A 109,563-nucleotide genomic window follows, 5' to 3' on the forward strand; every position below is an offset into this window, starting at 1 on the left:
ACCAAGCTGGCCATGGCCGTGCACAGCCAGGCCATCATCGACGCCTATCACGACGCGATTCCGCTGAACCGCTATGGTTCGGAGGACGAGATCGCCAGCGTGATCACCTTCCTCTGCTCGCCCGGTGCCAGCTATGTCACGGGCCAGATCATCGCCGTCGATGGCGGTTTCGAGGCCACCGGAATAGGCCTTCCCGCCCTGCGCCAGTAGATCGCCTTCCATTTCGCTTGCCCTTCGCGGATGAGCCGGGCAATCCTTGGCGCAAGATGGAATTGGGTCCCTACATTCTTCTGGCCTCGCTCGAGGGTGCGGTCACGGCGGCGGTGCTTGCGCTGACGGCCGTGGGCCTCAGCCTCGTGTTCGGCGTGATGCGTGTGGTCAACATCGCCCATGGCGAGTTCTTCATGCTTGGCGCGGTGATCGCGTGGTTCGTGGCCCAGACGGTGGGCGGGCATCCGGCGCTGGGCTTTGTCGCGGCACTGGTGATCGCGCCGCTTGTCGTCGGCGCCATCGCGGCGGCGGCGGACATGACGATCCTGAAGCGGATCGACTATGACCCCGAGCGCACGATCGTTGCCATGATCGGCCTGCTGTACATCATCCAGCAGCTGACGCTGATGACCTATGGCCCCGAGGCGCGCCCGGTCGAGGCGCCGTTCAACCAGCGGCTTGCCCTGCCCTGGTTCGAATGGGGCGAGGAAGGGTTCGAATTCTACTTCCCCTGGGGCCTGTCGACGACCACCTACAAGCTGGCGGTGATCGGCGCGGCGGCGGTGGTTCTGATCGGCGTCTGGCTGATGATGGCGCGCACGCGGATCGGCCTTCTGATGCGGGCCACGCAGGCCGACCGCGACATGGCGCTGGCCTTCGGCATCCCGGTGGAGCGGGTCTACGCGCTGGTCTTCGGCATCGGTGCGGCGCTGGCGGCCTTGGCCGCCGTGCTGATCGTGCCGATCCAGCAGGCGCATTACCTGATGGGGGCCGACCCGCTGCTCTTGAGCTTCATCGTGGTCATCATCGGCGGCTTGGGCAGCCTGCCCGGCACGGTGGTCGCCGCCATCTTCATCGGGCTGAGCGACGGCATCATCTCGGTCTTCTTTTCGCCGACACTTGCCAAGATCCTCGCCACCCTGCTGGTCGGCCTCGTGCTGGTCTTCCGCCCGCAGGGCCTGTTCGGGACGCGCGCGTCATGAGTGCGACGGCGAAGTCCCTTACCCTGCATCTCGGCCTGCTGGCGGTGCTTTTCGCGCTACAATTCGTGCTGCCCGCCTATCACCACGGCAATATCGCCCGGATCATGGTGCTGGCGAGCTATGCGGTGGGGTACAACATCCTCTTCGGCTATACCGGCCTGCTGAGCCTTGGCCACGCCCTGTTCTTCGCCGCCGGCATGTACGGCATGGGGCTGACCATCCAGCACGCGGGGTTCACCCCGGCGCCCGCCCTGATCGTCGGCATCCTTGCCGGCGCGGTCGTGTCGGCCATCCTGGCGCTGCTGGCGCTGCGGACGACGGGCGTGGCCTTCCTGATCGTGACGCTGATGTTCGCGCAGGCCGGGTACCTGACGATCCTCTATTTCGGCGAGTATACGCGCGGCGACGAGGGCTTTGTCATCCAGGCCTTCGACCGGATGCTCTGGGGCATCGACCTCAGCAATCCCGAGAACCGGTATTTCGCCGCCTGGGGGCTGTTCGCCGTTTGCCTGCTGCTCTGCCTCCGCCTTGTCCGCGCGCCCTTCGGCAAGACGCTGGTGGCGATCCGCGAGAACGAGGAGCGGGTCCGGATGCTGGGCTACAACACCTTCGCCCACAAGCTGGGGGCGATGGTGATATCCGGCACGATCTCGGCCGCGGCGGGGGCGTTCTATGGCCTGCTTTTCGGCTATGCCGGGGCGAGTTTTGCCAGCGTGCAGTATTCGATCTTTCCGCTTCTGTGGGTGCTTTTGGGCGGGGCGGGCACGGTGCTGGGGCCGTTCGTGGGCACGCTCTTCATGTTCTACCTGATCGACCTGAGTTCAGGCGTCACCACTGCCTACCTGCTGATCGTCGGCGTGGCGCTGGTGCTGCTGACGCTCTTCGCGCCGCAGGGCCTGACCGGAGAGCTGCGCCGCCGGGTCTGGAGGTGGCTGCCATGACGCTGCTTTCGACGCGCGGCCTGTCGAAGCGTTTCGACGGGCTGAAGGCCGTGACGGATGTGGATTTCGACCTCGAGGAGGGCGAGGTGCGCGCGCTGATCGGGCCGAACGGGGCGGGGAAGACGACGCTGGTGGGGATGATCTGCGGTCGCATCCCGCCGTCTTCCGGGACCGTGCAGTTCGACAAAGCCGACATCACGGCGCTGCCGGCGCACAAGCGCATCTTGCGGGGGATGGCCTATACGTTCCAGATCACCTCGGTCTTCGCCCGGCTTCCGGCGGCCGAGAACGTGGCGCTGGCCGCCCGCCGCCGGTTGCAGGGCGAGGCGGTGGAGGCGGCGGTGGAGGATGCGCTGGCCCGCGTCGGGCTGCGCGACCGCCGCGACGAGGAGGCGGGGAACCTCAGCTATGGCCACCAGCGGCTGCTGGAGATCGCCATGGGGCTGGTGCAGCGGCCGCGCCTGCTGATCCTCGACGAGCCGACGCAAGGTTTGGCCGACAGCGAGATCGAGGCGTTCAAGGCGCTCATCCGCGAGCTTTCGGCCGAGGCCACGATCCTGCTGATCGAGCACAACATGAGCGTGGTGATGGAAACCGCCGACCGCGTCACCGTGCTCAATTTCGGCGAGGTGCTGGCCGAGGGGACGCCGCAGCAGATCCATGAAAACGACGCCGTGCAGGCGGCCTATCTGGGGACGGGATGATGCTGGAGCTGGATGCCGTCAACGCGGGATATGGCCGGGCGCAGGTGCTGCGGGACTTGTCGCTGAAGGTCGAAGCCGGTGAAATCCTCTGTCTTCTCGGTCGCAACGGGGCGGGCAAGACGACGACGATGCAGGCGATCATGGGGTTGCTGCCGCTGATGTCAGGGCGGGTGGTGCTGGACGGCACCGACGTGAGCAAACTGCCCCCGCACGAGGTGCCGCGCCACGGCATCGGATATATCCCGCAGGGGCGGCGGCTCTTCTCCGGCCTGACGGTGGCGCAGAATCTCGAGATCGGCCTGCGCGTGCGCGGCTCGGGCAAGGACGTGCTGGAAGAGGTGCTCGACCTTTTCCCCCGGCTGCGCGAACGGATGGACCAGAAGGCGCAGACCCTGTCGGGCGGCGAGCAGCAGATGCTGGCCACTGCCCGCGCGCTCTGCCTGCGGCCCAAGGCGCTGTTGTTGGACGAGCCGACCGAGGGGTTGCAACCCTCGATGATCGAGGCGATCCGGCAGGTGATCGTCAAGATGCGCGCGGCCGGCGTGGCGATCCTGCTGGTGGAACAGCGGGTCGATGCGGTGCTGTCGGTGGCCGACCGGGTGGCGTTCATCGAGAACGGGCGCAACGGCGAGGTGATGCCGGCCGAGGCGCTGCGCCGCGATCACAGCATCGTCGACCGCTACGTGGGCGTCTGAGGGCGGGGCGCGCGTTGTTGCAGGACTTTGGTTAATCTTTCGGCAGATGGTGCGGGCCACGGCGCAACCCTGTCTTTGTGTTGACTGTCTATCGCGGGTGCCGCACCATCCCCGCCAGCAAGATGAACGGGGAGAGACACGTGGCCGCCTATCACCGGCCCGACACGCTACAGGGCGCGCTGGACGTGCTGGCGGAAAGGCCGGTCACGATCGCCGCGGGCTGTACCGACCTGTTTCCGGCCACGCAGGGGCGCACACTGAGCGGGCCGGTGCTGGATATCACCGGGATCGCCGAGTTGCGCGGTATCACGTGCGAGGAGGGCGCATACCGGATCGGCGCCGCGACGAGCTGGACCGACGTGATCCGGGCCGAGTTGCCGCCGGCGTTCGACATGCTGAAACAGGCAGCACGCGAGGTGGGGTCGGTCCAGATCCAGAATTCCGGCACGGTTGCCGGGAATATCTGCAACGCCTCGCCGGCCGCCGACGGGATGCCCTGTCTGATGGCGCTGGATGCGCAGGTGGAGGTCGCCTCGGCCCGTGGCACGCGCACGCTCCCGCTTTCACACTTTGTTAACGGTCCGCGCCGAACGGCGCTGGAGGCGGGGGAGATGGTGACCGCGATTACCATTCCGGAGGAGGCCACCAAGGGCACTTCCCGCTTCTTCAAGCTGGGGGCGCGGAAATACCTGGTGATCTCGATCGCCATGGTCGCGGTGCGGCTGGATATCGAGGGCGGAACCGTCCAAGGTGCCGCCCTCTCGGTCGGCGCCTGTAGCGCCGTCGCCACCCGCCTTCGCGACCTCGAAGCCACTCTCGCCGGCCAGCCCGCCGAGGCGCTCGCCGACCGGATAACCGACGCCGCCGTCGCCGCCGCCCTGTCGCCCATCGACGATATCCGCGCCGATGGCCCCTATCGCACCCATGCCGCCGCCGAACTGCTGCGCCGGGCCGTGGATGACCTCACCCAACCCGCACAGGCCGCCGCATGAACCGCGCCACCGCCACCATATCTCTCACCGTCAACGGCGACCCCGTCACGCTGCCCGCCGACCCGTCCCGCCGCCTCTCCGAGGTGCTGCGCGAGGGGCTTGGGCTGCGCGGCACGAAGGTGGGCTGCGACGCGGGGGATTGCGGGGCCTGCACGGTGCTGCTGGACGGTGCGCCGGTCTGCGCCTGCCTGACGCCGCTGGCGCAGGCGGGCGGGCGCGAGGTGCAGACGGTGGAGGGGTTGCAGGTCACCGCGTTGCAGGCGGCGTTCCTCCGCCATGGCGCCGCTCAATGCGGCATCTGCACGCCGGGGATGCTGATGACCGCGACGGCGTTCCTGCAGGAGCGGCCGGAGCCGATCCGGGCGGAGGCCGAGGAGGCGCTGGGCGGGGTGCTGTGCCGGTGTACGGGGTATGCCAAGATCATCGACGCCGTGCTTGACGCGGCCCCCGGATCGCCCGCGCAAATGCCCGAGGCGGGCAAGGCGGTGGGCGCGCGGGTCGAGCGGCTGGACGGCGGGCCGAAGGTGGCGGGGACGGAGATCTACGGCGCCGATGCCTGCCCGGAGCATACGCTGCTGGTGCGGGCGGTGCGGGCGCCCAAGGCCCCGGCGCGGTTCACCCTTGGCGATATCGAGACCTGGCGGGCGGCGCAGCCCGGCGAGGTGCAGGTGTTCACGGCCGAGGACATCCCCGGCGCCAATATCTTCGGCACCATCCCGCCCTTCGCCGACCAGCCCGCGCTGGCCGAGGACCGTGTGCGCCTGCGGGGCGAGGCGGTGGCCATCGTGGCGGGCGAGGCGGGGGTGATCGAGGCGCTGGACCTCTCCACCTTCCCGATCACCTGGCAGGAGGCCGACGCCGGCGCCTTGGTGCATGACAACCGCCCCGACAACCTGCTGATCGCCGGCGTGGTCCGGCGTGGCGATGCCGAGGCGGCGCTGGCCGGGGCCGTTCACGTGGCCGAGGCGCAGGCCGAGACGCCCTATATCGAGCACGCCTATATCGAACCCGAGGCGGGCGTTGCATGGCCGGAAGGCGACACGCTGGTTATCCAGGCCTGCACCCAGGCGCCGGTGATGGACCGCGACGATACGGCCCGCATCCTGGGCCTCGACCCGCAGCAGGTGCGGATCATCCCGGCGGCGGCGGGGGGCGGGTTCGGGTCGAAGCTGGACCTGTCGTTGCAACCGCTGATCGGGCTGGTCGCACTGAAGACGGGGCGGCCGGCGCGGATGATCTATACCCGCGCGGAATCGATGGCCTCGACCACCAAGCGGCACCCGGCGAAGATGAGCGGGCGGGCCGGGGTGGATGCCGAGGGGCGGATCACCGGGCTGATCTTCGACGGCGATTTCAATACGGGAGCGTATGCAAGCTGGGGGCCGACGGTGGCGGGGCGGGTGCCGGTCCATGCTTCCGGCCCCTATTACACGCCCAACTATGCCGCCGAGGCGCGGGCGATCCATTCCTACCAGCCGATTTCCGGCGCGTTCCGCGGCTTCGGCGTGCCACAGGCGGCGATCCTGCAGGAGGCGCTTTACGACGACCTCGCCATGAAGGCCGGGATGGACCGGCTGGCGTTCCGCCGGTTGAACGCGTTGCGGGATGGGCAGTCGACGGTGTGCGGACAGGTGCTGCACGGTGTCGGTATCGCGGCCTGCCTCGATGCGCTGAAGGCCCCGTGGGAGGCGGCGCTGGCCAGTGCCGACAAGGCCAATGCGGAAGGCGGCCGGTTCCGGCATGGTGTCGGGGTTGCGTCGTGCTGGTACGGGTGCGGGAATACCGGGTTGCCCAACCCCTCGACCATCCGGGTTGGGATCACCGCGAAGGGCGAGCTTATCCTGCACCAGGGCGCCACGGATATCGGGCAGGGCTCGAACACCGTCATCACCCAGATCTGCGCCGATGCGCTGGGCCTGCCGGTGGGGCAGTTCCGGCTGATCGGGCCGGATACCGGGGTGACGCCGGATTGCGGCAAGACCTCCGCCTCGCGCCAGACCTACGTGACCGGCAAGGCGGCGCTGTTGGCGGGGCAGGCGTTGCGGGCCCGCATCCTGGCGCTGAGCAACATGGGCGAGGATGCGCGGATTGCGTTGGAGGGCGACACGCTTACCGTCACCGACGACCGGGGCGAGCGGCATGTGGCGCTGGGGGATCTGGATGCTGACGGGCATGGCTATGTCCTCGCCGCCGAGGAGACCTACGACCCGCCCACCAGCCCGCTGGACGAGAACGGGCAGGGCAGCCCCTATGCCGTCTACGGCTTCGGGGCGCAGATGGCGGAGCTGACGGTCGACATGCAGCTCGGCACGGTGAAGGTTACCCGCATCACCGCTGCCCATGACCTTGGGCGTGTCATCAACCCGCTGTTGGCCGAGGGGCAGGTGGAGGGTGGCGTGGCGCAGGGCCTCGGCCTCGCGCTGATGGAGGAATACATCCCCGGCCGCACCGAGAACCTGCATGACTACCTGATCCCCACCACCGGCGACATGCCGGAGGTGAAATCCATCTTCGTCGAGGTGCCCGACCCGGAAGGGCCGATGGGGCTGAAGGGGCTGGGCGAGCACGTGCTGATCCCGACGGCGCCCGCCATCCTCAACGCCATCCGCCATGCCACGGGGGCGCGGGTCACGAAACTGCCCGCCCTGCCGCACCGGGTGCTGGCCGCGATCCGCGAGGCGCGTGGATGACCGAGAAGCGCCGGGAGACCCAGGAGAAGATCCGCTGCGATGCCTGCCCCGTGATGTGCTACATCGCCGAGGGCAAGGTCGGCGCCTGTGACCGCTATGCCAACGAGGACGGGCGGATCGTGCGTTGCGATCCGATCACCATACTGCACCGTAGGGTCGAGCAGGGCGGCGAGATCCGCCCCTTCCTTGCGACCGAGTGGGACGGGCAGGTTCTGGCGGGGGACGACGTATTCGTCTCGGGCGTGGGCTCGGGCACGACCTATCCGGATTACAAGCCCGCGCCGTTCATCGTCAGCCGCGAGGTCGAGGGCGCCGATTTCATCACCGTGGTGACCGAGGCGATCTTTTCCTATTGCGGGGTGAAGGTGAAGATCGACACCGACCGGCACCTGGGCCACGAGGCCGCCATCGTGCGGGCCGAGGGCGAGGCGATCGGGCATGTCACCACGTCGGAATACGGCTCGCAGATGCTGTCGCTGGGCGGGGTCGAACACCTGACGGGGGGCAGCAAGGCGGAGGGGCGCGTGACCTGCGATGCGCTGCTGCGGCTCTGCAATCGCGAGGCGGTGGAACTGACCATCGACGGGGGCGCGACGGTCGAGGTGCAGGCGGGGCAGCCGCCGGTGGTCGATGGCCACCGGGAGGAGCGGATGCGGGTCGGCTGTGGTTCGGCCACGATCGGGATGTTCGCGTCGCAATGGCAGGGGCTGGTCGACGAGGTGGTGGTGGTCGACGATCATATCACCGGCGTGGTCAGCGAGCACCAGGCGGGCAAGGTGCTGGGCTGGCCCGATACCGGCATTCGCATCAAGGGCCGGCGGTCGACGCCGGGGCGGTATTTCCAGGTGGCGCAGCCGGGGCGCGGCTGGGGCGGGACGGATATCGAGGACCCGCTGACCATCCTGAACCCGTGGCTGGAGAAGAAGGGCGCGCGGCCGGGGCTGACGCTGTTGATGGTGTCCACCACGGGCGAGCAGTACGGGTATTACGTGCTGGACGACGATCTCGAACCGCAGGCGGCGCCGTTGCCGGAGGCGCTTCGGCCCTCGGTCGACCTGATCGCCGAGAATTGCGAACCGGCGCTGTGCACGGTGATGTTCCAGGCGGGGGCGGGTGGATCGCTGCGGTCGGGGGTGACGAAGAACCCGGTGCAGTTGACCCGTTCCGTGCAGGCGTTGAAGACGCATGTCACCTGTGGCGGCGCGCCGGTCTATGTCTGGCCGGGCGGGGGGATCACGCTGATGGTGGACGTCACGAAGATGCCCGACGGCTCGTTCGGTTACGTGCCCACCCCGGCGCTGGTGGCGCCGCTGGAATTCACGCTGGAGCGCGAGCATTACCGCGCGCTGGGCGGGCATGACGCGCAGGTGCGCAGCGTGGCCGACGTGCTGGCGACGGGCGGCGAATACGGCGCGGCGTTCCGGGCGGTGGGCGATACGCGGGGGCGGGGCTGATGTCCGGCGCGCAGATCACCTTCCTGCCGGACGAGCGGCGGCTGCACCTGCATCACGGGCCGATCGACATGATCGCCGACGTGACCGGGCCGGGGAGGGAATCGGCGCTGGAGCGCGCGGCGAAACGGTTCGAGACGTTGCTGGAGGAGCTGGCCGCCGAACTGCCGCGGCTGCGGTCGCGCTGGGGCCAGATGCCGGAGGGGGAGACCGCCCGCCGCATGGTGCAGGCGACCTTTCCCTTCGCCTCGATGTTCATCACGCCGATGGCGGCGGTGGCGGGCGCGGGGGCGGAGACCATCCTGGCCGCCATTTGTGACGGGGACGGGGTGGACAAGGCCTATGTCAACAATGGCGGCGACGTGGCCTTTTACTTGGCTAAAGGCCAGCAGATGCAGGCGGCCGTGGCCTCGCCCACCGGCGGCTCGATCAATATCCGGCGGCGCGACCCGATCCGGGGGATCGCCACCTCGGGGCGTGGCGGGCGGAGCTATTCGCTGGGGATTGCCGACAGTGTCACGGTGCTGGCGCGTTCCGCCGCGCTGGCGGATGCGGCGGCGACGCTGCTGGCCAACGCGGTCGACCTGCCGGGGCATCCGGCGGTGACCCGCGCGCCGGCCAGCGAGTTGTCGCCCGACAGCGACCTGGGTGATACGCCGGTCACCACCGACGTGGGGCCACTGACCGACAGCGAGATCACCGCGGCCCTTGCCGCCGGTGCCGCGCTGGCCGATACCTTCCATGCCCGTGGCCTGATCCAGGGCGCGCTGCTCAGCCTCAGCGGCGTCGTGCGCGGGCTCGGGCCACAATTGCTTCCACATATGAAAGACACTGCCCATGCCTGACTTCACCCTGCGCAAGACCGCGCTGTTCGTCGAGGACATCCACAACGACGGCGGCCCGGCGCCGGACCAGCCGCGCCGCCGCGCCGCCATCGCGACGCTGGTCGCCAACCCCTTCGCGGGCGGCTACACCGCCGAGCTGCAGCCGGCGATGGAGGACCTCAAGCCGCTGGGCCTGATGATGACCGAACGGCTGATCGAGGCGATGGGCGGCCTTGAGGGGATCGACGGCTATGGCAAGGCCGCCATGGCGGGTGAGGGCGGAGAGCTGGAGCATACCGCGCTGTGGCACGTGCCGGGCGGCTATGCCATGCGCGCGCGGCTGGGCGAGGCGAAGGCGATCGTGCCCTCGGCGATGAAACAGGGCGGGCCGGGCACGCGGATCGACGTGCCGCTGGGCCATATCAACGCGGCTTACGTGCGCAGCCATTTCGACGCGATGGAGGTGGGCCTGCCCGACGGGCCGCGGGCGGGGGAGCTGCTGTTCATCCTCGCCATGTCGCGCGGCGGGCGCGTGCATGACCGGATGGGCGGGCTGACAGTGGCCGAGGTGAAGGGCGAGGACGGGTTGCGCTGATTGGGGGCCAGCCCATTTCCCGGGGCTTCGCCCGTTCACAGGCTTCCCGGGATATTGTAGCCAAGAAGAAGCTTGAAGCGTCATGGGCTTCTTCTTGGCTCAAATACTCCCGCCGGAGGCATGAAATCTTGGGCTGACCTTTCCGCCGGAACCCACTATAGGCGGGCCGAACCACATTGAAGGCCGTGCATGACCGACAAAGCCAAGACCAAGCGCCAGCCGATGTTCTCGCCCCAGGACCGGGTGAACCTGCGCTGGCTCTGGCGGACCTATCTCAGGCAGCGCGCGCCGTGGCTGGTGCTGGTGCTGGTGATGATCCTGTTCCAGGGGCTGGTCTACCAGCAGTTCCTGTCGATGACCGAGAGCGGCCTTCGGGTGATCTTCGAGAGCGGCGAGGTCGGCCGGCTGGTGATGGTCTGTGTCGGCGTGTTCTTCCTGTTCACCGTGCGCGGGCTGATGTCCTACCTCGTGCCGCTGGTGACGGTGCGGCTGTCGAACGATGCGGTCTACGAGATGCGACGCGACCTGATCGGGCACATGATGTCGCTCGACCTGGCCTATTTCGAACGGACCAAATCGGGCGAGATCATTCACCGGCTGGTCTCGCAGACGCAGCAGCTTGGCTTGTTCTTCGGCCTGGCCACGGCAGGGGCCGTGCGGGACGCGGTGACCGTGGTGATCGTGTCGGGCTACCTGATCTGGAAGAACCCGATCCTGTTCACCACCGCCGTGGTGGTGTTGCCCTTCATCATCTGGGTGATGAATTTCGTGTCGGACCGGGTGAAGGTGGCGCAAGGGCAGGCCCAGCATGCGCTGGCCGATTACATGAACGGGATCGAGGAGACGGTGAACGGCATGCGCACCGTCAAGATCTCCAGCCAGGAGCAGGTCGAGGCCGGGCGGCTGATGAAGGGCACGGGCGCGATCCGCGATCTGATGAAACGGGTGCAGATCACGCAGGCGCTGGTGATGCCGTCGATCGACCTGAGCTCGGCCTTCGTCTACGTGCTGGTGATCGGCGGCGGCGGCTACATGGTGCTGTCGCCCGATTTCGACGTCGATGGCGCCGGGATCATCACCTTCCTGCTGGGCATGGTCATGGTGTTCGACCCGGCGCGCCTGCTGGCGCAGTATTTCGGGACGCTGCAATCGAACCTCGTGCTGCTCGACCGGGTGCGGAACCTCTATGACGAGAAGCCCGGCATCAACGATGCCGAGGGCGCCGTGACCGAGTTCGACACCGGCGGGGATATCGTGCTGGATGACGTGACCTTCTCCTATTCCGACGATCAGCCGCTGTTCGAGGGGCTCGACATGACGTTCCGGGGCGGGCAGGTCTCGGCCATCGTTGGCGCGACCGGGTCGGGCAAGACGACGATCCTGTCGCTGCTGTCGCGGCTTTACGACGTGAAGGGCGGGCAGATCCGGATCGGCGGGCAGCCCATCGAAACCCTGAAAGTGGCCAGCCTGCGCGGGGCGTTCTCGGTCGTGGCGCAGGATATCGTGATCTTCAACAACTCGATCTGGGAGAATATCCGCTACGTGAACCCCGAGGCCAGCGACGAGGATGTCTGGCGCGCCGCCGAGGATGCCGAGATCGCCGAGCTGATCCGCCGCCGGGGCGATGCGCCGGTGGGGCCGAAGGGGGCGCAGCTTTCGGGCGGGCAGAAACAGCGGATCGCCATCGCCCGCGCCTTCCTGCGCGACGCGCCGATCCTGCTTCTGGACGAGGCGACCAGCGCGCTCGACCAGGCGACGGAGGAGCGGATCAAGTCGGCGCTGGCGCGGCTGACCAAGGGCAAGACGACGATCGTGGTGGCGCACCGCCTGTCGTCGGTGGCCGATGCCGACCGGATCTTCGTGCTGGAGGCCGGGCGGCTGGTGGAACAGGGCCGCCACGACGAGCTGCTGGAGGGCGACGGGCTTTACTCGCAGCTCTACCGGGCGCAGAAGAAGGGCTATGACGGGCGGTAGCCCGTCAGCCGGCGAAATAGAGCCCGAGATAGAGCGCCGCCGCGCCGGCCGCGATGGTGACCAGCAGGTTGCGTGTCCAGAGCCCGACGGCGACCGTCACCAGCGCCGCCGCCAGCCGGGGCGCATCGGTCTGCCCGTCGGTGGCCGGCGGCCAGACCACCAGCGGGGCCACGAGGCCCGGCAGCACGGCGACGGCGGTATAGCGCAGGTGCCGCAGCACCCATGCCGGCAGGGTCCGGTCGCCGATCAGGCCGATGAAGAAGAAGCGGAAGAAATAGCTGCCGACGCCAAGCGCGGCGATCACGATCCAGATGGTTGCCGTGTCGATCATGCTGCAGCCTCCACCGAGGTGCGCCGTTCGACCTCGGCGCCTGCCATCATCCCGGCGATGCCCGCGACCAGCAGCCCGAGGTTGTAGGGCAGGAAGGCCAGGCACAGGGCGACGGTGATCGAGACCATCGCCGCCGCCACGTGCGCCCGCGTGCGCAACGCCGGTGCGATCAGCGCGATGAAGGTGATCGGCATGGCGAAATCGAGTGCCAGCCATTCGGGCACCGAACTGCCGATCAGCGCGCCTGCCAGCGTGGCGAGGTACCAGAACGGGCAGACCGGGGCGATGGTGCCGAAGAAATAGGCCATGCGCTGGCGTACGGTCCATTGCGGCTCCGCCTCGTATTTCACCGCGGCGAGGCCATAGCTCTGGTCGACGAGGAAATAGGCGGCACAGGCGCGCTGCCACAGCGGGGCCGGGCCGATATAGGGGGCCAGCGAGGCGGAATACATCGCCATCCGCAGGTTCACCGCCAGCGCCGAGATGATCACGATGATGGTGGGGGCGTTGTCGGTCATCAGCTGCAGGGCCGTGAGCTGGGCCGCGCCGGCGATGACGAGGATGGAAAACGTCATCGTTTCCAGAAGGTTGAGCCCGGCCTCGGTGGCCACCACCCCGAAGAGCAGGCCGAACGGGCCCACCACCAATATGAACGGGGAGGCGTCGCGCACGCCCTGCCGGAAGGTTGATTTCGTGGTTTCCGTCGGCACCTGAAAATCCTAGATTGCCCTCGATACGCTTGCCCTATCGCCAAGCGGGAGGAGTTGCAATTGCCCGTAACCGACGATCTTCCGGCCTACATCATCGCGCCCGACCCGGGCGCGCCGCGATTGACCCGCAAGGTGGAGGGGGTCGACCATGACGGCCAGCCCGCCGAGATTGCCGTGGTCGAGGAGCGGCCGCTGACGATCTTTCTCAACGGGCAGGAGATCGTGACAGCGATGACGATCGGGGATTATCCCGAGTACCTGGCGCTGGGGTTCCTGCGGAACCAGGGGATGCTGGGGGCCGACGAGACGGTGACGGGCGTCGATTTCGACGAGGATCTCGAAACGGTTGTCGTGCGGACTGATGGCCAGACGAATTACGAGGAAAAGCTGAAGAAGAAGACGCGCACCAGCGGCTGTGCCGTGGGCACCGTCTTTGGCGACATGATGGAGGGGCTGGAGCAGGTGCGCCTGCCGGACCTGAAGGTGAAGACCTCCGACCTCTACCGGCTCGCCTCTGTGATCAACCGGACGCCGTCGCTGTATCTCGAGGCCGGGGCCATTCACGGCACGGTGCTGTGCCGGGGCGGAGAGCCGCTGGTCTACATGGAGGATGTCGGGCGGCACAACGCGGTCGACAAGATCGCGGGCTGGATGTTCTCGGAAGGGGTGAGGGCCGAGGACAAGCTGCTTTACACCACCGGGCGGCTGACCTCGGAGATGGTGATCAAGACGGCGCTGATGGGCATTCCGGCGCTGGCCTCGCGCTCGGGCTTTACCGCGTGGGGGGTTGAGATCGCCCGCGAAGTGGGGCTGACGCTGGTGGGCCGGATGCGGGGGCGGCGGTTCGTGTGTCTGGCCGGGGAAGAGCGGCTGGTGCGGGATGTCGACCCGGGCAGCGTGCCGGAGGAGGACAGGAAGCACCGGCGAAAGAGTGCGGGCGCATGAGGCAGCCGTTGGGCGTGATACTGGCCGGGGGCAAGGCGACCCGGATGGGCGGGGGCGACAAGGGGCTCTTGCCGCTGGGGGAGGGCACGATCCTCGACCAGGTGATGGCCCGGCTGGCTCCGCAGGTGGCGGGGATGGCGTTGAATGCCAATGGCGATGCGGCGCGGTTCGCGGCGCTGGGGATGCCGGTGCTGGCCGACAGTATCGAGGGTCATCCCGGCCCGCTGGCCGGGGTTCTGGCCGGGCTCGACTGGGCCGCCGGGCAGGGGGCGGAGAGCATCGTCACCGTGGCCGCCGATACGCCGTTTTTCCCGTGTGATCTGGTGCCGCGTCTGCAACTGGCGGCGGAGGGCATGGCGCAGCCGCTGGCGCTGGCCGCGACGCCGGACGGGCGGCAGCCGACCTTTGGCCTGTGGCCCGTGGCGCTGCGCGATGACCTGCGGGCGGCGTTGCAGGAGGGGCTGCGCAAGGTGGTGATGTGGACCGACCGGCATGGCGGGCGCGAGGCGCTGTTCGACGAGGCGGGCGAGCCGTTCTTCAACGTCAACACGCCCGAGGATCTTGGAAAAGCGCAGGCGATGGTGGGGGGCAGAGCATGAGGCTGTACGGCGTGGTCGGCTGGAAGAACGCGGGCAAGACCGGGCTGATGGAGCGGCTGGTGTCGGAGATCACCGGGCGGGGGATCAGCGTTTCGACGGTCAAGCACGCGCATCACACGTTCGACGTGGACCATCCCGGCAAGGACAGCCATCGGCACCGGGTGGCCGGGGCAAGGGAGGTGCTGCTGGCCTCGCGCAAGCGCATTGCCCTGATGCACGAGCTGCGCGAGGAGGAGGAGCCGACGCTGGAGGTGCTGTTGCAGCGGCTGGGGCCGGTCGACCTGGTGCTGGTCGAGGGGTACAAGCGCGACGCACACCCCAAGATCGAGGCGCACCGGGCCGAGACGGGCAACCCGCTGATCGCCACCGATGACCCGACGGTGCGGGCGGTGGCCTCGGACACGCCGCTGGAGCTGGATCGGCCGGTGTTCGATCTGGACGACACCAAGGCGATTGCCGATTTCATCCTGCGCGAGGTTGGCCTGTGAGCCAGTTCGACACGGTCGCCATGGTCGATTGGTCAGGCGGCAACGACACCGGGGCGCGGCCGCGCAAGGATGCGATCTGGTTGGGGGTGACGCGGGACGGGGTGGACGCGGCGCCGGTCTACATTCGCAACCGTATGGAGGCGGAGCGGATCGTTGCCGGGCTGATCGAGCAGGAGCTTGCGGAGGGGCGGCGGCTGTTCGTGGGGTTCGACTTTCCCTTCGGCTTTCCGGCGGGGTTCGCCGAGGGGTTGACGGGGCGGGCCGATCCGTTTGCCGTGTGGGACTGGCTGGAAGAGCGGATCGAGGACGGGCCGAGGGCGAATAACCGGTTTGACCTTGCCGCGGAGATCAACGCGCGGTTTCCCGGGACCGGCCCGTTCTGGTTCAACGGATTGAAGCGCGACATTCCCGGCCTGCCGCGGAAGGACAGCCGGGAGGGGCATGGCCTGCCCGAGCGGCGCGTGGCGGAGGAACGCACGCCGGGGGCGTTCACCTGCTGGCAGCTGGGCGGCGCCGGCGCCGTGGGCGGGCAGGTGCTGACCGGGTTGCCGGTGCTGAACCGGCTGCGGCGGCGGTTTGCGGGGGAAGTGGCGGTCTGGCCGTTCGAGGCTTCGGACAGGCCGGTGGCCTTCGTGGAGATCTGGCCCGGACTGATCAACCCGGCCGTCAAGCGGGCCGAGGCGGCGGGTGGTATCCGGGATGCCCACCAGGTGCGGCTGCTGGCGCGGGCGGTGGCGGGTTTGCACCCGGAGGAGCGCGATGCCATGCTGACCATCGACGCGCCGGAAGAGGGCTGGATCATGGGACTGGACCACGAAGACAAGCTGAACCGCGCGGCGGGCGGGACGCTGAAACCGCCGCCGCTGCGCGACGATTGCTTTGCCCTGCCGGCGGGGGTGGCCTGGACACCGGTGGACGAGGCGCTGGCGCTGCTGCGCGACCGATTGCAGCCGGTGGTTGGGATCACGCGGCAGGGGCTGGGCGAGGCGCGCGGCCGGGTGCTGGCCGAGCCGGTGGTGGCGCGGCGGGCCAACCCGCCGCAGGCGAATACGGCGGTCGATGGGTACGGGTTTGCCCATGCGTCGCTGGGCGAGGGCGACCAGGTGTTGCCGCTGGTCGAGGGGCGGGCCGCTGCGGGCAAGCCGTTTCCGGGCGTGGTGCCGGAGGGGTCTGCCGTGCGGGTGTTGACCGGTGCGGCTCTGCCCGAGGGGGTCGATACGGTGATCCTGCAGGAAGACGTGCGGGTGGGCGAGGGCGAGATTGCCTTTCGCGGCGGGCTGAAGCCGCGGGCGAACACGCGGAAGGCGGGGGAGGATGTGGCGGAAGGCGACACGATCCTGACGCCGGGCCGGGTGCTGACGCCGGCTGATCTGGCGCTTTGCGCGGCGGTGGGGGTGGCGGCGTTGGCCACATATGAGCCGCTGACGGTGGCGGTGATTTCGACCGGGGATGAGCTGGTGGAAGCCGGCGGAAAGGCCGGCGAGGGGCAGATATACGATGCCAACCGACCGATGCTGACCGCGCTGGTGGAGGAGTTCGGGTATCGCGCGGTCGATCTGGGCCGGGTGCCGGACGATCGCGCCGCGCTGCGAAAGGCGCTGGACCGGGGGGCGGCGGAGGCGGACGTGATCCTGACCTCGGGCGGCGCGTCGTCGGGAGACGAGGACCATGTCTCGGCCCTGCTGAACGAGGCGGGCGCGATGGCGGAATGGCGGATCGCGCTGAAGCCGGGCCGGCCACTGGCGCTGGGCGTCTGGGGCGGCACGCCGGTCTTCGGCCTGCCGGGAAACCCGGTGGCGGCGATGGTCTGCACGCTGGTTTTCGCGCGGCCCGCGATGGCGCTGATGGCCGGGCAGGGCTGGGTCGAGCCGCAGGGGTTCGAGGTGCCGGCGGGGTTTTCGAAAGCGAAGAAACCGGGGCGGCGGGAATACCTGCGGGCGCGCATGCGCGACGGGCGGGCGGAGGTGTTCAAATCCGAAGGTTCGGGCCGGATCAGCGGGCTGAGTTGGGCCGAGGGCTTGGTGGAACTGCCCGACGGCGCCGCGCAGATCGAGCTTGGCGATCCGGTGCGCTACATCCCGTTCGGCAGCTTCCGCTAGGGTTTGCGCAGGACCGCGATGTAGAACCCGTCCATCCCGCCAAGCTCGGGCCAGTAATCGGGGCGCAGGCGCAGGCCGCCTTCCTCGGTGATCCATTTCGGGTCGATGCCGGGGTGGTCGAGCGCGGCGCGGTCGACGGCCAGGCCATCGTGGCGCTGGAGGGCCTCTTCGACCTGGCACTCGCCCTCGTCGGGGAGGAGGGAGCAGGTGCAGAAGACCAGCCGCCCGCCGGGTTTCAGGAGGGTCAAGGCGTGGTCGATCATCCGGGCCTGAAGGCCGATGAGTTCGCCGAATTCGGAGCCGTCCTTGGCGAAGGGCAGGTCGGGGTGGCGGCGGATGGTGCCGGTGGCGGAGCAGGGGGCGTCGAGCAGGATGGCGTCGTAGGGCTCGGCCTGATGTTCCAGCGCATCGCCGGTGATGAGCGCGGCGGTCAGGCCGGTGCGGTCGAGGTTTTCCTGCACGCGAGCCATGCGGCGTTCGGAGATGTCGAGCGCGGTGACCTCGGCGCCCGTGGCGGCCAGTTGCAGCGTCTTGCCGCCCGGCGCGGCGCAGAGATCGAGCACCCGCTCGCCTTGCTGCGCGGCGAGGAGTTTGGCCGGCAGGGCGGCGGCGGCGTCCTGAACCCACCAGTCGCCCCGCTCGTAGCCTTCGAGGCGCGAGACCTGGCCGGCGTTCTCGATCCGGACGGAGCCGGAGGGCAGCACGGTGCCGCCGAGCTTCTGCGCGACTTTGGAGGCGTCGCCCTTGACCGTCAAATCCAACGGCGCGCCCGCGAAATGCGCCTTTTCCATCGCATTGACCGCGCCCTTGCCCCAGGCCTGCACCAGCGGATCGCGGAGCCAGCCCGGCAGGCGCGGGATGCGCAGATCGTTCCAGCGGCGCACGTCTTCCTCCGCCACCTTGCGCAGCACCGCGTTGATCAGCCCGCGATAGTTGCCGCGCCCCTTGGGCGGAGGCGCCAGCGCGACCAGCTCGTTCACCACGCCATGCGCATCGCCGCCGAGGCACAGCTCGACCGTGCCCAGCCGCAGGATGTTCTTGATGCCGAGCGGAAGGCGTTTGCGCAGGTGCCGGTCGAGGATGCGGTCGGCCCGTTCCAGCCCGCGCAGGGTTTGCGTGGCCAAACGCTGGGCCGCTGCCCGATCCTGTACTTCCAGGCGCTGGAACGCGCGGCGCTCGGTCAGGTCCGACATGAGCTGACCCTCGCCCGTGATCTCGTCAAGCAGGCTGACCGCGGCGGCGCGGGGGGAGCTGGGTTTCGGTGACATCGGGGCGGTCCTTGGCCTTTGCACAGGCGGGGGCTATATCAGGGGGGCCAAGTCGAAGGAAGCCAAACCATGGATCCCGAGAAGAAAGACCTGCCCCCCGAAGCGCTGCGTGCGCTGGCCGAGGCCGAGGAGCGGCGGAGGAAGGCCGGGGAGCTGGACCTGCCCAAGGAGCTGGGCGGCCGCAAGGGGCCGGAGCCGGTACGTTACGGCGATTGGGAGAAGAAGGGGCTGGCGATCGACTTCTGACCCGGCTCAGCGCAGGGTCAGGTCGGCGTATTCCCCCGTGCCCTGATCGGAGATGAAGCGCACCGTCTGGCCCTGCACCTTGACCGCCTGGCAATTTGGGCCGAGGTTCTTCGACCCCCAGTAGAGGTCTCGGCAGAAATAGCCCGATTGCCAGCGCCATGCGCCGCTGACGTCGCGCCCGAAGGCGCGGCCGTCGATCCGGCCGTCGGGGGTGACGGTGAGGCTGATCCCGAGGCGCGTCAGCTGGCGGTTCTGCATCAGCGAGACGAAGCTGTCGCGGCTGGTGACCGGCTTGAAGCTTTCGGCAAGGGCCGGGGTGGTCAGGAAAAGGGCGGAAACTAGGGCAATCATACGCTGCATTGGCTCGGGTCCATTGTTGCAATGTACCCGGTGTTACGCAGCGTCCGCCCGTCCGGATCAGTTTTCGCGCAGGCCCAGCACGTCGAGCATGTCGTATTCGCCCGGTTTCCGGCCCTGACCCCAAAGCGCGGCCTTGAGCGCGCCGCGGGCAAACACCGCCCGGTCGGAGGCGACATGGCGCAGGGTGATCCGCTCGCCCGCCGCGGCGAAGAGCACATCATGCTCGCCCACGATGTCGCCGCCGCGGATGGCGTGAAAGCCGATATGCCCGCGTTCGCGCTTGCCGGTCATGCCGTCGCGGCCCCGGTCGGAGACGGCATCGAGCGACACGCCCCGCCCCTCGGCCGCGGCTTCGCCCAGCATCAGGGCGGTGCCGGAGGGGGCGTCGACCTTCTGGTTGTGGTGCGACTCGATCACCTCGATGTCGAAATCCTCGTCGAGCGCGGCGGCGACCTGCTTGGTCAGTTGGACCAGGAGGTTCACACCGAGGCTCATGTTGCCGGCCCGGATGATGGTGGCGTGGCGGGCGGCGGGTTTGAGCTTGGCGAGGTCGTCGTCGGTCAGGCCGGTGGTGCCGATCACGTGGACGCAGCGCGCCTGTGCCGCCAGACCGGCGAACGCGACCGTGGCCGCCGGGGTGGTGAAGTCGATCACCGCGTGGGCCTTGGCGATCACTTCGAGCGGATCGTCGCTGACGGTGACGTCGAGCGGCGCGCCGCCCATGGCGGTGCCCACGTCCTGACCGATCCAGTCATGGCCCTCGCGCTCGATCGCGCCGACCAGCCTGGCACGATCGCTTTCGGCCACGGTGCGGATCAGCATCTGGCCCATCCGCCCCGAGGCGCCTGTCACCACTATGCCCGGCACATCGCTCATCTTCGTTTTCTCCCGCTTGCGTCGATGCCTTCCCTAGCGCACGGATCATCGCTTGGCAAAGCATCCCCGAAGGCTTAGATGCAGGGCATGGCAAAGAACAAGTTTCATGATGGTCCCGGCCCGTCGCAGCGCCAGCTGCGGGTGGGCGAGCTGATCCGGCGGACGCTGTCCGACGTGCTGATGCGCGGCGATATCCATGACCCCGAGCTCAACCGCCTGTCGGTGACCGTCGGCGAGGTGCGCACCTCGCCCGACCTGAAGGTGGCGACCGCCTATGTCCTGCCGCTGGGCGGCGAGGGGCAGGAGGACGTGATCGGCCTGCTGGCGCGCAACAAGGGCGAGCTTCGGCGGATCATCGGCAAGAAGCTCGAGCTGAAATACGCGCCCGACCTGCGGTTCCGCATCGACGAGACCTTTGACAAGATGGATGAAACCCGCCGGTTGTTCGAACAGGACAACGTGCGCCGCGACGTCGAAGGGTAGGCAGAATGCGCTGGCTGTTCGCGCTGTTCATGATGGCGTCGCCCGCCGCCGCGCTCGATTGCGGGAGTGTCGAGCATGGCGGGCATGATTACACGGTTTGCCGGTTCGATGCCTCCAAGGCCGACCTGCGGCTGTTCCTCAACGATCCCGGCAGCGGCAAGCCGCTGGGCAGTTTCCGCAATGTCGAGAATTTGCTGGCGGACGAGGGGCTGCGCCTCGAATTCGCGATGAACGCCGGGATGTACCACCAGGACAGAAGCCCGGTGGGCCATTACGTCGAGAAGGGGGACGAGGCGCGTGGCGTCATCACCTCGGACGGGCCGGGGAATTTCGGGCTTCTGCCCAACGGGGTCTTCTGTATCGGCGACGGCTGGGCCGACGTGGTGGAGACCCGCCGGTTCCAGGCGGACCCGCCGGCCTGTATCTATGCCACGCAGTCGGGGCCGATGCTGGTGATCGACGGGGAGCTGCATCCGAAATTCCTGGAAGAGAGCGACAGCACCTATATCCGCAACGGGGTGGGCGTGTCGGGGGACGGCAAGACCGTCTGGTTCGCCATTTCGGAGGACGCGGTCAACTTCCACAGCTTCGGCTCGCTTTTCCGCGACAAGCTGGGCACGCCGCAGGCGCTGTATTTCGACGGCAACATCTCGCGCCTCTACGTGCCGGGGCTGAAGCGGCATGATGGCGGGTTCCCGATGGGGCCGATCGTGGGCGTGGTGGCACCGGCCGGCAATTGACGCCGGGCGCGGGCCTTGGTAGCTCGCGTGTCTCAATCGGACGCAACGGGGCGCAGGGCGCATGGCACGCAAACGCAAGGGTCGCGACATTTCCGGCTGGCTGGTGGTCGACAAGCCCGCGGGCATGACCTCGACCGCCGTGGTCAACAAGGTGCGCTGGGCGCTGCAGGCGAAGAAGGCGGGCCATGCCGGCACGCTGGACCCGGCGGCGACCGGGGTATTGGCCGTGGCGCTGGGCGAGGCGACCAAGACGGTGCCGTATATCACCGACGCGCTGAAGGCCTACGAGTTTTCCGTGCGCCTCGGGCAAGCCACCAATACCGATGACGAGGAGGGCGAGGTGATCGCCACCTCCGACACGCGCCCCGACGACGAGGCCATCAAGGCGGCGTTGGGCGCCTTCATCGGCGAGATCATGCAGGTGCCGCCGAAATACTCCGCCGTGAAGATCGACGGCCAGCGCGCCTACAAGCTGGCGCGCGAGGGCGAGGAGGTGGAGATCGAGGCCCGCCCGCTCTGGGTCGAGGAGCTGGTGATGACCGACCGGCCCGATGCCGATCACGTGACGCTGGAAATGGTCTGCGGCAAGGGCGGTTACGTGCGCGCCATCGCCCGTGACCTGGGCGAGGCCTTGGGGTGTTACGGGCATGTCGCCTGGCTGCGCCGCATCTGGTCGGGGCCGTTCGAGGCCGAGGAAGGGATCAGCCTCGAGGAGATCGACAGGCTGGCCCATACGCCCGAGCTTGACGCGCGGCTGCGGCCGCTGGAGGACGGGCTGGAGGGGCTTCCGCAGGTGAGTTGTACCGAGGAGGGCGCCGTGCGCCTGCGCAACGGCAACCCCGGCATGGTGATCGCGCGTGACGTGGAATACGGCGATGAATGCTGGGCCGCGCACAAGGGGCGGGCCGTGGCGGTGGGCCGGTTCAAGGGGGGCGAGCTGCACCCCTCGCGCGTGTTCAACACCGGGCCGCTGGAGGGGTAGCCATGGCCGAGGCACCCCACGACCCCGGCGGCAAGGTCCGCCTTCGGCTGCCGGACGGAGTGATCGGCGGGGCGACGTTTTCGGACTGCGGCCGCTATCGGCAGGCGCTGACGCGGGACTGGACGCCGGAAGGGGCGGCGCCGCGCACGGTGCTGTTCATCGGCATGAACCCCTCGGTCGCCGATGCCGCGGCGTCGGATCCGACCTGCCACCGCGAACTGATGTTCGCGCAGGACTGGGGGTTCACGCGTTACCTGAAAGGCAATGTGCTCGACTGGCGGGCGACCTCGCCCAAGGATATCCCGGCCGATCCGGCGCTGGCCTGCAGCCCGGCGAACATCCCAGCGCTGGTGGAGATGGCGGGCGAGTCGGACCTCGTGGTGATGGCCTATGGCAAGCTGCACAAGCGGTTCGCGGGGCTGGTGGCCGAGATGATCGCGGAGGTGGCGGCGACGGGGCGGCCGGTCAAGTGCCTGGGGCTGAACCTGGACGGGTCGGCGAAGCATCCGCTTTACCTGCGGAAGGATACGCCGCTGAGGGACTTTCCGCTGCCGGGTACGTGAGGCAGGCGTCGGATTGGGGGCCAGCCCCCAAGCCCCCGGGATACTTTTGGCCAGAAGAAACCTGGGGCCCTTCAACGGGGCGGTTCGATAAGGATCGCGCGGAAGTCGTTCACGTTGGTGAGCGTGGGGCCGGTGACGACCTGATCGCCGATATTGTCGAAGAAGCTGTGGGCATCGTTGCGGTCCAGCGCGTCGGCGGCGTCGGGGCCCTTGGTGAGCGTGTCGGGGCCGATCACGGCGCCCGCGACCTCGGCCGCGCCATCGACGCCGTCTGTGTCGCAGGCGATGGCGTGGATGCCCGGCGCGCCATCGAGCGCGAGGGCGAGGGCGAGGGCGTATTCGGCGTTGGGCCCGCCGACGCCGTCGCCGCGGCGGGTGACGGTGAGTTCGCCGCCGGAAAGCAGGAGGAGCGGGGCGGCGTTCTTGGACCGCTTCACCTGCGCGCCGAGGGCCTGGCGGGCGTGATCGGCGGCGACGTCGCGGGCCTCGCCTTCCAGGGCGTCTCCGAGGATTTCCACCTCGCAGCCTTCGGCGCGGGCCAACTCGGCTGCCGCGTCGAGTGATTGCGATGGTGCTGCGTAGATCACGTTTTCCACGCGGGAGAGGCGGTCGTCGTCGGGCGCGAGCGGGTTGCCGCCCTGTTCGAGATAGGCGGTGATCGAGGCGGGCGGCGTGACGTTCCAGCGGGCGAGCGTGTCGAGGGCGCGCCGGGCGTCGCCGGTATCGCCCACGGTCGGGCCGCTGGCGATATCGGCGGAATTGTCGCCGGGTACGTCGGAGATCATCAGCGCCAGCATCCGGGCGGGGTAGGCAGCGGCGGCGAGCTTGCCGCCCTTCACGTCGGAAATCTGCTTGCGGATGCCATTGATGTCGCCGATGGGCGCGCCGCTGGCCAGCAGCGCTTCGGTCAGCTGGCGTTTCTCGTCCAGCGTGATGCCGCCGGCGGGGGCGTTGAGCAGGGCCGAGCCGCCGCCGGAGATGAGGGCCAGCACGGTATCGCCCTCGCCCAGCCCGGAGAGCATGTCGAGCATCCGGCGCGTGGCACGGGTACCGGCCTCGTCGGGGACCGGGTGGGCGGCCTCGACGATCTCGATCCCCTTGCAGGGGCGGGCATAGCCGTAGCGGGTGATGACCAGCCCCTCGCAGGGGCCGTAGACCGCCTCGACCGCCTCGGCCATCCGGGCGCTGGCCTTGCCGGCGCCGACCACCACCAGCCGCCCTTCGGGCTTCGGCGGCAGGCAGGCGGCGAGGCTTTGCATCGGGTCGGCCACCTCGACCGCCCGGTCGAACAGGCGGCGCAGGAAGGGGAGGGGGTCTTGCATCGGCGGGGTCTCCTCGGGCTTGCGTTGGCGCACCCTAACGTGGCGGCGGTGGCGCTAACAGTGCAAAGCCGACAGGATGGGGGCCCGTGTCGTCAAAACGGTCTCGGCAAAAAGGGGGCGCTGCCCCCTCGGCCTGCGGCCTCACCCCCGGAGTATTTCCGGAACGGTGAAATGGCAGGGGGCGCACCCCGGCCGGCGTTGGGGCCTCCGCCAGCTTGACAATTGCAGGGTGGCAAGCGACAGACGCGGCCATGATGACGACCCTTCTGCACGTGGCCCTGGGCGGCGCGATCGGCGCCTCCGCCCGCTACCTGACCTCGGTGGCGGCGATGCGGCTGATCGGGCCTGGGTTTCCGTGGGCGACGCTGTTCGTGAACGTGGCGGGGTCTTTCCTGATGGGGGTGATCGTGGTGCTGCTGGCGCGCGAGGGCGGGACGAAGGCGGCCGGGCCGTTCCTGATGACCGGGCTGCTGGGCGGGTTCACCACGTTTTCGGCCTTCTCGCTGGATGCGCTGGCGCTCTACGAGCGCGGGCAGGTGGCGCTGGCCGGGGCCTATGTGCTGGGGTCGGTGATCCTGTCGCTGGCGGCGATCGTGCTGGGCATGGCGCTGATGCGGGCGGTGTGGGCATGAGCGGCGTGCAGACCCTGAGCGTGGTCGAAGGCGATGCCGGGCAGCGGTTGGATCGCTGGCTGAGGCGGCAGTTTCCGCACGTGCCGCAAGGGCGGATCGAGAAGATGTGCCGCAAGGGCGAACTGCGCGTCGATGGCGGGCGGGTCAAGGCCTCGACCCGGCTGGAGGCGGGGCAGCAGGTGCGCATTCCGCCGCTGCCGGAGCCGGGGGAGGCGCGGGTCGCCGAGAAACCGGCGGTGTCCGATGCGGATGCGAAGATGATCCGCGCGGCGGTGATCTATCGCGACGATCACGTGATCGCGCTGAACAAGCCGCCGGGCCTGCCGGTGCAGGGGGGCAGCAAGCTGACCCGGCATGTCGACGGGATGGCCGAGGCGCTGCGTTTCGGGCTGGAGGAGAAGCCGCGGCTGGTGCACCGGCTGGACAAGGACACGTCGGGGGTGCTGATCATGGCGCGGACCCGGGCCGTGGCCGCCAGCCTGACGGAGGCGTTTCGGCATCGGGATACGCGCAAGATCTACTGGGCCGCCATTGCCGGCGTGCCGACGCCGCGGGCCGGGACGATCAAGTTCGGGCTGGTGAAGGCGCCGGGCCACGGCAAGGGGGGCGAGGGGGAGAAGATGCTCTGCCTGCACCCTGGCGAGGTGGAGCGGACGGAAGGCGCCAAGCATGCCACGACCGATTACATCGTGATCGAGCCCGCCGGCACGCGCACCGCGTGGGTCGGGCTTGTGCCGGTGACGGGGCGGACGCACCAGCTCAGGGCGCATATGGCCGAGCTGGGCCATCCGATCGTGGGTGACGGCAAGTATGGCGGCTCGGGGCAGGAGAACCTGGGCGATGGCTGGGGCGCGCAGCTGGGCGGGGAGGTGAGCCGCAAGCTGCACCTGCATGCCCGGTCGCTGACTCTGAGCCACCCGGTGACGGGGGCGCGGCTGCACCTGACGGCGCCCTTGCCGGAGCATATGGCCAGGACCTGGGAGATGTTCCAGTGGCAGCCCTCCGACGCGCCCGAGGATCCGTTCGAGGAGATCGTATGACGACCGCGCTGAAACTGGTGATCTTCGATGTCGATGGCACACTGGTCGACAGCCAGGGGGATATCGTGGCGGCGATGGCGCATGCCTTCGACCGGGCCGGGCACCCGGCGCCGGCGCGCGAGGCGACGCTGGGGATCGTGGGCCTGTCGCTCGATGCGGCGTTCCCGCGGCTGGCGCCGGAGCTGCCGGCCGAGATGCATGGCGCGATGGTCGAGTGGTACAAGGAGGCCTATGTCGAGTTGCGCAGCCGCGCCGGGGCGGCGGCGTCTTCGCCGCTTTACCCGTATGCGTTGGAGACGCTGACCGCGCTGCACGCGCAGCCCGAGACGCTTCTGGGCGTGGCGACGGGCAAGTCGCGCCGGGGGCTCGACAAGCTGTTCGAGGCGCATGACCTGGGCCGGTTCTTCGTGACCTCTCAGGTGGCCGATCATCACCCGTCGAAGCCGCATCCGGCGATGTTACGGGCTGCGCTGGCGGAAACCGGGGTGGAGGCGCATGACGCGGTGATGATCGGCGATACAACATATGACCGCGACATGGCGCTGGCGGCAGGCGTGCCGTTCATCGGCGTGTCCTGGGGCTATCACGACGCGGACGACCTGACCGGGGCGGCGGCGATCCTGCGGGATTTCCGCGAGTTGCCCGAGGTTCTGACCACCATCCGGGAGGCGGCGGCATGAGCGAATGGAAGGCCAAGCGGTTCTGGAAGGAGGCGCAGGTTGTCGAGGCGGATGGCGGCTTTGCCGTCGAGCTGGATGGCCGGCCGGTGCGGACGCCGCTGAAATCGGCGATGAGCCTGCCGTCGCGCGCCATGGCCGAGGCGGTGGCGGCGGAATGGGATGCGCAGGAGGGCGAGATCCGCCCGCTGAGCATGCCGGTCACCCGCGCCGCCAATGCCGCCATCGACAAGGTGACGGTGCAGCGCGAGGAGGTGGCCGAGATGCTGGCCGCCTATGGCGACAGCGACCTGCTGTGCTATCGCGCCGACAGCCCGCAGGAGCTGGTGGCGCGGCAGGCCGAGGCGTGGGACCCGCTTCTGGACTGGGCCGACGCCACCTTCGGCGCGCGGCTGATCCCGGTGCAGGGGGTCATGCATGCGCCGCAGAATCCGAACGCCCTGGAGCGCCTGGCGGAGCCGGTGCGCGCGATGGAGCCGTTCCGCCTGACCGCGTTTCACGACCTCGTGGCGATCTCCGGCTCGCTGGTTCTCGGCCTTGCGGCGATCCGCGGGGAGAGGGAGATCGGCGAGCTCTGGCGCCTGTCGCGGGTCGATGAAACCTGGCAGGAAGAGCAATGGGGCGTCGACGAGGAGGCCCGGGCGCAGGCAGCGGTGAAAGAAAGTGATTTCTACGCCGCCAAGCGGTTTCATGATCTTGCGCAACAGGCATAGGTCAACGCAACCCGTTGGGTGACGCACCGGAAACCTCATGATTTCCCCATCGTTTTTCGTGATCCGGGGCTTGACGTACGTCGATGAATCCACACAAACTTGCGGGCACTGACGGGGACTCTCCCCAAATACAGTATCGCTCCGGCCTCCGAGGGGCCGTTTAAACCGTTCTGGATAGAGCGGACAATCAGGAAGAGGTAAAAATGAAAAAATCCGTATTTCTAGGTGCGCTGACTGTCGCCGGCCTTGCTGCTGGCGCTGCTGCTGCCGGCACGTTGGATGACGTAAAGGCACGCGGTACGCTGAACTGCGGCGTAACCACCGGCCTCGTCGGTTTTGCGGCACCGGACGCCAACGGCGTCTGGGAAGGGTTCGACGTCGGCGTGTGCCGTGCCGTCGCTGCGGCGGTTCTCGGGGATTCGACGGCTGTCGAATTCGTGCCGACCACCGGCAAGACGCGCTTTACCGCGCTGGCTTCGGGCGAGATCGACATGCTGGCCCGGAACACGACCTGGACCTTCTCGCGCGATGTCGACCTGAAGTTCGAATTCACCGGCGTGAACTACTATGACGGCCAGGGCTTCATGGTGCCCTCCTCGCTGGGCGTCAGCTCGGCCAAGGAACTCGACGGCGCCACGGTCTGCATCCAGACCGGCACCACCACCGAGCTCAACCTGGCGGATTACTTCCGCTCGAACAACATGAACTACGAGCCGGTGCCGATTGAAACCAACGCGGAAGCGCAGCAGCAGTACCTTGCCGGCGCGTGCGACGTCTACACCACCGACCGTTCGGGTCTCGCGGCCACCCGTGCCGCGTTCGAGAACCCGGGCGACCACACCATCCTGCCCGAGACGATCTCGAAAGAGCCGCTCGGCCCGCTGGTGCGTCATGGCGACCACGAGTGGGGCGACGTTGTTCGCTGGACCCTGAACGCGCTGATCGTGGCCGAGGAAATGGGCGTTACCAGCGCCAACATTTCGGACATGGCCAGCACGGCGGGCGACAACCCGGAGATCAACCGTCTGCTCGGCACCGAGGGTAACCTCGGCGAGATGCTGGGCCTCGAGGCCGACTGGGCCGTGAAGGCCATCTCGGCCGGCGGCAACTATGGCGAGCTGTTCGAGCGCCACATCGGCGAGAGCACCCCGATCGGGCTGGCCCGCGGGCTGAACGCCCAGTGGAAAGACGGCGGCCTGCTCTACGCACCGCCCTTCCGCTAAGACAGACCTTTGAAAGGGCGCGGATCACTCCGCGCCCTTTCATCACTTTCCTACGGGATAAGAACATCGGCCCACGGCGCGGCACGCCGCCGGAAAAAAACAAACCGGGCTGAACAACGGGGACTTCCAGATGACATCAACGACCGACCCGCATACGGAGTCGTTCCGCCTGTCCATGCTGATCTACGATACCCGGTATCGGTCGACCACGATCCAGGTCGTGGCACTGATCGGGTTTCTGCTTCTGATCGGCTGGCTCATTTCCAACACCGCGCAGAACCTGCAGGATCTTGGCAAGGAACCCTCCTTCAGCTTCCTGTTCGAACCGGCCGGGTATGATATCAACCAGCGGCTGATCGAATATACCTCGCGCAGTTCGCACCTTCGGGCGGCCTTTGTCGGGCTGCTGAACACGCTGCTGGTCGCCGTCATGGGCTGTGCGCTGGCGACGGTGCTGGGCGTGCTGATCGGTGTGCTCCGGCTGAGCAAGAACTGGCTCGTTTCGAAGATCATGACGGTCTATGTCGAGATGTTCCGCAACGTGCCGGTGCTGCTGTGGATCGTGCTGTTCATGGCGATCCTGATCGAGACGCTGCCGCCGCCGAGCGCCTTCCGCGGCGACGACCCCGAATCGACCATGAAGCTGTTCGAGACGGTCGCGCTGACCAACCGCGGCATCTATGTTCCCGAGCCGCTGTTCTCGCGCAGCCTGGGCGACGTTCACCTGCTGGGGAACTCGGCCCTGAACTTCGATGTCAGCCTCAACCTCCTGGCGATCGTCGCGGTCCTCGTGGCCGGGCTGTTCATCTCCGGCCGCATCCGCGACCGGGCCGACGCCATCCAGAACCGGACAGGCGTGCGGCCGACGACGTGGTACCTGCGGCTGGGCGTGGTGTTCGTGCCGCTGATCATCCTGCTGATCGCGCTGGGCTTTCACCTCGGGTATCCCGAGCTGAAGGGGTTCAATTTCGGCGGGGGCACGCATATGCGCAACTCGCTGATCGCGCTGTGGCTGGCCCTGTCGCTCTATACCGCGGCCTTCGTGGCAGAGATCGTGCGCGCCGGGATCATGGCCGTGAGCCATGGCCAGACCGAGGCCGCAGCGGCGCTTGGCCTGCGGCCCCGGCGGATCATGGGGCTGGTGGTGCTGCCGCAGGCGCTTCGGGTGATCATCCCGCCGCTGATCTCGCAGTACCTGAACCTGACCAAGAACTCGTCGCTGGCGATTGCGGTGGGCTACATGGACATCACCGGCACGCTGATGGGGATCACGCTGAACCAGACGGGCCGCGAGCTCGAGACGGTGCTGCTGGGGATGCTCATCTATCTCACGATCTCGCTGTGCATCTCTCTGGTGATGAACTGGTACAACAATCGCGTCAGACTGGTGGAGCGGTGATATGAGCGAAATGCATGCAGAAACCGTGGGTTACGTTCGCGACACTATGCTGCCCGAACAGGATCCGCCGGCGACCTCGGTGGGGGCCATCGGCTGGCTGAGGGAAAACCTGTTCTCGGGATGGTTCAACACCGCCCTGACGGTGGTGTCGCTGATCTTCATCTACTGGACGCTCGCCGCGATCCTGCCGTGGTTCTTCTCTCCCACGTGGGAGGCGACGTCGCTCAACGAGTGCCGCGAGATCCTGAGGGAAATGGGCCGCGAGGGGCATTTCGGCGGCGCCTGCTGGGGCGTCATCCGTGACCGGTGGGTGCAGCTTCTGTTCGGGTTCTACCCGAGCGGCCTGTACTGGCGGCCGATCCTGGCCTTCGTGCTGCTGTTCGTGGCGCTGGGGCCGGTGCTGTTCAGCGAATACGTCCCGCGCAAGCTGATCTGGTTCTCGGCGCTTTACCCGTTCCTGATGCCCTGGCTGCTGTGGGGCGGGTCGATCTGGACGCCGATCCTCGTCGTCGCCGGGCTCGGCATCGGGTATGGCGTGTTCCGGGTGGTCGCGGCGGCCACCGGCAACCTGGCCGGGCTGATCGCGGCGGTGGTCGCGGCGCTGGTCTGGTGGGTCTTCATTGTCGGACCGCTCTCGGGGCTGATCCATTCGGTGATTTCCCTCGGCATCAACCAGGTCGACAGCCGCAACTTCGGCGGCTTCATGCTGTCGCTGACCATCGGGGTGGTGGCCATCGCCATCTCGCTGCCGCTGGGGATCGTGCTGGCGCTGGGCCGGCGGTCGAACCTGTTGATCGTCAAGGCGCTGTGCGTGGGCTTCATCGAGTTCATCCGGGGCGTGCCGCTGATCACGCTGCTGTTCGTGGCCTCGACGCTGCTGAACATCTTCATGCCGCCGGGCACGAATTTCGACATCATCCTGCGGGTCATCATAATGGCGACCCTGTTCGCCTCGGCCTACATGGCGGAGGTGATCCGGGGCGGCCTGGCCGCGCTGCCGAAGGGACAGTACGAGGGCGCCGACAGCCTTGGCCTCGACTACTGGCAGTCGCAGCGGCTGATCATCATGCCGCAGGCGCTGAAAATCTCGATCCCCGGGATCGTCAGCACCTTCATCGGGTTGTTCAAGGACACGACGCTGGTGTCGATCATCGGCCTCCTGGACCCGCTGGGCCTGTCGAATGCCATCCGGGCCGATTCGGACTGGAACGGTATCGTGTGGGAGCTTTACGGCTTCATCGCGCTGCTGTTCTTCATCTTCTGCTTCGGCATGTCCCGCTATTCCATGTACCTGGAGCGCAAGCTTCAGACTGGCCATAAATAAGAAAGGATCACGCCTATGTCTGACTTGGCCGTAGATACCGAAATCGACCGCTCGCAAATGACGGTGTCCGACGACGTCGCCATCGAGATCAGCAACATGAACAAGTGGTACGGCGCGTTTCACGTGCTGCGCGACATCGACCTGACCGTGAACCAGGGGGAGCGGATCGTGATCTGCGGGCCCTCGGGGTCGGGCAAGTCGACGCTGATCCGCTGCATCAACGCGCTGGAGGAGCACCAGCAGGGCAAGATCGTGGTGGATGGCACGGTGCTGTCGAACGACCTGAAGAACATCGACAAGATCCGCCGCGAGGTGGGGATGGTGTTCCAGCACTTCAACCTGTTCCCGCACCTGACCATTCTCGAGAACTGCACGCTGGCCCCGATCTGGGTGCGCAAGGTGCCCAAGAAGGAAGCCGTGGATACGGCGATGCATTTCCTCGAGAAGGTGAAGATCCCCGAGCAGGCCCACAAGTATCCCGGCCAGTTGTCGGGCGGTCAGCAGCAGCGGGTGGCGATTGCCCGGTCGCTGTGCATGAAGCCGCGGATCATGCTGTTCGACGAGCCGACCTCGGCGCTCGACCCCGAGATGATCAAGGAGGTGCTCGACACCATGATCGAGCTGGCGCAGGAAGGGATGACCATGCTCTGCGTCACGCACGAGATGGGCTTTGCCCGGCAGGTGGCGAACCGCGTGATCTTCATGGACCAGGGTCAGATCGTGGAACAGAACGAGCCGGAAGAGTTCTTCAACAACCCGCGGAGCGACCGGACCAAGCTGTTCCTCAGCCAGATCCTCGGGCACTGAAGCGATCGACATTTGTTGCGAAGCCCCGGCCGATGTGCCGGGGCTATTGCCGTTCGGGGGTCAGCCGGTCAACTCGCGGGGGATGACGAAATCCACCGCCTTGCCCAAGCCGGTGCCGACCTCCTCCCAGCGTTCGATATCGAATTCCGCCACCAGCGTGGCGCAGGTGGGATAGTCGAAGAAGCGCGGATGCGGGGGCGGCACGGCGACGAGGGTCTGGGCGAACCAGCCGATGCCCGGGTTGTGGCCCAGCATCAGGACCGTGTCGCCCCTGGCCTTGCGCAGCACACGCAGCATGTCCTCGGGGCCGGCATGGTAGAGCTTGCCGAGGAACTCGGTATCGCAGGCGATCTTGAGCCGGGCGAAGGTTTCGCGCGTGCGGACCGAGTCGGAGCTGAGCGTCTGGTCGGGCAGGTAGCCCTTGTGGCGCAGCCAGTCGCCCAGCACACGGGCCGAGACCTTCCCGCGGCCGTTGAGCGGGCGCGCGTGGTCGTCTTGGCCGGGGGTGGCCCAGCTGGATTTCGCGTGGCGCATCAGGATCAGCCGTTTCATCGGAAAGCCCTCATGTGAAAGGCGGATTGCGCCTCGAGCCTGCCATGGCCTTGGCTGACGGGGCAAGCGCGGCGGACGGCGCAGCCGCTGGTCATGCAGTCGTTGCCGGGGCGGTCGAGGTCGGCCTTGCAGGCGGCGACGTCATAGCTGCCGCTGGCGAAGGCGTCGACCGGGCAGGCGGTGAGACAGGGGCGGGTATCGCAGCTCTCGCAGGGGCTGGGGGGCGGTGCGGGCGCGTCGATGTGATCGGCAAAGGCGAGGGCGCCGCGGTAGGAGATCATCAGCCCCGCCGTGTCATGGACGAGAAGACCCACGGGTGAGCTATGCGCCCGGCCGCTGGCCTTGGCCCATGCGATGAAGGGCTGGTAGGGCGGGCCGCCGAAGGGGAAGAAGGGGGTGGCGTTCAGGGCCTCGGCCATGCCGGTGATCACCCGGTGCGACCAGCGGTCGAGCGGGTCGGGCGCGCCGTCGAGATACTCCGGAGACGCGGTGAAGGCGGGCCAGAAGCCGGGCTCGAGCGGGCCGAGCAGCACGAGCGATGCGACGCCGTCCGGCAGGTCGTCCTGCACCACGCCCATCACGCCGAGCTGTCGCCCGGCGGCGGCGGTTTCTATGTCGGACAACCTCATTTGCGCTGAAACGGCAGGCCGAGCGACCAGCCCAGCTTCGAGGGCCGGTCATCCTGCCATTCGAGGCCGACGGTCATCCCGTCATGCCCCTTGTCGGGCTGTGCGATGTAGGTGCCGAACAGCCTGTCCCAAACCGACAGGGCAAAGCCGTAATTGGCATCATGCTCGCGCCGGTGGATGGAGTGGTGAACGCGGTGCATGTCGGGGGTGACCAGCAGCTTGCGCAGCACTGCGTCAAGGCCCAGCGGCAGGCGCATGTTGGCATGGTTGAACATGGCGGTGCCGTTCAGCACGATCTCGAACAGGATCACCCCCAGCGCGGGCGGGCCGAGCAGGTAGACAAGGCCGATCTTGAGCAGCATCGAGAGGGCAATCTCGACCGGGTGGAATCGGATCGCGGTGCTGACGTCGATATCGCGGTCGGCGTGGTGGACCCGATGAAACCGCCAGAGCAGCGGCACCTTGTGGGTGATCAGGTGCTGCGCCCAGATGGCGAAGTCGAAGATCAGCACGGTCAGGGCGACCTTGAGCCAGTAGGGCCAGCCGACGCCGTTCATCAGCCCCCAGCCCTGCGCCTCGGCATCGAGCGCGGCGCCCACCGCCAGCAGCGGCAGGGCAAGCGCCAGCGCCCGTAGCGCCAGCGTGTCGAGGATCACGATACCCCAGTTGGTCAGCCACCGCGTGCCGCGCGGCTGAAGCCGGGGGCGCCGGGGCGCCAGCGTCTCGATCCCCGCGAAGAGCAGGAAGAGGCCGAGAAACACCGACAGCCGGATGAGGGTTTCGTTTTCCATGGGCCGGAGCCTAAGCCAAATCCGGGCGCTGGCAAGCATCCCCGGATGGCATTCGCGTGATCAGCCCTTGCGGATGAGAGAGCCGGCGCCGTGTTCGGTGAAGAGCTCGAGCAGCACGGCGTTGGGCGCGCGCCCGTCGATGATCACCACCGCCCGCACGCCGCCCTCGATGGCATTGAGGGCGGTTTCGGTCTTGGGGATCATGCCGCCGCCGATCACGCCTTCGCGGATCATGTCGTGGATCTGACTGGCAGTGAGCTCGGTCAGCACGTTGCCGTCGGTATCCTTCACGCCGTCGACATCCGTCAGCAGCAGCAGGCGGTCGGCCTTGAGCGCCGCGGCGATGGCCCCGGCGGCGGTGTCGCCGTTGATGTTGTAGGTCTCGCCATTGCGGCCCCCGCCCAGCGGCGCGATCACCGGGATCGTGTCGTCGCCGAAGAGCGTGCGCAGGATCGACGGGTCGACCTCGGTCGGGTCGCCCACCAGCCCCAGCGCCGGGTCGGCCGGATCGCAGGTGATCAGGTTGGCATCCTTGCCCGACAGGCCAACGGCCTTGCCGCCCTGACGGTTGATGGCCTGCACGATGCGCTTGTTGACGCGGCCCGAGAGGACCATCTCGACCACTTCCATCGTGGCCGCGTCGGTCACCCGCTTGCCGTTGACGAAATCGGACTTGATCTGGAGCTTCTCGAGCATCTCGTTGATCATCGGCCCGCCGCCATGGACGATCACCGGGTTCACGCCGACCTGCCGCATCAGCACCACGTCGCGGGCGAAGGTTTCCATGGCCTCGTCGCTGCCCATGGCATGACCGCCCAGCTTGATGACGACGATGGCGCCGTCATAGCGCTGAAGGTAGGGCAGAGCCTCGCTGAGGGTTCTGGCGGTGGCGATCCAGTCGCGGTTCATCTCTCGTGTCTTCATCCCGTGGTCCCTTGCTGGGGCCGGGTTATCCCCGCAACGGGGCCCGGCATCAAGAGATTATCCGCGCGGTGTCTACTCCACCGGTTCGCAGCCCTCGCCCTTCATGCAGCTGATCACCTGGTCGAGCATCTTCCGGTCGGGCTCGGGGATGGTGACGCTGTAACAGGGGTCGAGGGTCAGGACGGGGCCGCTTTCGCGCAGTTCTACAAAGCCCAGCACCTCGGTGCCCGACGCAACGCCGGCGCACCACGGGCCGTAGCACCGCACATCGAGCGTGACCGGCCGGTCGAAGGGTGTCGTGAACCCCTCCGGCGACAGGGACATGCCCCGCAGCCGCGCGGGCAGGGGCGTGCTTTCCGGGGTCGAGCCCTGATCCTGCAGGTCGGTCTCGGGCAGTTTGGTCTCGTCGAAGGTCAGCTCGCCATGGACGGCGATGTAACGCTCTTCGGCCGCGTCGAGCTGCTGGTAGGTGCGGGCAGCGTCGGGGCGCATGCAGCTCAGCCCCAGCGCGGGGCCGGCAAGCAGCAGCGCGAGGGCGGCGGGGGCAAGGGTTCGATAGAGTGTCATAGGCGGTCTCCGAATTCTTTCAGAACCTGTTGATAGACCTCGCGCTTGAAGGGCACGATCGCGTCGACCAGCTCTTCCGGCGGAAGCCAGCGCCACTCGGAAAACTCCGGGTGTTGCGTGGCGATGTCGATGTCGCTGTCGCTGCCCTGGAAGCGCAGGAGGAACCATTTCTGCGACTGGCCGCGGAACTTGCCGCCCCAGATGCGCCCGGCGATCTCGGGCGGGAGGTCGTAGGATATCCAGTCCTTCGTCTCCGCCTCGACCTTGACGAGCGAGGGCATGACGCCGGTTTCCTCCCAAAGCTCGCGCAGGGCGGCGCGCTGGGGGTCCTCGTCTTCATCGACACCGCCCTGGGGCATCTGCCAGGCGGGGCCTTCGTTGTCGATCCGCTGGCCGACGAAGACCTCTCCGGCGGTGTTGGCGAGCATCACGCCGACGCAGGGGCGATAGGGCAGGTCGTCTTTCGTGTCCTCCGTCATGCCGCGAGCCCCCGGCCCTTGAGCAGCGCCTCGACGCCGGGCATTCGGCCGCGGAAGGAGGTGTAGAGCGCCTCGGCCTCGCGCGAACCGCCGGTCGAGAGGATGTTCTCCTCCAGCGATTTCGCCGTGTCGGCATCGAAGGCGTCGCCCGCTTCGCGGAATGCCTCGAACGCGTCGGCATCCATCACCTCGGACCACATGTAGCTGTAATAGCCGCTGGAATAGCCGTCGCCGGCGAAGACATGGGCGAAATGCGGCGTGGCGTGGCGCATGGTGATGGCGTGGGGCATGCCCAGTTCCGCCAGCACCTCGGCCTGTTTCGACATCGGGTCGGCGGGGGCTTTCCCCTCATGGAACGCCAGGTCGACCATGGCGGAGGCCACGTATTCCACCGTCTGGAACCCCATATCGAAATTCGCGGCCTCGAGCACCTTGTCGAGCATCTCCTTCGGCATCGCCTCGCCCGTGTCGGCATGGGTGGCGAATTCCTCGAGCACGCGGGGCACCTCCAGCCAGTGCTCGTAAAGCTGGCTGGGGAGCTCGACGAAATCGCGGGCGACGTTGGTGCCCGAGAGCGATTCGTAGGTCACGTTCGAGAGCATCTGGTGGAGGGCGTGGCCGAACTCGTGAAACAGGGTGCGCGCGTCGTCATAGCTCAGGAGCGCGGGGTTGCCCTTGGCGAAGTTACAGACATTGATGACGACCGTGCCCTGCTCCTCGGGGAATTTCGCCTGCCCGCGCATGGCGCTGCACCACGCGCCCGAGCGCTTGGAGGCGCGGGCGAAGTAATCGCCGATGAACACCGCAACGTGGCGGCCGTTGCGGGTGACCTCCCATGCCCGGCAGTCGGGGTGGTAGAGCGGCACGTCGAGCCGCGCGAATTCCAGCCCGAAAAGGCGGTTGGCACAGGCGAAGGCCGCCTCGATCATGCGGTCGAGCTGGAGGTAGGGTTTCAGTGCGGCCTCGTCGAGGTCATGCTCGGCCTTGCGCCGCTTCTCGGCGTAGTAGCGCCAGTCCCACGGCTCGAGCGGGCCGTTCACGCCGTCGCGCTGCATCATGTCGGTCAGCACGGCGGCGTCGGCCTCGGCCTGTGCCTTGGCCGGGGTCCAGACGTCGTTCAGCAGGGTTTTCACCGCCTCCGGCGTCTTGGCCATCTCGGTCTCGAGCTTGTAGGCGGCGAAGCTGTCATAGCCCAGCAGGCGGGCGCGTTCCTCGCGCAGCTGCAGGATTTCGGCGGCGATGGCGCGGTTGTCGGTCTCGCCCCCGTTGGCGCCGCGGGCTTCCCACGCGCGGAACGCCTTTTCCCGCAGGTTGCGGCGGGGCGAGAACTGCAGGAAGGGCACGATCAGCGAGCGTGACAGGGTGATGACCGGCCCGTCTTCGCCTTTCTCCTGCCCGGCCTCGCGGGCGGCGCGGACCAGGAAATCGGGCAGGCCTTCGAGCTCGTCCTCGGCCAGCACCATGTGCCAGCCCGCCTCGTCGGCCAGCAGGTTCTGGGTGAAGGCGGTGCCCAGCTCGGCCAGCCGCGACATGATATCCCGCATGCGGGCCTCCTCGGCCCCTTCGAGCGCGGCGCCGGCGCGGATGAACCGGCGGCGGGTGAGGTAGAGCAGGCGGTCCTGTTCGGGTGTGAGGTCGAGCGTGTCGCGGTTTTCCCAGAGGGTCTCGATGCGCTGGAAGAGCGGCTTGTTGGCATAGACCTCGGAGGAATAGGCGGCGAGCCTGGGGCTGAATGCGCGCTGCAATTCCTGCCGCTTGGGGTTGGTGTCGGCCCCGGCCACGCTGAAGAACACCGACAGCACGCGGCTGAGCGGTTTGCCGGCGATTTCCAGCGCCTCGATCGTGTTGGCGAAGTCGGGCTGTGCGGGGTCATCGGCAATCGCCGCGATTTCGGCGCGCGCTTCGGTCAGGGCGGTTTCGAAGGCGGGGGCGAAATGCGCGTCCTCGATTCGGTCGAAGGGGGCGATTTCATGGGGGGTGGACCAGTCGTCCAGCAACGGATTCGTCATGGGACATCTCTCCTTTGAGGGGAAGCTAGGCAGTTCGACCCGGTTCGGCAATGGCACGTGGCGCAGAAGTGAGGGCGTCAGGCGCCTTTCGCCGGGGTGCCGCAGACCGGGCAATCGGCACGCCGCGACAGGCCGATCTTGCGGGTCTCGCCGAAGAGCGCGTCGTGGATCAGCATCTCGCCCCGCAAGGGCGCGCCCGCCCCGGTGATGACCTTGATCGCCTCGGCCGCCATCATCGTGCCCAGCACGCCGGGCAGGGGGCCGAGCACGCCCGCCTCGGCGCAGCTGGGGGCCAGTTCGGCGGCGGGCGCCTCGGGGAAGACGCACTGGTAGCAGGGGGTGCCTTTTGCCGTGTCGAACACGCTCAGTTGCCCTTCCCATTGCGAGAGGGCGCCGGAGATCAGCGGCTTGCCGGTGGCATGGGCGGTGGCGTTCGACAGGTAGCGGGTTTCGAAATTGTCGGTGCCGTCGAGGATCAGGTCATACTCGGCAAAGAGCTCTGCCGCGATATCTTCGGTCAGCTTGCGGTGATAGGGGCGCACCACCACGTTGGGGTTCTGCGCGCGCATCGCGTCGGCGGCGGAATGGGCTTTGGGCCGGCCGATATCGGCGTCGCGGTGGATCACCTGCCGTTGCAGGTTGGAGTTCTCGACAAGGTCGTCGTCGATCACCCCAATGGTGCCGACGCCCCCGGCCGCGAGGTAGAGCAGCGCCGGAGAGCCGAGGCCGCCCGCGCCGATCACCAGCACGCGCGCCTCCTTGAGCCGCTTCTGCCCCGGCCCGCCGATTTCCCGCAGCACGATATGGCGGGCGTAACGGTCGAGCTCGGCCTCGGAGAAGAGGCCCTTGCGCTCGGGCTCCGGCGTGCCTTCCGCCTTCTGCCGCAGGGCGCGCAGGCCCTTGCGGTAGACCAGCACCAGCGCCACGAACCCGGCCAGCAGCAGCCACAGCGCCGGGCTTTCCCCCGTCGCCATCCGCAGCGGGTGGGCATCGGGCAGGACCAGGTGCAGCAGCACCACCCCGAGCCACAGCACCAGGATCATGCCCCAGCGCAGCCGGTGCGGCGTGCCGAGCATCGCGCCCAATCCCCAGAGCGCCGCCGCGATGACCAGCACCAGCAGCATCAGCCGGCCCCGGTGGAGCCGAACCCGCCCGCCCCGCGGGAGGTGTCGTCGAGGCTGTCGGCCAGTTCGAATGCCGCCGTCACCACGGGCGACACCACCATCTGGGCGATGCGCATGCCGTGCTCGATGCGGAACGGCTCCTGGCCTGCGTTCATCACGATCACGCCCAGCGGCCCGCGATAATCGCTGTCGATCGTTCCGGGGCTGTTGGGCAGGGTGATCCCGTGCTTGAGCGCCAGCCCCGAGCGCGGGCGGAGCTGCACCTCGTAGCCTTCGGGGATCGCCAGCCGGAGCCCGGTGGGCACCAGCACGCGCGCACCGGGTGCCAGGTCGACGGCGCCGCGTTCGGGGAAGTTGGCGCGCAGGTCGGCCCCCGCGGCGCCGGCGCTTTCATAGGACGGCAGACCAAGGGACCGGTCCGCGCCTTCCTCCCAGACAAACCTGACTGTCACCATGCCCGCTCTTTCATCTTTCCGAAAATACTCCCGCCGGAGGCGCCCTGCCGGTCAGGCCAGCGCATCGGCGATCTTTTGTGCCAGCCGGTCGGCGACCTGTGCCTTGGTCATGCGCGGCCAGTCCTCGGCGCCGTCGGCGGTGATCAGGGTCACGGCGTTCTCCTGCCCGCCCATGATGCCGGTGGCGGGGCTCACGTCGTTGGCGAGGATCCAGTCGCAGCCCTTGCGCCAGCGCTTGGCGGTGGCGTTGTCGATCACGTCGTCGGTTTCGGCGGCGAAGCCCACGACAAGCGCGGGGCGGCCGCTTTGCATGCCCGAGACGGTGGCGAGGATGTCGGGGTTCTCCTCGAACTCGAGCGCGGGCATGCCGCCCTTGGTCTTTTTCAGCTTCCTGTCGGAGGCGCTCTTGACCCGCCAGTCGGCCACGGCGGCGGCGAAGATGGCGGCGTCGGCGGGCAGGGCGGCCTGTGTCGCCTCGAGCATCTCGCGGGCGGAGCCCACGCGCACAACTTCGACCCCTTCGGGGGGCGGAATGTCGGCGGGGCCGGTTACGAACACCACCTCGGCGCCGAGGCCGGACAGCGCCCGGGCGATGGCGGTGCCCTGGGCGCCCGAGGAGCGGTTGGCGATGTAGCGCACCGGGTCGATCGGCTCGTGCGTGGGGCCGGAGGTGACGAGCACCCGCTTGCCCGCCAGCGGCCCGGCGCCAAGGCGGGCCTGCACGGCCGCCACGATCTCCAGCGGTTCGGCCATGCGCCCGGGGCCGTACTCGCCACAGGCCATGTCGCCGTCATTGGGGCCGACGAAGGCGATGCCGTCACCCTTCAGCGTGGCGATGTTGCGCTGGGTCGCGGCATGTTCCCACATGCGTACGTTCATGGCCGGTGCCACCAGCACGGGGGTGTCGGTGGCCAGAAGCAGGGTCGAGGCAAGGTCGTCGGCCTGCCCCGTCGCCATCTTCGCCATCAGGTCGGCGGTGGCGGGCGCCACGACGATCAGGTCGGCGCTGCGGCTGAGTTCGATATGGCCCATCTCGGCCTCGTCGGTGAGGTCGAAGAGGTCGCGGAAGACCTTGCGGCCCGCCAGCGCCGAGACCGACAGGGGCGTCACGAATTCCTCGCCCGCGCGAGTGAGCACCGGCGTGACCGATGCGCCGCGTTCGCGCAGGCGGCGGATCAGGTCGAGCGCCTTGTAGGCGGCGATCCCGCCGCCGATGATCAGCAGAATGCGTTTTCCAGCCAGCATTCGCACCCCCGGTGTTCCTGTCTGCCCGACAGTAGGGTCTGCCCCATGGCGATACAAGAGCGCCCTACCGGAACGCGGCGCAGGGGTCGTCGCGCTGGGCCGGCGGGGCCGAGAGCACCTCGTCGAAGCCGCCGACCAGCGGCATGCCGTTCTCGGTCTGGCCGACCACGTGCAGATCGAGTTCCGGCGCGGCCTGCCCCAGCAGGGCGGGCATGCCCCAGTCGCGGCGGGCATGGCCGTTGCCGGTGATCACCACGACCGGGCCGCCGGTCTCCTCGTGCGCCTGAAGGGCGGTGCGGGCGAGCATGGCGTCGCGCAGTCGCTGGATGCGGACCATGCCGGGCAGCATCTCCTCGGGGATGGCGTTGCAATGGGCCTCCATCTGGAGCGCCTCGCGGGCAGCCTGCTCGTTCTCCGGCAGGGGCTCGTCCAGTCCGAAGCGGGCGGCCTCGCCTTCCATCGGCCCGTCGAACCCGCCCTCCATCGCGGCGCGGGCCTCCTCTCGGCCGACGCCGGCCCCGTAGATGCGGGCCGCGGGCGCGGCGGCGAAGATCGGGTGGTACATCGCGAAATCGGGCCAGCCGCTGTCCTCCCATTCCAGCGCCGTGGCCAGGGCCGCCGGATCGCCAAGCAGGTCCGGCGTCACACGGGCCGCCTGTTCCGGCGTCAGCATCTCGAAGACGATCGCGGCAGGGGAGATGGCGGCCACCCTTTCGGCCTGGGCCACGTGGTGGGCCGGGTTGTCGTGCACCTCCCCCAGAACGGAGATGTCCTGCGCCGAGGCGGCACAGGACAGCATCGAGAACAGTGCGAATGCAAGGCTTCTCATACGAGAAGGTTCTGCACCTCCGAACCGTGACGTTCAAGGTGCTTGCGCATTTTCTGGAACGCCGCCGCCTCGAGCTGGCGGACGCGTTCCTTGCTGAGGCTCAGCTCGGTGCCGAGGCTTTCCAGCGTGCGCGGGTCGTCGCGCAGCTTGCGCTCGCGGACGATGAAGCGTTCGCGGTCGTTGAGGCGGGCCATCGCGTCGCCGAGCCACAGGCGCAGGGCGACGTTGTCATGGTCCTTCTCGACCAGCTCGTCGCCGCGGGCGCCGTCATCCTCGATCGTGTCGATCCATTCGCGGCCTTCCTCTTCCGTGGACTGTGTGGCGTTGAGCGAGAAGTCGGTGCCCGACAGCCGGCCCTCCATCATCTCGACATCGCGCAGCGGCACGCCGACCTCGTGCGCGATCATCTCGCGAAGCTGGTGGCCGTCAAGCTCTTCTCCGCGGGCCATCGCCTCGCGTTCGATCCGGGCCTGCACCCGGCGCATGTTGAAGAACAGGGATTTCTGGCTGCTGGTCGAGCCGGTGCGCACCATCGACCAGTTGCGCATCACGTAATCCTGGATCGAGGCTTTGATCCACCAGACGGCGTAGGTGGAAAAGCGGACCCCGCGATCGGGGTCGAACTTGTCGGCGGCCTTCATCAGGCCCAGCCCGGCTTCCTGGATCAGGTCGTTCATCGAGGCGCCGTAGCGCCGGTACTTTGCGGCCATCGAAATTGCGAGGCGCATGTAGGCGGTGATCAATCGGTGCAGCGCGGCTTCGTCGCGCTGGTCGCGCCACGCGTAGGCGAGGCTCAGCTCGGTTTCCGCGTCCAGCAACTCGGCTTTCATCGCGGCCCGTGACATGTCTGTGGGTTGGTCTGCGTCAAGCGGCATAATATTCCCCCTGTAGGGCAGACCTCGGTGATCTGCTCTTTTGTCGACATTCACCCGGTGCTACGGACATAGGGAGGGTTCGGATCAATAAAAAGAGGCTGGGATGTCATGCTTCCGGGGTTGAGCCTTGTTCTGGGGGGTGCCGCATCGGGAAAATCCCTTTTCGCGGAAGGGCTTGTACGAGCGACGGGCCGCAATCTCATTTATTTTGCGGCGGCGCGCGCGCATGACGACGAAATGCGCGCGAAGATCGAGCGGCACCAGCGGTTGCGGGGTTCCGGGTGGCGCACGATCGAGGAGCCGCTGGAGGTGGGCCGGACGCTGGCGGGGCTGAGCGGTGATACCGCTATCCTGCTCGATTGCGCGACGATGTGGCTGAGCAATCACCTTCTGGCAGAGAACGACATCGAGGAGGCGGAGGCGGGGCTGATGGCCGGGCTGTCGCTATGTGCCGCGCCGGTGGTGATCGTGTCGAACGAGGTGGGCCTGTCGGTGGTGCCCGAGAACGCGCTGGCCCGCCGGTTCCGCGAGGAACAGGGGCGGCTGAACCAGAAGCTGGCGGCGAAGGCCGGGCTGGTGGTGAACGTGGTGGCGGGCCTGCCGCAGGTGCTGAAGGGCGAGCTGCCGTGAGCCGCCTGCACTGGGTGCGGCACGGGCCGACCCATGCGAAAGCCATGGTGGGCTGGTCCGACCTGCCCGCCGACCTGAGCGATACCGAGCGGGTAAGCCGTCTGTCGCAGCACCTGCCGGCGGAGGCGGTGGTCGTCTCGTCGGACCTGTTGCGCGCGGTGCAGACGGCGGACGCGATTGCCGGCAGCCGTGCCCGGCTCGACCCCGATCCGGAGCTTCGGGAGATCCATTTCGGCGACTGGGAGCTGCAGGGATTCGAGGGCGTCGAGGATCAGCCCCTGCTGCGTGCTTTCTGGGAAACGCCGGGGGATATCTGCCCGCCGGGCGGGGAAAGCTGGAACCAGGTTTCCGCCCGGGTCGACCGGGCCATCGGCCGGGTGCTGGAGGCGCATCCCGGGCGCGACGTGATCGTGGTGGCGCATATGGGGACGATCCTGACGCAGGTGCAGCGGGCGCTTGGTCTGTCGGGGTATGACACCTTCGCGCACCGGATCGACAACCTCTCGGTCACCGAGTTGCACTGGCAGGGCGGTCGGTGGGAGGCGGTGAGGATCAATCACTGTCCGTGATGCGCATCCACACGAAATAGCGTTTCCCGGTGCGGCCGGCACCGAGTAGCGTGCGCGCCATGACATATGACCTTTTCATCGGCGATCGCGCCTTTTCCAGCTGGTCCCTGCGGGGCTGGCTGATGTTCGAGAAATTCGGCCTTCCGGTGCGGACGCACCTGGTGGGCCTGTACGACGGGACCATGCAGGCGGACCTGGCGGAGCTGGCGCCCGCGCGGCTGGTGCCGGTGATGCGCGACGCCGATGGCGTGGTGGTGGGCGATACGCTGGCCATGGCCGAGACGCTGGCCGAGCGGCACCCCGAGGCGGGGCTGTGGCCCGCCGACGCGGCGGCGCGAGCGCTGGCCCGCTGGATGGTGGCGGAGATGCATTCGGGCTTCGGTGCTTTGCGCGGTGACTGCCCGATGCAGTTGCTGCACCGGGTCGAGGGGTTCGTGCCGTCCGAGGCGGTGCGGGCCGACGTGGCGCGGATCGAGCAGCTTTGGGAAACCGCGCGGTCCCGGCACGGACAGGACGGCCCTTGGCTGTTCGGGGCGTATTCGCTGGCGGATGTCTTCTATGCGCCCGTGGCGGCGCGGATCGCGGGCTACGGCCTGCCGGTGGGCGGGGCGGCGCAGGCATATGTCGACCTGACGCTGGCGGAGGGGGCGTTCCGGCGGTGGCGGGCGCTGGGGCTGACCAAGAGCTACGATCCGGTGCCCTACGAGATGGATCTGCCGAAGGGGGCATGGCCCGGCCCGACGCCACGGCCGGCCCGGCCCGTCGAGAGCGGACGGCCGGAGAACGACGCCTGCCCCTATTCCGGCGGGACGGTGACGCACCTGCTGGAAACGGAGGGCCGCATCTTCGGGTTCTGCAACGCCACCTGCCGCGACAAGACGGTGAATGATCCAGACGCATGGCCGGCCTTCGTGGCGCTGCGGGATGCCGCGATGCGGCGTGAAAAATAGATTGAAATTTTCACGGAATCGCCACACGGTGAAATTTGGACAGATAATTTCACGAAAGGCGTTCCGTTGGACCATAGCCATCCCAGCCAACTGCGCACACTCGGGGCCGACCTGCGCGCCCTGCGCAAGGCGCGCGGGCGGACGCTTTCGGACCTGGCCGAGACGCTGGGCCGGTCGGTCGGCTGGCTGAGCCAGGTCGAGCGTGACCTGTCGGAGCCGTCGATTTCCGACCTGCGCCAGATCGCCGAGGCGCTGGGCGTGCCGATGTCGCTTCTGTTCGGCCATGCCAGCGCGCCGGCGGATGAACAGGGATATGTCGTGCGCGCCGGGGCGCGGCGGCCCATGGGCTCGGGCGAGGAAGGGCTGATCGAGGAGTTGCTGTCGCCCGACCTGACCGACGATTTCGAGGTCATCCATTCCACGTTCCGTCCCCGCTCGCGCATGCAGACCCCGGCCAAGCGCCCGACGCAGGAGGTGGGCTATATCGTTTCCGGCAGGCTCGACCTGACACTGGGCGGGCGGCAGTTCACGGTGGGCCCCGGCGACAGTTTCCGCTTTCGCGGCGAGGAATATTCCTGGGCTAACCCCTACGATGAACCCGTGGTTGCGATCTGGGTGATCGCGCCGCCGGTGTACTAGGAGGCCGGAATGATGACCGGCGGTTGTCTTTGCGGGGCGGTGCGGTTCCGGGTCGATGCAGAGCTGCGCGACCCGATCGCCTGCCATTGCAAGCAGTGCCGCCAGCAGTCGGGGCATTTCTTCTCGGCGGTCCCCGCGCCCAAGGCGGCGGTGCAATTCGAGCGTGACGAGGGGCTGCGCTGGTACCGTCACACCGAGATCGCCGAGCGGGGCTTCTGCTGGATGTGCGGATCGACGCTGTTCTGGCGCGGCGACGAGGGCCCGGACGTGATGGTCGCGATGGGCGCGCTCGACGAGACTGGCGACATGAGATTGTCCGGCCACTACTGGGTCGATTTCATGGGCGACTATTACGACATCGACGATGGTCTTCCACAGCATGAAGGAATGGAGACATGACGACGGGACGCTGCCTTTGCGGGGATATCATCTTCACCGTGAACACCAAGCTTACCGATGCCTCGGTTTGCCATTGCGGCCAATGCCGCAAGCAGTCGGGTCATCTCTGGGCCTCGGCGGTGGCGCCACTGGCCAAGGTCGAGATCGAGGGCCCGGTGCACTGGTACGAGGCGAGCGGAAGGGCCAAGCGCGGCTTCTGTCCGCGCTGCGGGTCGTTCCTGTTCTGGAAGGCGCATGACGAGGACACGATCGGTATTGCCCTGGGCGCGCTGGACGAGCCGACGGGCATCACGCTGGAGCGGCATATCTTCACCGCCGACAAGGGCGACTATTACGACATCGCGGACGGGCTGCCGCAGAGATGATCACCGGGGCCTGCCTGTGCGGCGCCAACGCCTTCGAGCTGGCCGCCGGGCCGGGCCCGGTGACCGCCTGCCATTGCGGGCAGTGCCGGCGCTATTCGGGCTTTCACGCGGCCAGCATCGACTATGACGGCAGCAGGATGCGCTGGCTGCGGCAGGGGCATGTGACGCGGTTCACCCATCCGGGCGGGAGCACGCGGGTGTTCTGCGGCCAGTGCGGCACCAAGCTGTGGTTCGAATACACCAATGGCGGCCTGAGCCTCGAGGCCGGGGTGATGGACGCGCCGACCGGCGCGCGGCTGGCCGGGCATATCTTCGTCGCCGACAAGGGCGACTTCTACGACATCGCGGACGGGTTGCCGCAACAGCAGGGATGGGAAGACTGACATGGCGGATTTTCCGAACACGGCACGGGTGGTCATCATCGGCGGCGGGGCGGTGGGCGCATCGGCGCTCTATCACCTCGCCAAGGCGGGCTGGACCGATTGCGTGCTGCTCGAGAAGAACGAGCTGACGGCGGGCAGCACGTGGCACGCGGCGGGCAACGTGCCGACCTTCTCGACCAGCTGGTCGATCATGAACATGCAGCGCTATTCGACCGAGCTTTACGCGCGGCTGGGGGCTGAGGTCGACTATCCGATGAACTATCACCAGACCGGCTCGATCCGGCTGGCGCATTCGAAGGAGCGGATGCAGGAATTCGAGCGCGCCAGGGGGATGGGGCGCTACCAGGGGATGGACCTCGATATCCTCGGGCTGGACGAGATCAAGGACAGGTATCCGTTCATCGAGACGCATGACTTGCAGGGCGCGCTCTATGACCCCAACGATGGCGATATCGACCCCGCGCAGCTGACCCAGGCGCTGGCCAAGGGGGCGCGTGACATGGGCGCGCGGGTGCTGCGGTTTACGCCGGCCACCGGCGTCAGCCGCGAGGGTGACGAGTGGATCGTGCAGACGGAAAAGGGTGATATCCGCTGCGACTACGTGGTGAATGCCGCGGGGTACTATGCACAGCGCGTGGGTGAATGGTTCAAACCCTATGGCGGGCGGACCGTGCCGATGATGGTGATGAGCCATCAATACATGCTGACCGACGAGATCCCGGAGCTGGAGGCGTGGAGCAAGGAGGCCGGGCACAAGCTGCCGCTGTTGCGGGACGTCGACAGTTCCTACTACCTGCGGCAGGAGAAGTACGGCCTGAACCTCGGGCCCTACGAGCGGAACTGCAAGGCGCATTGGGTGCAGCCCGACGACCCGATGCCCGAGGATTTCAGCTTCCAGCTCTACCCCGACGATCTGGAACGGCTGGAATGGTATGTCGAGGATGCGATGGCGCGGGTGCCGCTGCTGGGCACCGGGGGCGTCAACAAGGTGATCAACGGGCCGATCCCCTATGCGCCCGATGGCCTGCCGCTTCTGGGGCCGATGCCGGGGGTGCCGAACGCGTTCGAGGCCTGTGTCTTCACCTTCGGCATCGCGCAGGCCGGGGGCGCGGGCAAGGTGCTGGCCGAGTGGATCACGGAAGGGGCCACCGAGTGGGACATGTGGGCCGTCGATCCGCGGCGCTACACCGATTACACCGACCGTGATTACTGCATCGCCAAGGGGATGGAGGTGTATGGTCACGAATACGCCATGCATTTCCCCTGGCATGAATGGCCGGCGGGGCGCGACCGGAAGCTGTCGCCGGTGCATGACCGGGTGAAGGCGCTGGGCGGCGTGATGGGCGCCTATAACGGCTGGGAGCGGGCCAACTGGTTCGCCAAGCCGGGCGACGATACCTCGGAAGAGGCCACCCAGACGTGGAACCGCGCCGGTCCGTGGGAGCAGCGCATCCGCGAGGAATGCGAGGCGGTGCGCGACGGCTGCGGCGTGCTCGACCTGCCGGGGTTCACCCGGCTGTGGGTGTCGGGCGCGGGGGCCGATGACTGGCTGCGCGGCTTCGTGACCGGCGGGTTGCCGAAGGTGGGGCGGATGAACCTCGTCTACGTGGCCGATACGCGCGGGCGGATCGTGACCGAGTTCTCCTGTGTCCGGCTGGCCGAGGACAGCTTCGTTCTGATCACCGCCGCCACGGCGCAATGGCATGACGGCGAGCTGGTCCGCAACGCGCTGGCCGAGGGGCTGAGCCTGCGTGAGACCACGACCGAGCGTGACGCGCTGCTGCTGGCCGGGCCGAAAAGCCGCGAGGTGCTGGAGGGGCTGACCGATGGCGACCTGTCGCTGCCTTGGCTGAGCCACCAGCATTGCACCGTGGCCGGGCAGAAGGCGTTCCTGATCCGGGTGAGCTTTACCGGCGAGCTGGGCTGGGAGATTCACGGCGAGTTCGATGCCATCCCGGCGATCTATGACGCGCTGATCGAGAAGGGGGTGAAACCCTTCGGGATGTACGCATTGAACAGCCTGCGGGTCGAGAAGGGGTATCGGGCGTGGAAGGGCGATTTGTCGACCGACTACTCGATGCTCGAGGCCGGGCTGGAGAGGTTCGTGAAGTTCGACAAACCGCAGGATTTCACCGGCAAGGCGGCGCTTCTGGCGGAGAAGCAGCAGGGGCGGAAAAAGGCCTTCGTGACGCTGAAGGTCGACGCGGGGGAGGCGGATGCGCCCTACATGTCGACCGTCTGGCATGACGGCAAGATCGTGGGCGAGACCACGTCGGGGGCCTGGGGCTACCGGGTGGGCGCGAGCGTGGCGCTTGCGATGATCCGGCCGGAGCTGGCGGAGGCGGGCACCGAGGTGGAGGTCGAGATCTACGGCGAGCGCCGCCGCGCCGAGGTCCAGCCGGACGGCTCGATGTGGGATCCTGAAAATGAAAGGCTGCGGGCGTGAGCATCGAGACCTACCTGCTGTATCTCGGCGTATTGGTGGCCTTCTTCGCGACCCCGCCGGATACCAGCCAGTTGCTGATCATTTCCAACAGCCTGCGCCACGGGATGCGGCGCAGCATGGCGACGGTGGCGGGCGACCTGTCGGCCAACGCGTTGCAGATGACGCTGGCGGCGTTCGGGCTGACGGCAGTGATCGCGGCCTCGGCCGATGCGCTCTGGGTCGTGAAATGGCTTGGTGTAGCCTACCTCGTGTGGATCGGGTTGAAGCTGATGCTTTCGAAGGCCGGTGCGGACACCCCGGCGGAGTCAAGGCACGGGCGGCTGTTCCGGCAGGGTTTCGTCACCTCCTCGGCCAACCCTTACGCGGTGGTGTTCTTCGGCGCGCTCTTCCCGCAGTTCATCGACCCGGCACTGCCGGTCTGGCCGCAACTCCTGATCCTCGGGGTGACGTACCTCGTGGTCGACGGATTGATCCTGCTGCTCTGGGGCTGGGCGGCGACGCATACGCTGGGCCGGGTGAAGCAACTGACGGGCGTCTGGCTCAACCGGGTGTCCGGCGCGCTGATGTTGGGGGCGGCGGTGCTGCTGGGCCTGAAAGACCTCGACCGGACGGCGGAACGGTAGAGCCGTTGGAAACAAACAGGATCGGGGAGAGAGACCCATGACCAAGATCACGTTGCTCGACGGCTCGATCGGGCAGGAACTGGTGAAACGCTCGGGCGACCGGGCCACGCCGCTCTGGTCGACCCAGGTGATGATCGACCATCCCCATATCGTGCGCGAGGTGCATGACGCTTATTTCGCCGCCGGCGCGACGGTGGCTACGACCAACACCTATGCCGTGCTGCGCGACAGGCTGGTGCGGGTCGGGCTTCACGAGGAGGTGGGGCGGCTGACCGAGACCGCCGTGACCATGGCGCGCGAGGCGCAGCGGCATGCCGGCAAGGGGCTGGTCGCGGGGGCGCTCGGGCCGCTGGGGGCGTCGTACCGGCCGGACCTCTGCCCGCCGGTAGCCGACGCGGTGCAGCTTTACGAGGAGCCGATTGCCAACCTGCGCGACCATGTCGACCTGTTGCTGTTCGAGACGATGGCCTCGGTCGAGCAGGCCGAAGGGGCGCTGGTGGCGGCGGCGCAGCATGGCAACGGCTTGCCGGTCTGGCTGGCGGTGACGGTCGAGGACGAGGACGGCACGCGCCTGCGCTCGGGCGAGAAGCTGGACCTGCTCGCGCCGCTGGTGGAGCGGCACAAGCCGGCGGCGGTGCTGATCAACTGTTCGCCGCCCGAGGTGATCGCGGCGGGGTTGGAGATCATCGGGACCCTCGGCCTGCCTTATGGCGCTTATGGCAACGGGTTCACCCGGATCAGCGAGGGGTTCCTGAAGGATGCCCCGACGGTCGATGCGCTGGAGCAGCGGACCGACCTGACGCCCGATGCCTATGCGGGGTTTGCTATGGGCTGGGTCGACCAGGGCGCCACCATCGTCGGCGGCTGCTGCGAGGTCGGGCCGGATCACATCACGGAACTGGCAGGGCGGCTTCGGTCGGCCGGGCACGAGATCGTTTGACATCAATAGACAGAGGCGGCCCGCCTCGCGAAGGAGAGTGTAAGATGGAGCTTCCCGACAAGGCCCGCGTGGTGATCGTGGGCGGTGGCGTGATCGGCTGTTCGGTGGCCTATCACCTGACAAAGCTGGGCTGGAAGGACGTGGTTCTGCTGGAGCGAAAGCAGCTGACCAGCGGCACGACGTGGCATGCCGCCGGGCTGATCGGCCAGCTGCGGGCGACCGCCAACATGACCAAGCTGGCGCGGTATTCGGCCGAGCTTTACCTCGGGCTGGAAGAGGAAACCGGCGTCGCCACGGGAATGCGGCAGGGTGGCTCGGTTTCGGTCGCGCTGACGAAAGAGCGGCTGGAGGAGCTCTATCGCAGCGCCGCCATGGCGCGGGCCTTCGGCGTGCCGGTCGAGGAGCTGAGCCCCGACGAGGTGAAGGCGCGGTACGAGCATATCAACCTCGACGGGGTGACCGGTGGCGTCTGGTTGCCCACGGACGGGCAGGCGGACCCTGCGAATATCGCGCTGGCTTTGGCCAAGGGCGCGCGGCAGCGCGGCGCGCTGGTGAAGGAGCGGGTGAAGGTCACCGGCATGGCGCGCGATGGCCGGCGGATCACCGGCGTCGACTGGGCCAGCGATGACGGCGAGGCGCAGGGGCACATCGCCTGTGACATGGTCGTCAACTGTGCCGGCATGTGGGGCCGCGAGGTGGGCCGGATGGCCGGTGTGAACGTGCCGCTGCATGCCTGCGAGCACTTCTATATCGTGACCGAAGGCATCGAGGGGCTGGGCCAGATGCCGGTGCTGCGGGTTCCGGACGAGTGCGCCTATTACAAGGAGGATGCCGGGAAGATCCTGCTGGGCGCGTTCGAGCCGAATGCCAAGCCGTGGGGGATGAACGGCATTCCGGACAGCTTCGAGTTCGACCAGCTCCCCGAGGATTTCGACCATTTCGAGCCGATCCTCGAGGCCGCCTGTCACCGGATGCCGATGCTGGCGGAGGCGGGGATTCACACCTTCTTCAACGGGCCGGAGAGCTTTACGCCCGACGATGCCTATCACCTCGGGTTGGCGCCGGAGATGGACAATGTCTGGGTCGCGGCCGGGTTCAATTCCATCGGCATTCAGAGCGCGGGGGGCGCGGGCGTAACGCTGGCGCAGTGGATGGAGGACGGCGAGAAGCCCTATGATGTCGGCGATGTCGACATCAGCCGGATGCACCCGTTCCAGGGCAACCGGCATTACCTGTTCGAACGCTCGAAAGAGACGCTGGGCCTGCTGTATGCCGACCATTTCCCCTATCGCCAGAAGGCCACCGCGCGGGAGGTGCGGCGTTCGCCTTTCCATGCGCAACTGCTGGAGCAGGGGGCCGTGATGGGCGAGGCCGGCGGCTGGGAGCGGGCGAACTGGTTCGCGACGGACGGGCAGACGCCGGAGTATGAGTATAGCTGGAAGCGGCAGAACTGGTTCGAGAACTCGGCCGCCGAGCACAAGGCCGTGCGCGAGAACGTGGGCATGTACGACATGTCCTCCTTCGGCAAGCTGCGGGTCGAAGGGCCGGAGGCCGAGGCGTTCCTGAACCATGTCTGCGGCGCGAACATGTCGGTGCCGGTGGGCAAGATCGTCTATACGCAGTTCCTCAACACCCGCGGCGGGATCGAGGCGGATGTGACGGTGACGCGGCTGTCGGAAACGGCGTATCTGGTCGTCACCCCGGCGATGACGCGGCTGGCGGATGAGACGCGGCTGCGGCGGCATGTGGGCGACCGGCGGGTCGTGATCACCGATGTGACGGCGGGCGAGGGTGTGCTGGCGGTGATGGGGCCGAAATCGCGGGAGCTGCTGAAGAAGGTCTCGCCCAACGATTTCTCCAACGCCGTCAACCCGTTCGGCACGGCGCAGGAGATCGAGATCGGCATGGGCCTCGCCCGGGCGCACCGGGTCTCCTACGTGGGCGAACTTGGGTGGGAGATCTACGTTTCGGCCGACATGGCAGGGCATGTCTTCGAGACGCTGATGGAGGCCGGGCAGGATGTGGGGCTCAAGCTCTGCGGGATGCACATGATGGATTCATGCCGCATCGAGAAGGCGTTCCGCCATTTCGGGCATGACATCACCTGCGAAGATAACGTGATCGATGCCGGGCTGGGCTTCGCGGTCGACCTGTCGAAAGAGGATTTCATCGGCAAGGCGGCGGTGGCGGCGCGCAAGGAAAGCGGGCCAGAGAGCCGGATGGTGCAGTTCCTGCTGGAGGATCCGGAGCCGCTTCTGTTCCACAACGAGCCGGTGATCCGGGACGGGGAGTACGTGGGCTACCTCAGCTCGGGCAATTACGGCCACTACCTCGGCGCGGCGGTCGGCATGGGCTACGTGCCCTGCAAGGGCGAGAACGCGCAGGATGTGCTGGGGTCCACCTACGAGATCGACGTGATGGGTACGAAGGTGAAGGCGAAGGCCAGCCTGAAGCCGATGTACGACCCGAAATCGGATCGGGTGAAGGCCTAGGTCAGCCGAGCAGCGCCGCCACCTCTTCGGCGGCGCGGAGGCCTTCCTTGTGCGCGCCGGAGACGGTGCCGGGTTCGGCGTCGTGGGTGGCTTCGCCGGCGAAGAAGACCCGCTCGGCATGGGGCTGGCGCAGGACGGGGCGTTTGTGGGCCTGCCCGGGCAGGGCGCCGGAATAGGAGCCCTTGAAGAGCGGGTTGCGGCCCCAGGCGGTGGCGGCGCCCTTGAGGAAGGCGGGTTTCAGGTCGGTGCCGAAGATCTCGATGAGGCGCGCGAGGGCGTAGTCGATGGCCGCCTCGGGGCCAGCGTTTTCCAGTTCGGTGGCGAAATCTCCTGCGTTTTCAAAGGCGCAGAGGCCGGTGCCGGAGATGTTGCAGAGCGCCCCGCCGCCGCGGAGGACGCCGTCTTCGGGTGGCTCGATCTTGTAGGTGACCCAGGTGTCGGGCTGCACCGGCAGGGCCTCGGGCCGGAATTGCAGGGCCACGTGGTTGTAGGCGCCGAGGGTGATGGCGTTGATGGCGTCGAGATGGGCGGTATCGAGGGGCGGGTCGAAGCGGATGTCGCCGGCGGCGAGGATGCCCTGGGAGACGGTGACGATGGCGGCCTTTGCGGTCAGGATGCCCTTGTTTGTAAGGACTTCTACCCCGTTGGCCGTGGTGGTGACCTGCTGGGCGCTGGTGTTCAAGGTGACCGGAATGTCGGCGGCGGTCATGGCGACGAGTGTGCCGTAGCCCTGGCGGCAGAACCAGTCGGGGCTTTCCTGGTAAGCCGCGAAATCCCTGGTGGAGATCTCGTGCAGGTTCCGGCCCATGGGCAGGACATGCATCATCGCCGCCGTGAAGGACCAGTCTGTCAGAGGCTTGAAAAGGCTGGACAAAGCGGCGTCGGCCTCGCGGCGCATGGCGTCGCTGATGGCGTCGACCTCGGCCCAGAGGGCGGTGCCGTGGGGGTCGTCTCCGGCAGTGAGGGTGTGGTCGGGCGCCGGGTAGAGGTCGAGCCCGAGGGCCTTGCCCTTGTCGATGAAGGCGTTGATGGCGCCATTGTGGAGCCAGTGCGCGCCACGGTCGAAGGGAAGGCCGAACGTCTCGGTGTCGGTGAAAACCCGCCCGCAGATGCGGTTGCCGGCCTCGATGCAGGTGACGGTTTTGCCAAGGGAAACAAGGGCTTCGGTGGCCGCCAGACCGGCGGCGCCGGCGCCGATGACGATGACGTCGGGTGAGGGCATGGGCTTTCCTTTCGGGCGAACCATAGGGATGGGGCCGGGAGGGTCCAGCGATTTTCGGGTGTGGTGTGGCCCTGCGGGCATGGCTGGTGTAAGCGGGCGGCATGGATGAATACGCCCCGCCGACCGAGCCGATCAAGGTGCTGCACGAGGATCACGAGATCGTCGTGGTGGACAAGCCGTCGGGCCTTTTGTCGGTGCCGGGGAAGGGCGAGCACCTGGCGGATTGCCTGCTGTCACGGGTGCAGGAGGCCTACCCGATGGCGCTTCTGGTGCACCGGCTGGACCGGGATACATCGGGCGTGATGATCTTCGCGCTGAGCCCCCACGCGCAGCGGCATCTTGGCCTGCAGTTCGAGAAGCGGCAGGTGAAAAAGACATACGTGGCAAGGGTTTGGGGGAAGCTGGAGCCGCGGAAGGGGACGGTCGATCTGCCGCTGATCGTGGACTGGCCGAACCGGCCAAAGCAGATGGTGTGCCACGAGACGGGGAAGGCCGCGGTGACGGATTGGCGGGTGCAGCGGTATGGCGAGGGAGAGACGCGGGTGAGGCTGATGCCGAAGACGGGGCGGAGCCATCAGTTGCGGGTGCACATGCTGGCGATGGGGCATCCGATCCTGGGGGATCCGTTCTATGCGGAGGGGGCGGCGCGGGATTTTCCGCGGCTGATGCTGCATTCGGAAGAGCTTCGGTTGAGGCATCCGGACGGGGGGGCGGGGATGACGTTCCGGTCGGTGGCGCCGTTCTGAAAAGCTCTTTGTTTGCTGGAAAATCAACGTCGGTATTACGTCGGTATTCTGTCGGTATTACGTCGGTATTCTGTCGGTATTACGTCGGTGCGTCAGCGAGAGCGGTCGGTGAGGTTCTGGCGGGCGGCGACGATGGGTTTCAGGGTGGCCGCGAGGGCGGGGTCGGGTTTCTGCATCTCTTCCAACTCGTCGAGCCGGTTGGTGGCGACGAGTTGTAGCGCGTCCATGCGCGGGGTGCCGTCGGGGTGGCGCGGCAGTGTTGCGACGGGCTGGATGTGGTCGGGCTTGGGGTCGGGGGCGAGGGCGCGGAGGTCGGGTTCCGCGAGGTCGGTTTCGACGAAGGCGTAGAGGCCCACGCCCTTGGCCGGGAGGGCGAAGGTGCAGAGGGCCACATCGGACACCCGGTCATGGGCGAGGAGGGCGGCGCGGAGGCCGGGGCCGTCGCGCTCGATCCGGTCCTCGGTGCCTTCGCCGTCGGACCAGTTCATCAGGCGGCGGGTGATGAAATTGTAGAGCTTCTTGCCGGTGGCCATCCAGAGGCGGGAGGGGAGCGCCTTGCGGGCGAGCATGGCCTTCTCGGAGGGCGTCAGCAGATCGGGCGCGTAGGCACGTTTCTGTTTCAGCAGGTGGCGCAGGTCTTCGCGGGCCATGGTGCGGAAGAGCGGGCCGCGGCGGCGGTGGACGGAGGCGAGCTGAAAGTCGATGACGGCGGCGCGGCCCTCGGGCGTCATCAGCCAGTTCTGGGGCTTGGCGATGTCGTTATGGGTGACCCCGGCGCGGCGCATTTCGCGGAGGAGGCGCTTGGCGTCCTTGTACCATGCGGCGTCGGTTGGCTTGGCGAGGTGGAGGGGGGTGCCCTTGGTCCAGCTGCGCAGCAGGCCGGTGCGGTCGACGCGGACGAGGACGGGGCAGCCTTCGATGCCCTGTACTGCCCTGAGCCCGCGAATTTCGCGGCGGGCGAGTGCCCAGGCGATGGGCTTGGCCCAGAGCGGCACGCCATCGAGCTTGCGCAGGACGACGGGGAAATCTTCGACTCCGTCGAGGGTGCCCGAGACGGTTTCCGAGAACACATCGCGCTTGTGGACAGTGTCGGGCCGGAAGCGGGCCTGCGATATGTCGGGGGCGGGGCTCATGCTGGGGGGTTTAGAGATTTTTGGTGGCGTGGGAAAGCGTGCTCGCCAGCCCTTGCGGGGTGGCTTGGTTTTGGTGGGTGTTGTGCCGAAAAGGGCATGGATGCTCAGAGGCGGACCCAGTCGGGCGGGCAGAGGTCGGCGTTGCCGGGTTTGCCGGGGGCGAACCAGTTTTTCGGCGCGATGACGATCTTGGAGGGGTTGTCGTTGAGCCAAGCGCCCCACCACGAGAAGGTCGAATTGGCGATGATATTGTGGTCGCAGAGCGATTGCAGGTGCATGTCGAAATGGCCCTTCGTCTCGTCATTGATGTCGACGACGACGGTCTGCTGCCCGAGGGAGAGGTTGTCGCGCGCCCAGGCGGGATCGTTCGAGAAGACGAAGCAGGTGAGGGGCTGGCCGAGCTTTTGCGTCAGGTGGTCGACGGCGGCGCTGTAATATTCCGGCGGGCAGGCCGCGAAGCCGCCACCCGAGAGGTAGTCGCCTCGGCGGACATGGACGGAGACGGCGACCGGGGCGGCGACGATGCTGTCGGCCATGTCGGCATTGGCGGCGTCGAGGGGCGTGGTGAGCGTGAGGTCGCGGCGCAGGCGGTCTGCGGAGGCGCCGAAATAGCGGGGCGATTGCCAGTAGCCGTGCAGGTAGGTGTTGTCGGGGAGGTCGAAGAAATCCTCGTTGAAGCCGAGTTCGCCCTCGCGGTGGAAGCGGGGCTTGCGGCCGAACCAGCGCCAGAGGGCGTAGCGCGGGAGGCTGTCCATCTTGGTGGGGGGCAGGGCGGCGGCTTCGATGAAGCGGGTGTTTTCGTAGTGCGGGAAGCAGTCGCCGCGGGTCTCGTCCCACAGCACCATGTAGCGGCGGTCGAGGGCGAGGTCGGTGCCGATATGGTCGGCCAGGGCGCGGCCGGCGGCGTATTGGAACATCTGGTTCCCGGCGCCGCCGAAGAGGCGGGTGATGATCATTGCAGGCCCTCCGGCAGCGGCACCGTACTTTGCTGCGCGTGGCGGGCGAGGGCGCGGCGGTAACGGAAGCGGGCGGCTTCGCGCCAGAGCTTCTCGGGGAGGGATTTGCGGCCGCCCTGGATGGTGGAGCCGTCGAGCTGGTCGGCGATGGTGCGGATGCCCGCGGGGTGGATGGCGGCGGGGCGCAGGCCGGTGTGCCAGTGGCATTGCAGGAAGGCGTCTATGGGGCGGTCGATCACGTCGGAGGTGTCGAGCAGGCGGCGGGCGGTGTCGCGGCTGACGAGCTGGGCCGAGGTGCGGAGTTGGGGAATGTCGGCCAGGGTCAGGCGGGCGGGGCCGGACTGGTCGATCAGGCGGGGGTTGCCCTGCGGGGGTCTGTCCTGAAGCTGGATGTAGCCGCAGGCGGCGATATTGGCGGTGGCGAGCGCGAGGGCGCGCGGGAAAGTGTCGCGGTCGAGCGTCACGTCATCCTCGAGGATGAGGGCGTGATCGAGGTCGCGGCGGAGGATCTCGGCCCAGATCTGGCGATGGCTGAGGAAGCAGCCGATCTCGCCCGGTTTGAGGGGGAAGGGGTAGGCGGGCGCGAAGAGCCGCGTGCCGGTTTCGGCGGCGAGGTCGGCCGCGTCGAGTGCCGCGCCGTCGACGGCTGCCCAGAGTTCACCGGGCAGGCCGCAGGTTTCCTTGAGCGCATGCGCATTGTCCCGCCGTTTCCGCGCGCGGGTCAGGTGCAGGACGAAGGCATGCGCCTGCATCGGCCCGCGCTCAGGCGTCCGGGGTCCACCCGGAGACGGCCTTGACCTCGAGGAAGTCCTCGATGCCCCACTTGCCGCCTTCGCGCCCGTTGCCCGACTGTTTCATGCCGCCGAAGGGCGAGCCCATGCCGCGCGACTGGCCGTTCATCTCGACCATGCCCGAGCGCAGGGCGCGGGCCACGCGGTTGGCGCGGGCGCTGTCCTGGGTCTGGACGTAGTTGGTGAGGCCATAGGGGGTGTCGTTGGCGATGCGGATGCCGTCTTCTTCGCTGTCGAAGGGCATGATCGACAGGACCGGGCCGAAGATTTCCTCGCGCGCGATGGTCATGTCGTTGTTGACGTCGGCGAAGACCGTGGGGCGGACGAAGAAGCCCCGGTTGAGCCCGTCGGGGCGGCCGGTGCCGCCGGCGACGAGACGGGCGCCTTCGTCGATGCCCTTCTGGATGAGATCCTGGATCTTGTTGAACTGGACTTCGTTCACGACGGGGCCGATGTGCCGGCCTTCCTCGTGCGAGGAGCCGACGGTGATCTTGTTCGCCACCTCGGCGGCGGTTTCGACGGCCTGGTCGTAGACCTCGCGCTGGACGAGCATCCGGGTGGGCGCGTTGCACGACTGGCCGGAGTTGTTCATGCAGTGCAGCACGCCGCGCTTGACGGCCTTTTCATCCGCATCGGCGAAGATCAGGTTGGCGCCCTTGCCGCCCAGCTCGAGGCTGACGCGCTTGAGGGTGTCGGCGGCGGCCTTGGAGATCAGCTTGCCGGCGCGCGAGGAGCCGGTGAAGGAGATCATGTCGACATCGGGGTGCGCGGAGAGCTGCGAGCCGACGCCGGCACCGTCGCCGTTGACGAGGTTGAAGACGCCCTTGGGCAGGCCGGCCTCGTCCACCATCTCGGCGAAGAGCATGGAGGAGAGGGGGGATTCCTCGGAGGGTTTCAGCACCATGGTGCAGCCGGCGATGAGGCCCGCGATGACCTTGAGCGTGACCTGGTTCATCGGCCAGTTCCAGGGCGTGATCATGCCGACGACGCCGATCGGTTCGTGGATGATCCGGTCATTGGGGGCGTGGTCGCCCAGCGGCTCGTCGAAGTGGAAGGTCTTGGCGGTTTCGAGGAAAGCCTTGATGTGGCCGATGCCGGCGCCGACCTGCTGCTGGCGGGAGAGGTCGATGGGGGCGCCCATTTCGAGGCTGATCGCCTGCGCCATGTCCTCGGCCCGGGCCTTGTAGGCCTGGTAGAGCTTCTCGACATAGGCGATGCGTTCGGCCGGCGGCGTGGCCATCCAGGCGGGGAAGGCGGCCTTGGCGGCGGCGACGGCGGCGTCGGTGTCGGCCTGGCCGCCGAGGCTGATGATGGCGCAGGGATCCTCGGTGGAGGGGTCGATGACGTTGTGGTCTTTCCCGTCTTTCGGGTCGACCCAGGCCCCGTCGATGTAGAACTGGCGTTTCTCGATCATGGTCTCTGGCTCCGTTCCTTCAGAATGGCGGACGGCCGGAGCAGGCACGCCCCGGCCGGATTCGGCGTTACATTGTCACCGGCGCATGGCGGCTGCAAGGGAGAGGGCTTCAAATTCGGCGGGCAAGGCGTATCTTGCAGGGGAATCCCGAAGCTCGAAAAGGAGATCATCATGGGACTTCGCATCAACGACACCATCCCCGACCTGATGGTCGAAACCGACCAGGGTACATTCTCGCTGCATGAATGGATCGGCGACAGCTGGGCGATCCTGTTCTCGCACCCGAAGGATTTCACCCCGGTCTGCACCACCGAGTTCGGGGCCGTGGCACGGCTGGCCGACGAGTGGGAGAAGCGCGGCTGCAAGGTGATCGGCGTGTCGGTGGATGGCGTCGAGGACCACAAGAAGTGGAAGGGCGACATCGAGAAGGTGGGCGGCGCCAAGCCGGGCTTCCCGATCATCGCCGATATCGGCCTCGAGGTGTCGAAGGCCTTCGACATGTTGCCAGCCGAGGCCTACCTGCCCGATGGCCGCACGCCCGCCGACAGCGCCACGGTGCGCAGCGTCTTCATCATCGGGCCGGACAAGCAGCTCAAGCTGAGCATGACCTACCCGATGACCGTGGGCCGCAATTTCGGCGAGGTCATGCGGGCGCTCGACGCGCTGCAGACCAGCACGGGCAAGGGCGTTGCCACCCCCGCCGACTGGCAGGTGGGCGAGGACGTGATCATCCCGGCGGCGGTGAGCGACGAGGACGCGAAGGCCAAGTTCGGGTCGTTCGAGACGGTGCTGCCGTATCTGCGGAAGGCCAAGCTGCCGGGGTGATTGTTCGGCCGGTGTGATGGGGGCTCTGCCCCCGACGTTGAAACCCTGCGGGGTTTCAACGCCTCCCCCGGGATATTTCCGGCCAGAAGAAGCGGGGCGTGGCGGGTGAGCCTGGGCCGGGTGGGTGATTTCGGCCAGAAAGACGCCCGGTGTGCGGCCCCGGGGCCGGGGTGAGATGGACAGTTGTACGGTTTTTGCCTATGGCATCCGGTAAAGGTTCGGAACGGCGACGGGCATGAGCGGCCGCGAGGCATTCAAGTTGAACGGGCACGTGATCGAGGTGGGCACCCGCCGGACGGTCGACGTGCCGGTGAGCACCCTGTCGGATCATACGCCGGTGAACCTGTCGGTGCATGTCATCCACGGCCGCAAGCCGGGCCCGGTGATTTTCGTTTCGGCCGCCGTGCATGGCGACGAGGTGATCGGGGTCGAGATCGTGCGGCGGCTGTTGCGGGCCAAGGCGCTGAAATCCATGGCCGGCACGCTGATGGCGATCCCGATCGTCAACACGTTCGGGTTTCACAACCATTCCCGCTACCTGCCCGACCGGCGCGACCTGAACCGGTGTTTCCCGGGGGTGAGCGAGGGCTCGATGGCGTCGCGGCTGGCGCATATCTTCATGGAAGAGGTGGTGCGCCGGGCCGATGTGGGGATCGACCTGCATTCGGCGGCCATTCACCGGCTGAACCTGCCGCAGATCCGGCTGACGCCCGGCAACGGGCGGCTGGCGGAGCTGGGCCGGGCGTTCGGCGCGCCGGTGATGCTGCCGTCGAAGCTGCGCGAGGGCTCGCTTCGGATGGCGGCGGAGGCGGCCGGGGTCGACGTGCTGCTCTACGAGGGCGGCGAGGGGCTGCGGTTCGACGAGCTGGCCGCTAGGGCCGGGGTGAGCGGCATCCTGCGGGTGATGCAGCACCTGAAGATGATCGGCGGCAAGGGCGTGCCCAAGGTGCGCCACGCGCCGGTGCTGGCCAGCGAGTCGCACTGGTACCGGGCGCCCGCCGGCGGGGTGTTCCGCGGCTACGTGCCGATCGGGGCGGCGGTGGTGCCGGGCACGGTGCTGGGGGCGATTTCCGACCCGTTCGGCGAGGCCGAGAGCGAGGTGGTCTGTGACCGCAACGGCATCGTGATCGGGCGGTCGAACATGCCGACGGTCTACGAGGGGGATGCGCTGTTCCACGTGGCCGATACGCCGCGGGCGGACCACGCGGCGGAAGGCGTGAGCGCGCATATGGAGGCGGCGCCGCTGTTCGACGAGGACGAGATTATCTAGGCGCTGTGTGTGGGGCGCGAGGCCCCGGCTCGGGGGCCGGGGCGGGGTGGCGTGTGGTGCGAGGCCCCGGGTCAGGCCCGGGGCGGAGGATTGTCAGCGGGTGGCGTGGCGGTTCTGGGGCATCAGGAAGATCGAGACCATCAGCAGGCTGAAGATCAGCTCGTAGACTTCCCATTTGCGGTTCTGGTCGCCCATCGCGACGATCACCAGGCTGGCGCCGATGGCGAAGAGCGTGTGGCGCAGGCCCGGCACCGGAATGGCCAGCCGGTCGGCCAGCCGGCGGATGACACCGACGCGCGGGTAGAGCAGCGGCAGGCCGATCAGGTAGAGCAGGATCACCGCCGTCAGCCCGGTGCCGAAGATCGTCTTGGTCAGGTGGGTGCCGCCGACCACGAGGTTGTGGAAGTTGGTTTCCATCTGCTTGTTGTTTTCCTGGAAGAACTCGCTCGATTCCCAGCCGAAGATGCGCTGGCCCCAGGACACTTCCTCGCCCGCGCCGAGGAAGAAGAGCAGGGCGTAGAAGGCGGTGAGGATGGCGGCAAGCGTCAGGCCCTTCGCCTTGAGCGACAGGGCGTTCGAGACGAGGATTCCGCTGGCCACCAGCAGGAAGAGCGCGGTGCCGTATTCCACCAGCCTGTCCTCGAAGGCGTAGACGGCGGCGAAATAGACCGGATCCCAGAGATGGATGGCGAAGGAGATCACGCAGATGATGGCGATGGCGGCCAGCAGGGTGCGGTCGATCAGGAGGTCTTTGGGCATGGGGCGGGTGTCCGGCAGGTGGCGTATTCGCCCCCGGATAGGCGAGCGGGCCGGCGGCATCAAGCGTTATCGGTGGTCAGAGGGTGATGTCGACGGTGGCCTGCGGGTCTTTGCCGGTGTCGGTGAAGCGCATGGAAACGGCCTCCTGCTCGGCTTGCGAGAGGCGGCGGAAGAGGCCGTCGCGCTGGTTGGCGGGCTCGTCCGCGAGGTAGAACTGGGTGGTGATCTCGCGCCCCTCGGCGAAGGCCTTGACGTGGATATGGGGTGTGCGGCCCGGGTAGGGGACGGGTTTTATGGTGCGGAAGCTGTAGCGGCCCTCGGCATCGGTGATGTCGTGGCCGAAGCCCTGGAAGGCCGGGTCGTGCATGTCGCTGCCGCGGTCGCGGGGGTGCATGTAGTTGCCCCACGCGTCGCATTGCCAGATTTCGACGCGGGCCTCGGGGATCGGCCGGCCGGATCGGTCGAGCACGCGGCCCGTGAGGCGGATGATGTGACCCCCCGCCTGCCGCACCGCGCCGGCGATGCGGACGAGGTCGTTGTCGATGTCGGCGCGGCGCATGGAGCCGGTGGGGTAGAAAGGCCCCTCGGTCTGTCGTGGTGTGAGTAATGCGGCCTGCGCCGGCCGGGAAAGGACGCCCATGGCCGCAAAGCCAGCGGCAGTGCGGAGGAAGCGGCGGCGGGGGGTCGGTTTTGACATCGGCTTACCTTTCCTGTGGAAAAGGTAGGGGCTCGGGCGCTCTCGGGCCGTAAACGATTTCGTGAGGTGCGGGAACCTGCCGGCGGGCGTTTGCCGCGCTGCGGAAATGACAAACCCCCGGGCGGGTGCCGCGGGGGTCGTCTTCGATGTGTCGCAAAGAGCTGCGGTGCGGGTCTTAGAGGAGACCTTCGCGCTGGGCTTTCTTGCGCGCCAGCTTGCGAGCACGGCGGATGGCCTCGGCCTTCTCGCGTGCGCGCTTTTCGGACGGTTTCTCGAAATGTTGCCGAAGCTTCATTTCACGGAACACGCCTTCGCGCTGCAGCTTTTTCTTCAGGGCGCGGAGCGCCTGATCGACGTTGTTGTCGCGAACACTAACCTGCATGTGGTGTCACCACCTTTCTAAGTTGGAGTTGCATGAGAATGCAGGAGGTGGCCGTATAGCAAAGGCGATTTAGTTTGTCTAGGGTGACGCAGGCGAAAACGGAGGTGCCCGATGAGTGACGGCGACGACGTGAAAACGAGGCTGCTGGAGGCGGCGAAACCCCATGTGCCGTTCGATGGCTGGAGCGAGGCGACCTATCGCGCCGCGGTGAAGGAGGCCGGGGTGGCGCCGGGGCTGGCACGGGCGGTTTGCCCGCGCGGCGCGGTCGACCTGGCGCTGGCCTATCACGAGGCGGGCGACATGGAGATGATCCGGCGGATCGAAGAGACCGACATGAGCGAGATGCGGTTCCGTGACAAGGTGGCGACGGCCGTTCGGCTGCGGCTGGAGGTGTGCGAGGACAAGGAGCTCGTGCGGCGGGGGATGACGCTGTTTTCGCTGCCGCATCATGCGCTGGACGGGGCGCAGGCGGTCTGGCGGACCTGTGACCGGATCTGGACCGCGCTGGGCGACAGTTCGGACGACGTGAACTGGTACACGAAGCGGGCGACACTGTCGGGGGTGTATGGCTCGACCGTGCTGTACTGGCTGGGCGACGACAGCGAGGATCACGCGCGGACCTGGGAGTTCCTCGACCGCAGGATCGACGACGTGATGCAGTTCGAAAAGGTCAAGGCGCAGGCCGCCGAGAACCGGTTCGTGAGCGGGCTGATCAACGGGCCGCTGTCGTTCCTGAACAGGATCAAGCCGCCGAAAGGTCCGCACCAGACCGGGATGCCCGGGCGCTGGTCGGGGCCGGGCTGAGCGCTGTTGCCATTGCAGGAGGCAGGTGGGAAACAGGGGGCCGAGACAGGGCCGCCGAAGAAGGAGATGCGCGCATGACCGGGACGATGAACGCCGTTGAGATCAGCGAGGCCGGCGGGCCGGACGTATTGAAGCCGACGACCCGGCCAGTGCCGGAGCCGCGCCATGGCGAGGTGGTCATCAAGGTGGCCTGGGCCGGGGTGAACCGGCCGGATGCCTCGCAGCGGGCGGGCGCGTACCCGCCGCCGAAGACGGCGAGCGACCTGCCGGGGCTGGAAGCCTCGGGCGAGGTGGTGTCGGTCGGGGCCGGCGTGAGCCGCGTGAAGGTCGGCGACAAGGTCTGCGCATTGCTGCCGGGCGGGGGGTATGCCGAGTACGTGGCGACGCCGGCCGCGCATTGCCTGCCGGTGCCGCAGGGGATGGGGATGAAGGAGGCCGCCTGTCTTCCGGAGACGTTCTTTACCGTCTGGACCAACGTGTTCATGCGCGGCGGGCTCAAGGCCGGGGAGCGGTTCCTGGTGCATGGCGGCTCTTCCGGGATCGGGACGACGGCGATCCAGTTGGCGCGGGAGTTCGGGGCAAGGGTGTTCACGACGGCCGGGTCTGACGAGAAGTGCCAGAAATGCCTCGACCTCGGCGCCGAGCGGGCGATCAATTACAAGGACGAGGATTTCGTCGAGGTGCTGAAGCCCGAGGGTGGGGCGCACCTGATCCTCGACATGGTGGCGGGCGATTACCTGCCGCGGAACCTGAAATGCCTGGCCGATGACGGCCGGCTGGTGCAGATCGCCGTCATGCAGGGGCCGAAGGTGGAGATGAACCTCGCGCAGGTGATGGTGCGGCGGCTGACGATCACCGGCAGCACCCTGCGCCCGCAGAGCGACGAGGCGAAGGCGAAGATCGCCCAGGGGCTGCGCGAGCACGTCTGGCCGCTGCTGGAGGCCGGGAAGGTCGCGCCGGTGATGGATTCGGAATTCCCGCTGGCGGAGGCGTCGAAGGCCCATGCGCGGATGGAGTCGAGCGGGCATATCGGCAAGATCGTCCTCAAGGTCGGGTAGGGCATTGGGCGCGGTTCAGCTTGCGATCGTCGGGCTGGGGCTGGTCAGCCTGTGCCTGAGCGTCTGGGCGATCCGCGCCGATGCCGCGCTGAGCTGGCGGTTCGTGGTGCCGGAGGTGGTGGCGCCCGAGGGCGAGCCGGTTTTCGAGACGGTGTTCGATTATACCGCCGAGACCGGGCAGGCGCATTCGCCCGGCATCCTCGTGCGCGAGGAGGGGTTCACGATCATCTGGTTCGAGGGCTCGGAAGAGGCGCAGGCGGATGTGGACATTCACTATACCGGGTTCGAGCGGGACACCGAGGGGTGGCTGCGGGGTACGACCGGGCTGCTGGTGACGCGCGGCGGGCTGGCGCGCGTGATGGCGCCGCGGCAGATCGTGGTGACGCTGGGCAACACGATCGAGAACGAGGCGGTACGGGACGGCTTGTACGCGACGGTGGCATCGGTGGGCGGCTGGGCAATGGCCTCGGTCGTCGATGTTCGGGCGCCGGGGGGGCAGCCGAGCCGGGCGCGTAAGCTGGACCTGTCGCCGGTGCTGGGCCGGTCGAACCTGGTGAAGTCGCCGATGGTGGAATACGCGGACGGGAGTTATGGCCTGCCCGCCTATTTCGAGATGGGCAGCACGTTTGGGGTTCTGGCGCGGCTGGACAAGGCGGGCCGGGTCAGGGACACGCGGCGAATGAACGGGTTCGGCAAGCCGATCCAGCCGATGGTGGTGCCGCTGAGCGAAACGCGCGCCGTGGCGTTCCTGCGGGATTTCGACCCGAGCCGGAAGCTGCTGGTAAGCCGGACGGAGGATGGCGGGCAGAGCTGGTCGCGCGTCGCGCCGATGGCGGTGGAGAACCCGAGCTCGCCCGTGGCGGCGCTGGGGTTGGGCGAGGGGCGTATCCTGTTGGCGGTCAACGATGACGGGGACCGGCCGGAGGTTCTGCGGCTGGTGCTGAGCGAGGACGAGGGCGAAAGCTGGCGGGTGCTGGAAGAGTTCGAGGGCGATGGCGCGTTGCGCTATCCGATGCTGCGGCGGCTGCGGACCGGCGAGATCGTGCTGGCCTATTCCAAGGGCACCAAGCGGGGGCTGGTGGCGCATGTGTTCAACCAGGCTTGGGTGGCGGCGCAATGACCGGGTTGGGGGTGATGGCGGCGTTGGCTGTCCTGGTGGGGTGGGTCGTGTTTGCCCTGCTGGGCTGGGTGGCCTCGCCTGCCCTTTCGGCCGGTCTTGGCGCGGTTGTCGGTGTGCTGGCTGTGGCGCTGTTCCGGGAGAGCATGGCGGTGGGCGGTGCGGTGGCGCTGCTGGCGCCGTTCGGGGTGATGCTGCCGGCGCTGGCGCTGCGGCACGTGGCGGTGTCCTTGGGCGTGCCGATGGCGGGGGTCGCGACGTGGGAGCTGCTGGTTTTCCTGGTGCTCTACGCGGTGTTCCTGGCGGCGGCGTTCGGGGTGGTGCCGTTGGACATGTACCGGTGGGGCTATGCGCCGGTGCCGGTGGCGGTGATGGTGCTGGCGGTGTGCGGATACGGGTTTGCCACGGGGAACTGGTTCCTGCCGCTTGTGGCCGTGCTGGGGCAGGCGGCGTGGGTGATGGGCTGGGGCAGCAGCAACTGGTTCGATTACGTGCTGCATGTGCTGATGTGGCCAGTGGCACTGGTGGTGCTGGTGGGGCGGATTTTCTGACGGTTGCGCGTTTGGCGGGCGTCGGGATTTGAGTATTTTTGGAAAAGTGAAAGTTGGGGTGCGCCTTACTTGATGGGGTCGAAGAGCGCGTTGTCGAGTTGGCAGTCCTTCACCACGTCGCGGCCGCAGGGGACCGGGGTGAGGGATTTGGAGAGGCAGAGGCGGGCCTCCTGGATGCGGCCCGCGCGGCAGGTGATGGTGAGCATGTCCGGCTCGAGCCCGGGGTTGGCCTCGAGGAAGGCCTGTTCGACTACGGAGGCCGGGAGCTTGACGGGGTCTTTCAGTTTGCGGAAGACATCCGGCCGGGTGAGGCTGTTGTAGGCGTCGCGGGCGAGCGCGTAGTAGGCGGGCGCGGAGAGGCCCGAGCAGGACCCGTGTTTCTTCCACTGGTACCAGGCGAGGCCGGAGGAGCCCATGATATCGGTCATCTCTTCGGTCATGGTGCGCGTGGGCGGGCGTTCGGCGGTGGGGCAGTGGGCCGGCCAGCCGCGGTGGTATTGCGGCCAGAGCCCGTGCAGGATCCAGCCGTAATCGGCCGAGGCGTCGCATTGCGGGGAGTTCCGGGCGTCGCCCTCGAGCGCGCACCAGGTGGGCGACCAGCTGAGCGCGAGGACGTAATAGTCGAACTTTCCCGCCTTTTCGCCGTCGGCCAGGGCCGTGGAGGCCCAGAAAAGAAGCACGAGGAGCACACGCATTATTCGGACTTTCATTTTATTCGCATGGGGACTATATAGCCCGTCAGTTCCCCGACAACGGAAACTCGTCCCCCAGCGGGACAGCCATTTCAGGCGGCGGGGAAGATATGCGTGAAGGAGACGTAAGGAAATGTCAGGACCGCTTATGGCCAAGGCCACCGCCGTCTGGCTGGTGGACAACACGACGATCAGCTTCAAGCAGATCGCCGATTTCACGGGGATGCACGAGCTCGAGATCCAGGGCATCGCCGATGGCGACGTGGCGGCCGGCGTGAAGGGGTTCGACCCGATTGCCAACAACCAGCTGACGCAGGAAGAAATCGACAAGGCCGAGAACGACCCGCTGCACAAGCTGAAGCTGAAGTTCAACCCGGCCGCCGTGGGCGAGGAAAAACGCCGCGGGCCGCGCTATACGCCGTTGTCGAAACGGCAGGACCGGCCGAACGCCATCCTGTGGCTGGTGAAATTCCACCCCGAGCTGGCCGATGCGCAGATCGCCAAGCTGGTGGGCACGACGAAGCCGACGATCCAGACGATTCGCGAGCGGACGCACTGGAACATTTCCAACATGCAGCCGATCGACCCGGTGGCGCTGGGCCTGTGCAAGCAGTCGGAGCTGGACGCCGCCGTGCAGAAGGCCGCAGCCAAGAAGGCCAAGGAAGGCGAGCCGATGGATGACGAGGCGCGCCGCCGCCTGCTGAGCACCGAGCAGAGCCTCGAGATGGACCCGGAGCCGAAGATGCCCACCGCCATCGAGGGGCTGGAGACGTTCAGCCTGTCCGGGGACGACGCGGAAGAGCGCGACGACAACGAGAAATACGACGCGGACAGCTTCTTCAACCTGCCGGACAGCTCGGATGACGAGGACGACGAGGAGGACGACAGCGACGATCCGCGCCGCTGAGGTCTTTTCCTGAAGGATGTGAAGCGCCCGCCGGGGGAATCCGGCGGGCGTTTTTTCTTTTGGCATGTCGGGTTGGCAGCCGCTTTACGGGGCACGTGCCCGGCGGGGAAACGGCGGCGAGAGGCCCCGGGTCAGGCCCGGGGCGCGGGGTCAGTGGGCCTCGGCCCAGTTCCTGCCCTGGCCGGCGTCGACCACGAGCGGCACGTCGAGGTGGACGGCCGGCTTGGCGGCGCCTTCCATGATCTCGCGGGCGGCGGTGATGACCTGTTCGGCGGCGCCGGCGTCGACCTCGAAGAGCAGTTCGTCGTGGACCTGCAGGAGCATCTTGCAGGGCAGCCCCTCGATCGCCGCGGGCATGCGGATCATGGCGCGGCGGATGATGTCGGCGGCTGTGCCCTGAATGGGCGCGTTGATGGCGGCGCGGCGGGCAAAGCCGGCGCGGGGGCCCTTGGCGGCGATTTCGGGCGTGTGGATCTTGCGGCCGAAGAGGGTCTGGACGTGGCCGTGTTCCTTGGCGAAGGCGACGGTGTCGTCCATGTAGGTCTTGATGCCCGGGAAGCGCTCGAAATAGCGGTTGATGAAGTCCTGCGCGTCGCCGCGGGGGATGCGGAGCTGGCGGGCGAGGCCGAAGCCGGAGATGCCGTAGATCACGCCGAAATTGATCGCCTTGGCGCGGCGGCGGATTTCCGGCGTCATCTCGGCCAGCGGCACGTCGAACATCTCGGACGCGGTCATGGCGTGGATGTCGAGACCGTCGGCGAAGGCCTGCTTGAGCTGCCCGATATCGGCGATATGGGCGAGGATGCGCAGCTCGATCTGGGAGTAGTCGAGGGAGAGCAGCGTCTTGCCGTCGGGGGCGACGAAGGCCTCGCGGATGCGGCGGCCTTCCTCGGTACGGACGGGGATGTTTTGCAGGTTGGGATCGGTCGAGGCGAGGCGGCCGGTGCTGGCGCCGGTCTGGACGTAGGAGGTGTGGACGCGGCCGGTGTCGGGGTCGATGTGATCCTGGAGCGCGTCGGTATAGGTGGATTTCAGCTTGGAGAGCTGGCGCCAGTCGAGGATGCGGGCGGGGAGTTCGTGCAGGGTGGCGAGGTCTTCGAGCACATCCGCCCCCGTGGCATAGGCGCCGGTCTTGCCCTTCTTGCCGCCTTCGAGCGCCATCTCGTCGAAGAGGATTTCGCCGAGTTGCTTCGGCGAGCCGACGTTGAACTTGCGGCCTGCCAGCGTGTGGATCTCCTCCTCGAGCTGGGCCATCTTCTGGGCGAACTTGCCGGACATGCGGGAGAGCGTGTCGCGGTCGACCTGGATGCCGTGGCGTTCCATCTGGGCCAGCACCGGCACGAGGGGGCGTTCGAGGGTTTCGTAGACGGTGGTGACGCGGGCCGCGTGGAGCTGCGGCTTGAAGATGTGCCAGAGGCGGAGGGTGATATCGGCATCCTCGGCGGCGTAGCCCACGGCCTTGTCGATGGCGACCTTGTCGAAGGTGATGGCGGATTTGCCGGTGCCGAGCAGCTCCTTGATGGGGATCGGCACGTGGGAAAGGTAGCGTTCGGAGAGCGTGTCCATCCCGTGGTTGTGAATGCCGGAATTGAGGGCGTAGGACATCAGCATCGTGTCGTCGATCGGCGCGATGGAAATGCCGTTTCGGGCGAAGATCTTGGCGTCGTATTTCATGTTCTGGCCGATCTTGAGGATGGCGTCATCCTCGAGGATCGGTTTGAGGGCGGCCAGGACGGTGTCGGGGTCAAGCTGCCCCTCGGCGCGGGTCTCGGAGTTGAAGAGGTCATCGGCGCCGCCGGAGCCGCCGTCGGTATGGCGCAGCGAGATGTAGCAGGCCTCGCCCGGGGTGACGGCGAGGGAGATGCCGACGAGGGCCGCCTGCATCTCGTTGAGCGAGGTGGTTTCGGTGTCGATGGCGACATGGCCGCGGGCGGTGATACGGTCGATCCAGACCTGCAGCGCCTCCATCGTCTGGACGTGCTCGTAGGCTGACGGGTCGATGGCGGGCCAGTCGGGGGCTTCCTCGGCCGGGTTGGCGCCGGCGGGGTTGGTGTCTGGGATGACCGGGGCCTCGACATTCAGCGTGTCGGCGATGCGCTTGGTCAGCGTGCGGAATTCCATCTGGGTGAGGAAATCCATCAGGGTCTGCGGATCGGGCTCCTTTATCTCGAGGTCGTCGAGGGTGAAGGTGAGGGGCGTGTTGCAGTCGAGCTGGACGAGGCGTTTGGACAGCTCGATCTGCTCGCGCTTCTCGATCAGGGTTTCACGGCGCTTGGGCTGCTTGATTTCCCCGGCGCGGTCGAGGAGCTCTTCCAGCGAGCCGAACTCGTTGATGAGCAAGGCGGCGGTCTTGATGCCGATGCCGGGGGCGCCGGGCACGTTGTCGACGCTGTCGCCGGCGAGCGCCTGCACGTCGACCACGCGGTCGGGCTTGACGCCGAACTTCTCCTCCACCCCTTCCACGTCGATGCGGCGGTTCTTCATGGCGTCGAGCATCTCGACCCCGTCGCCCACGAGCTGCATCAGGTCCTTGTCGGAAGAGACGATGGTGACACGCCCGCCCAGGTCGCGCGCCTGGCAGGCGAGGGTGGCGATGATGTCGTCGGCCTCGTATCCTTCCATCTCCTCGCAGGCGATGTTGAAGGCGCGGGTGGCGTCGCGGGTGAGCGGGATCTGCGGGCGCAGGTCCTCGGGCATCTCGTCGCGATTGGCCTTGTAGAGGTCATACATGTCGTTGCGGAAAGTGTGGCTGCCCTTGTCGAAGATCACCGCCACGTGGGTGGGTGCATCGGCGCCATGATCGTCGGAGACGTAGCGAAAGAGCATGTTGCAGAAGCCCGAGACCGCGCCGATGGGCAGGCCGTCGGACTTGCGCGTGAGCGGCGGCAGGGCGTGGTAGGCGCGGAAGATGAAGGCCGAGCCGTCGATCAGGTGCAGGTGGCAGCCTTTGCCGAATGTCATGCGCGCGCTCCGTGGTCGGTGGGTTGGTTGCCCGCAGATATGCCACGGGCGCGGGCCGGGGGCCAGTGGGCAATCGGGCGGGGGCGTGGGGGGCTGACAGGGGGTGTCAGGGGGGAGATTTACCTTCGGTTTACCTCGGCGGGGCATGTCCGGGGTCAGGACAGGAGCCGGGACAGGAGAGAGAGCATGGCCCGAAACATGATTGCGGACCGCACAGAGCGGAGCAGGCCCGGCGGGAGGTCTTTCCGGGATTTCGCCGAAACGCTGCACGCGCTGGAGCTTGTGGACAGCCCGCCCGAGGAGGTGTTCGACAAGTTCACCCGGCTGGTGGCGCGGGTGCTGGCGGTGCCGGTGTCGCTGGTTTCGATCGTGGACGAGGCGCAGGGGCGGCAGTTCTTCAAGAGCGCGCTGGGCCTGACGGGCGAGTATGCCGAGCGGCGCGAGACGCCGCTGTCGCATTCCTTCTGCCGGCTGGTGACGGGCGACAACCGCCCGCTGGTGGTGGAACATGCGCCGAGCGATGCGCGGGTCTGCGACAACCACGCGGTGCCGGAGCTGGGGGTGAGGGCCTATCTGGGCGTGCCGATCCACGGGCCGGGGGCGCGGCCGGTGGGGGCGCTTTGCGCCATCGACACGGTGCGCCGGACATGGCGGGAGGCGGACGTGGACGTGATGGTGGATATCGGCGCCTGCGTGTCGGACCTGATCCGGCTGCGGGCGATGATCGAGCGGCGGTTCAGGACGCGGTAGGGGGCGCGGTCAGGCAAGGAATTTCTCGTAGAGCGCGGCCAGCCAGAGCAGGCCGGGAACCAGGGCGGATAGTGCCACGGCAAGAGATCCGAGGTCCTTGGCGACGCGCGACAGCTCGTGGCGGTCGGGGCCGATCCGGTCGATCGCGGCCTCGATGGCGGTGTTGAGCACCTCGACGATCAGCACCAGCAGGACCGAGGCGATCAGCAGGGCGATGTGCAGCGGGTCGCGGGCGATCCAGATGGCGGCGGGGATCGAGAGCAGGAGAAGGGTGACCTCGATGCGGAACGCCTCTTCCCCGCGCCAGGCGTCGCGGAACCCGGCCAGCGAATTCCGCGCGGCGGCGGCGAGGCGCGGCAGGCCGCTGAGCTTCTTCTTTTCCATGCCTGTCCTTCGGATGACTGCGCGATCTGGCGGCAGGCTAAAGTGTTCCGGCGGAATACTGAATCCCGGAATGTCTAGATGGCCGGTGTAGGCGGGCGGTGTTGCACGGAAACCTGCGGCGTGTGCCGGGGCGGGCGGCGTCAGCCCGGCGCGGCGGGGGCGAACCGCGCGAGCGAGAGGGTGACGGCGTAGGGCGTGGGCGTCCAGGCGCCGAAGCGGAGGCCGGCGGCGCGGAGCATGGCGGCGACCCAGGTGTTGCAGGTGCGCAGGATGTCGAACCGGCCGTGGGAGGCGAAGAACCGGTCGGTGGACCCGAAACCGGCGGCGTCCAGCGGGATCGGGGCGCCGGTGTCGTCGCGGCGGAAACTGCCGGAGATGGCGGCGAGGAGCCGGGTGTACTGGCCGGCGGTCAGCGTTAGGGCGGGCAGGTCGAGCCCCTCGCGCAGGGGGCCGATGACGTCGGCCCGCAGGACCGAGGCATCGCCGGTGAAGCTGCGCCAGATGGCGGTGAGGCTCAGGTCGGCATAGCTGCCGGTGGTGGTGTAGAACTCCTGCGCGCCCCAGCCGATGATCAGCCAGCGGGCACCGGCGGCATCGACTGGCAGGCCGTGGTCGGCAAGGGGCACGAAGGCGGCGCGGGTCTCGGGGGTCAGCGGCAGGACGAAATCGTAGTGGATCGGGCCGGAGACAAGGTGGATGGTGACGGGCGGGCCGGGCCGTTCCGGCGCCTCCTGCATCGGGCCGGGGATCAGCGCGCCGGCAATGGCCGCCAGCAGGTAGGCGGCCAGCAGCGCCACGAGGGCGAGGAGGACGTTGCGGATCAGGCGCATGGGGCCGGGGCCGGTATGCCCGGGGGGCTGGCGGGGGTCAGGGGCGCTGCCCCTCTTGGCCCTGCGGGCCAATTCACCCCGGGATACTTTCCCAAGAAGAAGCAAGGGTTTCTTAACCACGGGATGGTTGAATTCAGGGGCGGTACAGGCTGGGAAGCCGATGACCGCCCAAGGAGAAGTCGCGCCCGGCTTTCCGGCCCGCCGCCGGAGGTCGGGCGCGCACACCCTGTTTCTTCTTGGTTTAAATATCCAAATCCAACAGTGGCCACGCGACGCCCCGCCACAGGTCAAGCCACCGTCAGATCAACGCTTCCGCGGCAAAGAGCGCCTTCACGTCCTTTTCGGGCCGGGCGCCGTAATGGCCGATGACCTCGGCCGCCGCGATGCAGCCCATCCGCCCCGACACCGCCAGCGGCTGGCCCGTCGCCACGCCGTAGAGGAACCCGGCCGCGAACTGGTCGCCGGCGCCGGTGGCATCGACCGGCGTGACCCGGTCGACCGGCACGGTCACCGTCTCGTCGCCCTCGACCAGCACCACGTCCTCGCCCGACCGGGTGCAGACGATCAGCCCGCTGTCGGCGGCCGCCTGTTCCAACGCCGCGCCGAGGTCGTCGGTCTGGTAGAGCGCCAGCCATTCGTGCTCGTTGCCGATCACGTAGTCCAGCTCGGTCACCAGCCGGCGGAAATCGTCGCGGTGCCGGTTCACGCAGAACGGGTCGGACAGGGCGATCCCCGCGCGCCCGCCCCCGGCCCGGCAGGCCCGCGCGGCGGCGAGGAAGGCCTCTTTCCCCTTGTCCTTGTCGAAGAGATACCCCTCGAGGAACAGCAGCCCCGCCTGCCCCGCCACGTCGTCATCCACGTCCTCCGGCCCCAGCTCGGTGGAAATGCCCAGGTAGGTGTTCATCGACCGCTCGCCATCCGGCGTCACGAAGATCATCGAGCGCGAGGTCGGCAGCTCGCCACCCGCCACCGGCGTGTTCACGAAATCCGTACCCACCCCGGCCATCTCGTCGGCATAGAACCGGCCCAGCTCGTCATCCTTCACCCGCCCGATGAAGCCGGTCTTCAGCCCAAGCGCCCCGAGCCCCGCGATGGTGTTCGCCACCGAGCCGCCCGACATCTGCGTGCGGTTCTGCATCCCGTCATAGAGCAGCTCGCCGCGCTCCTGCTCGATCAGCTGCATGATCCCCTTCTCGATTCCCATCGTCGACAGGAACTGGTCGTCGCATTGCGAGATGACATCGACAACGGCATTGCCGATGCCGACGGCCTGGTACTTGGTCATAGGGTCTTTTCCTCGAATTGGCAGAGGTCCCGGATGAGGCAGGCGGGACACATGGGTTTGCGGGCCTTGCAGGTGTAGCGCCCGTGCAGGATCAGCCAGTGATGCGCATGGGGCTGGAAGTCGACCGGCACGTGATCCTCGATGGCGCGCTCGACGGCGTTGACGTCCTTGCCGGGGCAGATGCCGGTGCGGTTGCCGACGCGGAAGATATGCGTATCCACCGCCTGCGCCGGGTACTGCCACCACATGTTGAGCACCACGTTCGCCGTCTTGCGCCCCACGCCGGGCAGCGATTGCAGCGCCGCGCGGGAATTGGGCACCTCGCCGCCATAGTCATCCACCAGGATGCGCGACAGCTTCATGACGTTCTTGGCCTTGTTGCGGTAGAGCCCGATCGTCTTGATATGGTCGATCAGCCCTTCCTCGCCCAGGGCCAGCATCTTCTCGGGCGTGTCGGCCACCTTGAACAGCTCGGCCGTGGCCCTGTTCACCCCCGCATCCGTCGCCTGTGCCGACAGCGCCACCGCCACCACCAGCGTGAAGGCGTTGACGTGATGCAGTTCGCCCTCGGGCTCCGGCTCCGCCTCCTGGAACCGGGTGAAGATCTCGCGCATCGTGTGATAGTCTAGCTGAGCGGCCATGCCCCCCTCATGCCCGCATTCCCGGCAATGCGCAATATTCGGGTCGCATGGCAGGGGGCCAGGGGATAGATTTCCTGCCACGAGCCGAAGGAATGCCCCGATGAATGCAGAACCGCAGCACAGCTATCACTACCACGTCATGCGCCGCGCGATCGACCTGATCGATACGGCCGACGGCCAGCTTTCGCTGGGCGAGCTCGCGTCGGAGATGAACATGAGCCCCGCCCATTTCCAGCGGCTCTTCACCCAGTGGGCCGGCGTGTCGCCCAAGCGCTACCAGCAATACCTGGCGCTGGGGCAGGCCAAGGCGCTGCTGGCCGAGCGCTTCACCACGCTGGAGACGGCACACGAGCTGGGTCTTTCGGGTTCGGGCCGCCTGCACGATCTCTTCCTGCGGTGGGAATGCATGAGCCCCGGCGATTTCGCCCGCCGGGGCGAGGGGCTCACCATCTTCTGGGGCTGGTTCGACAGCCCCTTCGGCCTCGCCCTCGTCATGGGCACCGAGAAGGGCATTTGCGGCATCGGCTTCGCCAGCGAAACCGGCGAGGCGGCGGCGATGGAGGACATGATCTCGCGCTGGCCCGGCGCCCGCTTCGTGGAAGACCCGATGATGCTCCGCCCCTGGGCGCTCGCCGCCTTCGGCGCCAACGGGCAGGAACGCGAGGTGGCGCCGCTCTACCTGATCGGCGCGCCGTTCCAGATCAAGGTGTGGGAGGCATTGCTGCAAGTGCCCTCGGGCCACGTCACCACCTATTCCGAGATCGCCCAGGCCATCGGTAAACCCCGCGCCGTGCGCGCCGTCGGCACCGCGGTGGGCCGCAACCCGATCAGCTTCCTGATCCCCTGCCACCGGGCGCTGCGCAAATCCGGGGGCCTTGGCGGCTATCACTGGGGCCTGCCGGTCAAGCGCGCCATCCTCGCCTGGGAAGCGGCGCGGGCCGAGGCGGGCTGACGGCGCGCGCGCCCGAGCCGCTGTGCAAGGGGGTCAACAATTCGTGCGCGGGTAGCCGCCGAAATTCGCCGGAATCCGGTTGGGAACCGGCGTGTTATTGCATATCATTGCCACAAATCCGATCTAGCGGGTGATCATAAATAGTCGAGGCGCGCACATGAGCTGCACAACCAAACCGATTCTCATCTTCTCCGCCGTTTCCCTGCTGGCAGTGGCGGCCTGTACCGACCCGGGCGCAATGGGCCCGAACGATCCCAACCGGCAGACCAAGCAGGGCGCACTGCTGGGCGGCATCCTCGGCGCCGGCGTGGGGGCCCTGACCGCTGACGACAAGGGCAAGGGCGCCGTCATCGGCGGTCTCGCCGGCGCGGCCACCGGCGCCATCGCCGGCAGCTTCCTCGACCAGCAGGAAGCCGACCTCCGCCGCCAGCTCGAGAATGACCGCATCGGCATCCGCAACACCGGCGACCGGCTGATCGTGACCATGCCGCAGGACATCCTGTTCGCCGTCGACAGCTCGACCGTGAACAGCTCGCTGCGCGGCGATCTGCTGACCGTGGCCAGCAGCCTGCGCGAGTATCCGCGCTCGCGCGTACAGGTGGTGGGCCATACCGACAACACCGGCAGCGCCGCCTACAACCAGGGGCTTTCCGAGCGCCGCGCCGGCGCGGTGGCCGATGTACTGATGTCGGGCGGTGTCTCGTTCGACCGGATCCAGGCCTTCGGCCGCGGCGAGGATCAGCCCGTCGCCTCCAACCTCACCCCCGAGGGCCGCGCCCAGAACCGCCGGGTCGAGATCGTCATCCTGCCGACCTCGTAACGCCCCGGACCTACCCATGGACGGCCCCGGAGAACAGGATTTCCCGGGGCCGTTTTCTTGTGGGAGCGCTTCAGGCAAGGCGACCCGCACCAGCTTCTTCTTGGGGGTCAATATCCCGGGGGGAGCGTTGAAACCTGCAGGGTTTGAACGCGGGGGGCAGCGCCCCCTGACACCTTACCCGATTTCGCGCACCAGCGCCGGCAGCCCGCCCAGGTGTTCGAGCGCTCGAAAGCGGGGGTCGTCTTCGGGCGCGTCGTCATGTTCTATTTCCCAGGTCAGGTCGTGGGGCACGTAGACGCCCCAGCCGCCCGCCTCGATCGCCGGTTTCACGTCGGAGCGCATGGAATTGCCGACCATCATCGCCTCTGACGCGCCATTGGCGTGGCGGGAGAAGATCTCGGTGTAGACCGCCGGGGTCTTGCTGCTGACGATCTCGACCCCGTCGAACAGCTCGCCCAGTCCGGATTGCGCCAGCTTGCGTTCCTGGTGCAGCAGGTCGCCCTTGGTGATCAGCAGCACCCGGTGGCTTTCGGCGATCTCCACCACCGCCTCGCGCGCGTGGGGCAGCAGTTCGATCGGGTGTTGCAGCATGTCCTGTCCCGCCGCGATCAATTCGGAGATGACGCCGGCCGGCACCTGTTCGTCGGTCACCTCGATGGCGGTCTCGATCATCGACAGGATGAAGCCCTTGATGCCGAAACCGTAATGCCCGAGGTTGCGCCGCTCCGCCGCCAGAAGGCGGTCATACAGGTGGTCGCCATCCACGTAGTCGGCCAGCAGTTCGGCGAATCTCTCCTGTGTCAGGCGGAAGAAGCGCTCGTTCTGCCACAGCGTATCGTCGGCGTCGAAGCCGATTGTCGTCAGAATCCGTGTCATGAGACCTCGTCTTGGGGGTTCCCCCTCTTTTCACTCATGCTCCCGAGGCTATATACTTGGTTCACGATCGGCCATGCCAGAAGAGACCGGGCAGGATATGACGGACCCAATCTTTCACATGACGGGGCAGAACACCAACGATGACGACGGCGACGCGTCCGTCATCGTCGAGACGCGCAGCAAGACGCGGCGTCCGCCGCTGTACAAGGTGTTGCTCCTGAATGACGATTACACGCCGATGGAGTTCGTCGTGGCCGTTCTGGAGCGGTTCTTCGGCATGTCCCATGCGCAGGCCTTCGAGATCATGCTGACGGTTCACAAGCGGGGCCTGGCCGTGGTCGGCGTGTTCAGCCACGAGATTGCCGAGACCAAGGTGGCGCAGGTGATGGATTTCGCCCGCCGCCACCAGCATCCGCTGCAATGCACGATGGAAAAGGAATAGCTTGAGCGCTCCCTCCCGCCTGTCGCTGGCGCTGGGCTCGGGCGAGGTGACGCTGCCCGAGGCCGGGCGCATCGCCGTTTTCGCCCCGCGCGCCGGCATGGACCTGTCGGCGCTGCCGGCGGACCTGTGCCATGTCATCACCACCTTCAAGCCGGACCGGGACCATTTCGCCGGGCTGGGGTTCGCTTGCGGGAAGGAGCCCGAAGGGCGCTATGCCGCGTCGGTGGTCTGCCTGCCGCGGGCCAAGGCCCTGGGCCTGGCGCTGGTGGCCGAGGCGGTGGCGGTGACCGACGGGCCGGTGATCGTCGACGGCGCCAAGACCGACGGGGTCGAATCGGTTCTCAAGGCCTGTCGCAAACGGGCCGATGTCTCGCCCGCGCGGTCGAAGGCGCATGGCAAGCTGTTTCATTTCGCCGCCGGCCCCGGCTTCGAGGACTGGGCCCAAAGCGCCCCGCAGGAAATCGAGGGCAGCTTCGTCACCGTCCCCGGCATCTTCTCGGCCGACGGGATCGACCCGGCCTCGGCCCTGCTGGCCGATCACCTGCCAGAGAAACTGGGCAAGCGGGTGGCGGACCTGGGCGCCGGGTGGGGGTACCTGTCGGCCCGCGCCCTGGCCCGGGAGAGCATCGGGGAGATGCACCTGGTGGAGGCCGATTTCACCGCGCTTGATTGCGCCCGCCGAAACGTGCTCGACCCCCGCGCGCATCTGCACTGGGAGGATGCCACGCGCTGGCGACCCGAGGAGCCGCTCGACACGGTGATCACCAACCCGCCCTTTCATACCGGGCGCAATCCCGACCCGGGGCTGGGGCTCGACTTCATCCGCGCGGCCGCCCGCGTGCTTTCACCAAGAGGCCAGCTTTTTCTGGTCGCGAACCGCCATCTGCCATATGAATCGGAGATGGCGCGCCAGTTCGGAGAGGTGAAGGAAATGGGCGGCGACAACCGGTTCAAGCTTTTGCACGGGGCGCGCCCGGTGCGTCGGCCCGGCTGATCCCCCGGATGACTCCCGGGCGACATCCCACAGGCACAAAAGGGTAAACCATGTCATTTTCCATTTCCGGGAAGACCGCGATCGTGACCGGCGGGGCGAACGGCATCGGCCTCGCCATCGGGCGGCATTTCGTCGACAAGGGGGCGAACGTGATGTTTGCCGATATCGACGAGAAGCAGCTCATCAAGCAGGTGGGCGAGAACGAGGAAGGCAGCAACAAGCGCTATTTCGCGGGCGACCTGCGGGAGAAGCTGACGCTGGCGAACCTGTTGTCAGCCACGATCGACGCGTTCGAGCAGGTCGATATCCTGGTGAACGCGTCGCGGCAGATGCTGGTCTCGGACCCGCTCAACCCCGACGACGACGCGGTGGAGCAGTTGTTGAGCCAGAACCTGATGACCGCGCTGCGCACCAGCCAGCTTGTCGCGAAGCGGATGATCAAGCAGGCCGAACAGCGCGAGGGCGGACCCGTGGGGACGATCGTGAACCTGTCGTCGATCGCGGCGCGGCGGACGCATCCCGACCTGCTGGCCTTCTCGGTGTCGTCGGCGGCGCTGGACCAGATGACGCGGAGCCTGGCGGTGGCGCTGGCGCCGCACCGGATCCGGGTCAACGCGGTGGCGTTCGGTTCGGTGATGAGCGCGTCGCTGCAGGGGACGTTGAAGGAGAACCGCGATTTCCGGGCGGATATCGAGGATCACACCCCGCTGGGGCGGATCGCCTCGGCGACGGAGCTGGCGGAGGCGGTACAGTACCTGGCCTGCGACAGTTCGGGGTTCATGACCGGGCAGATCATGACGGTGGATGGCGGGCGCACGCTGCTTGATCCGGTGGCGGCGCCGGCGCATTGAACGGGGGGCAGATGACCGGAGAGATGACGGCGGAAAAGGCCCGCGCGGCGGCGTGGTTCCGGGCGTTGCGCGACGAGATCGTGGCAGCGTTCGAGGCGCTGGAGGACAGCCATGCCGAAGGGCCGTTTGCCGCGGAGGCGCCGGGGCGGTTCGAGGTCAAGACCACCAGCCGGACCAGCGATGACGGCACCGACGCCGGCGGCGGGCTGATGAGCGTGATGCGCGGCGGGCGGGTGTTCGAGAAGGTCGGCGTGAATATCTCGGAGGTGTACGGCTCGCTGAGCCAGGTGGCCCAGGCCTCGATGGCGGCGCGGGGCGTGCCGGGGATCGAGGAGAACCCGCGCTTCTGGGCCAGCGGGATCAGCCTTGTCGCGCATATGCAGAACCCGCACGTGCCGGCGGTGCACATGAACACGCGGATGTTCTGGACGCCGGGGGCGTGGTGGTTCGGCGGCGGGTCGGACCTGAACCCCTGCATCGAGTATGACGAGGATACCGGCCATTTCCATGCCACGCAGAAAGCCTGGCTCGACCCGCATGGCGAGAGGGAATATCCGCGGCTGAAGGCCTGGGCGGACGAGTATTTCTATATCCCCCACCGCCGCCGTGCGCGGGGCGTGGGCGGGATATTCATGGACGACCAGAATTCCGGCAGCTGGGAGGCGGATTTCGCCCTGACGCAGGACATCGGGCGGGCGTTCCTGCCGGCCTTCGTGCCGCTGGTGGAGAAGCGGCGGGTGATGGATTTCGGCGAGGCGGAGAAGGACGCGCAGCTGGTGCATCGCGGGCTCTACGCCGAGTACAACCTGGTTTACGACCGGGGCACAAAGTTCGGGCTGGCGACGAGCCATGACCCGGAGGCGGTGCTGATGAGCCTGCCGCCGATGGCGAAGTGGGTGTAGGCATTTCGCATTTGGTGCGGGGGGCGAGTCGAACTCTTTAAAGAGACCTCAGCGAAACTTTGAGGATTCTTCTGTTTCGGTCGAAGTGGTATGATTGGCCATGAGACAGAGCTTCACCACCCAGCCCGCCCTTTTCGCCTCCCATGAGCTGTTCGAGCATCCCGCGCTTGGGGCGCTGGACGCGGTGGAGGAGGTGATCGACTGGTCCCGGATCGAGGCGCTGTTGCCGCGGGGCGAGGAGCGGCGGCAGACGGGGCGGCCGGGCTATCCGGCGCAGACGCTCTTTCGGGCGCTGCTGCTGGGGCTGTGGTACGACCTGAGCGACGTGAAGCTTTCCGCGCAGCTGGCGCGGGACCTCCTGTTCCGCAAGTTCTGCCGGCTGGAGCTGGACCAGGGGGTGCCCGAGGCCTCGACGCTGGGGCGGTTCCGGGCGCGGCTGGGCGACCGGCTGGAGGCGGTTCTGGCCGAGGTCGTGGCGATGCTGGAGGACGCCCGCGTGGTGCTCGCCGAGGGGCGGATCGCGATCATCGACGCGACCGTGGTGGAGGCGGCGCAGAGCGGCTACGACCGCCGCGACCCGGAGGCGGGCTCTGCGGTGAAGCTGACGGTGAAGGGCCGTCGGCGGGCGGTCTGGGGCTGGCAGGCCTTCGTCAATGCCGACGAGGACGGGTTCGTGCGGCGGGTGGCGGTGAGCCCCGGCAACCGGGCCGAGGTGGACAGCCTCGAGGATCTGGTGGTGGGCGACGAGGCGGCGCTCTATGCCGACGGGGCCTATTCCAGCCCGCGCAGCCGGGCGCTGGTGGCGCGGACGGGCATGGCCGACCGGGTGCAGCAGCGCGGCGCGAAGCACAAGCGGCTGGGCCCGCAGGACAAGGCCCGCAACGTCGAGATCGGGGTCACCCGTGCCCGGGTCGAGGCGATCTTCGGGCACTGGAAGCGGCACTGGGGCCTGCGCCGGACCCGGTTCCTGGGGCTTGCGAAGATGCGCATCCTGACCGGGCTGGCCGCCGTCGGCTGGAACCTGTGGAAGGGCGCGCGGTTCCGAACCCTTTACGGCTGAGCGACCATGGTTATCTCCCGAAGCCTCACAGGCCGGGTCGACCGAAAACCCCGACAGAGCCCTGGCCAAAGCGGTAGCCGCATCAGAACCACCTCGGACATCCACCTGCGAGAGAGGCGTGCGTTTCGCTGAGGTCTCTTTAAAGAGTTCGAAGCGATTTCTTTTCAAGAAATCGGGGCGTTGGGGTTCTCGGCGAGCTTCGCTTCGAGGATTTCGAGCTCCTTCGCACGCAGCTCGCCCACCGCGTTGGCGCCGTCTTTCCAGCGGCGGTGAATCCAGAACCACTGTTCCATGTTCTCGCGCACGACCGCCTCGAGACGGCGGTTGAATTCGCGGGTCATGGTGAGCGGGTCGGAATGGGGGATGGGTTCTTCGAAGGTCATGCGGAAATCGAGCCCGTTGGGCTCGCGCAGGGCCCAGAGCGGGACGAGCGGCGCGTCGTACTTCAGCGCCAGTTCGGCCGCCGAGAGCGAGGTCAGCGCCGGGTGGCCGAAGAACTCGAGCGGAAGCCCGTCATGGGTGTTCAGATCGTTCATGATCGACACCACGCCGCCCTTGCGCAGGTGGCGGACCATCTGGACCAGCCCCTGCCGGCTTTGCTCGATGACCGGCTGGCTGATCCGTTCCATCGCCTCGGCGTAATGGGCGTTGAAGGGGCGGTTCGTCATCGGGCGGTAGAAGCTGGCGCTCTGGATGCCCTTGGCCGCGATGCCGGTGCGGGCGGCGTTGAAGCTGCCGATATGTGCCGAGATGATGATGCCGGGGCGGCCGGCGTCGCGGGCGTCCTGCAGCACCTTCACGCCGGGGCCGGTGATCGGCATGCGCTCGCGGACGCGGGGGGCGAATTCGGGCGAGTAGAGCTCGACCATGTTGCGCCCGGCATTGTCGGTGACGCCGCGGGTGATGCGCTCGACCTCGGCCTTGGGAAGGTCGGGGAAGGTGAGGGCGAGATTGTCGCGGACGCGCTGGGAGTAACCCGCCAAGGGGGCGAGGATGCGGGAGGTGAACCAGCCCGCGAAGGGCACGCGCCAGCGATAGGGGAGCAGACGGCTGAGCCGCACCGGCAGGAACAGCATCTCGCCGGTCAGCCGTTCGGAGAACGGGATGGTGTCCTTGTTGGCGGTGTCGCTCATCCGGGTGGTCTTTGACTTGGTCAGGTGCGCGTCACATACGCCGGGGGCGGCGGCTGGGCAAGCCCGTCAGGGTTTGCGGGGCAGGCCGGTGCCGACCATCGAATCGCGGGTGACGAGGGCGGCGAGCTGCTCTTCGGTCATGCCATCGGTGCCGGCGGGCCGGGCGGGCAGGACGATGTAGCGCATGTCGGCGGTGCTGTCGTGGACGCGGACGGCCATGTCGTCGGGCAGGTCGAGGCCGAATTCGCGGAGCACCGCGCGCGGCTCGATCACCGCGCGGGAGCGGTAGGCGCGGGTCTTGTACCAGTCGGGCGGCAGGCCCAGCAAGTTGCGCGGGTAGCACGAACACAGCGTGCAGACGATGAGGTTGTGGGTGGTGGCGGTGTTCTCGACCGCGATCAGGTTGAGCGGGCCGATGTCGAACCCCATCTCGCGGCTGGCGGCGGAGGCGTCCTGCAGCAGGCGTTGCTTGAAGGCCGGATCGGTCCAGGCGCGGGCGACGACGGCGGCGCCGTTGGCGGGCGAGCGGGCATCCATCGCGTCGATCTGGCGGGCGATCTCCTCTGGCGTGACGAGGCCCTTTTCGACCAGCAGCTCGCGGACGGCGATTTCCATCTGCTGCCAGTAGGTCAGCGGGCCGTCATTATCCTGGCGGTAGGGGTGGCCGGAGGGGCTCATGCCTTCGTGAGAGTGGGAGGGGTGGTCGTGCGGCATGTCTCAGAGCCTTTCGAGCCAGTGGCCGTAGATCTCGGCGTCGACCGTGTCGGCGGGGTGTTCGGCCCGTTCGCCCCAGATTTCGGCCATGGTGAAGCGGACGCGGTAGAGCGGTTGCTTCTCGGCCTCGAGGCCATAGGCGAGTTGTTCGGGATTGGCGAAGGGGCCGAGCTCGCGCTCGATCTCGCCGGTCTTGCCGCGCAGGTAGGCGGGGGCGCGGACGTGGCCGGGGGGCATCATCGCCTTGACGCGGACGCGGTCAGCCATCCTGCGCCTCGCCGTAGGTCGGGCCGCGGCTGGCGACCTCCGCCATCTTCTCGCCGAGCTCCTGCAGGGAATAGGCGCCGGCCTCGACCAGGTTCTGGTTGGTGGCGGCGATCCATCGTTCGTAATAGGTCATGGTTTCGAAGGCGTCCTCGCCCATGTCCTCGAGCGCGCGGCGGAGGCCGTCGACGGTGAAGAGGCCCTTCTGGCCGCACAGGACCATCAGCGCGTCGATGCGCTTTTCCCACAGGGCGAAATCGTGCTGGTCGAAGGAAAGGGGGCCGGCCTCTTTCCCGCCCATGTCGTGCCAGCGGCGTCCATCGGTGGTGCTCATGAGGGGGAAGGTAAGGGGGTTGGTTGGTCATGTCCATCGGGTTTGAGGCGACGATTCAAACGGCCCCGCGGGGCCGGCTTTACCCTGGGAAATGCAACGTCGGTATTTTGTCGGTATCGCGTCGGTATCGCGTCGGTGTTGACGGGCGGAAGGGGATGGTTGGCTCCCGCGCCACCATTCTCACGCACCGGGCGACCGTGGGCGCTAGTCCTCTTTTTTCGCCGGCACGCCGATGTAGAGGATCATGGCAACGCAGAGGGCGGCGGCGGTGGCGATGAAGACGACGGGAGAGCCGATGCAGCCTTGGGCCATGCCCTCGGTGCGGCCGCCGTCGAGGAAGGCGTAGACGGAGACCAGCGCGCTCCAGCCGACGCAGGCCGCCAGCGTGCCCCACTGGCTTTTGTAACGGACGGCCAGCAGGCTGGCCGCGAGCAGGATCAGGGCGGCGGGGGAGGTGAAGAGGAGCAGCGCCTCGGACCACGCCGAGACGGGCGTGCCGTCCCATCCCGGGCGCAGCTCCTCGCAGACCTGGGCCCAGGCGGGCGCGGGCAGGAGGAGGGCGGCGATCAGTCCTCCTCGAAAGGATCCCATTCTTCGTCCACTTCGGGCAGGGCTTCGGCCTGTGCCTCGGCCTGCTGTTCCTCGGGGGTGCGGATGCCGGTGATCTTCGCGCCGGGGAAGGCGGAGAAGACGGCCTGCACCATGGGGTGGGTCTTGGCCTCGTCCTCGAGCGCGATACGGGCGGCGTCGCGGGTGGCGGCGATGGTGGGCTTGCCGCCCTCACTGACCACCGAGACGCCCCAGCGGTTGCCAGTCCAGCGTTGCAGGGCGGCGCCTAGGCGCGGTGCAAGGTCGGCGGGGGCGTCGTCGGTCGGGCAGAATTCGATCCGGCCGGGGCGGTAGGCGGCGAGCTGGACGCAGGTTTCGACCTCGACCAACAGCTTCACGTCGCGGTGGGCGCGGATCAGCTCGACCACGTGGTCGAAGGTGGGGTAATGCGCCAGCGCCGTGTCGGATTGGGCGGCGAGCGCGGTGGTCTGGCCGGACGGGCCGGAGGGGCCGGGCTGGGCGGTGACGCCGGTGGTGTAGGCGGAGGTTGTGCCAGTGGGGGCCGGGGCGTGGCCGCCGCCGCCGGGGCCGCCGGGGGCCGGGCCACCAGCGGGGGGCTGGGGTGGCGGGCCGTCCTGCAGCCGGCGGACGAGGTCTTCGGGCGCGGGGAGTTCGGCGACATGGGTCATGCGGATGACGGCCATCTCGGCGGCCATCATCGAATTGGGGGCCTGGGCCACCTCCTCCAGCGATTTCAGCAGCATCTGCCACATGCGGGTGAGGACGCGCATCGGCAGGGCCTCGGCCATGGCGCGGCCGCGGTCGCGTTCGTCGGGGCCGATGGTGGGGTCTTCGGCGGCCTCGGGGGTGATCTTGACGACGCTGACCCAGTGGGCGATCTCGGCGAGGTCGCGAAGGACCGCCATAGGGTCGGCGCCCTCGGCATACTGGCCGGAAAGCTCTCCGAGCGCGCCGGCGGCATCGCCTTTCATGATCAGGTCGAAGAGGTCGAGCACGCGGCCCCGGTCGGCCAGGCCCAGCATGGCGCGGACCTGTTCGGCGGTGGTTTCGCCCGCGCCGTGGGAGATGGCCTGATCCAATAGCGAGGTGGCATCGCGGGCCGAGCCTTCGGCGGCGCGGGTGATCAGCGCCAGCGCGTCATCGGCGATCTGCGCCTTTTCGGCCTCGGCGATGCGGCGGAGCATGGCGATCATCTGCTCGGGGTCGATGCGGCGCAGGTCGAAGCGCTGGCAGCGGGAGAGCACGGTGACCGGCACCTTGCGGATCTCGGTCGTGGCGAAGATGAATTTCACGTGGGCGGGGGGTTCCTCGAGCGTCTTGAGCAGCGCGTTGAAGGCGCTGGTCGAGAGCATGTGGACCTCGTCGATGATGTAGATCTTGTAGCGGGCCGAGGCGGCGCGATAGGCGACGCTGTCGATGATCTCGCGGATGTCGCCAACGCCGGTGCGGGAGGCCGCGTCCATCTCCAGCACGTCGACATGGCGGCCTTCCATGATCGCCTTGCAGTGTTCGCATTGGCCGCAGGGGTCGGTGGTGGGGCCGCCCTGGCCGTCGGGGCCGACGCAGTTCATGCCCTTGGCGATGATCCGGGCGGTGGTGGTTTTCCCGGTGCCGCGGATGCCGGTCATGATGAAGGCCTGGGCGATGCGGTCGGCCTTGAAGGCGTTCTTGAGGGTGCGGACCATGGCATCCTGACCGACGAGATCGGCGAAGGTCTCGGGCCGGTACTTGCGGGCCAGAACCTGGTAGGCGGCTTGGGAGTCGGCGTCGGTCATGGGGGTCCTGTTCTGGGCTTCGAGGGGCAAGGTAAGGGGAGTTGCGCCCGGCGTCCACCGGGGGATTGGTGCGGGGTGTCCTGCCTTGCCGGGGCTCCCGCCCGCCCACCCCGCCCCGGCAAGGCAGGACGGGGATGAATGGCGGCGGCGGTGCTTGGGGCGGGCGTCGGGATATGAGTATTTTTGGAAAAGTGAAAGTTGGGGGGTGCGCCGGGTGGCTGGCGGTGTAAGATGAGGGCACGGCCTTTTGCAGGGGGCCGCCTGATCCGCGGAAAGCGTGCGCACCTGCCTACGACGGACGACCGTATCATATTTCGGTTTTCTCTTGCCCGGACTGGCGGATCGCGGGCCCCTGATCGAGAGGAACCCGGATCATGGATGATCTTTCCCTGGAAGGGCTGCGATTCGCGGCCAAACGTTTGCAGCGCGCCCATGCGGCGGGCGAGGCCTGGGCCGTGGAGCGGCTGAAGCAGTACGGGCCGGGCAAGCCGGCGGAGGCGCTGGTGCGCGCCGATTTCCTGCACGCGGTGGCGCGGGAGGCGGGGTTCGAGAGCTGGCCCCGGCTGAAGGCGGCCGCCGAGGCGATGGGGATGGACCGGGCGGCGGCGTTGCAGCAGCTGAAGATCGCGCTGTTTCGCGGGCAGCTGGCGCGGGTGGAGGCGTTGCTGGCGCGGTTTCCGGATTTGGCGGACGGGCAGTTCGGGCTGGAATGTGCGCTGTATCGGCGGGAGGCGGTGGAGGCGGCGCTGGCGCGGGAGCCGGGGCTGGCGGTGGCGCGGCTGGGGCCGAGGACGCCGATGTTGCACCTGGCGTTCTCGCGGTGGATCCATGCGCGGCCGGAGCTGGAGGCGGATATGCTGGGCGTGGCGGAGGCGTTGCTCAAGCACGGGGCGGATGTGAATGACGGGTTTGCCGAGGCGCCGGGCGGGCCGATCCTGTCGGCGCTTTATGGCGCGGTGGGGCATGCGGACAACATGGTGCTGGCGGAGTGGTTGCTGGCGCAGGGGGCCGATCCGGACGATGGCGAGTCGCTCTACCATGCGACGGAGCTGGGGCATCATCGGGCGCTGAGGATGCTGTTGTCGGCGGGGGCCGATCCGAAGGGGACGAACGCGCTGTTGCGGGCGATGGATTTCCACGATCACGCTGCGGTGGAGATGCTGCTGGCGCATGGGGCGAAGGCGGATGAGGGCGAGGCCGGGGGTGCGATTTCGGCGCTGCACCATGCGGCGCGGCGGATGAGCGATGCGCGGATGGTGGGGCTGTTGCTGGACGCCGGGGCGGACACGGCGCGGCGCTGGCAGGGGGTGAGCGCCTATGCGATGGCGCGGGTTTACGGGAACCGGGCGCTGGTGGAGGCGCTGGAGGCGCGGGGGGTGGATACGGCGTTGAGCCGGGAGGAGGCGCTGCTGGCGTGTGCGGCGGAGGGGGGTGAGAGCCCGGGGGAGTTTATCGACCCCGAGACGCTGCCGCGTGCGTTCCGTGGGGTGTTGCGGGAGCTTGTGCATCTGCCCGACCGGCTGGATCACATGCGGCGGCTGGTGGCGCTGGGCCTGCCTTATGATGCGCCGGACGGGCCGGACCGGATCACGCCGACCCATGCCGCCGGGTGGGAGGGCAAGCCGGAAGTGCTGGCGTGGTTCCTGTCGCTGCGGCCCGACCTGGGGTTCGTCAACGGCCATGGCGGCACGCTGCTGTCGGCCATCCTGCACGGGGCGGAGACCAACCTGGCCAGGGCGGAGCGGGACCATATCGGCTGTGCGCGGCTGGCGTTGGAGCAGGGGGTGGCGCTGCCGAGGGCGCTGATCGCCGCCTGCGGGCGCGAGGACATGGCGGCGTTCCTGCGGGAGTGGGCCGAGGCAAGGCCGGGGCAGGTGGTGGGCGCCGGCCCGGGCTGAGCCGGGGCGTGTGCATCGGGCTTTTACGGTTGCCTCAAAGCTGCTTATAGTGGTTTTCGTGTTCCTTTTCTGGGGGAGACCATGCGGCTGAGAGGGATCCGGCGGAGCCGGAATGTCGAGGACCGGCGGCGGTCGGGCCGGGCGGGTGCCGGGATCGGTGGCGTCGGCCTGCTGGTGGTGGTGGCGATTGCCTATTTCGCGGGGGTGGACATCACGCCGCTGCTGGAGGGGCAGGACCCGTTTGCGCAGGGCGAGGCGCCGCGGGAATTGTCGGCCGAGGAGCAGGAGGCGGGGCAGTTCGCGAGCCAGGTGCTGGCCACGACCGAGGAGGTCTGGACCCAGGTTTTCCCCGAGGCGTTCGGGCAGGAGTATGTGCCGCCGGTGCTGGTGCTGTTTTCCGGCGTGACGCAGAGCCCCTGTGGCGGGGCGTCGGGGGCGACGGGGCCGTTCTATTGCCCGGCGGACCGGAAGGCGTACCTGGATACCGCGTTCTTCGGGACGCTGAGCCGGCAGCTGGGCGCGAAGGGGGATTTCGCCGCCGCCTACGTCATTGCCCACGAGGTGGCGCATCACGTGCAGAACGAGCTGGGCATCCTGCCGGAGGTGAACCGGATGCGGCAGTCGGTGGACAAGGCGCAGGCCAACGCGCTGACGGTGCGGCTTGAGTTGCAGGCGGATTGCCTGTCGGGTGTGTGGGCGCGGAACGTGGACGGGCTGCTGGAGCCGGGTGACGTGGAGGAGGCGCTGAACGCCGCGCGGCGGATCGGCGACGATTACCTGCAGAAGCGCGCGGGCCGGGTGCCGCAGCCGCATACCTTCACCCATGGCACGTCGGAGCAGCGGGCGGGGTGGTTCGCGCGGGGCTACGAGAACGGCGATCCGGGTGCCTGCGATACCTTCGCGGCGGACGGGATCTGAGGTGGAGGCGATGTCGGGATTCGTGATCTTCGCCCTTCCGGTGGCGCGCGGCATCCTTGCCATCGCGCCGATGCCGGGGCGGGGCGGGCATTACGCCGAGGACATCGCCCACATGAAGGACTGGAAGCCGGCGCTGGTGATCTCGATGGTGACCGAGGTCGAGATGGTGGCGGCGGGGGCCGGCGACCTTGGCCAGGAACTGCTCAATTCCGGGGCGCGGTGGCATCACATCCCGTGCCATGATTTCGGCGTGCCGACCGGCGAGTCCGGCGCGTTGTGGGAGGCCGCCAGCGAGCGGGCCTGTGCCGCGCTCAAGGGCGGGGGCCGGGTGCTTATTCATTGCATGGGTGGCTGCGGGCGGTCGGGGACGGCCGCGCTGAAGCTGATGGTGGCCTGTGGCGAGAAGCCGGGGCCGGCGCTGGAGCGGCTGCGGGCGGTCAGGCCCTGTGCGGTGGAGACGGCGGCACAGTATGACTGGGCCCGCAAGCGATAGTCCCCGTTGCATGTGGCGGCGGCGCCGATAGAGTGGCGGGCGGCGGCGCCGGTGGCGGGGCCGGGATCTTGAGTATTTTTGGAAAGATGAAAGCCGGGGGCGGGAAGCCTTCGCAAGGGACAAGGGGACAGGCATGGGTCTTGTGGGCAACTGGTCGTATCCGACGGCGGTGAAATTCGGAGCGGGGCGGATCGCGGAACTGGGCGAGGCCTGTGCCGCCGCCGGCATGAAGCGGCCGCTGCTGGTGACCGACCGGGGGCTGGCCGGGCTGCCGGTGACGCAAGGCGTGCTGGAGCGGATGGAGGCGGCCGGGCTGGGCCGGGCGATGTTCTCGGAGGTGGATCCGAACCCAAACGAAATGAACCTTGCCGCCGGGGTGGCCGCCTATAACGAGGGCGGGCATGACGGGGTGATCGCGTTCGGCGGCGGCTCGGGCCTCGACCTTGGCAAGCTGGTGGCGTTCATGGCGGGCCAGACGCGGCCGGTGTGGGATTTCGAGGATATCGGCGACTGGTGGACGCGGGCCGATGCCGAAAAGATCGCGCCGATCGTGGCGGTGCCGACGACCGCCGGAACCGGGTCGGAAGTGGGGCGCGCGGGCGTGCTGACCAATTCCGAGACCCATGTGAAGAAGATCATCTTCCATCCCAAGGTACTGCCGGCGGTGGTGATCTGCGATCCGGAGCTGACGGTGGGGATGCCGAAGGCGATCACCGCCGGAACGGGCCTCGATGCGTTCGCGCATTGCGTGGAGGCGTTCAGCAGCCCGCATTACCACCCGATGAGCCAGGGCATCGCGCTGGAGGGGATGCGGCTGGTGATCGAGAACCTGCCGCGGGCCTATGACGATGGCGGGGATATCGAGGCACGGGCGCACATGATGAGCGCCGCCGCGATGGGGGCCGTGGGCTTTCAGAAGGGGCTGGGGGCGATCCATGCGCTGAGCCACCCGGTGGGGGCGCATTTCGGCACCCATCACGGGACGACTAACGCGGTGTGCATGCCGGCGGTTCTGAAGTTCAACGGGCCGGTGATTGCCGAGCGGTTCGAGCGGGCGGCGCCGTACCTGGGCATCGAGGGCGGGTTCGACGGGTTCCGGGCCTTCGTGGACGGGTTCAACGACCGACTGGGGATTCCGAAGGGGCTGGCGGCGCTGGGCGTGACGGAGGAAAGCATTCCGGCGCTGGTGAAGGATGCGGTGACGGATCCGAGCTGTGGCGGGAACCCGGTGGAGTTGACCAAGGAGAACCTGGCGGAGCTTTATCGCGCGGCGATGTAAGGGGTTTTGGGCGGCCCGGTGACGGTCCCGGAGGGGACCGCACCGACCGGGCCGGGTGCCGTCCGGCGGTGGCCGGGATTTGGCCCGAAAGATGACGCAACGTCATAGACGGATTGGCCGCATTTTCGTGTTTGAGGCGACTATCCACACAAAATTGCACGTATTGTGTCGGGGTTTTGCCATAAGTTGCTCTTAGCTTCGGTCTCCGGTCGATCGGCCGTCGGACTTCAAGAGGCATTGCAATTGCCCTTCCGGCAAGCCGGTGAACGGAATTGGGTTGCGCGTTGCGGCGCGGGGCCCGGGTGTGTGGAAGGGGAAACGGGTGCGCGGGCGGTTCTACAGGCGACTGGTGTCGAAGATCTATCTGCTTCTGGCCGTGGTGGCGTTCGTGAGCGCCGTGGGGATCGGCTATACGATCATCAAGTCGGATTACGAGCAATACACCCGCGCCACGCGGGCGGACGTGGCGCGCGAGCTGGACACCGCGACCGGACAGCTGCGCAACTCGTTCTTCGAGTTCGAGCTTGTCGCCAACCGGATCGAGAGCTTCCTGGCGGTGTCGCCGCAGGCGCCGATGCCGGAGATTTCCCACGTGGTGCAGGACCTGCTCGAGCATAACCCCCAGGTTTTCGCCGTGGCCCTGGCGCCGGGGCTGAGGATCACCCATTCCTATCCCGAGACGGCGAACCGCAAATCCATCGGCCTGAGCTATTGGGAAATGCCGGAGCAGATGCCGGGGGTGGCGCGGGCGTATCGTGACCGGTCCCCGGTGCTCGACGGGCCCGTGGCGCTGGTGCAGGGCGGGCAGGGATACCTGCTGCGCTATCCGGTGCTGATCCCGCGGGCGGGGGTGCAGCTGGACAAGTTCTGGGGCATCGTCTCGGTCGGGATATCGGCCGAGAGCCTGTTCGGAGAGCGTACCGCCGGCGGAGAGGAGGCCGCCGCCGGGTACAGTTTCGGTTTGAGGGAGCTTTATCCGGACGGCCGTGTTCGCCATCATCTGCATGGCGACCCGGCCCTGTTCGAGGGCGACGCGGTGATCCGGGAGATGAACATGCTGGGCAGCCGCTGGCTGGTGGCCGCCGAGCCGCGCGAGGGCTGGCCGCGGTATTCGCCGCAGAGCCCGAAGCTGATCGCTTTCACGCTGATCGGGGCGCTCGTGCTTCTGGTCGTGCTTCTGACCCTGCGGCAGGTGACGGCGCGGGGCGAGCGCGCGCATGCGCTGTTGCGGGAGGCGATCGACTGTATCGACGAGGGGTTCATCGCCTTCGACGAGCAGGACCGGCTGGTGACGGTGAACCAGAGATATATCGATTACCATCCCAAGCTTGGCGACCTCGTGCAACCGGGCATTTCGTTCGAGGCGCTGATCCGGGAGGGCGCGCGTCGCGGGCAGTTTCCGGAGGCCGTGGGGCGCGAGGACGCGTGGGTGGCCGACCGCCTGGCCCGGTTCCGTTCGCCGGGGACGTCGTTTCACCAGCAATTGCCGGGGGATCGGTGGATCAAGGTGACCGAGGCGCGCACGCCGCACGGCTATACCGTGGGGGTGCGGACCGATGTCACCGCCGAAAAGCGGGCGCAGGCCGAAGCGGAGGCCACGGACCGGGAGAAGACGGAATTCCTCAACAACGTCTCGCACGAGCTGCGCACGCCGCTGACGGTGATTTCCGGGCGGGCCGCGTTCCTGCAGCACGAGGGGATGCCGCAGACCCGCCGGCTGATGGCCGCGCTGGCGGCCGAGGAGCGGGACGCGGAGGAGATCGCCGCGGCGGTGGACGCCTATCGCCTGTATGTCGAGGAGCAGAGCGGCCGGGTGCTGACCTCGTCGCAGCATATGCTGCGGCTGGTCGAGGACCTGCTGGACTGGACCCGGGTGGAGCGTGGCCAGCTTGAGCTGGACAAGGGGATGGTGCAGGTGGTCGATATCGCCAAGGGCGTGGTGGACGACCTTCGCTCGGAGGCAGAGGCGAAGGGGCTGAAGCTGACCTACCGGAGCACCGGCGCGGCCGAGGTCGTGGCCGACCGCATCCGGCTGACGCAGGTGCTGTACAACCTAGTGTCGAATGCCATCAAGTTCACCGAGGCCGGGCGTATCATGCTGACCGTGGATGTGGCGCCGGAGGCGGTATATTTCTCGGTCGAGGATACCGGCTGTGGCATCGCGCCGGAGGATCTCGAGCGCATTTTCGACCGGTTCCGGCAGGTCGATGGCTCGGCCACGCGTCAGCGGGGCGGGCTGGGGCTCGGGCTGGCGATCGCGCGGAAGCTGGCCGAGTTGCATGACGGCAGCCTGTCGGTGGAAAGCGCGCCGGGGGAGGGCAGCGTGTTCCGCCTGAGCCTGCCGCGAGCGGAGGCCGAGATGCGCGCGCCGTGCTCGGCGTGAGGGCGCGGGGGGTTGGTGTTCCCCTTGCCTCATGGGCCGGGACGGGCAAGTCGATCCCGGCAGGGCGGCCAAGAGGTGGGTTGGCGCCCACCCTACGTTTTGGGGATAAGGTGAGAGGCTGGACAACGACCCAAGCGGGGCTCGTTACGGCTGCTTCCTTCCGGACCTGACCGGGTTGGCGAGGCGCTTGCCCGCGCCAACCTCTCGAGGCGTTACATAGGGGTTACGTGGCGGATTCGCAAGGCGCCGTGTCGAGTGGCATGCGCAGGCAAAGGAAGCCGTCGGGCGACAGGCCGAAATCGGTCAGATCGTGGGCCGCCATGTCGGCGGGATGCTCGCGCAGGCCGGGGCCGGACCAGATCAGAACCGAGGTTTCGGGCATGGGCAGAAAGCGCCAGGCCGGTTCGGTGACAATCTCGTGATGCCCGCCGTCGCGGAAGAAATCCGCGAGCAGGTCGCGCACGGGCGTGCGGCTGGCATGGACAAGGCGGTCGTCGGGCAGCACCGGGTAGGGGCCACCGCCGAAGGCGCGGTAGTTGTTGACCGCAACGATGAAGTCATCGGCCGGGGCGACGGGCCTGCCGTCATGGGCGAGGTCGCGGATGCGGCCGGGGCCGATATTACCCGGCGCGGGCCGGCCGCTTTCGTCGTAGCGGGGCGGGGCCGACAGGTCGATCCGGTAGCTGAGGCCGGCGATGGTGTCGGCGGCATGGCCGGGGAAGACGTTGTTCCAGAGCGGCTGGTCGGCATTGCCCGGCGTGATCCGGTGAAAGCAGGAGTTGGCGCGTTCGAGCCAGTCCTTCACCTCGGCCCCGGTGAGGCGGAGCGCGCAGAGCGAATTGGGGAAGGGTTGCAGGTCGGCGGCGTTGCGGAGGGTGAGATTGCCCGCGGGAATGTCGGTATAGGCGCGGGGCCCGGCGCGGCCGCCGGTGTTGAAGGGCGCGGTGGCGGCGAGCACGGGCAGGCCGGCCAGCGGCGTGCCGGTCAGGGCGAGCCGGACCGCGCGGCGCTTGGCCTCGGCCACCAGCAGGACGGGAAGGTCGGAGCGGTAGAGCGACAGGTAGCTGTGAATTGGTCGGTCGGTTGCGCCCAGCGGGGCGTGCATCCGGGCGAGCGTGGCGGTGTGGCAGGGGCCGATCGTGTCGGTGATCGCGGGGTCGGCCGGGGTGGCAGGCGTGACCGGGACGAGCCGGGCGTGGTGTCGGGTGACGGACCAGCCGCCATCGCCGACGGAAAGCTCGAGGTCGATTTGCCCGAGATGGGAGCCGCGATAGCCCGGCAGCACGGCTGGCGTGCCCGACAAGGTGCCCGCGAGATGATCGGCCTCGTCCTCGCCGCGGGGCGCGTCGGCATGGGGGAAGATTTCGTGGCTGTGGCCCGCGACGATGGCATCGACCCCGGGAAGGCGGGCGAGCGTGAGGGCCGCGTTCTCCATGTCCGGCCCGGCGGGGCCGGTGTCGATGCCGGTATGGGCGAGCAGGATGACGATATCGGCGCCTTGTGCCCGCAGCGCCTGAACGTGGTGGGCGGCGGTTTCGACCATGTCGCGCGCCGTGACCTCGCCGCCGAGGTGGAACCTGTCCCAGAGGGTGATCTGCGGCGGCAGCAGGCCGATCAGGCCGACGTTGAGCGTGCGGGTCTTTCCCGCCGCGCCGGTGACGGTGCGGGTGACGATGGTGGTCGGGCGCAGGAGGGTTTCATCCTCACCGGGCGTGGCGCCCCTGCGGGTGAGGGTGTTGGCGCTGAGCACCGGGAAGGCCGCTTGTTCCACCGCCGCCCGGAGCGTGGGCAGGCCGAAGTTGAACTCGTGATTGCCGAGATTGGCCGCGTCGTAGCCCAGCCGGTTCATCGCCGCGATGACGGGGTTCGGCGTGCCGGAGGCCGGATCGTGCAGGTCGCTGAGCGGAGAGCCTTGCAGGAAGTCGCCATTGTCGACCAGCAGGCAGGCGCCCGGCGCATCGGCGCGGGCGGCGTCGACGAGGCTGGCGATACAGGCAAGGCCGTAGCCGCTGTCGGCCCGGTCGCCGGCATAGTCATAGGGCAGGATGGCGGCGTGGATGTCAGAGGTGGCAAGCAGGCGCAGGTGAAACGACCCGGAGGGCGTCTGGCCGGCCGCGGCCTGGGGTCTGGCGGGCGTGCTCATCCCGTTACAATCATAACGTCTGCAACTCGTCTCGGGTTTCCGGCTCTATGGCACTGGGTGCCTAAAGTTTGGGCGCTTGGCGTAAAATGCAGGTTAATTCGGCACTTATAGATTGTAAACATGCGCATGGAAAATCGTCTACCGTGAACGGTCTGTTTCGGCCGGGCCCGGCGCGGCAGGCAAGAGAGCCCATGCCGGGCCGGGTGGTGAGACGGTCTCTTGCCCGGCGGGGTGGAACGTGGCACCCCAAGGGAAAAGGAAGATCGCATGAAGCACGCCGAGACGGTGACATTCGGGGGATCGGGGCTGGACCGGGCGGCCGAGCTGCGCGGAGACGAGGCGGCGCTGGCCTATCGGCGGGCCGAGGGCGCGGTGGACGTGGTTCTGCTGTGGCGCGGCAAGCTGCTGGTTGCGGCGCCCGAGCTGGACCGGCTGGTGCGGCTGCCGGCCGATCACCCGGTTCTGGAGGGCGCGACGCTGCCGCCGGTGCTGCTGGGGCGGGAGGAGAGCGGGCGGCTGGTGCTGGCGCAGGATATCTCGGGCTGGGTGCCGGAGGACCTGGACGAGGCCGAGATCAACCGGTTTCACGACACCAGCCTGCAGCAGCATCCCGACCTGCCCGGGGACAGCGCCTTTGCCGAGCTGCGGCGGATCATGATCCGGCTGGACCCGCGCGACGCGGAGCTGGCGGCGACCGCCAAGGCGATTGCCGGCTGGCATGTGAGCCACCGGTTCTGTGCCCGTTGCGGCGCCGAAAGCCGGATGATCCTGTCGGGCTGGCAACGGTCCTGCGATGCCTGCGGCGGCCAGCATTTCCCGCGGACCGACCCTGTGGTGATCATGCTGATCACGCGGGGCAACCGCACGCTTCTGGGCCGGTCGCCGGGCTGGCCGGAGGGGATGTATTCCTGTCTTGCCGGCTTCGTGGAGCCGGGCGAAACCATCGAGGCGGCGGTGCGGCGCGAGGTGTTCGAGGAGGCGCGCATCCGGGTGGGGCGGGTGGATTACCTGTCGAGCCAGCCCTGGGCGTTTCCCAGCTCGCTGATGTTCGGCTGCCGGGGCGAGGCGCTGGACGAGGAGATCCGGATCGACCCGGCGGAGATCGACGATGCGATATGGGTGAGCCGGGAGGAGGTGATGGACGCCTTCGCCGGGCGGAACCCGCGGATATTGCCCGCGCGGAAGGGGGCGATCGCCCATTTCCTGTTGCGGAACTGGCTTGCGGATACGCTGGATTGACGCCACAAGCGGGGCGTGGCGGGGCGCGGAAAGTGTGCTAACAAGCGCCGGGGCACAGGCAAAACCGGGACGATCGAGGGACAGGCATGGAATTCGGAACACGGGAAGATATCGAGGCACCGATCGCGTTCGTTTTCGAGCAGATGACGGATTTCAAGGCGATCGAGCGGGCCGCGATGCGGCGCGGCGCCGAGGTGCAGCGCGTGGACAAGATGTCGGGCAAGGGCGTCGGCATGATGTGGGACGCCGCGTTCGAGCTGCGCGGTAAGACCCGCGAGATCGAGCTGGAGCTGACCGAGTACGATCCGCCCAACGGGCTGGTGATGGCGTCGCGCTCGTCCGGGCTGGGCGGGAAGATGGTGGTCGACCTCGTGGCCCTGTCGAAGACCCGCACGCGGGTGACGATGAATGTCGAGCTGGAACCCAAGAACCTGACGGCCAAGCTGCTGGTGCAGTCGCTGAAGTTGGCGCGGAAGAGCATCATGAGCCGGCTGAACGAACGCATGATCGCCTATTCGAACGAGATCGAGCGGCGGTACAAGCAGACCGCGTGAGGGCCGGGGAAACCTTTACAAAAGGGGTGTAGGCCCGGGGGCGGAGAACGGAGGGCGACGATGCACACGGCTTTTACCGCGCCGGGGCGGTTTTTCCGCGGCAACCTGCACACCCATTCGACCCTGTCCGACGGGCGGCTGGCGCCGGAAGAGGTGTGTCGGCGCTACCGGGCGGAAGGGTATGATTTCATCGCGCTGACCGACCATTTCATCGGGCTTTACGGTTACCCGGTGGCCGATACGGTGCCGTTCCGGGGCGAGGGGTTCACCACGATCCTCGGCGCCGAGCTGCATTCGGGGGCGATGCGGAACGGGGAGATCTGGCATATCCTGGCCGTGGGCCTGCCGGCGGATTTCGCGCAGGCCAACGCGCCGCATTTCGCGCCCGTCGAGGGGCAGGAGAGCGGGCCGGAGCTTGCGAGGCGGGCACGGGAGGCCGGGGCGTTCGTGACGGTGGCGCATCCGCTATGGAGCGGTATGCATTTCGAGGACGCGATGTCGATCGAGGCGGCGCACGCGGTGGAGATCTACAACCACGGCTGTGCGGTCGAGGCGGGCCGGGGCGACGGGTGGCACATGGCCGACCTGATGCTGTCGGCGGGCCGGCGGCTGACCGCGATTGCCACGGATGACGCGCATTTCGCCACGCCCGACGCGTTCGGCGGCTGGGTGATGGTGAAGGCGGAGGAAAACGCGCCGGAGCCGTTGCTGGCGGCGCTGAAGGCGGGGCAGTTCTATGCCACGCAGGGCCCCGAGCTGCGCGATGTGCGGGTCGAGGGCAAGGAGATCGTGGTGGAATGTTCGGCCGTGGAACGGGTGATCGTTCAGGGCCATGGCAGCGCGGCGCTTTGCGAGACCGGGCGGTCTCTGACCGGGGCGCGGATCAAGCTGGCGAAATTCGCCGGCAGTGACTGGTTGCGTGTGACCGTGCTGGATGCCGCGGGGCGCGCGGCGTGGTCAAACCCGATCTGGCGGGAGTGACGGGTTGACCCCGGCCAATGGCCGGGGTCAAGCATGCCGGCTGGCTTATGCGATGCCGGGCTTGCGCTCTTCGTCGCTCAGTTCGGCGATGTCGGTTTGCCGCTCGCGTTCGCTGAGTTCCGCGATGTCGGTTTGACGCTCACGCTCGCTGAGTTCGGCGATATCGGTCTGCCGCTCGCGTTCGCTCAGTTCTGCGATGTCGGTTTGACGTTCGCGTTCGCTCAGTTCCGCGATGTCGGTCTGACGTTCGCGTTCGCTCAGTTCCGCGATGTCGGTCTGCCGTTCGCGGTCGCTGAGTTCTGCGATGTCGGTTTGCCGCTCGCGGTCGCTGAGTTCCGCGATGTCGGTTTGACGTTCGCGGTCGCTGAGTTCTGCGATGTCGGTTTGACGTTCGCGTTCGCTCAGTTCCGCGATGTCGGTCTGCCGTTCGCGGTCGCTGAGTTCGGCGATGTCGGTTTGCCGCTCGCGGTCGCTGAGTTCCGCGATGTCGGTTTGACGTTCGCGGTCGCTGAGTTCTGCGATGTCGGTTTGACGTTCGCGTTCGCTCAGCTCGGCGATGTCGGTTTGACGTTCGCGTTCGCTCAGTTCCGCGATGTCGGTTTGGCGTTCGCGTTCGCTCAGTTCGGCGATATCGGTCTGCCGCTCACGCTCGCTCAGTTCGGCGATGTCGGTCTGGCGCTCACGGTCACTCAGTTCGACCAGATCGAGGTATTCCGTCTGGGCGGTTTTCAGAACGAGGCTGTGCAGCGGGGCCGGCCCCGTCGCGGAATAGGCGGCAAGAGCGGGCAGTGCGGCAGCGGTCGCGATGGCGATCAATTTAAAGCTTTTCATGGCGTCCTCCTTTGAGGTGTGTTGGTTTCCATTCACTCAGCGGCGGACTGTTCCGTCGTTGCGTGACGGTCAAATAGGGTGCGCGCCTGTGCAGTGAAACGCCGATGCCGCACGAGTTACTGTGCGCGTGTGCAGGGACAAATCGACGTGAGGGGACTTGTGCGAAAGGAACAGGTTCCTAACGTACATTAATGGCAAGCCCCTGAAACGAAACCGTTTCCCAATTGGGGGCAAGCGCCGGAACGACGGTTGCGTTTCCGGGGCGCCGGGCGGGAGAATGATCCGGCCCGGCCGGCCCTGCCGGAACGGCCCCGGCCGGCTAGTGGCGCTTGGGATCGGCGGGGTAGACGCCCAGCATGGTGATGTCGGAGGTGAAATAGTCGAGCTCTTCGAGCGCGCGCTGCACCGCCGGATCGTCGGGATGGCCCTCGATATCGGCATAGAACTGGGTGGCGGAGAAGGTGCCGCCCAGCATGTAGCTTTCCAGCTTGGTCATGTTGACGCCGTTGGTGGCGAAGCCGCCCATCGCCTTGTAGAGCGCGGCGGGGATGTTTCGGACCTGGAAGACGAAGGTGGTCATCATCCCGTCTTCGCCGCGGCGGGACCAGTCGGGCTCCTTCGCCATGACGAGGAAGCGGGTGGTGTTGTTGCCTTCGTCCTCGATCTCGCGGGCGAGCACGTCGAGGCCGTAGATTTCGCCCGCAAGCTCGCTGGCCAGGGCGGCGGTGTGGGGGTCGCCATCCTCGGCCACCTGCCGGGCGGAGCCGGCGGTGTCGGCGCCGGTGACGCGGTGGATGTTGTGTTCGCTCAGGAAGCCGCGGCACTGGCCGAGCAGCATGGTGTGGCTCATGGCGTGGGTGATGTCGGACAGCGGCGTGCCGGGGATGGCCAGAAGGTTGATGCGGACGCGCACGAAGGCCTCGCCGACGATGTAGAGGCCGGATTCGGGCAGCAGGTGATGGATGTCGGCGACGCGCCCGAAGGTGGAGTTCTCGACCGGCAGCATGGCAAGCTCGGCCACGCCCGAACGGACGGCCTCGATGGCGTCCTCGAAGGTGCGGCAGGGCATGGCCTCCATCTCGGGGTAAGTCTCGTGGCAGGCCTGGTGCGAATAGGCACCCGGCTCGCCCTGGAAGGCAATGCGTCTGGTCATTTCTTGTCCGTTTCTGTCCCTTGCCGCCGCCCGTGCGAGGTGCGGTCGTTTGGTCGCGCAAACTACACCTTGCGCCTTCGTAGTGGAAGCGGATAGATACCGCCCGAGAGATAAATGGGATCGAGGCACATGTTCGATACGATGACATTCACCAAGATCGTCGGCGGTCTCTGCGGCGCGCTGCTGATTTTCCTTTTGGGCAAGTGGGCTGCGGAACTGATCTATCACGGGCCCGGCGGCCATGGTGAGGATCACGCGCAAGGCTACGTGATCGACACCGGCAGCGAAGGCAGTGAAGGCGGCTCGGAAGGCGAGTCCGGCCCGAGCTTCGCGGAGCTTTTCGTGTCGGCCGATGCCAGCAAGGGCGAACGTGTTTTCAACAAGTGCAAGGCCTGCCACAAGCTTGAAGAGGGCGCCAACGGGACGGGCCCCTACCTGCACGGTGTGGTCGGGCGCGACGTGGGCTCGGCTGACGGGTTTTCCTATTCCGGCAACCTTGTCGCGGTGGCCGATGTGTGGACGCCGGAGAACCTGAACGCCTTCCTCGAAAGCCCTGCCGGTTTCGCGCCGGGTACGACCATGGGCTTCTCGGGCCTGGGCAGCATCGAGGATCGGGCGAACGTGATCGCCTTCCTCGACCAGACCGATGGCGACACTTACGAGATGGACGTGCCCGAGGAAGAAGCGTCGGACGAGGGGGCTGAACAGGCCTCTGCCGAGGGCGAAGCTGCCGAGGAAGGTGCCACGGACGAGGGTGCTGCCGAGGGTGAGGCTGCCGAGGAAGCGCCGGAAGAGGGTGCTTCCGAGGGTGAGGCTGCCGAGGAAGGTGCCACGGACGAGGGTGCCGCCGAGGGTGAAGCTGCCGAAGAAGGTGCCACGGACGAGGGCGCTGCCGAGGGTGGAGCTGCCGAAGAGGGTGCCGCGGACGAGGGTGCCGCCGAAGGTGAAGCTGCCGAGGAGGGTGCCACGGACGAAGGTGCTGCCGAAGGTGAGGCCGCCGAGGAGGGTGCCGCGGACGAAGGTGCCGCCGAGGGCGAAGCTGCCGAGGAGGGTGCTGCGGACGAAGGTGCTGCCGAGGAAGAGCCCGCCGAGGAAGGTGCTGCGGACGAAGCCACCGAGGAAGAGGAAGCCTCTGCCGAGGAAAGCGGGTTTGCCGCGATGGTCGCCTCGGCCGATCCCGCCGATGGCGAGAAGGTGTTCCGCAAGTGCAAGGCCTGCCACGTGGTCGAGAGCGAGCAGAACCGCGTCGGGCCGCACCTGGTTGGTCTCGTGGGCCGCGATGTCGCCAGCGTCGAGGGTTTCCGCTACTCCGAAGCCCTGCAGGCGCTTGGCGGGCAGTGGACCGAGGACCGGCTGAACGAGTGGCTGGAGGATTCCAAGGGCATGGCGCCGGGCAACAAGATGGCGTTTGCCGGTCTCAAGGACGAGGAAGACCGTGCCGCCGTGGTCGCCTATATCGAGAGCGCCTCGAACTGAACACGGCAGAAACATGCGATGAAGGCCACCGACCCGGGCGGGACGGTGGCCTTTCGCTTGTCACGCCCCATATTGGGACGAAACGGATGTATCAGCGCTTGAATGTCGCCGGTGGCCTTGATTAGCCTTGCGGCAACGACAAGCGCCAGATCGCAGATCGGCAGGAGGTACGACCAGATGATCCGATACAACAGCCGGGCCCGCGCGGCGCGCTTTACCCCCCGCGCGATGATGGCGGCCCTGACTGGGCTTTGCATCGCGGCGCTGATGGCGCAGATGGCGCTGGCGCAGGAGGACGGCGAGCAGACCATCATCAAGAGCCACGGCTATTCGTTCTTCGGCGATCTGAAATACCCCGAGGATTACGAGCATTTCGATTACGTGAACCCGGATGCGCCCAAGGGGGGCGAGATTTCCCTGGCGCTGTCAGGCAGTTTCGATTCGATGAACCCCTACACGCGGAAGGGCAAGGCCGCGGCGCTGTCGACGGTGATGTACGAAAGCCTTCTGGGGCAGGTTCTGGCGGGCAGTGGCGCCCTGCCGGCGGATGATTACGACGAGATGTACGGGCTGCTGGCGCACACGATCGAGTATCCCGAGGACAAGTCGTGGGTGATCTTCCACATGCGCCCCGAGGCGGAGTTTTCGGACGGCACGCCGGTGACCGCCCATGACGTGCTGTTCAGCCATAACCTGTTGCTGGACGAAGGGCTGAAATCCTATGCCGAGGCGGTGCGCAAGCGCATTCCCAAGGCCGAGGTGATCGACGATCACACGATCAAGTTCTACTTTGCCGACGGCATCTCGCGCCGGTCGCTGATCGACCAGGTGGGCAGCGTGCCGGTGTGGTCGCAGAAGTGGTTCGAGGAGAGCGGCGCGAAGCTGGACGAAAGCCGGCTTGAGACATCGCCGGGCTCGGGGCCCTACGTGATCGAGGATATCGACGTGAACCGCCGGGTGATCCTCAAGCGAAACCCGGATTACTGGGGCTGGGACCTGCCGATCAACAAGGGGCGGCACAATTTCGATACCATCCGGCTGGAATACTTCGCCGACAGCACCGCCGCTTTCGAGGCGTTCAAGGCGGGCGAGGTGACGTACCGGACGGAAGCCGATCCGAAGAAATGGGCCAGTGGCTATGACTTCCCGGCGCTGAACCGGGGCGACGTGGTGCGCGAGGAACTGCCGGACGGGATGCCGCCCAACATGACCGGGATCGTCTTCAACCTCGGGTCGGAGCCGCTGAAGGACAAGCGGGTGCGCGAGGCGGTGGCGCTGGCGCTGAATTTCGAGTGGACCAACAAGTCGCTGCTTTACGGTCTCTATGAACAGCAGCGGTCGTATTCCGACGGCACGGAGCTGGAGGCGACCGGCCTGCCCGAGGGTGACGAGTTGGAATTCCTGAAGTCGCTGGGCGACGTGGTGCCCGAGGAGATCTTCACCGAGGAGCCGTGGGTGCCGCACGAGTCGGACGCCGACCGGCTGAGCTCGCGCAAGAACCTGCGGCAGGCGCTGAAGCTGTTCGAGGAGGCGGGCTGGACCGTGGGCGAGGGCGGACGGCTGCGCAATGCCGAGGGCAAAACGCTGCGGCTCGATTTCCTGTTCAACGCGTCGAACGAGGCGACCAGCCGGGCGATTGCCGAGAACTTCATCGTGAACCTCAAGGCGATGGGCGTGGATGCGCGGTTCGAGTCGGTTGATTCGTCGCAATATTCCCTGCGAGAGCGGGACCGGGATTACGATCTGGTCTTCGATGGCTACCCGGCGCTGCTGGGCACCGGCACCGGGCTGGCGCAGCGGTTCGGGTCGGAAGCGGCCGAGTACAGCCTGTTCAACCCCGCCGGGCTGGCCAGCCCGCTGGTGGACCGGATCATCGAGGAATCGCTGTTGACCGAAAGCCAGGAAGAGGAAAACATGACGATCCGCGCGCTCGACCGGGCGCTCAGGCACGAGTTCATCGTCATCCCCGACGGCTACAAGCCCGATCACTGGGTCGCCTACTGGGACATGTACGAGCATCCCGAGACGCTGCCGCCCTATGCGCTGGGCACGCTGGATTTCTGGTGGTTCAACGAGGAGAAGGCCGAGGAGCTCAGGGCGTCGGGGGCGCTGCAATGACCCCACGCGGTTTCGCGGCCAACCTGACCCCGCGCCGGAGGGCTTGCTGACGTGGGTGCCTATATTCTTCGCAGGATACTGCTGATCATCCCGACGCTGTTCGGCATCATGGTGATCAACTTCGTGCTGGTGCAGTTCGTGCCCGGGGGGCCAGTCGAGCAGATCATCGCCGAGATGCAGGGCGAGGGCGACGTGTTCGGTGCCTTCGCCGGCGGGGGGGAGGACGCCACGCTGCAGCAGAGCCAGGGCGAGGGCTATATGGGGGCCCGGGGCCTTCCGCAGGAGTTCATCGACGAGCTGGAGGCGCAGTACGGGCTGGACAAGCCGCCGCTGGAGCGGTTCGTCAACATGATGTGGAACTACATGCGGTTCGACTTCGGTGAGAGCTATTTCCGCTCGATCAGCGTGACCGACCTCGTTCTGGAAAAGATGCCGGTGAGTATCTCGCTGGGGCTGTGGTCGACGATCATCGCCTATCTCATCTCGATCCCGCTGGGCATCCGCAAGGCGGTGCGCGACGGGACGAGCTTTGACAGCTGGACCAGCGGCGTGATCATCGCGGCCTATGCCATCCCCGGCTTCCTGTTCGCGGTTCTGCTGGTGGTGCTGTTCGCGGGCGGGAGCTATTGGCAGATCTTCCCGCTCAGGGGGCTGACCTCGGACAATTTCGCCGACCTCAGCGTTTTCGGGAAGATCGTCGATTACCTGTGGCACATCACCCTGCCGGTGCTGGCCACGACGATCGCGTCCTTTGCCACGCTGACGCTGCTGACGAAGAACTCGTTCCTCGACGAGATCAAGAAGCATTACGTGATGACCGCGCGGGCGAAGGGGCTTTCCGAGCGCAAGGTCCTGTACGGCCATGTCTTCCGCAACGCGATGCTGATCGTGATCGCGGGCTTCCCGGCGGTGTTCATCGGGGTGTTCTTCGGCAGCAGCCTTCTGATCGAGACGATCTTCTCGCTCGACGGGCTGGGGCGGCTGGGCTTCGAGGCGGCGCTGAGCCGGGATTACCCGGTGATGTTCGGCACGCTGTTCCTGCTCGGGCTGATCGGGCTGCTGGTGAATATCGTGAGCGACCTGTGCTATGTGCTGGTCGACCCGCGGATCGATTTCGAGACGCGGGAGGGGTGATGCGAGCGATGCGTTCTTCGCGGTGTGAAGAGGGGCGCTGCCCTACGTTGAATGCCTTGCAGGCATTCAACGCTCCCCGGGATATTTCGGGCCAGAAGAAGCGGGGGCGTGCGTGAGATGAAACTGTCGCCGCTCAACCGGCGCCGCTGGCGCAATTTCAAGCGCAACAAGCGGGCGCTGTGGTCGCTGATCATCTTCTCGGTGCTGATGGTGATCACGCTGCCGGCCGAGTTCGTGGCCAATGACCGGCCGATCCTGGTGCGCTACCAGGGCGAGTTCTATACGCCGATCTTCAATTTCTATCCCGAGACGGCCTTTGGCGGGGATTTCGCGACCGAGGCGATCTATGCCGATCCGGAGGTCGAATGCCTGATCGTGTCGGGAGGGCGCGAGGATTGCTTCGACGACCCCGAGGGGGTGATCGAGGATGCGCAGGACGGCGAGATCGGCGGCGAGGCGATCACCAGGGGCTGGACCCTGTGGCCGCCCATTCCCTACAGTTTCGACACGCCGGTCGACCGGCCCGGCGCGGCGCCGCTGCCGCCGAACGAACAGAACTGGCTTGGCACCGACGGCACCAAGCGCGACGTGCTGGCGCGGGTGATCTATGGCTTCCGGCTGTCGGTGCTGTTCACGCTGATCGTGACGTTCCTGTGCAGCGTGATTGGGATATTCGCGGGCGCGGTGCAGGGGTATTTCGGTGGGCTGACCGACCTGATCTTCCAGCGGATCATCGAGATATGGTCGGCGACGCCGCAGCTTTACGTGATCATCATCCTGTTCGCGATACTGCCACGAAGTTTCTGGCTGCTGGTGGGGATCATGGTGTTCTTTGGCTGGATGGCGCTGGTGGGGGTCGTGCGGGCCGAGTTCCTGCGGGGGCGGAACCTTGAATACGTGCGGGCGGCCAAGGCGCTGGGGGTGGGGAACCTGACGATCATGTTCCGCCACATGCTGCCCAACGCGATGGTGGCGACGCTGACGCTGTTGCCGTTCATCGTGACCGGCACGATCGGCACGCTGGCGGCACTCGACTTCCTCGGGTTCGGCCTGCCGTCGTCGGCGCCGAGCCTGGGCGAGATGACCCTGCAGGCCAAGCAGAACCTGCAGGCGCCGTGGCTGGCCTTCACGGCGTTCTTTGCCTTCGCGATCATGTTGTCGCTGCTGGTGTTCATCTTCGAGGGTGTGCGCGATGCGTTCGACCCGAGGAAGACCTTCGAATGAGTGTCGTGGTCACCTCCCCCTGGCTGGGCCGGGCCTTTGTCGCCGCGCTGGTGGTGCATGGCGCGATCGTGGCGGTGCTGGCGGGCGCGGCGCTTTGGGTGGCCCGGGTCGGCGTGGGCGCGGATTCGGCGCCGGGCGGCGTTGGTCCTGCGCTGATCGCGGTGCCGGTGCTGCTTGCGGCGCTGCCCTCGGGCGTGGCGCTGTTGTCGGCGTGGCTGTGCCGGCGCCACGGGTGGCGGCCCTCGGCCACGCATATGGCGTTGACCATCGGGGCGGCGGCGCTGCTCCCGATTCTGTACCTGGGGGCCCTCTGACATGAGCGATGCCGTTCTCGACGTGCGCGACCTGACGGTCAGTTTCCTGCAGGATGGCCGGACCATCGAGGCCGTGAAGGGCGTTTCGTTCTCGGTCGGGCGGGGCGAGACCGTGGCGCTGGTGGGCGAAAGCGGCTCGGGCAAGTCGGTGACCGCGCTGTCGACCGTGGCGCTGCTGGGCTCGTCGGCCAGAGTGGGCGGCAGCGTGACCTATGACGGGCAGGAGATGATCGGCGCGCCGGAGAAGCGGCTGCGCAAGGTGCGGGGCAACGACATCAGCTTCATCTTCCAGGAGCCGATGACGTCGCTGAACCCGCTGCACACGCTGGAAAAGCAGATCCGGGAGAGCCTGGAGCTGCACCAGGGGATCGTCGGGGACGAGGCGCGGGACCGGATTGTCGAGCTTCTCGACATGGTGGGCATTCGCAACCCGGAAAGCCGGCTGAAGGATTATCCGCACCAGTTGTCGGGCGGGCAGCGGCAGCGGGTGATGATCGCCATGGCGCTGGCCAACAAGCCCGATATCCTGATCGCCGACGAGCCGACCACGGCGCTCGACGTGACGATCCAGGCGCAGATCCTGGAACTGCTGGCGCGGATCAAGCGGGACGAGGGGATGGGCCTTCTGTTCATCACCCATGACCTGCAGATCGTCGAGCGGATCGCCGACAAGGTCTGTGTCATGAAGGATGGCGAGATCGTCGAGGCCGGGCCGACGAAGGAGATCTTCGCCAACCCGCAGCACGCCTATACGCAGAAGCTTCTGGGCGCGCGGGCCACGGGCGAGCCGGCGCCGGTGCCCGAGGGGGCGCGGACCGTCGTCGAGACCGAAGGGCTGCGGGTGTGGTTCCCGATCCAGCGGGGCCTGCTGCGGAAGACCACGGGCCATATCAAGGCGGTGAACGACGCCACCATCTGGGTGCGCGCGGGCGAGACGCTGGGGATCGTCGGCGAAAGCGGGTCGGGCAAGACGACGCTGGCGATGGCGGTGATGCGGCTGGCGGCCTCGCAGGGGAAGATCACCTTCGACGGCGAGGATGTGCATGGCTGGTCGACGCGGCAGTTGCGCAAGCGGCGGGCGGACATGCAGATCGTGTTCCAGGACCCGTTCGGCAGCCTGAGCCCGCGGATGACCTGCGAGCAGATCATCGCGGAAGGGCTGGGGGTGCATGGCAACCCCGACGGGCGGTCGCCGCGTGAGCTGGTGGCGGAGGTGATGGAGGAGGTCGACCTGAACCCCGCCACGATGGACCGCTACCCGCACGAGTTCTCGGGCGGGCAGAGGCAGCGGATCGCCATTGCAAGGGCGATGATCCTGCGGCCGAAGATGGTGGTGCTGGACGAGCCGACAAGCGCGCTCGACATGACGGTGCAGGTGCAGATCGTCGACCTGCTGCGGAAGCTGCAGGAGAAATGGGGGCTGGCCTACCTGTTCATCAGCCACGACCTGAACGTGGTGCGGGCGATGAGCCATAACGTGGCGGTGATGAAGGACGGGGATATCGTCGAGTACGGCTCGGCGCAGGAGATCTTCGACAACCCGCGCACGGCCTATGCCAGGACGCTGCTGCACGCGGCGCTGGACCTGAAGGCGTCGGTACCGGCGTAGGGCGTGAGGCCCCGGGTCGGGCCCGGGGCGTGCGGACGCCTCAGATTGCCGAGCTGTGACCGGCCTTGTCGAGATCGTAGGCGTCAAGGCTGCGGGCGACCATGCGGGTCAGCGGGCGCGCCTCGGGCGGGATGGACAGGCCGTCGGGGCCGACGCGGAGCAGGTTGTCGAAATCGCGGTTGATTCGTTCCAGCAGGGACGACAGCGCCGGGGCCGAGATGCCGAAGCGGCTTCGGATCTCAGTGGCGTCGATGCGGAACTCGCACATGAGCTGTTCGATCATCCGGCCGCGCATCCGGTCTTCGGGCGTGAAGGCGTGGCCGCGCGTGGTGGAGAAGCGCCCCTCGCGGATGGCCGCGGTGTGGGCGCCGGTGGCGGGCGCGTTCTGGGCATAGCCCTGCGGGAAACGCGAGATCGAGGAGGCGCCGACGCCGATCAGCACCTCGGCGGTGTCGTCGGTATAGCCCTGGAAGTTGCGCCGAAGGCGGCCGGTTTTACGGGCGATGGACAGGCCGTCATCCTTGGTGGCGAAGTGGTCGATGCCGATCTCGTCGTAATGATCCCACAGGAAGAGGCGGCGGGCGGTGTCGAAGAGCTCGAGCCGTTCGGCGGGGGTGGGCAGCGCGTCGGAGGGGATCATCTGCTGGCGCTTGGCCATCCACGGCACGTGGGCATAGCCGTAAAGCGCCACCCGGTCGGGGTTGAGCGAGAGCAGTTTCTGGACGCTTTCGGTGATCTTCGCGCGCGACTGGTGCGGCAGGCCGTAGAGGATATCGGCGTTCAGGCTGGCGACGCCGCGGGCGCGGATTTCATCCACTGCGTCGCGCGTGATGTCGTAGCTTTGCATCCGGCCGATGGTGGCCTGGATATCGGGGTCGAAATCCTGCACGCCGATCGAGGCGCGGGTCATCCCGGCGCGGGCCAGCGCGTCGAGCCGGGGGCCGTCGATTTCGTTCGGGTCGATCTCGACCGAGAACTCGGTGCCGTCGGCGAAGGGCGCGACCTCCCTGATGGCGCCGGCGAGGTCTTCCATCATCTGAGGCGACAGCAGCGTCGGCGTGCCGCCGCCCCAGTGCAGGCGGGACAGTTTCACGCCTTCGGGCAGGTGTTCGGCCAGCAGGCGAAGCTCGGTCTTGAGGGTTTCGAGATAGGC

At 67.7% G+C, this 109,563-nt stretch carries 112 protein-coding genes and 1 other RNA gene (2 of these 113 running past the window's edge); 69 read left to right on the plus strand and 44 right to left on the minus strand.

What is annotated here, in order from left to right; all coding sequences use genetic code 11:
* The 11 genes from ACO07J_RS14575 to ACO07J_RS14625 all read left to right on the plus strand — a co-directional run.
* Positions 1-210, plus strand: the 3' portion of a protein-coding gene (locus ACO07J_RS14575) for an SDR family NAD(P)-dependent oxidoreductase (RefSeq protein WP_422030218.1). 537 nt of this gene lie to the left of the window's left edge; only the last 210 of its 747 coding nucleotides appear in the window; its start codon lies beyond the left edge, outside the window; its stop codon occupies positions 208-210.
* 56 nt (positions 211-266) lie between these two features.
* Positions 267-1,193: a branched-chain amino acid ABC transporter permease gene (locus tag ACO07J_RS14580; protein WP_422030220.1), complete on the plus strand. Its 927-nt coding sequence runs from the start codon at positions 267-269 to the stop codon at positions 1,191-1,193.
* Positions 1,190-2,134: a branched-chain amino acid ABC transporter permease gene (locus ACO07J_RS14585; RefSeq protein WP_422030222.1), complete on the plus strand. Its 945-nt coding sequence runs from the start codon at positions 1,190-1,192 to the stop codon at positions 2,132-2,134. Before ACO07J_RS14580 ends, ACO07J_RS14585 begins: the two co-directional genes overlap by 4 nt.
* Positions 2,131-2,838 carry an ABC transporter ATP-binding protein gene (locus tag ACO07J_RS14590; protein ID WP_422030224.1) on the plus strand — a complete coding sequence of 236 codons (708 nt, stop codon included), beginning with the start codon at positions 2,131-2,133 and terminating at the stop codon, positions 2,836-2,838. The genes ACO07J_RS14585 and ACO07J_RS14590 overlap by 4 nt, the downstream gene beginning before the upstream one ends.
* Positions 2,838-3,533 (plus strand): ABC transporter ATP-binding protein, encoded by a 696-nt coding sequence (locus ACO07J_RS14595; RefSeq protein WP_422030226.1) that lies wholly within the window; start codon positions 2,838-2,840, stop codon positions 3,531-3,533. The genes ACO07J_RS14590 and ACO07J_RS14595 overlap by 1 nt, the downstream gene beginning before the upstream one ends.
* Positions 3,534-3,673: 140 nt before the next feature.
* Positions 3,674-4,525, plus strand: a complete 852-nt coding sequence (locus tag ACO07J_RS14600) for an FAD binding domain-containing protein (RefSeq protein ID WP_422030228.1) — start codon at positions 3,674-3,676, stop codon at positions 4,523-4,525.
* A complete protein-coding gene (locus tag ACO07J_RS14605) occupies positions 4,522-7,215 on the plus strand; it encodes a molybdopterin-dependent oxidoreductase (RefSeq protein WP_422030230.1) in 2,694 nt (897 codons plus the stop codon). Before ACO07J_RS14600 ends, ACO07J_RS14605 begins: the two co-directional genes overlap by 4 nt.
* A complete protein-coding gene (locus ACO07J_RS14610; protein WP_422030232.1) occupies positions 7,212-8,669 on the plus strand; it encodes a 6-hydroxynicotinate reductase in 1,458 nt (485 codons plus the stop codon). Before ACO07J_RS14605 ends, ACO07J_RS14610 begins: the two co-directional genes overlap by 4 nt.
* Complete coding sequence (locus ACO07J_RS14615; RefSeq protein WP_422030234.1) at positions 8,669-9,511, plus strand: UPF0280 family protein; 843 nt, start codon at positions 8,669-8,671, stop codon at positions 9,509-9,511. The genes ACO07J_RS14610 and ACO07J_RS14615 overlap by 1 nt, the downstream gene beginning before the upstream one ends.
* Positions 9,504-10,085 carry an amino acid synthesis family protein gene (locus tag ACO07J_RS14620; RefSeq protein WP_422030236.1) on the plus strand — a complete coding sequence of 194 codons (582 nt, stop codon included), beginning with the start codon at positions 9,504-9,506 and terminating at the stop codon, positions 10,083-10,085. Before ACO07J_RS14615 ends, ACO07J_RS14620 begins: the two co-directional genes overlap by 8 nt.
* A gap of 189 nt (positions 10,086-10,274) precedes the next feature.
* A complete protein-coding gene (locus ACO07J_RS14625) occupies positions 10,275-12,059 on the plus strand; it encodes an ABC transporter ATP-binding protein (RefSeq protein WP_422030238.1) in 1,785 nt (594 codons plus the stop codon).
* Between the two features lie 4 nt (positions 12,060-12,063).
* Here ACO07J_RS14625 and ACO07J_RS14630 read toward each other — a convergent pair whose 3' ends face one another.
* On the minus strand, positions 12,064-12,390 hold the full coding sequence (locus ACO07J_RS14630; RefSeq protein ID WP_422030240.1) for an AzlD domain-containing protein: 327 nt from the start codon (positions 12,388-12,390) through the stop codon (positions 12,064-12,066).
* Complete coding sequence (locus ACO07J_RS14635; RefSeq protein ID WP_422030242.1) at positions 12,387-13,100, minus strand: AzlC family ABC transporter permease; 714 nt, start codon at positions 13,098-13,100, stop codon at positions 12,387-12,389. Before ACO07J_RS14635 ends, ACO07J_RS14630 begins: the two co-directional genes overlap by 4 nt.
* 54 nt (positions 13,101-13,154) lie before the next feature.
* Here ACO07J_RS14635 and fdhD point away from each other — a divergent pair, with 54 nt between their 5' ends.
* The 4 genes from fdhD to glp are packed head-to-tail and all read left to right on the plus strand — an operon-like array spanning position 13,155 to position 17,231.
* A complete protein-coding gene (fdhD, locus tag ACO07J_RS14640) occupies positions 13,155-14,045 on the plus strand; it encodes a formate dehydrogenase accessory sulfurtransferase FdhD (RefSeq protein ID WP_422030244.1) in 891 nt (296 codons plus the stop codon).
* Positions 14,042-14,644: a molybdenum cofactor guanylyltransferase MobA gene (gene mobA, locus ACO07J_RS14645; RefSeq protein ID WP_422030246.1), complete on the plus strand. Its 603-nt coding sequence runs from the start codon at positions 14,042-14,044 to the stop codon at positions 14,642-14,644. Before fdhD ends, mobA begins: the two co-directional genes overlap by 4 nt.
* Positions 14,641-15,132, plus strand: a complete 492-nt coding sequence (gene mobB, locus ACO07J_RS14650) for a molybdopterin-guanine dinucleotide biosynthesis protein B (RefSeq protein WP_422030248.1) — start codon at positions 14,641-14,643, stop codon at positions 15,130-15,132. Before mobA ends, mobB begins: the two co-directional genes overlap by 4 nt.
* The gene (gene glp / locus ACO07J_RS14655; protein ID WP_422030250.1) at positions 15,129-17,231 is read left to right on the plus strand and encodes a gephyrin-like molybdotransferase Glp; all 2,103 of its coding nucleotides are present in this window, start codon (positions 15,129-15,131) and stop codon (positions 17,229-17,231) included. The genes mobB and glp overlap by 4 nt, the downstream gene beginning before the upstream one ends.
* Here the strand turns inward: glp and ACO07J_RS14660 are convergent.
* The gene (locus tag ACO07J_RS14660) at positions 17,228-18,499 is read right to left on the minus strand and encodes an RsmB/NOP family class I SAM-dependent RNA methyltransferase (RefSeq protein ID WP_422030252.1); all 1,272 of its coding nucleotides are present in this window, start codon (positions 18,497-18,499) and stop codon (positions 17,228-17,230) included. The two genes, glp and ACO07J_RS14660, sit on opposite strands and share 4 nt — an antisense overlap.
* A 69-nt stretch (positions 18,500-18,568) precedes the next feature.
* Between ACO07J_RS14660 and ACO07J_RS14665 the strand changes: the two genes are divergently transcribed.
* Entirely contained in the window at positions 18,569-18,745 is a 177-nt protein-coding gene (locus ACO07J_RS14665; protein ID WP_422030253.1) for a DUF1674 domain-containing protein, read from the plus strand.
* 6 nt (positions 18,746-18,751) lie between these two features.
* On the opposite strand, the gene ACO07J_RS14670 is transcribed toward ACO07J_RS14665, so the two are convergent.
* Positions 18,752-19,105: a dihydrodipicolinate reductase gene (locus ACO07J_RS14670; protein ID WP_422030255.1), complete on the minus strand. Its 354-nt coding sequence runs from the start codon at positions 19,103-19,105 to the stop codon at positions 18,752-18,754.
* A 57-nt stretch (positions 19,106-19,162) separates the two neighbouring features.
* Positions 19,163-19,981 (minus strand): 4-hydroxy-tetrahydrodipicolinate reductase, encoded by an 819-nt coding sequence (dapB, locus tag ACO07J_RS14675; RefSeq protein WP_422030257.1) that lies wholly within the window; start codon positions 19,979-19,981, stop codon positions 19,163-19,165.
* 87 nt (positions 19,982-20,068) lie between these two features.
* Here dapB and rbfA point away from each other — a divergent pair, with 87 nt between their 5' ends.
* From rbfA to ACO07J_RS14695, 4 genes are all read left to right on the plus strand, one after another.
* Complete coding sequence (gene rbfA / locus ACO07J_RS14680; protein WP_422030259.1) at positions 20,069-20,464, plus strand: 30S ribosome-binding factor RbfA; 396 nt, start codon at positions 20,069-20,071, stop codon at positions 20,462-20,464.
* A 5-nt stretch (positions 20,465-20,469) separates the two neighbouring features.
* Complete coding sequence (locus ACO07J_RS14685; RefSeq protein WP_422030261.1) at positions 20,470-21,204, plus strand: phosphodiester glycosidase family protein; 735 nt, start codon at positions 20,470-20,472, stop codon at positions 21,202-21,204.
* A 61-nt stretch (positions 21,205-21,265) separates the two neighbouring features.
* A complete protein-coding gene (gene truB / locus ACO07J_RS14690; RefSeq protein ID WP_422030263.1) occupies positions 21,266-22,186 on the plus strand; it encodes a tRNA pseudouridine(55) synthase TruB in 921 nt (306 codons plus the stop codon).
* Between the two features lie 2 nt (positions 22,187-22,188).
* Entirely contained in the window at positions 22,189-22,749 is a 561-nt protein-coding gene (locus ACO07J_RS14695) for a DUF1643 domain-containing protein (RefSeq protein ID WP_422030265.1), read from the plus strand.
* A gap of 71 nt (positions 22,750-22,820) precedes the next feature.
* Here ACO07J_RS14695 and ACO07J_RS14700 read toward each other — a convergent pair whose 3' ends face one another.
* Positions 22,821-24,071 carry a glycerate kinase type-2 family protein gene (locus ACO07J_RS14700; protein WP_422030267.1) on the minus strand — a complete coding sequence of 417 codons (1,251 nt, stop codon included), beginning with the start codon at positions 24,069-24,071 and terminating at the stop codon, positions 22,821-22,823.
* A 251-nt stretch (positions 24,072-24,322) separates the two neighbouring features.
* On the opposite strand from ACO07J_RS14700, the gene crcB reads away from it, so the two are divergent.
* The 8 genes from crcB (at position 24,323) to ACO07J_RS14740 (ending at position 31,886) form a co-directional block, all read left to right on the plus strand.
* Complete coding sequence (gene crcB / locus ACO07J_RS14705; RefSeq protein ID WP_422030269.1) at positions 24,323-24,703, plus strand: fluoride efflux transporter CrcB; 381 nt, start codon at positions 24,323-24,325, stop codon at positions 24,701-24,703.
* Positions 24,700-25,743, plus strand: coding sequence for an RluA family pseudouridine synthase (locus ACO07J_RS14710; protein WP_422030271.1), 1,044 nt, complete (start codon positions 24,700-24,702; stop codon positions 25,741-25,743). Before crcB ends, ACO07J_RS14710 begins: the two co-directional genes overlap by 4 nt.
* Positions 25,740-26,423, plus strand: a complete 684-nt coding sequence (locus ACO07J_RS14715; protein ID WP_422030273.1) for an HAD-IA family hydrolase — start codon at positions 25,740-25,742, stop codon at positions 26,421-26,423. The genes ACO07J_RS14710 and ACO07J_RS14715 overlap by 4 nt, the downstream gene beginning before the upstream one ends.
* Positions 26,420-27,133 (plus strand): ATP12 family chaperone protein, encoded by a 714-nt coding sequence (locus ACO07J_RS14720; RefSeq protein WP_422030275.1) that lies wholly within the window; start codon positions 26,420-26,422, stop codon positions 27,131-27,133. Before ACO07J_RS14715 ends, ACO07J_RS14720 begins: the two co-directional genes overlap by 4 nt.
* Positions 27,134-27,336: 203 nt before the next feature.
* Positions 27,337-28,356 (plus strand): amino acid ABC transporter substrate-binding protein, encoded by a 1,020-nt coding sequence (locus tag ACO07J_RS14725; RefSeq protein WP_422030277.1) that lies wholly within the window; start codon positions 27,337-27,339, stop codon positions 28,354-28,356.
* Between the two features lie 130 nt (positions 28,357-28,486).
* On the plus strand, positions 28,487-29,755 hold the full coding sequence (locus tag ACO07J_RS14730) for an amino acid ABC transporter permease (RefSeq protein WP_422030279.1): 1,269 nt from the start codon (positions 28,487-28,489) through the stop codon (positions 29,753-29,755).
* A 1-nt stretch (position 29,756) separates the two neighbouring features.
* Positions 29,757-31,079, plus strand: coding sequence for an amino acid ABC transporter permease (locus ACO07J_RS14735; protein ID WP_422030281.1), 1,323 nt, complete (start codon positions 29,757-29,759; stop codon positions 31,077-31,079).
* Positions 31,080-31,094: 15 nt separating this feature from the next.
* Entirely contained in the window at positions 31,095-31,886 is a 792-nt protein-coding gene (locus ACO07J_RS14740) for an amino acid ABC transporter ATP-binding protein (RefSeq protein WP_350130544.1), read from the plus strand.
* A 60-nt stretch (positions 31,887-31,946) separates the two neighbouring features.
* Here the strand turns inward: ACO07J_RS14740 and ACO07J_RS14745 are convergent, their stop codons facing one another.
* From ACO07J_RS14745 to ACO07J_RS14800, 12 genes are all read right to left on the minus strand, one after another.
* Positions 31,947-32,438 carry a SixA phosphatase family protein gene (locus tag ACO07J_RS14745; RefSeq protein WP_422030283.1) on the minus strand — a complete coding sequence of 164 codons (492 nt, stop codon included), beginning with the start codon at positions 32,436-32,438 and terminating at the stop codon, positions 31,947-31,949.
* A complete protein-coding gene (locus ACO07J_RS14750) occupies positions 32,435-33,067 on the minus strand; it encodes a ferredoxin (RefSeq protein WP_422030285.1) in 633 nt (210 codons plus the stop codon). The genes ACO07J_RS14745 and ACO07J_RS14750 overlap by 4 nt, the downstream gene beginning before the upstream one ends.
* Positions 33,064-33,858, minus strand: a complete 795-nt coding sequence (locus ACO07J_RS14755) for a sterol desaturase family protein (protein WP_422030287.1) — start codon at positions 33,856-33,858, stop codon at positions 33,064-33,066. The genes ACO07J_RS14750 and ACO07J_RS14755 overlap by 4 nt, the downstream gene beginning before the upstream one ends.
* Before the next feature lie 60 nt (positions 33,859-33,918).
* Positions 33,919-34,782, minus strand: a complete 864-nt coding sequence (gene argB / locus ACO07J_RS14760; protein WP_422030289.1) for an acetylglutamate kinase — start codon at positions 34,780-34,782, stop codon at positions 33,919-33,921.
* A 72-nt stretch (positions 34,783-34,854) separates the two neighbouring features.
* Positions 34,855-35,349, minus strand: a complete 495-nt coding sequence (locus ACO07J_RS14765; protein WP_422030291.1) for a hypothetical protein — start codon at positions 35,347-35,349, stop codon at positions 34,855-34,857.
* A complete protein-coding gene (locus ACO07J_RS14770; protein WP_422030293.1) occupies positions 35,346-35,828 on the minus strand; it encodes an RNA pyrophosphohydrolase in 483 nt (160 codons plus the stop codon). Before ACO07J_RS14770 ends, ACO07J_RS14765 begins: the two co-directional genes overlap by 4 nt.
* Positions 35,825-37,837, minus strand: a complete 2,013-nt coding sequence (locus tag ACO07J_RS14775) for a M3 family metallopeptidase (protein ID WP_422030295.1) — start codon at positions 37,835-37,837, stop codon at positions 35,825-35,827. Before ACO07J_RS14775 ends, ACO07J_RS14770 begins: the two co-directional genes overlap by 4 nt.
* A gap of 77 nt (positions 37,838-37,914) precedes the next feature.
* A complete protein-coding gene (locus tag ACO07J_RS14780) occupies positions 37,915-38,961 on the minus strand; it encodes a HesA/MoeB/ThiF family protein (protein WP_422030297.1) in 1,047 nt (348 codons plus the stop codon).
* On the minus strand, positions 38,961-39,416 hold the full coding sequence (dut, locus tag ACO07J_RS14785) for a dUTP diphosphatase (protein ID WP_422030299.1): 456 nt from the start codon (positions 39,414-39,416) through the stop codon (positions 38,961-38,963). Before dut ends, ACO07J_RS14780 begins: the two co-directional genes overlap by 1 nt.
* Positions 39,417-39,467: 51 nt before the next feature.
* Complete coding sequence (gene coaBC, locus ACO07J_RS14790; RefSeq protein ID WP_422030301.1) at positions 39,468-40,661, minus strand: bifunctional phosphopantothenoylcysteine decarboxylase/phosphopantothenate--cysteine ligase CoaBC; 1,194 nt, start codon at positions 40,659-40,661, stop codon at positions 39,468-39,470.
* A gap of 64 nt (positions 40,662-40,725) precedes the next feature.
* Positions 40,726-41,490, minus strand: a complete 765-nt coding sequence (locus ACO07J_RS14795) for a ChaN family lipoprotein (protein ID WP_422030303.1) — start codon at positions 41,488-41,490, stop codon at positions 40,726-40,728.
* Complete coding sequence (locus tag ACO07J_RS14800; protein WP_422030893.1) at positions 41,487-42,320, minus strand: RNA polymerase factor sigma-32; 834 nt, start codon at positions 42,318-42,320, stop codon at positions 41,487-41,489. The genes ACO07J_RS14795 and ACO07J_RS14800 overlap by 4 nt, the downstream gene beginning before the upstream one ends.
* Positions 42,321-42,473: 153 nt before the next feature.
* On the opposite strand from ACO07J_RS14800, the gene cobU reads away from it, so the two are divergent.
* The 11 genes from cobU to ACO07J_RS14855 all read left to right on the plus strand — a co-directional run bounded on the left by cobU (position 42,474) and on the right by ACO07J_RS14855 (position 52,801).
* On the plus strand, positions 42,474-42,995 hold the full coding sequence (gene cobU, locus ACO07J_RS14805) for a bifunctional adenosylcobinamide kinase/adenosylcobinamide-phosphate guanylyltransferase (RefSeq protein WP_422030305.1): 522 nt from the start codon (positions 42,474-42,476) through the stop codon (positions 42,993-42,995).
* The gene (locus tag ACO07J_RS14810) at positions 42,992-43,564 is read left to right on the plus strand and encodes a histidine phosphatase family protein (protein WP_422030307.1); all 573 of its coding nucleotides are present in this window, start codon (positions 42,992-42,994) and stop codon (positions 43,562-43,564) included. Before cobU ends, ACO07J_RS14810 begins: the two co-directional genes overlap by 4 nt.
* Positions 43,565-43,623: 59 nt before the next feature.
* Complete coding sequence (locus tag ACO07J_RS14815) at positions 43,624-44,514, plus strand: glutathione S-transferase (RefSeq protein WP_422030309.1); 891 nt, start codon at positions 43,624-43,626, stop codon at positions 44,512-44,514.
* Between the two features lie 66 nt (positions 44,515-44,580).
* Positions 44,581-45,153 (plus strand): helix-turn-helix domain-containing protein, encoded by a 573-nt coding sequence (locus ACO07J_RS14820; RefSeq protein ID WP_422030311.1) that lies wholly within the window; start codon positions 44,581-44,583, stop codon positions 45,151-45,153.
* A 9-nt stretch (positions 45,154-45,162) separates the two neighbouring features.
* Positions 45,163-45,552: a GFA family protein gene (locus ACO07J_RS14825; RefSeq protein ID WP_422030313.1), complete on the plus strand. Its 390-nt coding sequence runs from the start codon at positions 45,163-45,165 to the stop codon at positions 45,550-45,552.
* Positions 45,549-45,917: a GFA family protein gene (locus tag ACO07J_RS14830; RefSeq protein ID WP_422030315.1), complete on the plus strand. Its 369-nt coding sequence runs from the start codon at positions 45,549-45,551 to the stop codon at positions 45,915-45,917. Before ACO07J_RS14825 ends, ACO07J_RS14830 begins: the two co-directional genes overlap by 4 nt.
* Positions 45,914-46,300: a GFA family protein gene (locus tag ACO07J_RS14835; protein WP_422030317.1), complete on the plus strand. Its 387-nt coding sequence runs from the start codon at positions 45,914-45,916 to the stop codon at positions 46,298-46,300. Before ACO07J_RS14830 ends, ACO07J_RS14835 begins: the two co-directional genes overlap by 4 nt.
* Position 46,301: 1 nt before the next feature.
* Entirely contained in the window at positions 46,302-48,746 is a 2,445-nt protein-coding gene (locus ACO07J_RS14840; RefSeq protein WP_422030319.1) for a GcvT family protein, read from the plus strand.
* Positions 48,743-49,369, plus strand: a complete 627-nt coding sequence (locus ACO07J_RS14845) for a LysE family translocator (RefSeq protein ID WP_422030321.1) — start codon at positions 48,743-48,745, stop codon at positions 49,367-49,369. Before ACO07J_RS14840 ends, ACO07J_RS14845 begins: the two co-directional genes overlap by 4 nt.
* A 37-nt stretch (positions 49,370-49,406) precedes the next feature.
* A complete protein-coding gene (locus ACO07J_RS14850) occupies positions 49,407-50,309 on the plus strand; it encodes a homocysteine S-methyltransferase family protein (protein WP_422030323.1) in 903 nt (300 codons plus the stop codon).
* Between the two features lie 44 nt (positions 50,310-50,353).
* A complete protein-coding gene (locus ACO07J_RS14855) occupies positions 50,354-52,801 on the plus strand; it encodes a GcvT family protein (RefSeq protein ID WP_422030325.1) in 2,448 nt (815 codons plus the stop codon).
* Between the two features lies 1 nt (position 52,802).
* Here the strand turns inward: ACO07J_RS14855 and ACO07J_RS14860 are convergent, their stop codons facing one another.
* Positions 52,803-54,023 carry a flavin monoamine oxidase family protein gene (locus ACO07J_RS14860; protein ID WP_422030327.1) on the minus strand — a complete coding sequence of 407 codons (1,221 nt, stop codon included), beginning with the start codon at positions 54,021-54,023 and terminating at the stop codon, positions 52,803-52,805.
* Positions 54,024-54,124: 101 nt separating this feature from the next.
* Here ACO07J_RS14860 and ACO07J_RS14865 point away from each other — a divergent pair, with 101 nt between their 5' ends.
* A complete protein-coding gene (locus tag ACO07J_RS14865; protein WP_422030329.1) occupies positions 54,125-54,769 on the plus strand; it encodes an RluA family pseudouridine synthase in 645 nt (214 codons plus the stop codon).
* Positions 54,770-54,861: 92 nt separating this feature from the next.
* Here the strand turns inward: ACO07J_RS14865 and ACO07J_RS14870 are convergent, their stop codons facing one another.
* The 4 genes from ACO07J_RS14870 to ACO07J_RS14885 all read right to left on the minus strand — a co-directional run bounded on the left by ACO07J_RS14870 (position 54,862) and on the right by ACO07J_RS14885 (position 59,063).
* Positions 54,862-55,902 carry a serine/threonine protein kinase gene (locus ACO07J_RS14870; protein ID WP_422030331.1) on the minus strand — a complete coding sequence of 347 codons (1,041 nt, stop codon included), beginning with the start codon at positions 55,900-55,902 and terminating at the stop codon, positions 54,862-54,864.
* Between the two features lie 104 nt (positions 55,903-56,006).
* Positions 56,007-56,858 (minus strand): alpha-1,2-fucosyltransferase, encoded by an 852-nt coding sequence (locus tag ACO07J_RS14875; RefSeq protein WP_422030333.1) that lies wholly within the window; start codon positions 56,856-56,858, stop codon positions 56,007-56,009.
* The gene (locus tag ACO07J_RS14880) at positions 56,855-57,610 is read right to left on the minus strand and encodes a glycosyltransferase family 25 protein (RefSeq protein ID WP_422030335.1); all 756 of its coding nucleotides are present in this window, start codon (positions 57,608-57,610) and stop codon (positions 56,855-56,857) included. Before ACO07J_RS14880 ends, ACO07J_RS14875 begins: the two co-directional genes overlap by 4 nt.
* Positions 57,611-57,620: 10 nt before the next feature.
* On the minus strand, positions 57,621-59,063 hold the full coding sequence (locus ACO07J_RS14885; protein ID WP_422030337.1) for an aldehyde dehydrogenase family protein: 1,443 nt from the start codon (positions 59,061-59,063) through the stop codon (positions 57,621-57,623).
* 171 nt (positions 59,064-59,234) lie between these two features.
* Here ACO07J_RS14885 and ACO07J_RS14890 point away from each other — a divergent pair, with 171 nt between their 5' ends.
* Both ACO07J_RS14890 and ACO07J_RS14895 read left to right on the plus strand, forming a co-directional pair.
* Positions 59,235-59,888 carry a peroxiredoxin gene (locus ACO07J_RS14890; protein ID WP_422030339.1) on the plus strand — a complete coding sequence of 218 codons (654 nt, stop codon included), beginning with the start codon at positions 59,235-59,237 and terminating at the stop codon, positions 59,886-59,888.
* Between the two features lie 235 nt (positions 59,889-60,123).
* Positions 60,124-61,158, plus strand: a complete 1,035-nt coding sequence (locus ACO07J_RS14895; RefSeq protein ID WP_422030341.1) for a succinylglutamate desuccinylase/aspartoacylase family protein — start codon at positions 60,124-60,126, stop codon at positions 61,156-61,158.
* A gap of 93 nt (positions 61,159-61,251) precedes the next feature.
* Here ACO07J_RS14895 and ACO07J_RS14900 read toward each other — a convergent pair whose 3' ends face one another.
* The 3 genes from ACO07J_RS14900 to rpsU form a co-directional block, all read right to left on the minus strand.
* Entirely contained in the window at positions 61,252-61,917 is a 666-nt protein-coding gene (locus ACO07J_RS14900) for a hypothetical protein (RefSeq protein ID WP_422030343.1), read from the minus strand.
* 76 nt (positions 61,918-61,993) lie between these two features.
* Positions 61,994-62,614, minus strand: coding sequence for a hypothetical protein (locus ACO07J_RS14905; RefSeq protein WP_422030345.1), 621 nt, complete (start codon positions 62,612-62,614; stop codon positions 61,994-61,996).
* Between the two features lie 175 nt (positions 62,615-62,789).
* Positions 62,790-62,996 (minus strand): 30S ribosomal protein S21, encoded by a 207-nt coding sequence (gene rpsU / locus ACO07J_RS14910; protein ID WP_057812606.1) that lies wholly within the window; start codon positions 62,994-62,996, stop codon positions 62,790-62,792.
* Between the two features lie 111 nt (positions 62,997-63,107).
* Here rpsU and ACO07J_RS14915 point away from each other — a divergent pair, with 111 nt between their 5' ends.
* The 4 genes from ACO07J_RS14915 (at position 63,108) to ACO07J_RS14930 (ending at position 66,526) form a co-directional block, all read left to right on the plus strand.
* Positions 63,108-63,800: a COQ9 family protein gene (locus ACO07J_RS14915; RefSeq protein WP_422030348.1), complete on the plus strand. Its 693-nt coding sequence runs from the start codon at positions 63,108-63,110 to the stop codon at positions 63,798-63,800.
* A gap of 74 nt (positions 63,801-63,874) precedes the next feature.
* Positions 63,875-64,858 carry an NAD(P)H-quinone oxidoreductase gene (locus tag ACO07J_RS14920; RefSeq protein WP_422030350.1) on the plus strand — a complete coding sequence of 328 codons (984 nt, stop codon included), beginning with the start codon at positions 63,875-63,877 and terminating at the stop codon, positions 64,856-64,858.
* 4 nt (positions 64,859-64,862) lie between these two features.
* Positions 64,863-65,978 (plus strand): exo-alpha-sialidase, encoded by a 1,116-nt coding sequence (locus ACO07J_RS14925; protein ID WP_422030352.1) that lies wholly within the window; start codon positions 64,863-64,865, stop codon positions 65,976-65,978.
* Positions 65,975-66,526 (plus strand): hypothetical protein, encoded by a 552-nt coding sequence (locus ACO07J_RS14930; protein WP_422030354.1) that lies wholly within the window; start codon positions 65,975-65,977, stop codon positions 66,524-66,526. The genes ACO07J_RS14925 and ACO07J_RS14930 overlap by 4 nt, the downstream gene beginning before the upstream one ends.
* Before the next feature lie 65 nt (positions 66,527-66,591).
* On the opposite strand, the gene ACO07J_RS14935 is transcribed toward ACO07J_RS14930, so the two are convergent.
* On the minus strand, positions 66,592-67,221 hold the full coding sequence (locus ACO07J_RS14935) for a ribonuclease T2 family protein (RefSeq protein ID WP_422030356.1): 630 nt from the start codon (positions 67,219-67,221) through the stop codon (positions 66,592-66,594).
* A 130-nt stretch (positions 67,222-67,351) separates the two neighbouring features.
* Here ACO07J_RS14935 and ACO07J_RS14940 point away from each other — a divergent pair, with 130 nt between their 5' ends.
* The gene (locus ACO07J_RS14940; protein ID WP_422030358.1) at positions 67,352-68,125 is read left to right on the plus strand and encodes a DUF1013 domain-containing protein; all 774 of its coding nucleotides are present in this window, start codon (positions 67,352-67,354) and stop codon (positions 68,123-68,125) included.
* A gap of 150 nt (positions 68,126-68,275) precedes the next feature.
* On the opposite strand, the gene polA is transcribed toward ACO07J_RS14940, so the two are convergent.
* Positions 68,276-71,086 carry a DNA polymerase I gene (polA, locus tag ACO07J_RS14945; protein ID WP_422030360.1) on the minus strand — a complete coding sequence of 937 codons (2,811 nt, stop codon included), beginning with the start codon at positions 71,084-71,086 and terminating at the stop codon, positions 68,276-68,278.
* A gap of 186 nt (positions 71,087-71,272) precedes the next feature.
* Here polA and ACO07J_RS14950 point away from each other — a divergent pair, with 186 nt between their 5' ends.
* Positions 71,273-71,836, plus strand: a complete 564-nt coding sequence (locus ACO07J_RS14950; RefSeq protein WP_422030362.1) for a GAF domain-containing protein — start codon at positions 71,273-71,275, stop codon at positions 71,834-71,836.
* A 9-nt stretch (positions 71,837-71,845) separates the two neighbouring features.
* On the opposite strand, the gene ACO07J_RS14955 is transcribed toward ACO07J_RS14950, so the two are convergent.
* From ACO07J_RS14955 to nth, 4 genes are all read right to left on the minus strand, one after another.
* The gene (locus ACO07J_RS14955; RefSeq protein WP_422030364.1) at positions 71,846-72,220 is read right to left on the minus strand and encodes a diacylglycerol kinase; all 375 of its coding nucleotides are present in this window, start codon (positions 72,218-72,220) and stop codon (positions 71,846-71,848) included.
* A 140-nt stretch (positions 72,221-72,360) separates the two neighbouring features.
* Positions 72,361-73,050 carry a TIGR02117 family protein gene (locus ACO07J_RS14960; protein ID WP_422030366.1) on the minus strand — a complete coding sequence of 230 codons (690 nt, stop codon included), beginning with the start codon at positions 73,048-73,050 and terminating at the stop codon, positions 72,361-72,363.
* Positions 73,051-73,348: 298 nt separating this feature from the next.
* Entirely contained in the window at positions 73,349-74,335 is a 987-nt protein-coding gene (locus tag ACO07J_RS14965) for an adenosine kinase (RefSeq protein WP_422030368.1), read from the minus strand.
* Positions 74,332-74,976: an endonuclease III gene (nth, locus tag ACO07J_RS14970; RefSeq protein WP_422030370.1), complete on the minus strand. Its 645-nt coding sequence runs from the start codon at positions 74,974-74,976 to the stop codon at positions 74,332-74,334. Before nth ends, ACO07J_RS14965 begins: the two co-directional genes overlap by 4 nt.
* A 100-nt stretch (positions 74,977-75,076) precedes the next feature.
* Here nth and ACO07J_RS14975 point away from each other — a divergent pair, with 100 nt between their 5' ends.
* Positions 75,077-75,928, plus strand: coding sequence for a bifunctional helix-turn-helix domain-containing protein/methylated-DNA--[protein]-cysteine S-methyltransferase (locus ACO07J_RS14975; protein ID WP_422030372.1), 852 nt, complete (start codon positions 75,077-75,079; stop codon positions 75,926-75,928).
* Between the two features lie 157 nt (positions 75,929-76,085).
* Complete coding sequence (locus tag ACO07J_RS14980; RefSeq protein ID WP_422030374.1) at positions 76,086-76,748, plus strand: OmpA family protein; 663 nt, start codon at positions 76,086-76,088, stop codon at positions 76,746-76,748.
* Positions 76,749-76,922: 174 nt separating this feature from the next.
* On the opposite strand, the gene ACO07J_RS14985 is transcribed toward ACO07J_RS14980, so the two are convergent.
* A complete protein-coding gene (locus ACO07J_RS14985) occupies positions 76,923-77,624 on the minus strand; it encodes an HAD family hydrolase (protein WP_422030376.1) in 702 nt (233 codons plus the stop codon).
* 97 nt (positions 77,625-77,721) lie between these two features.
* Here ACO07J_RS14985 and clpS point away from each other — a divergent pair, with 97 nt between their 5' ends.
* From clpS to ACO07J_RS15010, 5 genes are all read left to right on the plus strand, one after another.
* Positions 77,722-78,066, plus strand: coding sequence for an ATP-dependent Clp protease adapter ClpS (gene clpS, locus ACO07J_RS14990; RefSeq protein ID WP_422030378.1), 345 nt, complete (start codon positions 77,722-77,724; stop codon positions 78,064-78,066).
* A gap of 1 nt (position 78,067) precedes the next feature.
* Positions 78,068-79,060: a class I SAM-dependent methyltransferase gene (locus tag ACO07J_RS14995; protein WP_422030380.1), complete on the plus strand. Its 993-nt coding sequence runs from the start codon at positions 78,068-78,070 to the stop codon at positions 79,058-79,060.
* 50 nt (positions 79,061-79,110) lie between these two features.
* Positions 79,111-79,911, plus strand: a complete 801-nt coding sequence (locus ACO07J_RS15000) for an SDR family NAD(P)-dependent oxidoreductase (RefSeq protein WP_422030382.1) — start codon at positions 79,111-79,113, stop codon at positions 79,909-79,911.
* 11 nt (positions 79,912-79,922) lie between these two features.
* Positions 79,923-80,813, plus strand: a complete 891-nt coding sequence (gene hemF / locus ACO07J_RS15005; RefSeq protein ID WP_422030384.1) for an oxygen-dependent coproporphyrinogen oxidase — start codon at positions 79,923-79,925, stop codon at positions 80,811-80,813.
* Between the two features lie 100 nt (positions 80,814-80,913).
* Positions 80,914-81,873 (plus strand): IS5 family transposase, encoded by a 960-nt coding sequence (locus tag ACO07J_RS15010; protein ID WP_422028735.1) that lies wholly within the window; start codon positions 80,914-80,916, stop codon positions 81,871-81,873.
* Positions 81,874-82,037: 164 nt separating this feature from the next.
* Here ACO07J_RS15010 and ACO07J_RS15015 read toward each other — a convergent pair whose 3' ends face one another.
* The 6 genes from ACO07J_RS15015 to ACO07J_RS15040 all read right to left on the minus strand — a co-directional run bounded on the left by ACO07J_RS15015 (position 82,038) and on the right by ACO07J_RS15040 (position 86,663).
* Positions 82,038-83,006 carry a lysophospholipid acyltransferase family protein gene (locus ACO07J_RS15015; protein ID WP_422030386.1) on the minus strand — a complete coding sequence of 323 codons (969 nt, stop codon included), beginning with the start codon at positions 83,004-83,006 and terminating at the stop codon, positions 82,038-82,040.
* 66 nt (positions 83,007-83,072) lie between these two features.
* Complete coding sequence (gene nthA / locus ACO07J_RS15020) at positions 83,073-83,720, minus strand: nitrile hydratase subunit alpha (protein ID WP_422030388.1); 648 nt, start codon at positions 83,718-83,720, stop codon at positions 83,073-83,075.
* Between the two features lie 3 nt (positions 83,721-83,723).
* Complete coding sequence (locus ACO07J_RS15025) at positions 83,724-83,987, minus strand: SH3-like domain-containing protein (protein ID WP_422030390.1); 264 nt, start codon at positions 83,985-83,987, stop codon at positions 83,724-83,726.
* Complete coding sequence (locus ACO07J_RS15030) at positions 83,980-84,318, minus strand: ScnB-like protein (protein WP_422030392.1); 339 nt, start codon at positions 84,316-84,318, stop codon at positions 83,980-83,982. The genes ACO07J_RS15025 and ACO07J_RS15030 overlap by 8 nt, the downstream gene beginning before the upstream one ends.
* A 204-nt stretch (positions 84,319-84,522) precedes the next feature.
* A complete protein-coding gene (locus tag ACO07J_RS15035; RefSeq protein WP_422030394.1) occupies positions 84,523-84,909 on the minus strand; it encodes a hypothetical protein in 387 nt (128 codons plus the stop codon).
* The gene (locus tag ACO07J_RS15040; RefSeq protein ID WP_422030396.1) at positions 84,885-86,663 is read right to left on the minus strand and encodes a DNA polymerase III subunit gamma/tau; all 1,779 of its coding nucleotides are present in this window, start codon (positions 86,661-86,663) and stop codon (positions 84,885-84,887) included. Before ACO07J_RS15040 ends, ACO07J_RS15035 begins: the two co-directional genes overlap by 25 nt.
* A gap of 374 nt (positions 86,664-87,037) precedes the next feature.
* Between ACO07J_RS15040 and ACO07J_RS15045 the strand changes: the two genes are divergently transcribed.
* The 5 genes from ACO07J_RS15045 to ACO07J_RS15065 all read left to right on the plus strand — a co-directional run bounded on the left by ACO07J_RS15045 (position 87,038) and on the right by ACO07J_RS15065 (position 93,634).
* On the plus strand, positions 87,038-88,561 hold the full coding sequence (locus ACO07J_RS15045) for an ankyrin repeat domain-containing protein (protein WP_422030398.1): 1,524 nt from the start codon (positions 87,038-87,040) through the stop codon (positions 88,559-88,561).
* A gap of 81 nt (positions 88,562-88,642) precedes the next feature.
* Entirely contained in the window at positions 88,643-89,479 is an 837-nt protein-coding gene (locus ACO07J_RS15050) for a neutral zinc metallopeptidase (RefSeq protein ID WP_422030400.1), read from the plus strand.
* A 10-nt stretch (positions 89,480-89,489) separates the two neighbouring features.
* A complete protein-coding gene (locus ACO07J_RS15055) occupies positions 89,490-89,972 on the plus strand; it encodes a protein-tyrosine phosphatase family protein (RefSeq protein WP_422030402.1) in 483 nt (160 codons plus the stop codon).
* A 133-nt stretch (positions 89,973-90,105) separates the two neighbouring features.
* A complete protein-coding gene (locus ACO07J_RS15060; RefSeq protein ID WP_422030404.1) occupies positions 90,106-91,251 on the plus strand; it encodes an iron-containing alcohol dehydrogenase in 1,146 nt (381 codons plus the stop codon).
* A 349-nt stretch (positions 91,252-91,600) separates the two neighbouring features.
* The gene (locus tag ACO07J_RS15065) at positions 91,601-93,634 is read left to right on the plus strand and encodes an ATP-binding protein (protein WP_422030406.1); all 2,034 of its coding nucleotides are present in this window, start codon (positions 91,601-91,603) and stop codon (positions 93,632-93,634) included.
* Positions 93,635-93,743: 109 nt separating this feature from the next.
* On the opposite strand, the gene ffs is transcribed toward ACO07J_RS15065, so the two are convergent.
* Positions 93,744-93,840: signal recognition particle sRNA small type (gene ffs, locus ACO07J_RS15070), an RNA gene on the minus strand.
* Positions 93,841-93,857: 17 nt separating this feature from the next.
* Positions 93,858-95,777 (minus strand): bifunctional 2',3'-cyclic-nucleotide 2'-phosphodiesterase/3'-nucleotidase, encoded by a 1,920-nt coding sequence (locus ACO07J_RS15075; protein WP_422030408.1) that lies wholly within the window; start codon positions 95,775-95,777, stop codon positions 93,858-93,860.
* 267 nt (positions 95,778-96,044) lie between these two features.
* Here ACO07J_RS15075 and nudC point away from each other — a divergent pair, with 267 nt between their 5' ends.
* The 3 genes from nudC (at position 96,045) to ACO07J_RS15090 (ending at position 98,551) form a co-directional block, all read left to right on the plus strand.
* The gene (gene nudC / locus ACO07J_RS15080; RefSeq protein ID WP_422030410.1) at positions 96,045-97,016 is read left to right on the plus strand and encodes an NAD(+) diphosphatase; all 972 of its coding nucleotides are present in this window, start codon (positions 96,045-96,047) and stop codon (positions 97,014-97,016) included.
* Between the two features lie 86 nt (positions 97,017-97,102).
* Positions 97,103-97,570 carry an SRPBCC family protein gene (locus ACO07J_RS15085; protein ID WP_422030412.1) on the plus strand — a complete coding sequence of 156 codons (468 nt, stop codon included), beginning with the start codon at positions 97,103-97,105 and terminating at the stop codon, positions 97,568-97,570.
* A gap of 60 nt (positions 97,571-97,630) precedes the next feature.
* Positions 97,631-98,551, plus strand: coding sequence for a PHP domain-containing protein (locus ACO07J_RS15090; protein ID WP_422030414.1), 921 nt, complete (start codon positions 97,631-97,633; stop codon positions 98,549-98,551).
* 45 nt (positions 98,552-98,596) lie between these two features.
* Here the strand turns inward: ACO07J_RS15090 and ACO07J_RS15095 are convergent, their stop codons facing one another.
* Together ACO07J_RS15095 and ACO07J_RS15100 are read right to left on the minus strand one after the other, a co-directional pair.
* Positions 98,597-99,382, minus strand: coding sequence for a hypothetical protein (locus ACO07J_RS15095; protein ID WP_422030416.1), 786 nt, complete (start codon positions 99,380-99,382; stop codon positions 98,597-98,599).
* Between the two features lie 319 nt (positions 99,383-99,701).
* Positions 99,702-100,535, minus strand: coding sequence for a prephenate dehydratase (locus ACO07J_RS15100; protein WP_422030418.1), 834 nt, complete (start codon positions 100,533-100,535; stop codon positions 99,702-99,704).
* 129 nt (positions 100,536-100,664) lie between these two features.
* On the opposite strand from ACO07J_RS15100, the gene ACO07J_RS15105 reads away from it, so the two are divergent.
* The 6 genes from ACO07J_RS15105 (at position 100,665) to ACO07J_RS15130 (ending at position 108,410) form a co-directional block, all read left to right on the plus strand.
* A complete protein-coding gene (locus ACO07J_RS15105; protein ID WP_422030420.1) occupies positions 100,665-102,011 on the plus strand; it encodes a c-type cytochrome in 1,347 nt (448 codons plus the stop codon).
* Between the two features lie 177 nt (positions 102,012-102,188).
* The gene (locus ACO07J_RS15110) at positions 102,189-104,129 is read left to right on the plus strand and encodes an extracellular solute-binding protein (RefSeq protein WP_422030422.1); all 1,941 of its coding nucleotides are present in this window, start codon (positions 102,189-102,191) and stop codon (positions 104,127-104,129) included.
* A 51-nt stretch (positions 104,130-104,180) separates the two neighbouring features.
* Entirely contained in the window at positions 104,181-105,263 is a 1,083-nt protein-coding gene (locus tag ACO07J_RS15115) for a microcin C ABC transporter permease YejB (protein ID WP_422030424.1), read from the plus strand.
* 117 nt (positions 105,264-105,380) lie between these two features.
* Positions 105,381-106,487, plus strand: a complete 1,107-nt coding sequence (locus tag ACO07J_RS15120; RefSeq protein ID WP_422030895.1) for an ABC transporter permease — start codon at positions 105,381-105,383, stop codon at positions 106,485-106,487.
* Positions 106,484-106,801, plus strand: coding sequence for a hypothetical protein (locus tag ACO07J_RS15125; protein WP_422030426.1), 318 nt, complete (start codon positions 106,484-106,486; stop codon positions 106,799-106,801). Before ACO07J_RS15120 ends, ACO07J_RS15125 begins: the two co-directional genes overlap by 4 nt.
* Before the next feature lies 1 nt (position 106,802).
* Complete coding sequence (locus ACO07J_RS15130; RefSeq protein ID WP_422030428.1) at positions 106,803-108,410, plus strand: ABC transporter ATP-binding protein; 1,608 nt, start codon at positions 106,803-106,805, stop codon at positions 108,408-108,410.
* 40 nt (positions 108,411-108,450) lie between these two features.
* Here the strand turns inward: ACO07J_RS15130 and hemN are convergent, their stop codons facing one another.
* Positions 108,451-109,563: the 3' portion of an oxygen-independent coproporphyrinogen III oxidase gene (gene hemN, locus ACO07J_RS15135; protein ID WP_422030430.1), read on the minus strand. 243 nt of this gene lie beyond the right edge of the window; 1,113 of the gene's 1,356 nt are visible here — the last part of the coding sequence; its start codon lies beyond the right edge, outside the window; its stop codon occupies positions 108,451-108,453.

Origin of the sequence: Roseovarius sp. (genome assembly GCF_965228755.1) — a bacterium.
GTDB lineage: Bacteria > Pseudomonadota > Alphaproteobacteria > Rhodobacterales > Rhodobacteraceae > Roseovarius.

What these genes read in the sequence shown, in the direction of transcription:
- ACO07J_RS14905 (WP_422030345.1), bottom strand. Translation starts at nt 62,614, where the DNA reads ATGTCAAAACCGACCCCCCGCCGCCGCTTCCTCCGCACTGCCGCTGGC.
- ACO07J_RS15100 (WP_422030418.1), bottom strand. Translation starts at nt 100,535, where the DNA reads ATGACCAGACGCATTGCCTTCCAGGGCGAGCCGGGTGCCTATTCGCAC.
- ACO07J_RS14780 (WP_422030297.1), bottom strand. Translation starts at nt 38,961, where the DNA reads ATGCTGCTGGTGCTGGTCATCGCGGCGGCGCTCTGGGGATTGGGCGCG.
- ACO07J_RS15025 (WP_422030390.1), bottom strand. Translation starts at nt 83,987, where the DNA reads ATGGCTGACCGCGTCCGCGTCAAGGCGATGATGCCCCCCGGCCACGTC.
- ACO07J_RS14595 (WP_422030226.1), top strand. Translation starts at nt 2,838, where the DNA reads ATGCTGGAGCTGGATGCCGTCAACGCGGGATATGGCCGGGCGCAGGTG.
- ACO07J_RS14615 (WP_422030234.1), top strand. Translation starts at nt 8,669, where the DNA reads ATGTCCGGCGCGCAGATCACCTTCCTGCCGGACGAGCGGCGGCTGCAC.
- ACO07J_RS14985 (WP_422030376.1), bottom strand. Translation starts at nt 77,624, where the DNA reads ATGACACGGATTCTGACGACAATCGGCTTCGACGCCGACGATACGCTG.
- mobB (WP_422030248.1), top strand. Translation starts at nt 14,641, where the DNA reads ATGAGGCTGTACGGCGTGGTCGGCTGGAAGAACGCGGGCAAGACCGGG.
- ACO07J_RS14795 (WP_422030303.1), bottom strand. Translation starts at nt 41,490, where the DNA reads ATGAGAAGCCTTGCATTCGCACTGTTCTCGATGCTGTCCTGTGCCGCC.
- nthA (WP_422030388.1), bottom strand. Translation starts at nt 83,720, where the DNA reads ATGCCGCACGACCACCCCTCCCACTCTCACGAAGGCATGAGCCCCTCC.
- ACO07J_RS15130 (WP_422030428.1), top strand. Translation starts at nt 106,803, where the DNA reads ATGAGCGATGCCGTTCTCGACGTGCGCGACCTGACGGTCAGTTTCCTG.
- ACO07J_RS14695 (WP_422030265.1), top strand. Translation starts at nt 22,189, where the DNA reads ATGGCCGAGGCACCCCACGACCCCGGCGGCAAGGTCCGCCTTCGGCTG.
- ACO07J_RS14815 (WP_422030309.1), top strand. Translation starts at nt 43,624, where the DNA reads ATGACATATGACCTTTTCATCGGCGATCGCGCCTTTTCCAGCTGGTCC.
- ACO07J_RS14935 (WP_422030356.1), bottom strand. Translation starts at nt 67,221, where the DNA reads ATGCGTGTGCTCCTCGTGCTTCTTTTCTGGGCCTCCACGGCCCTGGCC.
- ACO07J_RS14915 (WP_422030348.1), top strand. Translation starts at nt 63,108, where the DNA reads ATGAGTGACGGCGACGACGTGAAAACGAGGCTGCTGGAGGCGGCGAAA.
- dapB (WP_422030257.1), bottom strand. Translation starts at nt 19,981, where the DNA reads ATGAGCGATGTGCCGGGCATAGTGGTGACAGGCGCCTCGGGGCGGATG.
- ACO07J_RS15055 (WP_422030402.1), top strand. Translation starts at nt 89,490, where the DNA reads ATGTCGGGATTCGTGATCTTCGCCCTTCCGGTGGCGCGCGGCATCCTT.
- ACO07J_RS14740 (WP_350130544.1), top strand. Translation starts at nt 31,095, where the DNA reads ATGTCTGACTTGGCCGTAGATACCGAAATCGACCGCTCGCAAATGACG.
- ACO07J_RS14890 (WP_422030339.1), top strand. Translation starts at nt 59,235, where the DNA reads ATGGGACTTCGCATCAACGACACCATCCCCGACCTGATGGTCGAAACC.
- cobU (WP_422030305.1), top strand. Translation starts at nt 42,474, where the DNA reads ATGCTTCCGGGGTTGAGCCTTGTTCTGGGGGGTGCCGCATCGGGAAAA.
- mobA (WP_422030246.1), top strand. Translation starts at nt 14,042, where the DNA reads ATGAGGCAGCCGTTGGGCGTGATACTGGCCGGGGGCAAGGCGACCCGG.
- ACO07J_RS15120 (WP_422030895.1), top strand. Translation starts at nt 105,381, where the DNA reads ATGAAACTGTCGCCGCTCAACCGGCGCCGCTGGCGCAATTTCAAGCGC.
- ACO07J_RS14725 (WP_422030277.1), top strand. Translation starts at nt 27,337, where the DNA reads ATGAAAAAATCCGTATTTCTAGGTGCGCTGACTGTCGCCGGCCTTGCT.
- ACO07J_RS14660 (WP_422030252.1), bottom strand. Translation starts at nt 18,499, where the DNA reads ATGTCACCGAAACCCAGCTCCCCCCGCGCCGCCGCGGTCAGCCTGCTT.
- ACO07J_RS14765 (WP_422030291.1), bottom strand. Translation starts at nt 35,349, where the DNA reads ATGACACTCTATCGAACCCTTGCCCCCGCCGCCCTCGCGCTGCTGCTT.
- ACO07J_RS14755 (WP_422030287.1), bottom strand. Translation starts at nt 33,858, where the DNA reads ATGGAAAACGAAACCCTCATCCGGCTGTCGGTGTTTCTCGGCCTCTTC.
- ACO07J_RS15090 (WP_422030414.1), top strand. Translation starts at nt 97,631, where the DNA reads ATGCACACGGCTTTTACCGCGCCGGGGCGGTTTTTCCGCGGCAACCTG.
- ACO07J_RS14950 (WP_422030362.1), top strand. Translation starts at nt 71,273, where the DNA reads ATGGCCCGAAACATGATTGCGGACCGCACAGAGCGGAGCAGGCCCGGC.
- ACO07J_RS15010 (WP_422028735.1), top strand. Translation starts at nt 80,914, where the DNA reads ATGAGACAGAGCTTCACCACCCAGCCCGCCCTTTTCGCCTCCCATGAG.
- ACO07J_RS15040 (WP_422030396.1), bottom strand. Translation starts at nt 86,663, where the DNA reads ATGACCGACGCCGACTCCCAAGCCGCCTACCAGGTTCTGGCCCGCAAG.
- hemF (WP_422030384.1), top strand. Translation starts at nt 79,923, where the DNA reads ATGACCGGAGAGATGACGGCGGAAAAGGCCCGCGCGGCGGCGTGGTTC.
- ACO07J_RS14670 (WP_422030255.1), bottom strand. Translation starts at nt 19,105, where the DNA reads ATGCAGCGTATGATTGCCCTAGTTTCCGCCCTTTTCCTGACCACCCCG.
- dut (WP_422030299.1), bottom strand. Translation starts at nt 39,416, where the DNA reads ATGGTGACAGTCAGGTTTGTCTGGGAGGAAGGCGCGGACCGGTCCCTT.
- ACO07J_RS14715 (WP_422030273.1), top strand. Translation starts at nt 25,740, where the DNA reads ATGACGACCGCGCTGAAACTGGTGATCTTCGATGTCGATGGCACACTG.
- ACO07J_RS15075 (WP_422030408.1), bottom strand. Translation starts at nt 95,777, where the DNA reads ATGAGCACGCCCGCCAGACCCCAGGCCGCGGCCGGCCAGACGCCCTCC.
- ACO07J_RS14975 (WP_422030372.1), top strand. Translation starts at nt 75,077, where the DNA reads ATGAATGCAGAACCGCAGCACAGCTATCACTACCACGTCATGCGCCGC.
- ACO07J_RS14835 (WP_422030317.1), top strand. Translation starts at nt 45,914, where the DNA reads ATGATCACCGGGGCCTGCCTGTGCGGCGCCAACGCCTTCGAGCTGGCC.
- rbfA (WP_422030259.1), top strand. Translation starts at nt 20,069, where the DNA reads ATGGCAAAGAACAAGTTTCATGATGGTCCCGGCCCGTCGCAGCGCCAG.
- ACO07J_RS15110 (WP_422030422.1), top strand. Translation starts at nt 102,189, where the DNA reads ATGATCCGATACAACAGCCGGGCCCGCGCGGCGCGCTTTACCCCCCGC.
- crcB (WP_422030269.1), top strand. Translation starts at nt 24,323, where the DNA reads ATGATGACGACCCTTCTGCACGTGGCCCTGGGCGGCGCGATCGGCGCC.
- ACO07J_RS14955 (WP_422030364.1), bottom strand. Translation starts at nt 72,220, where the DNA reads ATGGAAAAGAAGAAGCTCAGCGGCCTGCCGCGCCTCGCCGCCGCCGCG.
- argB (WP_422030289.1), bottom strand. Translation starts at nt 34,782, where the DNA reads ATGAAGACACGAGAGATGAACCGCGACTGGATCGCCACCGCCAGAACC.
- ACO07J_RS14865 (WP_422030329.1), top strand. Translation starts at nt 54,125, where the DNA reads ATGGATGAATACGCCCCGCCGACCGAGCCGATCAAGGTGCTGCACGAG.
- ACO07J_RS14880 (WP_422030335.1), bottom strand. Translation starts at nt 57,610, where the DNA reads ATGCAGGCGCATGCCTTCGTCCTGCACCTGACCCGCGCGCGGAAACGG.
- ACO07J_RS14940 (WP_422030358.1), top strand. Translation starts at nt 67,352, where the DNA reads ATGTCAGGACCGCTTATGGCCAAGGCCACCGCCGTCTGGCTGGTGGAC.
- ACO07J_RS14770 (WP_422030293.1), bottom strand. Translation starts at nt 35,828, where the DNA reads ATGACGGAGGACACGAAAGACGACCTGCCCTATCGCCCCTGCGTCGGC.
- ACO07J_RS14625 (WP_422030238.1), top strand. Translation starts at nt 10,275, where the DNA reads ATGACCGACAAAGCCAAGACCAAGCGCCAGCCGATGTTCTCGCCCCAG.
- ACO07J_RS15015 (WP_422030386.1), bottom strand. Translation starts at nt 83,006, where the DNA reads ATGAGCGACACCGCCAACAAGGACACCATCCCGTTCTCCGAACGGCTG.
- clpS (WP_422030378.1), top strand. Translation starts at nt 77,722, where the DNA reads ATGACGGACCCAATCTTTCACATGACGGGGCAGAACACCAACGATGAC.
- ACO07J_RS15085 (WP_422030412.1), top strand. Translation starts at nt 97,103, where the DNA reads ATGGAATTCGGAACACGGGAAGATATCGAGGCACCGATCGCGTTCGTT.
- ACO07J_RS14895 (WP_422030341.1), top strand. Translation starts at nt 60,124, where the DNA reads ATGAGCGGCCGCGAGGCATTCAAGTTGAACGGGCACGTGATCGAGGTG.
- rpsU (WP_057812606.1), bottom strand. Translation starts at nt 62,996, where the DNA reads ATGCAGGTTAGTGTTCGCGACAACAACGTCGATCAGGCGCTCCGCGCC.
- truB (WP_422030263.1), top strand. Translation starts at nt 21,266, where the DNA reads ATGGCACGCAAACGCAAGGGTCGCGACATTTCCGGCTGGCTGGTGGTC.
- ACO07J_RS14720 (WP_422030275.1), top strand. Translation starts at nt 26,420, where the DNA reads ATGAGCGAATGGAAGGCCAAGCGGTTCTGGAAGGAGGCGCAGGTTGTC.
- ACO07J_RS14980 (WP_422030374.1), top strand. Translation starts at nt 76,086, where the DNA reads ATGAGCTGCACAACCAAACCGATTCTCATCTTCTCCGCCGTTTCCCTG.
- ACO07J_RS15000 (WP_422030382.1), top strand. Translation starts at nt 79,111, where the DNA reads ATGTCATTTTCCATTTCCGGGAAGACCGCGATCGTGACCGGCGGGGCG.
- ACO07J_RS14930 (WP_422030354.1), top strand. Translation starts at nt 65,975, where the DNA reads ATGACCGGGTTGGGGGTGATGGCGGCGTTGGCTGTCCTGGTGGGGTGG.
- coaBC (WP_422030301.1), bottom strand. Translation starts at nt 40,661, where the DNA reads ATGCTGGCTGGAAAACGCATTCTGCTGATCATCGGCGGCGGGATCGCC.
- ACO07J_RS14965 (WP_422030368.1), bottom strand. Translation starts at nt 74,335, where the DNA reads ATGACCAAGTACCAGGCCGTCGGCATCGGCAATGCCGTTGTCGATGTC.
- ACO07J_RS14900 (WP_422030343.1), bottom strand. Translation starts at nt 61,917, where the DNA reads ATGCCCAAAGACCTCCTGATCGACCGCACCCTGCTGGCCGCCATCGCC.
- ACO07J_RS14860 (WP_422030327.1), bottom strand. Translation starts at nt 54,023, where the DNA reads ATGCCCTCACCCGACGTCATCGTCATCGGCGCCGGCGCCGCCGGTCTG.
- ACO07J_RS15030 (WP_422030392.1), bottom strand. Translation starts at nt 84,318, where the DNA reads ATGAGCACCACCGATGGACGCCGCTGGCACGACATGGGCGGGAAAGAG.
- ACO07J_RS15060 (WP_422030404.1), top strand. Translation starts at nt 90,106, where the DNA reads ATGGGTCTTGTGGGCAACTGGTCGTATCCGACGGCGGTGAAATTCGGA.
- ACO07J_RS15105 (WP_422030420.1), top strand. Translation starts at nt 100,665, where the DNA reads ATGTTCGATACGATGACATTCACCAAGATCGTCGGCGGTCTCTGCGGC.
- ACO07J_RS14775 (WP_422030295.1), bottom strand. Translation starts at nt 37,837, where the DNA reads ATGACGAATCCGTTGCTGGACGACTGGTCCACCCCCCATGAAATCGCC.
- ACO07J_RS15050 (WP_422030400.1), top strand. Translation starts at nt 88,643, where the DNA reads ATGCGGCTGAGAGGGATCCGGCGGAGCCGGAATGTCGAGGACCGGCGG.
- ACO07J_RS14735 (WP_422030281.1), top strand. Translation starts at nt 29,757, where the DNA reads ATGAGCGAAATGCATGCAGAAACCGTGGGTTACGTTCGCGACACTATG.
- ACO07J_RS14850 (WP_422030323.1), top strand. Translation starts at nt 49,407, where the DNA reads ATGACCAAGATCACGTTGCTCGACGGCTCGATCGGGCAGGAACTGGTG.
- nth (WP_422030370.1), bottom strand. Translation starts at nt 74,976, where the DNA reads ATGGCCGCTCAGCTAGACTATCACACGATGCGCGAGATCTTCACCCGG.
- ACO07J_RS14610 (WP_422030232.1), top strand. Translation starts at nt 7,212, where the DNA reads ATGACCGAGAAGCGCCGGGAGACCCAGGAGAAGATCCGCTGCGATGCC.
- ACO07J_RS14825 (WP_422030313.1), top strand. Translation starts at nt 45,163, where the DNA reads ATGATGACCGGCGGTTGTCTTTGCGGGGCGGTGCGGTTCCGGGTCGAT.
- ACO07J_RS14590 (WP_422030224.1), top strand. Translation starts at nt 2,131, where the DNA reads ATGACGCTGCTTTCGACGCGCGGCCTGTCGAAGCGTTTCGACGGGCTG.
- ACO07J_RS14700 (WP_422030267.1), bottom strand. Translation starts at nt 24,071, where the DNA reads ATGCAAGACCCCCTCCCCTTCCTGCGCCGCCTGTTCGACCGGGCGGTC.
- ACO07J_RS14885 (WP_422030337.1), bottom strand. Translation starts at nt 59,063, where the DNA reads ATGATCGAGAAACGCCAGTTCTACATCGACGGGGCCTGGGTCGACCCG.
- ACO07J_RS14585 (WP_422030222.1), top strand. Translation starts at nt 1,190, where the DNA reads ATGAGTGCGACGGCGAAGTCCCTTACCCTGCATCTCGGCCTGCTGGCG.
- ACO07J_RS15045 (WP_422030398.1), top strand. Translation starts at nt 87,038, where the DNA reads ATGGATGATCTTTCCCTGGAAGGGCTGCGATTCGCGGCCAAACGTTTG.
- ACO07J_RS14730 (WP_422030279.1), top strand. Translation starts at nt 28,487, where the DNA reads ATGACATCAACGACCGACCCGCATACGGAGTCGTTCCGCCTGTCCATG.
- ACO07J_RS15125 (WP_422030426.1), top strand. Translation starts at nt 106,484, where the DNA reads ATGAGTGTCGTGGTCACCTCCCCCTGGCTGGGCCGGGCCTTTGTCGCC.
- ACO07J_RS14800 (WP_422030893.1), bottom strand. Translation starts at nt 42,320, where the DNA reads ATGAAAGCCGAGTTGCTGGACGCGGAAACCGAGCTGAGCCTCGCCTAC.
- ACO07J_RS14665 (WP_422030253.1), top strand. Translation starts at nt 18,569, where the DNA reads ATGGATCCCGAGAAGAAAGACCTGCCCCCCGAAGCGCTGCGTGCGCTG.
- ACO07J_RS14620 (WP_422030236.1), top strand. Translation starts at nt 9,504, where the DNA reads ATGCCTGACTTCACCCTGCGCAAGACCGCGCTGTTCGTCGAGGACATC.
- ACO07J_RS15035 (WP_422030394.1), bottom strand. Translation starts at nt 84,909, where the DNA reads ATGGGATCCTTTCGAGGAGGACTGATCGCCGCCCTCCTCCTGCCCGCG.
- ACO07J_RS14745 (WP_422030283.1), bottom strand. Translation starts at nt 32,438, where the DNA reads ATGAAACGGCTGATCCTGATGCGCCACGCGAAATCCAGCTGGGCCACC.
- ACO07J_RS14830 (WP_422030315.1), top strand. Translation starts at nt 45,549, where the DNA reads ATGACGACGGGACGCTGCCTTTGCGGGGATATCATCTTCACCGTGAAC.
- ACO07J_RS14630 (WP_422030240.1), bottom strand. Translation starts at nt 12,390, where the DNA reads ATGATCGACACGGCAACCATCTGGATCGTGATCGCCGCGCTTGGCGTC.
- ACO07J_RS14685 (WP_422030261.1), top strand. Translation starts at nt 20,470, where the DNA reads ATGCGCTGGCTGTTCGCGCTGTTCATGATGGCGTCGCCCGCCGCCGCG.
- ACO07J_RS14840 (WP_422030319.1), top strand. Translation starts at nt 46,302, where the DNA reads ATGGCGGATTTTCCGAACACGGCACGGGTGGTCATCATCGGCGGCGGG.
- nudC (WP_422030410.1), top strand. Translation starts at nt 96,045, where the DNA reads ATGAAGCACGCCGAGACGGTGACATTCGGGGGATCGGGGCTGGACCGG.
- ACO07J_RS14920 (WP_422030350.1), top strand. Translation starts at nt 63,875, where the DNA reads ATGACCGGGACGATGAACGCCGTTGAGATCAGCGAGGCCGGCGGGCCG.
- ACO07J_RS14855 (WP_422030325.1), top strand. Translation starts at nt 50,354, where the DNA reads ATGGAGCTTCCCGACAAGGCCCGCGTGGTGATCGTGGGCGGTGGCGTG.
- ACO07J_RS14870 (WP_422030331.1), bottom strand. Translation starts at nt 55,902, where the DNA reads ATGAGCCCCGCCCCCGACATATCGCAGGCCCGCTTCCGGCCCGACACT.
- ACO07J_RS14605 (WP_422030230.1), top strand. Translation starts at nt 4,522, where the DNA reads ATGAACCGCGCCACCGCCACCATATCTCTCACCGTCAACGGCGACCCC.
- ACO07J_RS15095 (WP_422030416.1), bottom strand. Translation starts at nt 99,382, where the DNA reads ATGAAAAGCTTTAAATTGATCGCCATCGCGACCGCTGCCGCACTGCCC.
- ACO07J_RS14580 (WP_422030220.1), top strand. Translation starts at nt 267, where the DNA reads ATGGAATTGGGTCCCTACATTCTTCTGGCCTCGCTCGAGGGTGCGGTC.
- ACO07J_RS14750 (WP_422030285.1), bottom strand. Translation starts at nt 33,067, where the DNA reads ATGAGGTTGTCCGACATAGAAACCGCCGCCGCCGGGCGACAGCTCGGC.
- ACO07J_RS14710 (WP_422030271.1), top strand. Translation starts at nt 24,700, where the DNA reads ATGAGCGGCGTGCAGACCCTGAGCGTGGTCGAAGGCGATGCCGGGCAG.
- ACO07J_RS14960 (WP_422030366.1), bottom strand. Translation starts at nt 73,050, where the DNA reads ATGCGCCTGATCCGCAACGTCCTCCTCGCCCTCGTGGCGCTGCTGGCC.
- polA (WP_422030360.1), bottom strand. Translation starts at nt 71,086, where the DNA reads ATGACATTCGGCAAAGGCTGCCACCTGCACCTGATCGACGGCTCGGCC.
- ACO07J_RS14875 (WP_422030333.1), bottom strand. Translation starts at nt 56,858, where the DNA reads ATGATCATCACCCGCCTCTTCGGCGGCGCCGGGAACCAGATGTTCCAA.